The organism is Pedobacter psychrophilus, assembly GCF_001652725.1.
GTDB lineage: Bacteria > Bacteroidota > Bacteroidia > Sphingobacteriales > Sphingobacteriaceae > Pseudopedobacter > Pseudopedobacter psychrophilus.
Genome location: NZ_LWHJ01000030.1, coordinates 230,686 through 330,457 on the forward strand (window position 1 = coordinate 230,686; position 99,772 = coordinate 330,457).

Sequence of the window (99,772 nt, forward strand, 5' to 3'; positions counted from 1 at the left end):
TTTTAGGTTGTAAGTAATAAGTTTTAGGTTATGCAAAATTATAAAGATTTAAGAGTTTGGAGTAAATCACATGAACTAACACTTAAAATTTATAAGGTAACAAAAGACTTTCCAAAAGATGAACTTTATTCTTTAACAAATCAAATCAGAAGGGCTTCATCATCTATTCCAGCAAATATAGCCGAAGGTTGTGGTAAAAACACATCTAATGATTTTGCCAAATATTTAAACATATCATTAGGCTCAGCAAATGAAACTGAATACTTTATTCTACTTTCAAAAGATTTAGGTTATTTATCAATCGAGGATTATGAAATTTCAAATAAACTTGTGAACGAGGTTAAGGCGATGTTAATTCTATTAATTCAAAAAGTTAGGACAAGTCAAACTTAAAACTTACTACCTAAAACTTACAACTCAAAAAAACATGAAGTTATTCGACGTATATCCAATCAACAATATCAACATCGTAAAAGGCAAAGGTAGCTTGGTCTGGGATGATAAAGGGCAGGAATATCTGGATTTATACGGCGGTCATGCTGTAATTTCAATCGGTCACACGCATCCACATTATGTAAAGCGATTAGAAGATCAATTGCATAAAATTGGTTTTTATTCCAATTCAATTGAGATTCCTTTACAAACAGAACTAGCTGAAAAATTAGGAAAGGTTTCTGGAAAAGAAGATTATCAACTTTTCTTATGCAATTCAGGTGCTGAAGCAAATGAAAACGCTTTGAAATTGGCTTCTTTTGCAAATGGCAGAAAGAAAATAATCGCTTTTAGCAAGTCCTTTCATGGAAGAACTTCTCTGGCGGTTTCAGTGACTGACAATCCAAATATTGTTGCACCAGTCAATCAAAATTCTAATGTAATATTTCTTCCTTTTAATGATGTTAGCGCCTTAAAAAGTGTTTTTGAAGATGAAGGAGAAGAGATTTGTGCAGTAATTATTGAGGGTATCCAGGGGGTTGGAGGAATAAGAGTGGCAAGTGATGAGTTTTTGCAAGCCATCCGTTCCCTTTGTGATGATAATGGAGCTTATTTCATTGCAGATTCTATCCAGTGTGGTTACGGCAGAAGTGGAAAATTCTATTCACATGATTTTGCTGGTGTGAACGCTGATATTTATCCAATGGCAAAAGGTATTGGAAACGGGTTTCCTATGGGAGCAATCAGCATCAGCCCAAAGCTAAAACCTTGGCATGGTATGTTAGGAACCACTTTCGGCGGCAATCATTTAGCTTGCGCTGCAGGCTTAGCGGTTTTAGAAGTGATGGAAGAAGAAAATTTTATGGAGAATGCAGCTAAAGTGGGTGACTATCTGATTTCCGAATTGAAAAAATTTGATAAAGTGAGAGAAGTAAGAGGGAGAGGCTTAATGATAGGCATTGAACTGCCAGAAGAATTAAGCCACATAAAAAAGGATTTACTTTTTAAAGAACACATATTTACTGGCGAAGCTAAACCAAATGTCATTCGTTTATTGCCTGCTTTAAATTTATCTATGACGCATGCTGATAGGTTTTTAGAGAGTTTTGCTAAACTATTATAAAGGGCATTTAATTATATTTGTGTATGACAGTTAAATATTTAATCGACGAGAAAGGTAACAAAACTGCGGTTCAGTTGAGCTTAGAAGATTATAATGCGCTTTTAGAAAGCGCAAATATTTTACCGCAACACGTAATAGATGGGATTAAAAAAGGTCAAGAGGAAGGTAAATTAGGCTTAACTAAATCTACTGATGAAGTGATGAAGAAATACGAATCATGAAATTAGAAGTTCGGTGGACACCAAATGCAGAACAAACTTTTGATGTTATATATCAATTTGTTCTAGAACAATGGGGATTTGAAATTGCAGAGAACTTAAAGTTGAAAATCCTAAAAACACTAGACCAAATTTCAGAACAACCTTTTTTATTTCAGGAATCTTCTTTAAAGGATGTGAGAAAAGCTGTAATATCAAAATATACCTCGTTATTTTACGAAGTTTTAGAAAATCATATCCTTCTAGTTTTCTTTTGGGATAATAGACAACAACCTATCTTTTAAATCAATCATCATGAAACTTTTTTCCTCAGTCAACGATGTCTCTAATATTCATCAAATCGTTTCAGAAGCCATTTCACAAAAGCAAAATCCTTTTGCTGATGAGCAATTAGGCAAACATAAAACCTTAGGATTGATATTTTTAAATCCAAGTTTGCGTACCCGCTTAAGCACACAAAAAGCTGCTTTAAATTTAGGGATGCAGGTAATGGTGATGAATCTGGATAAAGAAGGCTGGGCATTAGAAACTCAGGATGGAGTGATCATGAACGGAACAACAGTAGAGCATATCAGAGAAGCTGCTGGTGTGATGGGTGAATATTGTGATGTGATTGGTTTTAGATCTTTTCCTGGCTTAGTAAACCGTGAAGAAGATTATTCAGAAGAGATTTTTAATAAGTTTGTGAAATTTTGTGGCGTTCCTGTACTTAGTTTAGAATCCGCAATCCGCCATCCTTTACAAAGTTTGGCAGATTTAGTTACGATTGAGGAGTTAAAGAAAACAGAGAAGCCTAAAGTGGTTTTAACTTGGGCGCCTCATGTAAAGCCTTTGCCTCAAGCAGTGGCAAATTCTTTTGCCGAGTGGATGAATAAAGCAGATTACGATTTCGTAATTACTCACCCAGAAGGTTATGATTTGGCTCCTGAATTTGTGGGTAATGCTTTTGTAACCAATAATCAGGATGAAGCTTTGGCCGGTGCCGATTTTGTTTATGTAAAAAATTGGTCGAGCTATAACGATTACGGTAAAATTTTAACTGATGGTGAAGGCTGGATGATGACAAATGAGAAGTTGAAATTGACGAATAATGCCGGGGTAATGCATTGCTTACCTGTAAGAAGAGGATTAGAATTGTCTCATGAAATTTTAGACGGACCAAATTCACTCGTTTTAAATCAGGCAAATAATAGAGTTTGGGCAGCACAAGCTGTTTTGAAAAGTATATTGGAGAGCCTCACCTAAATCCTCTCCAAAGGAGAGGACTTGCCTATATTGTAGGAATGTAAAATGTGATAATGAAAGATTTAAAATCTCAATTAAAAATAGCCACATCTAACTCCCTCTCCTTCGGAGAGGGCCGGGGTGAGGGCTTATACGTCATAAAAATTGGAGGAAATGTCATTGACGATTCCGAAAAACTACATCATTTTTTAAAGGCTTTCGCTGATTTAAAAGGAAATAAAATTTTGGTTCACGGCGGTGGAAAAATGGCTACGAAGTTAGCAGCAGAAATGCACATTGAAGCCAAAATGGTGGAGGGACGCAGAATTACGGATATTGAAACTTTAAGAATTGTAACCATGGTTTATGCGGGTTTAATCAGCAAAAACCTAATAGCTCAATTGCAAATGCATGGCTGTAATGCTTTAGGTTTAAGTGGTGCTGATGGCAATTTGATTAAAGCTACCAAACGCCCAATCCAAAAAATCAAATCTAAAACAGATGATACTTTCCTGGAGGTGGATTTTGGTTTTGTAGGTGATTTGGATGATAACTCAATAGAGATAAAAAACTTATCCAAGTTACTAGAGAGCGGTTTTATTCCTGTTTTTTCTGCCATTACGCATGATGGCAAAAGCCAGTTGTTAAATACTAATGCCGATACCATAGCCTCAGCTTTAGCAGTTTCAATGTCTAAAAATTATGAAACTTCATTGGTTTACTGTTTCGAGAAAAAAGGGGTTTTGGTAGATATAGATGATGAAAGTTCTGTGATTAGAGAAATTAATCCAATAAATTATAAAGATTTAAAAGCCAAAGGAATTGTTGCCGACGGAATGTTGCCTAAATTGCATAATGCATTTGAGGCTTTAAATAAAGGAGTAAAAGAAGTTTTTATTGGCAAAGCCGATGACTTGAATGAATTAGTAAGTAGGGGCTTTTTGGGTACTAAATTGACGAAATAGCAAGTTGCGTTAACGATGGCAGCGGATACCGTCCGCCAGCTGGCGGATTAAGGCTTGTGTAGTATGAGCGAACAGCGTGTTAAAACGCCCGAATAAAAATAATTTTACACCTCGGTCTGTGTCCTCACAGACCGAAAACTAAATGGATATAACATAGATGGTCAGTGAGGACAAAGACCATGGAATAAATTTTAAAAAGTTTGAAAGGCCTAATCACCTAACAAACCCACCACCTAACAAAAAAACAATGAAAAAAATAACCATCATAGGCAGCGGAAATATTGGTTTATCACTAGCAAAAGGTTTGGTAAAAAGCGGCTTATATCCTGCACAATCAATTACTCTAACCAGAAGATCATTAACTGGATTAGCTGAATATGCAACTCAAGGTTTTCAAATTTCAAGTGATAATGCGGTTGCTGTAAAAGATGCCGAAATTATAGTTCTTGCGGTTTTGCCTCAACAGGTAAACAAGGTTTTGGATGAAATTAAAGCTTCCATTAATCCGCAAGAACAACTGTTTACTTCGGTGGTTTCTGGGGTAACGTGTAAAAACATCAGAGAGAAATTGTTTGATGATTTACAAGTGGTTAGGGTAATGCCCAATACTTCCATTGCCATTCAGCAATCTATGACTTGTATTGCAACTGATAATGCGTCGGTAGAAAGCCTAAAAATAGTAAAGGATATTTTTGACACAGTTGGGATGACTATTCAAATTCAAGAAGATTTAATGACTTCGGCAACTGCTTTATGCGCTTGTGGAATTGCTTTCTTTTTACGCTCTATCAGGGCGGCTTCTCAAGGCGGTGTAGAAGTTGGTTTCCATGCGAAAGATGCTTTAATGATGGCTGCACAAACCGCTAAAGGTGCTGCAGATTTATTATTACAATTGGCTTCTCACCCAGAGCATGAGATTGACAAAGTGACCTCGCCAAAAGGCTGTACAATTGCTGGATTAAATGAAATGGAGCATAATGGTTTTAGTTCGGCAATGATTAAAGGGATTAAAACTTCGGCGAAAATTGCTGGAGAGTTATATACAAAAGAATAAAGATAAAAGAGCAAAGAAAAAGGAAAGATGATTGATAAAATTCTTTATGAAAACTCAGTTTCACTTTTAAAAAAGCTGATTTCTACTCCTTCTCTGAGTAAAGAAGAAGGTGGAACTTTTGCTATTCTTTCTGATTTCTTCACTAAAAACAGCGTCGCTTTTCACACCAAGGGTTTCAATATTTGGGCTTACAACAAACATTTTGATAAAAATAAAAAAACCATTTTATTAAACTCTCACCACGATACGGTGAAGCCCAATAAAAGCTATACCCGCGACCCTTTTTCTCCGGATGAAGTTGATGGAAAACTTTTTGGCTTGGGAAGTAATGATGCTGGTGGCTGTCTGGTTTCTTTAATAGCTACTTTTTTACATTTTTACAATCAAGAAAACCTAAAATATAACATCGCAATCGCTACTACTGCCGAGGAAGAAAATTCGGGTAAAGGCGGTTTAGAATCCATCATCCCAGAATTAGGAAAATTAGATTTTGCCATAATTGGCGAACCCACTTTAATGGATTTAGCAATTGCCGAAAAAGGTTTAATGGTATTAGATTGTCATGTAAAAGGAAAATCTGGTCATGCCGCTAGAAACGAAGGAGAAAATGCGATTTATAAAGCCTTAAAAGATATCGAGTGGTTCCAAAATTACCAGTTCACTAAAGTTTCAGATACTTTAGGACCCATAAAAATGACGGTAACTATCATCAATGCGGGCACTTTACACAATGTAGTTCCCGACAATTGCACTTTTACGGTAGATGTTCGGGTAACAGATGTTTACAGTAACGAAGACGTTTTAAAAATTATTCGTCAGTTTGTGAATTGCGAAGTAGTTCCACGTTCTGTCAGATTGAAACCTTCTTCCATTCCAAAAGAACATCCAATTGTACAAGCCGGAATTTCTTTAGGAAAAAACACTTATGGCTCCCCAACCACTTCTGATCAGTCTTTATTGGATATCCCTTCCCTGAAATGTGGTCCTGGCGATTCGGCAAGGTCTCATACCGCAGATGAGTTTATTTATTTAAAAGAAATAGAAGAAGGGATTGAGGGATATATAAAAATGCTGGAGAAAGTGATTAAATAAAATTTGGGCAATCCCCCAATAAAAATTGGGGTCGGGCTTTCTCTCCAATCTTTTTCTGATGAAAATTCAGAAAAAGGATTTCCGTACCAATCCCTATTGCAATACTTAAGGTCTCTTAAATATTTTTAGTCATATCGATTTTTATCATTTTTTTCGATAGGTTAATTTTTCATGTCGATTGAATTGACACATAAAATAATTTTTTCGCTTTCAAAAAGGAATAACTAATCTGTTATCTTTTTGACAATCAAATATTAAAATATCAGATTACTGAATTATCTTTGCGATTTAAAGTTTAAAATGAAAAAAATCATCCTAAATATAATTTTGGTTGCAAGTATTGCAATCTTGTTTTCCTCTTGTGGTAGCACCAAACAAGTAATGGCATTAAAACCTTTGCCAGATTATTCCTCTACAGAAGTGGTGTATGAAAAACAACTATCATTTATTAATATGCCGGTAGAGATAGCTGTTAAAGATTTACAAACACAAACCAATAAATACCTAAATGGGTTAATTTATGAGGATAATTCTTTAGATGGTGATAATTTGATGATGAAAGTCTATAAGCAATCCAACATTGCAATTGTAGAAAAGGACGGTAAAATCATCATGGATTTACCTTTAAAAGTAGCTGGAAAAGTTAAATACGGACTTCAATCTTTCGGGATAGATTTATCAGATACTAAAGATTTTAATTTGAACGGAACCGTTAGATTGAGCTCTGCAGTAGGATTAAAAGATTGGAAAATCATAACCAATACCACTATCCAAAACATTACTTGGAAAGAAGCACCCACAGTTAGTGTGGCAGGTAAAACAATTCCTATTACCTATTTAATAAATCCAGCAATATCAATATTTAAAGGAACGCTTTCTAAACTGGTTGATGATGCAATTGCACAATCTTTAGATATTAAACCTTATGTTTTAGATGCTTTGCAAAGCTTTAGTGAACCTAGTAAAGTGAATGAAGAATACAATACCTGGTTTACCATGCAGCCGGTAGAAGTTTATGCAGCAAAAGCTGTAGTTGCAAATCAAAAAATAACGGCAAATTTGGGTTTAAAGACTTATTTAGAAACTGCAATCGGGCGTAAACCATCAATAACTTTTGATAGAAATACCATTGTATTAAAAGCTGTTGACAAATTACCTGATGATTTCAAAGCAAATGTTGCCGCTTTTGCCCCATATAGTTATGCGTCTTCTGTAGTTTCTAAAAACTTTGCGGGTCAAAAGTTTGAATCTGGAAGCAGATCCGTAACCGTAAATAAAGTAGATTTATGGGGAAAGGATGGCAGAATGATTGTCGCATTAAATTTAAGCGGCTCGGTAAATGGAGATTTCTACCTCACAGGAATTCCGGCTTACAACGCTGAAACCAAAGAAATTTATTTAGATCAGGTAGATTTTGTATTAGACTCAAAAAACAAGCTGTTAAAAGTAGGAAATTGGTTAGCTCATGGACTAATCCTTAAAAAAATGAGCAACGCATGTCGTTTTTCAATAGCATCTCAATTAGCTGACGGAGAAAAAACGATGGCCAGTTATTTAAACAATTACCAACCTATAAAAGGGGTGAAAGTAAACGGCAGCTTAACTGGTATTACACCTAACAAAGTAATCTTAACACCAAATGCAATTGTGGCAATGGTAGTTGCAACAGGAAAAGTAGCGGTAAGTATTGATGGGTTGGAGTAAAAAAGAGGGATTGTTTATTAATCCCTCTTGTTTGTTAATATGACGAAAGAAAATTACTAACTCAATTCTCTTTCCCTAATCTTTACAGCGGGATTCCCTTGGTAAATGCTAAAAGCCTCCAAATCTTTAGTCGCAATAGATCCTACTGATAAAACCGAATGTGATTTTGCGATGATCCCAGGGCAAACAATGGCACTAGCGCCAATCCAAACGCCATCTTCTAAAATAATTGGTTTAGTAATTAAATTAAAATAAGGTGATTTGTAATTGTGGTTACCGGTCATCAAGGTTGCGTTTTGAGAAACACAGCAGTTTTTCCCAATAATAACAGCAGCTAAGTTTTCTATGTAACATTCCGCCAACCAGGAATGATCACCCAATTCTAGTTTCCACGGAAACTTAATGTGTACATAAGGTTTTACTCGTACATCCTTTCCTATTTTAGCTCCAAAAAGTTTTAGAAACCACACAAGTACTATAGAGAAAGGAACCAATCCCGAACGAAAAAACAAGCAACTTGTAAAATACCATAGCAATTGTTTCAACGTAGATGCCCCATGTTGGAAATCTTTTGTGTCGAATTTTTTTTGGAGTTGCACCGTGTTATTCATTTAATCTAATCCTAATATATTTATATCTAATCGGTTTTTAGCTTTAAGCCTTAAGCTTTGAACTTTCAGCCTTTCTTATCCACCAATACATCCCGATCAAAATTAATAGGTAACAAAAAGCATTAAAAATCAGATGATGATCAATACTTAATCTTTTAGCTAGGTGGGCATAATAAGAAACTACAAATAATCTTATCATATTCAAAAGGGAAAAGGCAACTGTTCCTATTATCAAAAATAGAATTCTGAGTTTTATCTTCTGATTCGGAACCGCTAAAGCCAAGGATATAATGATACTTATAATGCCATAGCCCAAGCAGCTATAAACTATTTTGATACCCCCATATCCAATTATGCGTATTGCTGTATCATTTGTAAGATAAGTTAATCCGAAAGTATCACAAATCAATCCTGCTCCCCCAATTAAAAAATGCCTATAAACTTTAATAAAATTGAGATGTTCATCTGCAAACGCCCAATAAATACCGCCTTTTGCACATAAGCCTATCCAGAATATGATGAAATAGCTAAAAATAAAGTAGCCTAAAACTAATATCAAAAAGAATTTAATCTGGATTTTATTGATTTTCATCCCTGGTCTTTCTTAATTCATAAATTTTAGCATCAATTAAAAATCGGAACCAAAAGCATTGTAAAAAATGAAATATCAATCCTCTTTTACCATCTAAAAATCCTAAACGTAAAAAATATCGAATAAAAAAATATACCGCTGGGCGTACAAATAATGGAAAGCGTTCATAAATATTTTTATAATACCTACGCTTGGCAATTGGATTGCCATCAATTAAGGAACCATTAATAGTTCCTTGGGTCTTATCTATTTTATTAAACTGCTGTAAAGCTTCTAAAGTCGACCATTTATCATGTCTTAAAGTAAATGTACTTAGCGATTCTGTAATTAAATCAATAATATCTCCTTTGAGTTTGATTACCTCTCCTTCCACTTTAAAATGCTGATCGTATAATTTATCTTCACAAGAACCTTTTCCTTTTCTAAAAATCACAGCATGATAAGTTGGATAATGTCCTCCGTATTTTATCCATTTGCCCATAAATAGTGTCTTTCTGCTAGAAAGCATACCATTTATAGAAGGTGGAATATCCTGCTGGAATTTTTGTTGAAGTTCAATAACAATTTCACGTGTTAAACGATGGTCGGCGTCCATGTTTAAAATCCACTGATTTCTTAAAGGTAGATTTTCAAAAGCCCAATTTCTTTGAGTACTATAATTTTCAAAAGGATGCTCTATAATATTAACCGAATAATTATTTGCTATTTCTATGGTTTTATCCGTAGATCCTGAATCAACAAGAAAAATTTCATCAAAATGATTGCTTAAACTCTCTAAACAAGATGTAATATTTCGCTCTTCATTAAAAGTCAAAATTATAACACTTATAGGGATTTTAAACATGTAACGAATTTACAATTTTAGATGGATTAAAAGAGTTAGGAATAATGTCATCCTAATCGTAATTGAAAAAAGTGCTGATGAAATTTTATATTTAACTTAGTTTAAGAACAGTATCGTACATATCAAGATATAGGTCTTTTAAGTTTTTTTCAGAAAAATCATTTCTAATTACTTGGTTTAATCTTTCTTGATTGAAGAAGTCGGTATTTTTAGCTTTATTAGCACTTATTATCATCTCCATAATGTTGCTTTCAGAACGCTCACAAACAAATCCTAAATTATTCTGACTCACATATTCGCTTAAACCAACATTTTTTGTAATCAAGACCGGTGTTCCTACAAAAAGACTTTCTATTACCACATTTGCAAAATTCTCATCATAAGACGGAAGGATTAAATAATCATGTTGCGCCATCAACTCAAACTTTTCATTTCCATAAACTGCACCTAAAAATGCTATTCTATCGTCAATCTTTAAGCCTTTTGCCTTAACTCTTAAACTTTCTGCATAAGAAAGTTCTCCATTTCCTACAATAGATAATTTCCATTCAAACTCAAGTTTTGCCAAAGCATCAAAAAGTATTTCTAAACCTTTTTTCTTTTCAATGCGAGAAAGAAAAATCAAGTGAAGAATCTGACTGTGATCTTCTTTAGAAAAGACATTTCTCCAGGGTAATTCCACAAAATTAGGAATGTTAAATATAGCTTTTGGGTTTAATAAAGATTGGTTATCAGCCACTTCTTTTTGACTGGTACAGTGAAAATAGGTTTTGTTTAAAAGAGAACTACCAATAAATTGATGGAAAAAAGCTTTAATTTTATTATTGTTATTTTGAAACGAGTAATTACTTAATGTCCCTCTGGGAGTGAAAATAACTTTGCTCCCTCTAAAAATAGCAATCAAGCAGGCCGGCATGGTTACTAAATTCCACCAGGCATGAATATGCACAATATCAAATTGCTTCACAGTTTTCCATAAATGCCATAAAAGGGCAGGGGAAAGATGACTATGATCTTTGGTAATACGTTTAAAATAATGTACTTCAACTCCTTCTATAAGTTTAACTTCTCCATTCTTATACGGAAGTTCTTCTTTACCGCTTGCTAAAGTGGTGTAAACGATAACTCCCCGCTCATTAGACTGAGCCGAGTCGAATCCCAACTTATCTGCAAACAGCGGACTCCCCACTTCTGGCTGATGTCCATTTTTCAAGCTATTAAAGCCTTTCACCTTCCGCTTTTTGCCTTCCGCCTTAAAAGTCTCTTCACACAACTTCGCTACAGACATTACCGGACCTCCATAAACGTAAGCTGGTTTGTAAGATGCCGTAATGTGGAGGATTTTCAAAGGAGGATTAATATGGGTATTTTGAAATTAGCTTTTAATTTTTTCAAAAACAAATGTTGTAGCCTTTTGATCTATAATATTCATTGAAAATTTATTTATAAATAGATTCTTTAATTCGTTAATTGTATAAGCTCGATTTTTAAAACTGGTTTCATGAAGTTCAATAATGATAGTTTTACAACCTAAGATAGCTTCTGAAGAGTCTTCAAATAACAACAATTCTATTTCAGCACCTTCAATATCACATACTAATGAATATTCAGTAAATAGATGTTTTTTTACAATATCTTTTAGGGTAATAGCCGAAACAAAGGTGTTGATATCGTCTGGATTTTTTGAACTAGATAAGGTAGATTCATTTACTGAAAAACCGATTTTATCATTTCCAGAATAATCCACTGCCGCAGATATGATTTCTAAATTGAACAGATTATTTTTTTTCTTTGTTTCTAAAAGATTGGCGTATAAATTCGGATTGGCTTCTACAGAGACAACTTTTGTATTTGTGCCTACCTTTTTACAAATTTGTGTGGTGGTAACGCCTAAGCTTGCACCAAATTCAATTGCTGGTACACTAGGCTGCAAATATTTTTTAATAAAGTAAATGTCTTCACGTTCATACAATCCCCAAAAAAGCAAGGATATCGGTTTAGATGCTAAGTTTCCAACTTTTATAAGACCTGCGGAAGTTTTAATAAAGCCATCTTTAATAAAATTTTTCACTATTAACCCCCCTATTCTATCTGAAGTTAAGAATATCCATAATTTAATTTTAAGGCTTTGTAACATGTTTTTTTATTTGAATCTTAAGGTATCCTGGCAATAGTTTTAATACCCTTTTAACTGTTGTAAATTTTAAATAATTTATAGTGCCAATTGCACTCATGTCATAATATTTTTTCCATAGGTTAAAATTATAATGAATTTTGTCCCCTAAAAAATCCCAAGGTTTTGGAGAACCTACAAAATGAAATATCTTATCATCATTTGGTAAAACTTGATAATAATTATCCCAACAAATAGAAGAATTTATTTGAGCACCTAAAGCGCAAAATTGATTTCCGAATGCTACATTTAGTACCGCCTGATCTGCTGAGATAAAAGAATTAGGATATTTTTTTATCGTTTCTAAACAAATACCTAAACCATCTTTTTCTCTCCATTTTTTTAGGTTCATACCCAATACTCCAGCATTAAAACATTTACCATTCATATCTAGACCTGCTTTCCTAAAAAGTTCCCTGTCTATAGCATATTCTCTAATATTACAGCCATCCGCAAAAAGTATATTATTATCGTTAATCTCTTTAAATATATTTATAACATCATACTGAATAATTAAATCAGTATCTAAGTATAATAGTTTATGAATATCAGGCAATAAATCGGCTAAATAAAGTCTCCCATAGGTAGTAGTATTACCTTTTAATGCATTAGCGCCCTTAATAAAAGTATTCGGTGCATCTCTAATTTCAAAGGTTTGATGATCCTTTTTAAATTTTCGAAAAGTCTCCCTAAGTTCTGTTTTGTTGTGTTCTTGGATTTTGTCGGCAAATAGAATAATGTTCAGTTTCTCTGGAATCTTATTATGTATTAATAATGAAGTTAATGTAGCATGGGTGCCTGGAAGTATATTACTATCAGAAAAGAGAGCGACTGTATTTGCCATTATGTGATTGATCTAAGGATTTCGTTCCACATAAAATGATAGTTCCACTTAGCAATAACATCATGATTTGTTTTATAAAGAAGATTTCGATCTATTTTTAAACCTTTCTCAATAAATTGTGCCAATTGATTACTATCACCAAATTGATAGGTAAACCCATTCTTGCCTTGTACCAATAAATCTTGGGCGGCACCTACTTTATCAGAACAGATTACTAAGCAATCTCCAGCAATAGCTTCTTGTACTGATACGCCCCAAGGCTCGTCTTTAGCAGCATGAATAAAAATAGTACTCAATCTATAAAATTCTGGTAAATGTTGATAAGGGATATATCCCGGAAAATATATCTTAAGATGTTGATGTTGATTTGCTACATTTTCTAACGCCTCTCTTTCCGCTCCATCCCCAATCAATACTAAACTTAAATCTCTTCTATCTAATTTTATAAAAGCATTTAATACATCCCAAGGGCTTTCTCTAGCCACAAATTTCGCTACAGATAAAATCACCGATTCTTTATTTAAGCTATATTTACTTTCAATGCACTGGTAATAATCAGATTTTGGTTTATTTGATAAATTAAAAAAGTCATTATCCACACAATAAGAGAATAAATTTATTTTTTTTTCGGGAATGCCCATGGCAGAACAGTAATTTTTAGTGACCTTGCCAGTAACCAAAAAATGATCAAATTTGTAATACTCTTTTTTTAAGATTAATTTTCTTAACCAAATTTTCCAGAAGGCTTGGTTAAACAATACGCTATCTAAACGTAGGGCAACTTTAACATCATTAGCTCTGCAAATATCCGCAAATTTGGCATATTGATTTTTATACCCATTAATGATAATCAAATTATATTTTTCTTCTTGAATAATCTTTTCAAAAATTGACAATCTATTTTCTAAAGGCAAAAATTGATGTGGATAGCCTTCAAACAAATTAAAACCCCATTTAACTTCTTGCTTTAATTCCGGATCAAAATGCTGGTTTTCTTGAGTTTTTAAATAAAAAATCTCAAAAGAATCTTCTTTGAAGTGATGAGCAACATATTGATAAAAAGGGACTTCAAACTGAGTAGGATGATTAACTACAAAACCAACTTTCATAAATTAATGTCCATTAAGATTTCATCAAAAGTAATTGCTATTCTTTTATCATAGTTTTCCCAAGTCATTTCGCTTGCTTGTTGTATTACGTTTTCTCTCAAAATATTCTTTTCTGCATAACTTAATCCTAAATAGTTTTCAATGGCATTTACTAGGGAAAGTGAATCTAAATTTTTCATTATATAACCATTCTTTCCATTTTTCAACATTTCTCCAGCTCCAACTTTAGGGGATAAAATATTTGGTATTCCCAGCATCATAGTCTCTGGCACAACCATTCCAAAAGAATCAAACCTACTTGGGAGAATGTGTAAGTTGATATTATTTTTTAAAAGGTATCCGCTTAAATCTTGTTGTGCCAAAGGGCCTGTTAAAATAATATTTGAATTATTAATATCGTTTTTATCACAAAAATCTTGAACCCAATTCTTATCTATTTTACCTATCAAGAATAATTTTTTTTTAGGAAAATCAATTTGCTGAAAAGCTGTTAAAAGAATGTCGATACCTTTTCTTTTTTCTGTATTGGCTAAGCAGCAAATATTTAATTCTTCTACTAAATCAATAACTTTAATTTCTTTTAATATTTTTTTATCGGCCGCAAGCCAAATTGGGAAATGTTTTTTTGCGGACGTTAATCCTTTATAGGTCTCAGCTGCGAACCTAGAGCAATTTGTGCCAAAATCTATATATTGTCTTTCCTTAGATTTTATTTTTATCCCAAAACTAGTTTCTTTAATCTCTCCTTTTAAAGCAGCTTCATGGCTAATGGAAGGAAAATCCATTACAACTGGAATATTCCATTTTTTAGCATAATAAGCAATAGGCCAACCTGCGGTTTCTGATAATACGAGAATACTATTTCTTCTTTTGAAATAAACCATAGGCAATAAAAACCAGCCAAATAAAACTTGCATTTTATACCTTGGGGTATTTCCTTTATCAATATTGAGTACTGATAATGTTTTTAAATAAACAGTTAAGAATAACTCAAAAATCAGAAAATTATGGATAGTTACTTTTTTATCCACTTCTTTAACCCTTTTTTTGAACACATCAAATTTAGATAAAAAACTATCATAAGATAAGGTAAACCATGTATAAAGGCTCACACTACTAATTAAGTTAATTTTAGCCAAGGCTGATGACATTCTATAAGTATATTGAATACCAGGATGGATAAGGATAATTTTAGGCTGAATCTTCTTCAATTTCTTTATTAGATAATTCTGGTAAATAAGCTTGATTGAGAAGGATTAGACCTAATGCTAAATAAATACTGGTATAAATATTAAAAACAATAGGCATTACTAATATGATAATAATAAATAGATAAATTTTAAATATTTTTGAGAATTCTAGTTTTGAGATAAAGTATCCTAATAATATCAACCTAAAAATAAATAATAAATACCCTCCTTCTAAGATTAATCTAAATTGTTCGCCCTCATAAGTAATGCCTTGTAAAAGGGGAGTTGTTCCAAATAGTGCATTTGCGCCTTGATAGGTAGAACCTAATCCTACTCCTGTAACTTTATATTCAAACTCCCTAAATAATACATCGTCAATATCTGCAAAAATTCTTTTTTGCCCTTCTTCTTGGCTTCCTGATGCTCTTAGTATAAAATTATCATAACTCTTACTAAACTTAGAAACTATATTTAAAGGATCGCCAGTTGCAAAATTAACAAACATGAAAATTATTGAAATGGATATAATATTAAATAATGTTTTGGTATTGGACAATATTTTTAACTCGAAAATGAAAAAGACTATGCTAGTCAGTATAACAAAGCCTACAGTTCCTCTAGACCCGCTGATTAACGCTCCATACACTACCAATGCAAGAAAGAGGTAGCTATACTGTTTAAATATATATTTTTTGATGAGATAAAAAGAAGCAAATAGGCCTATAAACTGAAATGCACTGTAACCAGCAATATAACTAAATGTTCCTGTAACTCTAATTGCATCACCCACTAATGCGGCGCTAGTTTCGATATCTTCGCTAACTGCGTAACGGTTTATAAAACTATCGGCCGAAGAAACCGATTGAATACTACCTAAAATTACTTCTATAATTATACATACTAAAATGAAGAAGCTAAAATATTTCGCATTAAAATTATTTTTGTTCTTAAGATAACTTAATAGTATGCTAAAAAAAATGAGGTGAATAAAGAATCCAAATATTGCATGATATATACTTTGATTTAGTGGGTTTAAACCAAAAATTAATAAAGAGATTAAATAAAATGTAAATAAGTTGTATTTCTCAACATCTCCTTCATCATCTTTGGATACTAAGATTAAATTCAATAATGGTAAAATCAATACAATTCCTAATAGGATGTTGCCTACAGCACCAGATGGAATTATCCATTTACGAATAGCACCTGAGAAAGTAACTAAGGCTAAAAGTATATACAAAGAATAATTGTAGGTATATTTCAAATTAATGACTGTAAAGTTTTTCGAAACTCATCTAATATTTGCGCCTGATTAAATTTTTTTAGGTGCTCTGTTTTTAACAAATTGAGTTTATGAAGAAATTTTTCATATTCTTGAATTACTTCTATTAAAGTAATTGTTAGGGAATTTTGATTCCCTGAAATAAATCCTTTTCCTATTAAACCAGCAGCTTCAACTAATCCTCCTCCGCGAGAATATACTGGAATACAAGAGCTAGCTATAGCTTCAAGGCAAACTATTCCGAATGGTTCTTCCCAAATAGATGGTATAGCCATAATTTGATTTAAATTGAGCTCATCATTTAATGATTTACCAGTTAATTTACCTTTAAAAGTCACTTGTTGATATAGATTATTTTCTGAGACCTTCTCTTTTAAAAAATCCAAATCCGGCCCTTCTCCAATTATATTTAATGTTAGATATTTTTCAGGGAATTGTTTACATATTTCTCCAAAAGAATTAATCAATAAATCGCAACCTTTATCACTAACTAGCCTGCCAAGAAACGCTATACTATATGGTACCCTTACACCCCATTTATTGAAAAAAACATTTTCATCGAATGCATTAAAAATTACTTTTCCAGATTTAGGGAGGGTACTATTTACAAAACTGGAGCAGGATATGTTAAAAGCAAATCTGCTAAGTTGCCTCTTTACCTGTTCTATAAAAGTGATTTTTTGATGATTGTAATAGGTCAAATGATGTAAAACTACCCATTTTTTTAAAGGCCAAAATAAGTATGGCCATATACCATTTAAACTAACATTATGATGAAAAAAAATATCACACCATAAATAGTTCTTAAATAAAACACTTTTTTTATTACTTCTAATAATGCTATAATTAACATCTAATTCTGGAATGTTATTTATCAATGGTGTAGTAGTAATTAATCTTATTTCTAGACCTAAATGAGCCAATCCCTTTGCCAGGTATGAGGCAACATTTTCTAGACCACCAGTTTTAGGATAAAAGGAAGGACAATAAAATAGGATTTTCATTTGAACTTTAAGTTTTTAATTGAAATGTTTAACCATTTCAATCAATTCTTTTCTACCTTTTAACTTCAATTTATAATATGGACGTATATCAGTATACAAAATTATCTTTAATTTAATTATTAATGTTTCTAATAAAAGCCTACTAAGAATTAAAGATTTGGTTATTATAGGAAACGGAATCAAATGAAATTTTTTTAATAATTGCCATCTACTTTTGTAAAATAGTAGAACTCTTTTACTGTCCTTTGGAATAGAATTTCCTCCAACATGATAAATTTCAATTTCTGGATGGTAAATTAATTTCCATTTTGATTCATATATTCTATAACATAAATCAATGTCTGCATCTAATACAGGGAAGTAATCATCAAAATAATTTAAATCTTTTAAGCAGTTTTTTCTAAAACTTACGGCACAAGAAAAAGGTATTATTTTTCTGTTTCTTCTACGGTCATACTTTTTTAGGAATTTATGAATCTGCTGACCAGCAATTAAGCCATAAGCTGATGGGAAATACATGAAATTGCCACTATCATCTCCTAAATCATTAATGGTTTTAAATCCTATGCAACCAATATTTAAATCTTCAAATTGTAAAATCAAGTCTTTAATAAACGGTTTAGTAGGATAAGCATCAGAATCTAATAAAACTAAGATATCACTAATTGCGTTTTTAAGGCCTATGTTTACAGTTTTGGTATAGTGTAGGTTTGTCTCATTTCTTATAATCTTAACCTTACTTGGAAAATGAATGTAATTTAATGTTGGTGAGCAATCGTCTACTACTATAATTTCTTCAATTAAATCATCATCATATTTTAAACAGGCAGTGATGTTTCTCTTTACTAAGTCCCAAGTATTATAATTAGGAATAATGATACTAACCTTCATTCAAAAACTATGTATTTTTTGCCAATGTAAGTTGAGATTTAAAAATGCGCCTCCACTTGCCCAATTTTCTAATTAGATCTAAATCATTTAATTTTTTTAAGCCAGTTGGTCCATAAACCAATTCTTGATGAATAATCTCAAAAGAATATTCAATCAATAAATTAGAAATGTTTTGAAAATTCCATGAGTAAAAATGTTTGTGGACATCCTGATGTTTTATTGTTTTATCTTGAATTTTATCTATTGGTAACACCAAACACAAAATACCGTCTTTCTTTAAATACTTTTTAAAATTTTCTAAAGCCGACGTTGGGTATAAATAATGTTCAAAAGAATGATTACATAAAATAATATCATAGTAATTCTCTGATATTTGTTCTTCGCCTTTAAATACCTTCCTTCCTTCTTTTATTAATTTTTCTTGACAATACGAAGAAATATCGAAACAATCTGCATTGATGCTTTTTGTAATGTGACCCAAACCGCATCCAAAATCAAGGATTTTTTTTTCTTTAAGATCAATTCCATTTACTAAAAAATAATTATACATGTAAAAAGAAGATAACTTTATTAGATATGAATCTTGATGGTTTTCACCTACATAAGTTTGATAGACACTCTTGAAATAATCTAAATCATAACTATTTTTTGTTTTAATCATTTATAATCTTCTTTTTATTGTTTTTATAATTTGATGTGCATGGATATTTAAGTTTCTATTTACATACCAATTGAAACTATTTATCGATAAATCTTTGCCGTTCACTTGTCTTGGTATAGTAGACATTGAAATTAAATTTTTGCCCAATATTAAATCATCAGTTGTATTGCTTGTATCATCAACAAAATTTAAAATAGCCAAACCATAAGCACAATAGGCAGCAAATATTCCCGATTTTCCTAGTAACTTATTAGGATAGTCTATAAATCCCCATTGGGATTGCGCTAATATTTGTGAAATATCAAAAAGACTGATTTTGCCACATTTTATAAGGGGAATGTTCAGAGAAGATTCATTGATATTGAGTTCGCCATCACCAATATCAAAAATTTTCAAGATATTATTTTGAATGATAAAATCATTTAAAAGAGGTATATTTTTATAAATGCTGTTACGCCTTCCCAAGGTACCAAAAACTACTGCATATGGCTTACGATCATCCCAGGAAATAAATTCTCCTAATTCAGGAATATTAGAGAAAATTCCAATATTTTTTGTTTTGACACCCCCGTCCTCTGTTTGTTGTTGTATTAAGTTTAAAACAACTTCATTGCTGCAAAATACATTATCAGATAATTGATAGATCTTTTTAAATAAAAACACCTGGGCTGGTTTTAACCAAAAAGAAGATTCCCTAAAATTGCCGCTAGCGTATATTTCATGAAAAAACGTGATAATAGCTATATTTTGTTTTTTTATGGATGCTAAACTTATCCATAACCAAAAAGGAACTCCTCTTTTTTGATAACCATAATTACTATAGTTCAAAAAAACTAGATTTATACTGTGCTCTTTTACTATTTGATTTAAATTGTTTTTCTTATTAACTTCAATATATTTTTTTACGGACACAGATTCTTTTTGACCTAAACCCGCATAAAAAATCTGAAAGTCAATTTCTTCAGCTAATTTACTGCCTAGTATTTCACTATAATCCCCCAAGCCGTTGGTTGCAGTAGGGAAAGCGGGCGAGATGATTAGAATGTTTTTCAAATTAAATTCTATCTCCAATTTTTCTAGCAGGTGTGCCGGCCCAAATCTCATAAGGCGGTACAGCCTTATTTACTAAAGAGGATGCGCCAACTATAGCCCCCTTTCCAATAGTAACTCCTTTTAAAACAATTACATTAGCCCCTAACCATACATCTTCTTCAATAATGATTTCTTTTTCTAAACCATGTTGTAACCTAATCAGATTTTCTCTTTTTGTGCCATGATCATGTCGATAAATTTACAGCCAGAACCAATCAAACAATTATCTCCAATCTCAATCAATTTTCTGATGTTAAATTCACAGCCGAAACCTATGAAAACATTATTTTTTAAAATGATAGTCAACCCTTCTGAGTAAGGACCATCGCATTTAAAATACAAATTACTTTCTAATACTACATTTTTTCCAATACTTACTTTATGCGGCCATGTGAAACTGGTGTTTAATGTATTAATTAAGGTTTGAGATTTTAAGCCTCTCATTTTTAAATACAAATACTTAAAAGTATTAGGCCTAATAAGCTTAAAGAGTATAATTCTGATAATTTTATTAAACATTTTTATCTCTGATAGATTTAAGCTTGATAAGTATGATAGTGGGAAGTAATCTACTGAAAATTCTATAAGTTAAAAGTTCATTAAAAGTATATTTAAAAGAAAATATGACCTTTAATACTTCTATCATATGCTTAAATTCTTTTCTTTCATAGCTTTCTAAGTGGTTTATATGCCTGTCTAAATGTTTTAAGTAATAAAGATCAATAATCTTTTTGTTGAAGTTGTTTTTATTAATAAAACTAAGCATGGCAACAGATGAGGTACTTAAACGAAAACTTTTATCTCTCTTTTTTCCTCTATTTGTAAATGAGAAATTATGACCATGATTTCGCCATACCGAAAGAGGTTGATCTATTAAATAGGATTTACCGTTTAAACAGGCAGCATAAATCAAATATTCGTCAATATACATATCAACATCTCCTATCATAAAAACAGATTTTAATTTATATGACCTGGCAGAAAAAGTAGAACCACCTCCAAATAATAGTTTAGTACTTAAAAATTCTTCTAATAGTTCATTGCCATTAACTATTTGATTAGAAATATTTGGTGGTATTAATTCTTTTTTTGTTATTAATCCATTTTCGATAGTTTCAGCTGCATGACCAACGTGGGTTAGCTCTGGATATTTGTCAAAAATAGTTACAATGGTTAAAATTTTTTCTGGGTAAAAAAAGTCATCAGCATCAAGATTAAAAATAATCTCACCCTTGCAGAGTGATATTCCTTTTTGGGTTGCATTTGCTTTTCCTTTATTTTGTTGGTAATGATAAGTCAGGTTTAAAGTACCCTTATAATTTTCAAATAATTTTGGGGTACTATCTGTTGAACCATCATCTATAATGATTACCTCTATTAATTCTTTTGGATAATTTTGATTTTCTATACTTTTTAAAGCTTCTAAAATGTATTGAGCATAATTATAAGTTGGTATAATGACGGATATTTTAGTGTTTTTCAAGACAGAAGGTTATAACTCTTTAATTAAACCAGAAAAGTACTTAGCCAGTTTTATACTAGGTTTTTCTAATGAAATATAGAAAATTATAGCAAATCCAAACGAGAATACTAACCCTAAAAATAATACTAATAAGCGTGAGGTACTAGCTGGTAAAACATGTACCATACTATTTATAACAACTTGATGTACTAAATATAAGCTGAAAGATATTTTACCAAGTTTTATTAATAACGGATGTTCAAAAATATCCTTACCTCTGTCACTTAGTGCTAATAAAATGGATGCAAGAGCACTTATTAAGTAAATATAATTATTTACCGGTCCTAGTTTTTCAAATAAAGTATTGGGTAAAAACCAAAGGCTAAATGTATAGGTATAGGTAACAATAGTAAAAAAAACCAAAAACGAATACCACATCGATGATAAATCATTTATTATTTTTAATAAACCGAATCGGTATTTGCATAAAATGGAACCCGCTATAAAAAACGAAAAGTAATATAAAACGCCTATTTCTGGTATATAAATATTTAAACCAATAAAAATTAAAAAATGGTAAAAAACTATAAAAATTGGAATTAGAAAAATACTTATAAGGAAATTAGTTTTTTTTAATAAAAAGATAAAAGCGGGTAAAATAAGGGATAGTTTCAATTCTATAGGCAAAGTCCACAAGGCAGGATTAATGTTGTTAAAATTAGCATTAAGCGTAATGGCTTTCAAAAACTCACTTATTTCAAAAGGATTTTTCCACATTATCTTTATCCATTCACTATAGTCATTAATCTTTATTGGATTATACAATAAATAGGCACTTAAATAAGATATAATGATAATTGCCAAACAAGGTAAATAAAGCCTTATCGTTCTTTTTATAAAAAATTTAGGATAATTAATGCGCTTATCTTGCTTATCATTTGAAAAATAAGGTAAGGCCAAAACAAATCCACTCAAGACGAAAAACAACATTACCGCCGGACTAGCTGCCCATATATAATTTAATGGAGAATTGATTAAGAAAAATTCTACCGAATGTGGTGTTGTATTTTGATGCGCTGCATAAACCCACCAACTAAGGCCAGGTATAGCAACTACGCAGTGGCACAACACAACCTGTAGAGAAGCAATACCTCTTAAAGAGTCTAAAGAATGATATCTTTTTTTTAGAGGATTAAGTTCTTGCATTTTTAATTAAGAAAAATTCGATAGAAATTCCTTCGCTCTCTCTTTAGTAGTGTTTTTTTCAATCCACTTATAGCTTTCTATCTGCAGCTTTTCATACTCATTGGTAGAAATTCTATTAACTCTATCTATCAACAGGTTAGGATTTGTATATGATATACAGTTTAAATCTGATGTTAAGCCCTTGGGCGCACAACTAATAGGTTTTAAATCTAAGTTCTTAAAACACAAAACACAACCGTTTGCTGCTAATTCATAGTGTCTTAAACAATCCCAACCGCCCCTTTTTGAAGTGATACCAAACTTAGATGCTGACAAATCTTGATAGTATAATGCTTCATCTGTAAAGATATAATCAGAAGATTTTTGAGGAAATAAAGCTAATATTTCCTTATCAACTATATGCGAATTAAATGTTTTATTCTTAGAAGTATTGTAATTGATTTTTTCGCTTGGTATGGAAAAAGAAATCTCGCGTAAATTTTTAACTAATTTATCTACTCTAAATCTATTGAATAGTTTTATTCCTTTAAATTTAAATAACAAATCAATACTTATTAGTTCTCTTTTAAAATAAAGACTTTCTTTAAAGCTTTCAAAAAAAATCAAAGGATTTATTCGGTAATTTCCGCTGATGTTTTCATATGGTATTAAATAAGGATGATCGCCACCGTCTAAGATAGCAACCTTCCTTTTATTCTTTATTTTTTTATAAATAGTGTGTTGCTTTACAATATCATTAAAGATAATAACGTCCGAGACTTCAATCAATTTCTCTAAAGAATTTTTTCTTTTTTTCTCTAAAAAATCATTATCAGTTAATAACCCGTATAGCGTAAATCCATTACCTCTTAATCTATGCTTTTCTTCTTCAAATGAGTCTATATAAAGTTGATCATATCTTGGGTAATCAATACAGTTATTACCTAATAATTCTCTCAAACCATGAAACAAACTTTCTGATAAATAATCATGCTTTTTATCATTTATAAAGAGAACTTTCATTAAAACATAAATTTTAGGCCTTTTGAATGCTTAAAAAAGCATGATCAGCAAATTCTTTTTCTGTTCCATTAGGATATGAAATTTTATATCCTTTTGAGTTTGCCCAATCTTCTATTTCATATTTATTGGTAATATATACAGCATCAATATCAGGGCTTGCATCTCTAAGTCCATCCAAACATTTAGGGCTTGTGTTTACAGGAAAACTGCCATATTTTTTACTTGCATTTTTTAGCGCTCTTGGTAATCTAAATCTACTATCATAAATACTAATTATAACATCAAGAAACTTGAATTTTAATAATTTTTCTTTAGCTGTTGGAATATCACTTAAACCTAAAAACTGTGATGCAAATCTACCGGAGGCAACAAAATCAGGAAAAATGAGTATTAAAAATCCACCGGGTTTAATAACTCTCATCATTTCTATTAATGCCCTTTCTGGATAACACAAATGCTCTAATACATAAAATGAAAAACAGACTTCTATTGAATTGTTATCAGCCGGTAGTTCATACACGTTACCAAATTTCCAGATAGTTTCTGGAAATGTTACTTTGTTATTTTTAACAACTTCTTCAGATACTTCTATGCCTACATAATCAAGATTATTTACTTTTTTCTTTAAAAATTGATAAATCCTACCACTACCACATCCAATTTCTAAAAAGGTGTTTAAATTTAAACTTACAACATAATCAATAAATGCAGTAGTTACATTTCCAGGTTTAGATACATCGTTATCAGTCAAATTTAACATCTGCTGATAAGATTCACGGCTTTCTGCTGAAGTGTAATAATTAGACATTTTTTTATCTAATGTATCAATCAATTTCTCATTAAATTTATCTGCACTAGATGCCCAATTAAATTTTCTTTTATTCATAAATTAAAAGCATTTTTTTAAATAAGTTTGATTAATAATTTAAAACTGAAAATATTAGATTCCATTTATCGTCTTAAGCCCTGTAAAATCGACTTAAAAAACCAATTATTTTAATTAAAACTAGCTTCCTTTTTATTTGGAAGTTATCATATAGTTTGATAGGATGAGCAGAATTTGACCAATAAAGTTTAGTAATAAATGAAGGCTTAATCCCTCTAAAAACCCACGACTTGATTAAACTATCTTTCCAAGGTTTCGGTTTTCCCAATGCATGAGGGATCACTAAAAATCCAGCATTAAAACCCATGGCTTCTTTACCCAAAAAACTAATAGGGCCATCGTAAACTTCTACAGTAGCATTTAAGGCGTCTTGATCTGTAGTGCCAAATGCATAAAAGTCACCATATTCTTTTTTATATAATTTATCTCGGTTTTTAAAAATTGAATTTGCCAAACTTCCAGTTTCCTTGGCCATATTCTCTTGAAGCACTTTCCAAATAATCAGGAAATCTATATTTATTTTCTGTACCCCAACAAATCCACCATTTACATAAATTGGGTTTTTATATTTCAATTGATGACCAAATTTGGCAAAATACTTTCTCCAGTACACTCTTCTTGGATGAAATTCATGTATGGGCGAATTAAAATCTTCACTTAACGCAACTCCCGCATTAACCCATTGCTCCATAAAATTCCAACTTATTTTTTGAAGAATGTCAGGATCGTAATAGAAAAGGCAATCCACATCTTTAGCGGGTCCATTTAACAAATCCAACATAAAATCGGGTTTATAATTTGTTAAATGATAGGTAGTTTGTAAAGGGATAAAATGAAGATGAATATCTTCTGAAACTTTCAGGGATCTTACGCCTTCAAATCCTAAATCATCATTTAAATAACTACCATTTGCCCAAAAAGGTAAATCTCCCTTATAACCAGCATACACTTCACCTTTAAATCCTTTATCGCATAAAGAATTTGTAAGTGATCCAACACCAAAGTGATAGGTTTTTTCAAATAGGGTACAAATTGCTGATTTCAATTGATTTGAGTAATTTCTTTATAAAAGTCTAAATGTTGTTCACTTATTATACTCCAATCTAAATGGATTAAAGAAAAGTTGCGTATAGCCTCACTTAATTTTTGATTATAATCTTTATCATTTAAAAGCCTTAAAGAAAATGAAACTAGATCTTCTAAATTTTCATTTTTGAAAACCGGATAAACAGTTTCACCACCATAAGATCTTATCCCCCCAACATCATTGGTAACAATAGGTAAACCACAAGCTAATGCTTGTACTATTGCAGTATTAGCGCCACTATCCTTCATTGGCATCAAAAGTAAACAGCTGCTTTGATAATATTCTAAAAGGGCTTCATCTGTGAGGTTCTGATGAAAAAATACGTTCGTTAACTTCGTTAATTTATTAAGTGTGGGATGGTTTCGATAAATCTCTGGAATGATTAAATGAAATTCTAAATCTTTAATCTGCATGTTTATTAAAGTAAAAGCCTTTTCTAATAGGTCGAAATCTCTTAAATAATGACCTATACAAAGTATCTGATTTTTCTTTCGTTTTTCATAATCAGGGCGAAAGAAATCATTATTTACACCATGCCTTATAAATTTTAAATGAGCATTAGGCATGTAAGATTTAAATTTTTCTAACCCTTGCTCAAATAATAATATGCCATATTTTAAGCGATGTAATGAAATTAAATTTTCTATCTTCCAATATGCCAATGGGATATGAATAGTGCCTATCAAGTTTGAAGTAAATTTTTCTTTATCTAACAGGTTTAAATGATTTTCTATATAAAGAATATGTTTTATAGCAACATCAGATGAACTTAAAAATCTATATCCTGTAGCAATTCCAAATGTAGTCTGATTATAGTTTTTATTTTTTAACTGAATCATTTTTCCAATAATTCGTTTCAAAAAAGTATTCTCAGAGGCATTAAATAGGATTACATTTTCATTTTTAAATAAAGTGGTTAAGTACTCATAACCAGAATATTTACCAAACCAAGGAATTTTATTGTATAGAAAAGCTATTTTCAAATTCTAAATTTATCTGCTGATTTCTTAAAAGCTTCTAAATATTGGAATCCATTTTTTGCTGTGGGTTCTAGTACATTTCCCTCTGCCCATTCATTCCAAGACTTAATAAATAAAAAGCGGTTGTCTAAGGGTTTGTGAATAATCCTTGAAATAGTTTTATTAGTATGTTCTTCAAATAATTCTGGAGTTGAATTAGTTAAAACTAATCCTTTTGACCCACTTCTGGGCGTATTGTCCCAACCTGGTAATATCACAGGATATTCATTTAATTCCAATTGATGAGTATCATTATGATTCACAAATTTTTTGTAATCTACTAAGGTTGGCTTTCCATTAATACGTTGATAAATACTAGCAATATTAATTTTTGTCAATTTCAAAATTAGTCTTTCTACTAAACTTCTCTTAATTTTTGCTAAAACAGGGGTCGGGGAATTTGGAACTATTCCATCAAAGCCATAACTTTTAAAATCATTATTTTGGTCAATTGCAATGAAATGTATACCAGCTAATCCTTCTTTTACCGCCAATTGATTCCAATAAGAAGTAAACTCTTTTGTATCAGGTATTTTGTGAGGTCTATAAACTAAAAAAATTGGTTTTTCATTTAGTTTAATATATCGGGCATCTTTAAAGGCTGGCAGTATATTATAAAAATGTTTTCTATAATCTTCTAAGCCTGGGTACTCTTGTTTGGCAAGAACATTATCTTCCATTCCATGCCATATTCCTGTCCAACTTTCATTGGCCCATGCTAAACAAAATGGGAAATTTGGTTTTCGAGTATATAACATTTCATTTAAAGGTAATTCTAACAGCTTTTTACCGTTGCCAAACCAATAATGCCAATAACAAAAACCCTCAATACCATAAGATTTTGCCAAGTTTGCTTGTTCTATCCTGGTATTTTCTAAACGTAAATCGTAAAAACCCAATTCTCCTGGCAAATTTGGTTGTTCATGCCCTCTGTATAAAGGTTTTGCTTTGGTTACATTTGTCCATTCTGTAAATCCTTTTCCCCACCAAGCATCATTTTCTGGTATTGGGTGATATTGTGGTAAATAAAATGCGATTGCTCTAATTGGATTACGCGTACTATTGTTCATTGTCAATTATTTAAAAATCAAAGAGGACAATAACAATGTTTTTTGTCTCATTAAAATAGCTTTTATTTTTTTTAATGTCTCTAAAAGATGAAATATTGGGTATTTTTTCAAAATGTTTTTTTTGAAAATGTGTGTTTGAATATTTGAAGTTGGCTTTATATTTAGATGCCAATCACGATTAATACCAACTTGTTGATCGTCATGTATTCTGTATTTAATAAGATTTAAATCTAGATATCTAAGACCTCCGTTCAAAGTTGCATTTAAAGATATCCATGCATCATGCCAATATGCATTAGGTAATTCAAATGGGAAAATTACAGATATTAGATCTCTTTTAAAAGCTAACGTAGCACCAGTTGCATAATTTATATTATTTAGTAAATCATGAAATACGTTAAACTTACTTCTCCATCTTTTTTGTACGTCCAAATTGAAACCCCATTTTCCCCAAATATCTCCTTGTAATATTTCTCCTTTACCATCAATCAAAAAAGCGTTTGTAAATATAAGTTTGACTTTAGGATTACTAGAAAATTCACTTAAAATAATTTTAACCTTATTGGGTTGCCAAATGTCGTCTTGATCGCTTAAAAATATTGTCTCATTTTTTGTAAGCTTAATTGCTTGTTCAAAATTTTTAATAGCGCCTAATTTTTCTGGATTCTTAAAAACTGAAACGATTTCAGGATACTTTAAGAAATAATCATCTAAAATAGCTGAAGTGTTATCTGTAGAACAATCATCGCAAATAATTATTTCATCAGGTACTATTGTCTGATTCAAAATAGAATCTAATTGTTTAGTTATATATTTAGAACCATTATATGTACATAAAGCAACTGAAGTTTTGATTAAATTCATAGCTTAAACTAATTCTAAAAAAAAAATATAGTATTGTGAAATTCTACTATTATTTAATTTGAAATATTTAAATTATTTAGTTATTATATTAAGAAAATTTCTAGCTTGTTTGGCTAAGGTATAATTTGAAATTACTCGTTCATAAAGGTACTTTCCCATTTGAACTCTTTCAATGTTATCATTTGATAAACTTCTAATTCTACAGCAGAATTTAGTCACATCTAAATAAGGAATTTGAAATCTTTTATCAAAATTCACAATTTCTAAAGGTCCTCCAGAATTTTCAAAACACAAAATAGGTTTTTTTAGTAATCCTGCCTCTATTGTTACTAGTGAAAATGATTCTTCTCTGGAAAGAATCAATAGAATGTCAGCAATATTTATATAATCAATAGAATTAAATACGTTAAAAATAAATGAAACATTTTGAAGTAAATTTAGCTTTTCTAAATCAAAAATCATCTGCTTGTATGCAATAGCTTTTGAATCACCACCTAACCAAATAAAATGAATCTCTTGGTTTGTCTTAGATAATTGGTACACTATCTGAACAAAGATATCTGTTCCTTTATGCCAGGTCATATATCCACAACACATTATTATAAATTTATCCTTTGGAATATTATTGTTTTTTTTAATGAACTCCTTAGATAAAGCAACTTTCTCAACATCGTTTATACACCCATTCAGCATATGTATAGGTTTGTTCAATTGAAAATTCTTTGTTAGCATATTTTTAACAAAGTATGAAACAGCTATTAGTTCATCTGATTGTTCAAAGTTGTATTTTACTAATTTACTTTGATTGAACGATTTCAGAAACTTATATCCTTCGTGTACATAGGTTATTGTTTTACACTTAAAACAATTTTGCAATAACTTTAAATATTCGCCATTAACAGAGGTATTACTAATTATAAGGTTAACGCGATAATTATTTTTTAATTTACTAGCAAATTTATCTGCTAGTCTATCATAATCTGGAAGCAACTTTACCAATATTTTAGAAATCACACGGTTCAACACTCCAGTATTATGCTTATGAACAATATCATTCCATATATATACAGGTCCTATCATTTCAAATTCCTTATATAATGGTCCGTTACTTCCTAAAATCACAATAAATTGTAACTCTGTCTTACTTTTTAACCAATTTAAATACCGCAAAATCAATATTGGAGCACCAGTTCTGCTAGCATCTGGAGATACAACAGCAATAACGTCTTTCTTAATCTTAATCAAAATATTTTTTTAAAAATATGTTGAAATTAGATATATTATTAATTTTATTCAATTCCCAAAGTCCTAAGCTCTTATCCTTATAAATTCCATCATTTTCAGTACAATTCTCATTTATTAAGAATAAAGGTTCTGGAAAATTAAATGGTGCTTTTTGTAAATTTAATGGTCTCCATTCGCCATCAGTAATATCAATATTGTTTTTCCTGTTTGTAAAAGTTGTAGTCAATAAATATTTGATTCCTGCTTTTTTATAATTTTTAAGAACCTTTTTAATGTTTTTAAAACTTAAATGTACTAAACAGTCTCTTGTTAAAATTAAATCTGCTTTAGGTAATTTATTTAATGTTAGGTCTGATAAATGAAAAGATTTTACCTCATTAGCATAATTTTCAATATTTAAATCAATTATTTCTTGTACTATATCATGTCCTTCATATTTTATTAATATATTATCTAGTTCATCTCCTATAAGTTTCATCCAAAAAAAATCCCCACATGGTGCATCAATCATAAATCCAATCCCATATTTTTTTAGCAATAAAGGAATTTCTTTTCTAATAATTTCAGTTTGTATGAGATTAGAACCGCCACCAGAAATGGAATCTGAATCTCCCCAATGATTTTCATCTTTTATTTTAGTAAAAACGGTCTTTAATTTATCTGTCATTATTATTAATTAAAACTTGAACTGATCATTTATTTTCAATTTGGGATATCTTATCAATCCTATTTTAGAAAGTAAACGATGCACTTTTGATTTTTTAAAATCGTCGAAAAAAGATTTCAGCTGTTCTAGTTGCATGTAGTCATGTATTATATTTGGGAACTCTTCAACAAAGACTTTTACCTGTTCTTCCCTAATTAACGTCATATTCTCAAAATTTGAACTTATTCCGTCTAATTGATATTCTGACAATGTAATATCTATAAATTTATAGCTACAATTATTTTTGCAAATCATTAAAAGGAAGAATTTCCAATCTGAGGATATTTTTAAACTTTCATCATACATTCCATAAGTATCAAATAGTTGTTTTCTGATAAAAGTTGCAGGATGCGGAAGACTAAAATAAATAAAGTATTCAAAAGAAAGTTTCTTAGGATAACTTAAAACAGTTACAATTCCATCCTTATCAATACATGAAAGATTACCGTAAATAATATCAATAATTTTAAAATTGGGGTTTAAAAAAACAGAAGCAATGCTTTCGTTACTTGTAAAAATATCACCTGAATTTAAAAACAATAAATAATCTCCTGTAGATTTAGCAATACCTTTATTCATAGCTGCGTAAATCCCATTATCCTTTTCACTAATCCAATAATTTATCTTACTTTTATATTTATCAATAATCTCTGCACTACCATCTATACTCCCTCCGTCTATAATAATATATTCTATATTAATATAATCTTGGCAGGTGACACTTTTTATAGTTCTTTCTAAGCCAATTTTATTATTGTAATTAATAGTAATAATGGATATTTTCATTAAAAACTACATTTCTTTATATAATCTCATATTCTATCTTTGATTATCTGGCTTTGGATTAGTGAATGATAAATATTTAAATAACTATTAATCACTTTAAGGTTTCCAAAATTATTAAGCGCATAGTTGCGAATTTTTTTAGGATCAAAAGTCTCTTTAATCCTTAAAAACTTCGTTATAGCTTTAGCCAATGCGATAGAACTGATATCTTTGGCTAGTATTCCAGTTACACCTTCTAATATGTGTTCTTGGATTCCACCAACAGGTAAACCAATGATAGGAGTACCGCAACTGACCGATTCTAATACGACATTTGGTAAATTATCTTCTCTACTTGGTATAATGAATGCATCAGCAACCGAATAATATTCACTTAATAAATGGTTATCTGTAATAGTCCCTGTAAATCTTACCTTTAGATTAGAAATATCAAAAATTGACTCTTCACCAATAACAATAACCGTAATGTTATTTTCAATAACAGTTTTTAGAGCGTCTATTAAAAGATCAAACCCTTTCCTAAAAACACCGACTGACTGGCAAGCAAAGAGAAAAACCGTTTCTGTCTCAGGAATATTAAATTTATTCCTAACTAATTTTCTGCTTATTTTTTGAAAAACATGAAAATCAATAGTGTAAGGAATTGTAGCGACTTCTAGTCGATTCAATACTTTAGCGTTTTTTGCTGTCTTATACAACCATTTTGAAGGACAAACAATTTTAATAGTTGTATTACAAGATTTAATACTTTTTGCTTTAATTTTGTATGATAAAAGGTCTATTTTTCCAAAATTAAATCTATTTCTTTGCTCGTCTTGCTTATAATGAAAAATTCCTTGAAAAGGATTCATATCGTGAAAAGTCCACACAATAGGTTTTTTTACATTTTGAAAAAAACTTGGATAGTCTAACAACCCTGCTATCCAATGCAAATGAATGATGTCTGCAGATTTGACCAATAGGTTATTTAATACATCAAAATTGCTATAAGGTGTAGAACTATATTCACATTCAAGAAAACCTTGTGCATTATTATATTGTTTGAGAAAAATAGTTCTTTGATTAAAATATTCTAAAAAAATACGTTTGATTTTTTGAAATATTCTAGAAATCAAATTTCTCGCATATTGGTTTACAACCTCCTCTATTTTTGATACTTTTTTACCATTATTAATTTCATCGCAACAAAGGAAATTAGAATCTATTCCTTCAGCTAACATTGCTTCATGAATTCTAAATGCAGCAGTTCCAGCGCCCCCTTTTAATGAAGTGCAGATGTGAACAATTTTCAAATCTTCTCCTCCATCATTCTCTTATTCCATGATAATTCGACATAAATCCAAATACAAGTGTAAGGATTAATTTGGCTGGATTTGATAAAAGTGCTACTGCTCTAAAACAAGATGCTAATACAACACTTTTAACTAAAATCAAAGACTCTCTCATTTTTTTGAGGTAGATTATCTTCTGCATTGAATTTTATAGTAATTGAATATATTTCTTTAAGAATCTCCGTTACTTAATATTTATAACAATATTTTTAAAAGATTTAGTAATTATTATTAATTGAGTTTCATTGTAAAATTTCATTTTATAGCTTCTATAAATAAAGAGTCAGGTTTAAAAATGATATTATCCTTACTGTCTAATTGATATTTGTTCCAATTTGATATTTTGCTATCAAATGCTGTTTTAACTTCTATATTTTTGAATCCAATGTCTCTAAGTAATTTAGATAAAGAATATTTGTCATACATCCATTGATGAATTTCACCACCTAAGCGGAATTCCCCTAATTTTCTGAATGAATTATGTTTTTCAAAAAAATTAACTTCCTCCTTAAAAAGTATATTTTTTAATTTATATTTCAAAATATTCTTTATTTTTCTAAAATATTTTTTGTCACTCTTATTTAAAGTTAACGGCAGTATTTTTTTAGTTTTATCAAAATCATTGAGGTGTAATTTTCTTAAGTTTTTTGCTTCTTCACCAAGTCTTTCAAAAACGTAATTCTCATTTGGCAGCGTATCCTGATAAATGTAAGTTGCCATATCACCACCACTTTTGGTTCTTACTATTTGATCAAACAATTCTAGCATTATCCATTCGTAATTTAGTTGAGCCTGCAAATCACCTTCTATTGAAAGCTTTAAATTTTTAATATATTCTTTAACTATTCTCTCAAGATCTGGAACAGCTATTCTTATTACCCCTTTAAATTTAAGAACTCGATAACATTCCTTTAAAAATTCCTTTCCATCATTTTTGTTAAAATGTTCTAAAACATGAGAATGATACACTCCTTCGAAACTTTCATTTTTATAAGGAATTCCTTGTAATAAATTATGCGTTATTACATCAAGAGAATTACTCACAAAATCAACATTTGTCCAAGAATTATGATAACGTGAGCCGCAGCCAAGATTAAGAAGTTTCATTATTTATAAGCAAAAATATTTAACTGTAAATCCATCCCACTATGTTTTGTAATATTTATAAATGGATGCGGAGAAAATAATCCAATATGTTGTATTTGATATCTAAAACCTGCATTTTTTAATATATTTAATAATTTGTCCAAAGATTGATTTTGGTCGGTAAAAGAATGATACTCTACAAATAGATTTTTTACATTATGCAGCAAATCCTCACAATCTTGTAAAACGATTGTTTCTGCTCCTTCAATATCGATTTTAAGTAAATCTACCTTGCGCTGTAAATAGCCCCTTAAACTTGTAGTTTCTATTTCTACAAGTTTTTCATTTTCGTTTTCAATAGCAATTCTTCCACCATCTGCGCCTTCGGAATAAAATTTTAAAGTAGTTTCAGTATTCCAAAGCGCTTTTTTAATTAATGTTACATTACTCAAACTAAAAGTTTCCACATTAGTTTTTAATGCTTTAAAAACTTTATTGTCTGGTTCAAAGGCAACAATCTCAGCCTCTGTGTATAGCATTTTAAAGTAAATTACACTTAATCCAATATTTGCACCCGCATCAATAATGTAAGGATTAGAATTATCTGCTTTAAATTTGTAAATCTCTTTATTAAATAACTCATCTTGAATAAATAATAATGATGCACTGTCAATAAAAGAAATTGTCTTATGTAATAAATTACTTTCTCCAATAGTGTATCTAGGAATTAATTTTAATCTTTTAAGCTCCTCTTGATATTGAAAGGCTATATTATATTTAGGATATTTCTTTAAACGGTATTGATGTTTTAAACTTTTAGGTATAACTACTGATATATTATTTCTAATAAATTTTATGAGGCTTATTTTTTTTGTATTTCTTTCTTTGTATAAAGAATTATTAAACATCCTCATGCTTGCTCTTGCATTTTTGTTTTCTTCTAAAGGAATCTTCTTTACAGTTACAAATTTTGCTAATTTCCTCCAATTAAAATAATTGTTAGAAATACAGTTTTCTCCTAAACCATCATGTCCGATGTTTTGAACAAGAGAGGGATAAGGGTGTAGTGAAAAGCCTTTTTCTAAAAATAAACTCGCATACCAACGTACTGCCCAAGTCTTCATTGTGCCGTTTGCATTTGCTTCTAGATGACTGTAAAACCCATAAGTATCTTCCACATTAAATTTGTGAATAAGATTTTGTTTTTCTATTAACGATAATGTTTTAGAAGCATTATTATTAAAGTAGATCCAAGCCCTCTTCCATGTAGCCCAACCCCAACAAGAAGTTGTATTATAAAAAAAAGTTTCCGGTAATTTCTTTTTCACAGGAAACATGTATCCGGAAATATGCATAACCTTTTCTTCGTTCTCATACAAGTATAAAGCATCGTTCATATATTTTAGAAAACCTACCGAGGTGACTAAATCATCTTCTAGAACAATTATTTTACCGCATTTGTTAACAATTTCGGTAACGCCGTCAACAATATTGTCAGCAAGACCATAATTCTTTTCTCTTTCAATGATATGAACTTCTTTACACCATTTCTTTTTTCTAATAACAGCTCTTGTTTTTTCAATTAATGAAATTTGCGCCTCATCAGAATCTGTTTTCATTCCATCTGCATAGATATATAGCGTAGATTCATTTGCCAACTCATTAGCCATTAAAGCTTCTAAAGTTTGCTCTGTATGCCATGGACGATTGTATACAAATAGTATGATAGGAGCTAAAGTCTTTGATTTTATGAAAACCATCTCATATTAAGTCTAGATGCTTTATTTGAATGCTCGGTATAATAATCTGCCTTACTATTTAATGGCATTTCCCCCTTTTTAGTATAAAACATTTTTTTTATGGACATTTTTAAACTAATTGGCAGAGGTTCGAGGATATAATCTTTTTTATTTAATTCTTTATAAAGAGAAAGAAAATCTTGAACATCTAAAGCTAATCCTTTAAAGTGTTCAATGCCAGCTATGATAAGTTCATTTGCATGATTTTGTTTAAAAGCTTTGGACAGGCCTAATCTATTGCTTTGTGTATGAACATACCCCATTAATGCTCTTCCGTAGTAGAATTTAGATAGATTTCCGCTTCTTTGCTCTGGTTGTACCGTTACAGCTCCCCAAATTTTAGAAGTTTGGTAAACTGTATTTATTTTAACTGGAGTAATACATGCCATTCTTATCCAAAAATCGGTGTCCGCAACCATATCGACTGTCGAATCTAAATAGTTAATCTCTTTAGCCCGCAGAAGTGAAAAAAAGGTAGCTCCCTGACTGAAATGATCTCTTAAAGTATAAATATTTTCTAAGGGCACATATTTTTCAATTCTTTCTTGAGTAGCTAATAATTCTAAATCTTCGTTTACTACTAAAGATGCTCCAGCTATGATATTTAAGTCTTTATTATTATTATTATATATATTGTTAGCATCTTTAAAAACACAGTTTTGTGCAAAAAAATCATCAGAACTTTGTATTACTCCCAATGTACCGGATGCAATATTTAAAGCCTTGTTAACAGCATCCGCAAAACCTTTATCCTTTTCAGAACTAAAAATTATTCTATTATCTAAGGCTGCATATTTCTCACATATAAAAATAGTACTATCTGTTGAAGCGCCATCTTGGATAATTAATTCCCAATTATGATAATCTTGTTGGATTACGCTTTTTATACAATTTTCGATATAATCGCCTTGATTGTAAGAGGGAACTATTACCGTGATTTTAGTTTCTTCTTTCATTCTAGATTTCTTCTTTTAATTTTATTAGCTAAAGACATAGCAGCTTCAATTGCTTTATCCATATTATAATATTCCCATTCTGCAAACCGACCTAGTAAATAAATATGTTTAGTTTCTAAGATTTTTTTTATGCGATTCATCAAACTTTTTGTTTTATGATCTTGAATAACATAAGAATTTTGTTCATAATTCCACGATAATGGCTTTAAATTACCAGGTAAACTTATTAGTTCTTTAATCATTTCTTCATAAGATATTTTACCTGAAAATTCAACAACACAGGTTTTTCTAGATGATCCTCTATTATTACTATCACTGAAGTTTCCAGTATAAATAATTCTATGTGCTTTAGTGAATGGCTCTGGTATATATAACCATGAAATTTCTGTATTATCTGTTTCACAGAAAAGATTAGATGTACCATTTGATTTTAAAGCTTTTAGCTCTTCTAAATCTATACCTCCACTAATTAATAAATTGTCAATTTCTATTGGAAGGCGTCTTATGTCTCCAGTGTAAATTAGTTTGTCAAAAAAAAATTCCCCATTAATACATATTAAATTATCTTGAAACTCGATGTCTTCTATCTTAAAATTTTCAGTGATGTTTAAGCCTTGGGATAACCTATTTACAATGAATTGCGATCCCTCATTTTTTGGATAATAAAAGCTAGAATGTACCATTGTATCCTCCTCTTCCCTTAATATATTACTTTTAATGATTTCAGAAAAATTTGGCATAGGTAATTTGCCTTCAAGCCATTCCATGGAGACATCTTTCAAGTCAGTTTTCCATAATTTAGTATTATAGGGTTTAAAATAGATTTCAAAAAGCGTATTTCCAAAATTACCAATTAAAAAATCTTCAAAATTATTGTAGTCTTTTGGTGCGACAAGCTTGTTTTTTGATATTTCAATTTGCTCATCTATTATTTGGTTGATAAGCGTCTTGTCCAATGTGTAAACATAATTTTCAATAGGATAACCTATGATTTGCTTATTAAAAAATACTTTGGCATTTCTTTTGGCAGTGATAAATTCTTCATCCTTATCAAAAAAAGACCAAAACCAATTAAAAACCTTTTCATTTTTGGCATTAAAAACATGTCCTCCTACTTTATGAAACAAACAATCATTTACTCTTTCACATTTAATCAATCCACCTATTTTATTTTTAATTTCTAAAACGGAGACATTATTTTCCTCTGATAAAAAATGAGCTATGCTTAAACCTGATATTCCAGAACCTAATACGGCAATTTTCATTAGTATTTAAAATTTCAACCTATTATTTATCATCAAACTTTCAAGACCATTTAATTCACCCATAAAATTTTTTTGATAATTTAAATTAATGTTTGGATTAGCATTCATGATATATTTTTTGCCATAAAATAAATTTACATGATTGCTTTGTGTATCAAAAAGGTCTGAAAAATCTCTACCAGTTGCTTCACAAATTTTATCAATCATATTTTTGCAGTCTAAATTAGATTTATAATCTGCTACGTAAGGTCCTGAATGAAAAGAATTATTTACACCAATGCTATTTAAACTTATAGCTTTATATTGGAAAACATGGAATGAAATTAAATAAATTAATATTTGAGCACTTGCCCAACCAGATACGATAGTGTCATAAGGAAGCAAACGCTCTGCAGCATAATTACTAAAAAGAGTAAATTGAGCGTCAAACCATCCTAATGGCCTAAAAAACGATCCATTCCTCAAAAATGCTCTATCTAAAGACTGATTGATTAAATTATTAAGATTTCTAACACTTAGAATTTCAGGCTTGTTTTTTTTAATAATTGAATTTAGCTCATTAAAAAAAAAAGACGAATCACAATTCTTATAACAATTGATTGTCTCTTTGCCTATATATTTTTGATAAGCGAGATGTAAATAGGGGTATATAGCAAATTTAGCTTTAAAAAACTCTAAGTCATCATCAATAAATAAATAATAGTCATATTTTCCCTTTACTTCTTCCCAAAGCCTATTTCTTCCATCCGACCAAGTAGAGGAAGGTAAGAAATCAATAGCTTTTCTGTTCTTCTCTTTGAAAGTGACAAAAAATAGATCATAACCTTTAAAAAATGTTTTATAAAAATCAGAAAGATCTACCGCAGTTTGCGTTAATATACAAATTTTCATATTAGACAATTTGATATTCCCAATTAGATTTTGGCCTTGTGCCTAATTCGGGATTTTCACTGAGTTGTATTGAGTCTATTGTTGAGATAACCTCGAATTTAAGTGCTGTTGGTAAATAGTCATAAGATCCTTTAAAAGCCAAAGGCCTAATACCTATTGATAAGGTATATTGCCCAGGTGCAAGTGCAATTTGAGGTATATTTACAATTGCTGTTATATTTTTTCCTGCCTTTATGGAAGTTGGTTGAGTCAAATTTTCAACTGTAATGAGTCTTACTGCTGTCAGAGTGTTTATGCCTATTCCAATTACTATATTCTCAATATCAACTAAAGCTTCTATTGTAATCAGAATTTTTAAATCGTCAAGATTATTTATTGTTGTATTTAAAATTTCAGCCTTTCTGATTTTTCCTTTTTTATTATTAAGAATTTCTTCTTCTGTAAAGCTAGGAAGGGTGATTATGCTATCAAGTGATAATTCATTTTCTCCAAGATAAATTTCCGTTGCTTTGTTAATACTTCCAATAAATTTTTGAGTTCCATTTGCAAGTATAATTCCACTTTTGCACAGGTTTAATACTGAAGCCATGTTATGGCTCACAAATAAAACTGTCCTTCCCTCTCCCTTATTTACATCGCCCATTTTACCCAAACATTTCTTCTGAAATTCCGCATCACCTACAGCCAATACTTCATCAATAATTAAAATTTCAGATTCTAAATGAGCAGCCACAGCAAATGCTAAGCGCACATACATCCCGCTGCTGTAGCGTTTTACAGGAGTATCTATATATCGTTCTACGCCACTAAAATCTACTATTTCATCAAACTTTCGCTGTATTTCGTGTTTGCGCATCCCTAGTATGGCGCCATTTAAAAAAATATTTTCTCTTCCGCTTAGTTCAGGATGAAAGCCAGTACCTACTTCTAACAAACTGGCCACACGTCCTTTCACTTTTACGCTGCCGGTGGTAGGTCCTGTAACCCTACTTAATATTTTTAATAAAGTGCTTTTGCCCGCACCATTGCGTCCAATAATACCAACTGCATCTCCTTGTTCAATTTCAAAGTTAATGTCTTTTAAACTCCACACATATTCGCTTTCTCCTTTGGTGCTACGGTCGTTGGTGTCACCAATTTTTAAGTAAGGATTTTCTTTTCCACGTACACTATGCCACCAACGGTTAAGGTCATGAGATATAGAGCCTGTTCCTATTTCTCCTAATCGGTATTGTTTACTTAAATTCTCAACTTTTATAACACTACTCATATTAACACGAATGTTAAATTTAAGATAAAATTAACTTCTCCCCTAATGGGGAGATAAGAGAGGGGCTTTTCTACTTTAATAACTGATGCCATAGATTTGTGATGCTTGTTTAAACAATGATTGAACCTTCTCTCTATTGGAGAGATAAGATTAAGACTGATTTTCTACTTTAATTACACTAATCATCTAAAATAATCTCATTTGTTGTATTAAATCTTTATATACTTAATTTGTCTTGATTTTACAATGAATTATACTTATTCTTTCGTCTTTAAATTTATACCCATTCACTAATTCGAACTTCATTCATTCAAAATTCTCTTAAACTGTGTCCATAAATGTTTTCTCTACTCGGTTAAATATCACATAACCTAAACTCACTGAAACTAACATAAATACAACGCTATAAAAAAGGGAATAAGGTTCTACTAAACCTTTCCCAAAAATGCAGTATCTATAAGCTTCCACTAAAGAACTCAAAGGGTTTAAATCGATGATCCATTTATAACTTTTACCCTTTAAGTAAGAAAGTGGATAAATTACTGGAGTAGCGTACATTAATAATTGGATTGCGAAGCCAAGCAATACTGTAAAGTCTCTATATTTTGTAGTTAACGACGAAAATATAATCCCTAAACCTAAACTGATACCTGCAATTATTATAAGTATAGCAGGAAGGAATAATAAGTTGAGTGATATTTGAATTGGATAGCCATTAAAATGATAATATAGGAGTATGGCAATCAACAGAATAAATTGGATAGCAAATTTTACTAAATTAGACAAGATGATAGATATTGGAGTTACTATTCTTGGAAAATAAACTTTACCAAAAATACCAGCATTAGAAGTAAAAGTACTGGAAGTACCAGTAAAGCAAGACGCAAAATAACCCCAAATAGTTAAGCCAGACATATAAAACGCCGCAGGTGCAATGCCATCAGTCGGGATTTTAGCAATTTTACCGAAAACCAGCAGAAACATTATTGTTGTTAAAATAGGTTGTACCAAATGCCATAATGGACCTAAAATGGTTTGCTTAAATTGTGCTATAAAATCTCTTTTAACAAATAGCCACATCAAATCACGATAATGCCAAACCTCTTTAAATTGGAGATCAAACAATTTGTTCTTGGGCTTAATTTCTATATCCCATTCTTCTAATCCTTCAGCTGTGTTCATTTTAAAAATTTATTTTTTAATTTGATGATGTCTTTTATAGTTAAGCTATTGTCTATCTAATAAATTTATTATATTATTTTGATAAGCAATAAAGCTATAATTTTCTAGTGTAAATTCTTGAATTTGATTTGCATTATAGGAAAAATTGAACAACATAAATATGTGATTTGCAATTTCAGGGATGTTTCCGTAAGGGCAAATTAAGCCTGTTTTGTTTGGTATAACGGCTTGTTTGCTGCCGTCAGCATCTGATGCTAGAACGGGTGTGCCACATGCGCTTGCCTCTATAAAGGAGATTCCAAATCCCTCTCCCTTACTAGCATTACATAAACATTGGCCAATACGTAATGCGCTGTTAACTCTTCATTTGGGATATATCCCAGTAACTTTACCTGTTTGCTAAGTCCCAAATTGGTAATCAATTGATTGAGCCTTAAAAACTCAGCATCATCATATTTACCGCCGATTAAATAGATGATGTTAGGGTATTTAAGTTGTAATAAAGGTAGAGCCGCAATCACATCATCATAACCTTTATATTGTTCGGTAGTAGATAAACGGGCTAACGTAAAAAGTACTTTTGTTTCTTCATCTATAGCATACCTTTTTTTTAAAGTAGCACTAGGTGTAAAATCTTTTGGGATATCAAAATAGGGGTCTAAACAGTTAGGCCAAATTTCTATTTGATTGGAAGGTATATGATAGTTCTGGATCAACTTGCTTTTAGTAAACTGGCTAACTGCTAAAATAGAACTAGCTTTTTTTAAAACTTTGATTTGAAAGCTGCTCAATTGCTCCCAAACCTCAATACCATGTGCATGGATATAAACTTTTAGCTTAGGTTTTATTTTTTGTATTAAAAATAGGATAGGAGATAAATGAATATGGCTTACAATTACGATATCCGCTTTTAAAGCGTAGTAAATAACTTGTAAAGTGTAATTAATTTTATTGCTTTTAAAGCCTTTGAAATTGTTGCTGTTGATGTAAGATGTATTGGCTTGATCATCTAATAAAAAACAAGAGATAAGTTTGATGTTAAGCGATGAACTGATATTTTGGAGTGCTTTTAACCATGCTCTGTTTACTTTCTCAATCCCGCCTGTTTGAGAAAAACAGCATAAACCCAAAAAAACTACTTCAAGTGTTTTTGTTTGGTTAGCTATTGAAGGGGATGGGCTGCCAGTCAACATTTAATACTTAGCTTCAAAATTTGCTAAAACCATTAAACTCATTATTTTAGACCAATGCACTTTATTTTGTTCATAAGATTTAAACATATTCTGCATGGGTAAATTTTGACTAAAACTCTCTTTTAAAGACAAATATTTAGGGTGTGTTTTTAACCATTCTTGAAACGGAAAGGTAAATCCCATTTTTGGGCGATCCCAAATTTGAGTAGGCAGTAGGTTCTTAAAAGCATGAATCAATAAATGCTTTGCGGGCTTATGTTTTGAATAAAGCACCTGCTTTGGTAGCTGATTAACAATATTGATTAATTGCTGGTCTAGAAAAGGTACCCTAATTTCTAAACCATGCTGCATACTCATAAAATCTGCATCTTTTAACAGTTGGTTTTGCATAAAGTAATGTTGTTCATACCAGGAAGCTTTTACGCCATCATATTGATGAGGACTTACCTTTGCAGTTGGTACGGTTAAATCATTTAAAAACTGCTGCTGCTGATTGCCAGATATCTGAAATAATTTTTGGAGTTGTATCGGATTAAAAAAGCCCCTTAAAAATAAATATTCATAATTAGGGTTTTTTTGATTTTTCAAATAAGCAACCCTTTGCAACGCATCGTTACCTGAGATTTTAGCGTACGAACTTATTAATGGACCTAAACTCCTAAGCAATGGGACTTTATCAATTCTTTGGAAAGACGGATAACCACCAAATAATTCATCAGCACCTAAGCCAGATAATACAGCCTTTAAACCCGCTTCTTGAGCTGCTTTGGAAACAAACCAGGTATTTATCCCATCAGAGGTGGGTTGATCCATTGCATCAAGTATCTCTTCAAAATGGTTGTTAAAGTCTGTTTTTGTTATTTCTTGCGAAATGTGTTTACCCGGTAAGTTTTTACTGATGATATCTTGATATTTTTTTTCGGAATAGTTGATCTCTGGAAAATGTAGGGAAACGGTACAAAGCTTATCTTTTTGATACTTTGCTGCCTGCATAGCAATCAAAGAACTATCAATTCCGCCACTTAAAAAAACACCTAAAGGTACATCAGCAATTAACTGCTTTTCAATAGCATTATTTAAAGCGATATCAATTAATTCTTGTGCTTCAGGAATAGATATATCAAGCTTTGCTACTGCTAAAGCTGTAAAGTTTATAATTTCACAATGGTTTGCTTGATTTAATTTCAAGTAAGCATAACAACCTTTAGGAAGAGAAAACACATTTTTTAAAGTGGTGATGGGTTCTGGCAAATGTCCAAAAGTTAAAAAGGCTAAAGGCCAATCTAAATTTTTCTCTAACCCGATGGGTAAACAACTAAATGCTTTTACTTCTGATGCAAATGCTAAAATGTTTTCTTGATGAAAATAATATAAGGGTTTAATTCCTTGGCTGTCTCTAATCAAGAATAGTTCTTTTTGAACCTGATCATAAATGGCTAGGGCAAACATACCCTCTAATTTTAGAAAACTGCTAGTGCCCCACTCTTCAAAAGCATGTAATATAACTTCGGTGTCTGAATTTCCATTAAAGGTATGCCCACGTTTTTCTAAATCTTTTTTTAAGTCTTTAAAATTATAAATTTCGCCATTAAAAACAATCACATACCTATCCCGCAAAAACATTGGTTGATGGCCTAAAGGGGATGGGTCTAAAATAGAAAGTCTTTGATGACCTAAAGCCAAGTTAATGGTATCATCAATAAAATTTCCATGATCGTCTGGCCCACCATGTTTTTGTAATTCACACATTTGGCGCACCAATTGATTGAGCCTTTTAGGATTGTCATTTTTATTGAATAGGCCAGCTATTCTACACATAAAAAAGCACTTGGATTAATATTAAAATAATAAGGGTATGACATATTATTGCTTAAATGCCAATGAAAGCAATGAATTGAATAAAATATATTTTTGTATAATATGGTACTGTCATAGCTTCGCCGCCTCAGTCCCAGTTTTTAAAGGAAGAGCAAAACACACGACTGTAAAAATATTATAAATTTCTTAAGCGCAAGCCTCTTTTAGGTTAAAATTTAATTTAAATACTGAAAATCTTTATGGAAAATGGAAATTTTATCTCATACGGTGTAAGAACCACTTATGAGTCAAGTGTTTCATTTAATTTAAGGATAAGGAAATTAATTTTTACTATTAAATAAGCGAGAAGTGATATCAATTATATTACTTTTTGAGGACTTTTAAAACAAGCAGATTCTTAGCTACCGCTCTGAATGACGAGTAAAACTGAAAAGGAAAATGCAATCAATACACCACTTCAACATCAGCTGCTGAAATTCTAAGCAAGAGAGATTGACCAAGGGCATCTATACGCAATACCAATCTTTGTTGTTGTTGCCAAGAAACTAATTCTGCATCATAGCCTTTTAATTTTCCAGAAATGATTTTGACTTTTTGTCCTGCGGCTAAATCTTCAAATGTAAGTTCTGGTATTTGTTCTCCTGATAGGTAATTCTTTAAAATTTCAATTTGTTTGTCCGGAATAAATGCTGCTTTACCAGAAAAATGAATAAATCTTACTACACCATAGCTTTGGATTACTAAATCATATTCTTTGTGACTGATGTAAACAAAAAGATAAGATTTAAATAAAACTTCTTCTACCCATTTTCTTCTATCGCTCCATTGCTTTAATGTTTTGTATAAAGGGAGGTAGGTGTTAATGCCTTTTTTTTCAAGCAAATTATGCGTTTTCTTCTCAGCTCTTGGTAACGTATAGATAGGGTACCAACGATAGGTTTCATCTATTTTATTCATTATAATATTTTATCGCTAAAATAATTAATATTATAAAAAAACAATTCCACTAAAACTAAAGCAAATCATAATTGGCTTACCATCCTAAAATTCTTTTCCATAAAGGTTTAATATGATCATCAGTGTAATAACCATAACCCTTTCCGCTATTTTCAGAATAGTAATAACCGTAATAGTTATCAGAATATTTAGTGCTGTAATAATTAGAATGGAGCGAGACTTGTCTAAAATCATTTAATACTATAAAGACATTTTTAAGATGATATTCATTTGCTATTCTATTTGGGATACTTGCGGCCGAGTATTTAGACTTACCCGTTCTGATTACAAAAAGATTAATATCACACATTCTAATTAAAGGTAAAGCATCAGATACTAAACCAATGGGTGCAGTATCAAACAAAATAAAATCGTACCTAAGTTTTAACTCCTCTATTAATTCTTTCAATCTGTCAGAATACATTAGTTCTGCAGGGTTTGGCGGTACTATTCCAGCAACTATTAAATCTAAATTCTTTTGATTGGTAGGGTGAATGATATCATCCACTTCATGTTGATTTGCCAAATAGGTACTTAAGCCTTTTTTATCTTTAATATTGAAAGTACGGTGTACTTTTGAACGACGTAAATCTGCTGCTATAAAAATCACTTTTTTGTCAATTAAGGCTAATGAACTGGCCAAATTGATGGTCACAAAAGATTTTCCTTCTCCGGCAATTTCAGAACTTACACAAATAACCTTACTTTTTTCTTCGCTTGCTATGAAACTCAAATTAGTTCGTACAGACCGAACCGATTCTGCAAAAATAGATTTTGGTTTTGCAATAGCTAAAATTTCTTTATTGTCAGCATCCACTTTCTCAGGATAATGCCTAATCATTCCGATAATTGGAGTGTTGGTCAAACTCTCAATAGTTTCCTTGTCGTAAATGTATGGATTAAGAAGCCTTACTAAAAATATTAAACCAATGCCACTACCTAATCCAATAATCCATGCAAATTGCCAGATGGATTTTTCTATAGGCGCAATTGGATTTAAATTTGGCTTGGCTAAATCTACTATGCTAGCATCTGATAGAATGGACGCTTTAGAAATCTGGGCTTCTAATTTCTTTTCGGATAGATAACTAAAAATTTTCTCATTTATGCCATAATCTCGTTGTAAACCAAATAAGTCACGTTCTTGTTGTGGTAGATCTTTTAAATTAGCGTAAGATTTAGTCAGTTCTTTTTGATTGAATAGTTTTGTCTGTTCAATTCGATTAATGTTTGCTTGAATATTATCACCAGCAGCCTCTCTTAAAATTCGTAATTTAGCGTCTAATTCTTCTATTGGCTTAGCACCCTCTTTAAATGTATTTAAAAGGCTCGCTCTTTCTTGAATTAGGCTATTCCATTGGGAAATTAAACTCCCCAATAAAGGGTCAACACTGCCATCCAAATTAAAATTTAAACTGATGGTTTCTTTATTCTTTTGAAATTGCTTTAGCAACCGTTTGAGTATAAGCAATTGTAAATCAGAAGCTTCATTAAGACTTTCTAAACGAGTTACTTCATTTAGCACTGAACCCGCAGCAGAACTTAAATCTAAAAAATTATTAGCTTGTTTAAAGTCTTTTAATTTTTCACCAGAATTCTGTACTGCATTAGAAAGATTTCCTAATTGTAAATCTATAAATTCTATAATCTGTTTTGCAGACTGCGTTTTTTCATCAAGGCCTTGTTGTAAATAAACCTTCATGATGGCGTTTAGTGCATCAGCAGCAAAATATGGATTACCGTCTATTTTAGATACAGAAGCGATAGATGAAAATTTAGCCGCTTCATCAATATTAAGCCCCCCACCCATCCTGCCATAAAATTCGCTCTTATAATTAAATTTAAATAGGTAATTGGCTCCTTCTGTTAAATTTAATACTTTTTTAATATAAAAAGTAACACCAGGTATTTTGATAATATCGCCAAATTGATAATAATGAGTAGCTTCTTTCCCCTTATTATTATAACTTATTTTTAAACCATTAGATTCTGGGATTAAAGAGATATTTTGATTGTAAAATTGTAAGGTATCTTGTTTTAAGATTTGGATGATAAAAGGTTTCTGCGGATACAATTCTACTGTTCTTACTCTTCCCTCTAAGAAATAGCTTACACGCCAATCTATGTAATCAACAGAAGCAATTATTGTTTTACTACTCCTAAATGTCCAGCTTTCAGATAAAATTTTATTAGTATAATTCCTTGTTGTTGGGCTAAGAGTAACAGAATTACTTAAATTAGTTTGCTTTTCTTCAAATTTGAGATAGGCAGATGTACTGTACACTTTTGGGGTGTACCAAATATTAATATAAGCAATTAGTAAAGAAATGATAAGAGTTGCTGCTATCCAATACCATCTGCTTAAAACGATATTAATAAATTTACTGTAATCTATTTCCTGTTTATTTTTAGAGCTAATTTTTTCTGGCATATTAGTTTTTTAATCTGTCGATCAATAAATACGCACTAACCGCACTAATTCCGATCCCCAATATTGTACTACCAGAACTAATCCCATCTAAAAATTTATAGCTATTTTTAGTTTCTGCATAAATAATGTCGTTGTTATGAAGATATAGTTTATCATTACCTAAAGAATTAAGATCTTGAAGATTGACTAAAATTACCTCCGGGTTTTTTAAATTACCTCTAATAATTTTAATTTTCTTAAGATTCGCTCTCTTGCTCAAACCTCCAGCTTCAGCAATTATATCTGTTAAAAAAGTCTTATTTGGTTCTAATGGAATGTTGCCCACTCTGCCAAATTCTCCCATTAATGTTACCTTTAAATTAGTGATTGTTATTTTAATAATAGGTTCTTTTAAAAGATTTTTAGAATAGCTTTGATTCAAAAAATTTTCTGCTTCGGGCACTAACATTCCTCCTAATTTCATTCTATTAAGAAAAGGAAGTGTTACAGTACTATCATTTTCTACTAAATAATTAGTACTTATACTTGCCCCTGAAGAAGATGAATAGCCTAATACCTGAGTTTCATTTTGTAAGTTTCTAATACTTAATAAGTCTCCTGGTAGTATTTTTTGATCAAAAGATTGTTTGTTTTTAATATCTCCGGGCAGCAGAATACTAACAGATGAGTTTATTTTACCTTTTGACTTAACATAAAATAAAGTATTTGTTTTATTGTTGCAAGAGGTAAATAATATTATAGTTACTATGATTAAAAAAAAAATATTCGTTTTGTCCATTAATTTATTTTAGAAAAATCAATCATCCGTGAAACAAATATACAATCAATAATTACTAGATTATAAATAATGAAATTTTATTTAAAAATACCAGAAAACCAGTATCTATATAATAACGTTTTTTTTGTAAGTTTGTAAATATTTGATTATTATAATGATATGAAGTTAACAACTACCATTAAAATATCTTTTTTTATATTATTTAGCTTACTTTTAAATATCTGTTTAGCCTCTTCTCCATCAGATTATTTTAGAAGTAAACAAAATGGCAATTGGAGCGATATTTCCACTTGGGAAAGTTCTGTTAATAAAATAACATGGGTTAACGCTAATTTAACGCCAACATCATCTTCTATAGAAATTGAAATTCAATCTACACACACTATAAATGTATTAAGTAGTATCGCCGTTAATAAATTAATTATAAGTGCTAATGCTGAGTTAATATTAAATTCAGGTGTTAGTTTAAGCGTTAATAATGGTGTTGCTTTAAAAGATGTTCAAGTATTTGGAATATTAAATAATGCGGGTTCATTAAACTTAACTGGGCTTTTATATTTTGAAAATGGGGGTAGCTATGTTCACAACTATAAAACTACAATAGGCACAATTCCGACCGCTGTTTGGTTAGATGGCTCTAATTGTTTAATAAGTGGATACACTACAGCAACTTCAGGCACTTTATTAGGAGCAACCCAGAGTTTTTATAATTTTACATACAATTGCATAAATCAGTTAAATACTTTTTTATATCTTGGTTTTACTTCATCAACAATAGTAAGGAATAATTTTAATGTACTTTCAACTGGTAGTGGCAATTTTGTTCTTTTCCCTCCTATAAACGCTTCTGCTACAATTAAAAATTATACACAAACTGGTGGTGTTGTTAATTTAACTTCATCTAATAATGCTAGTTTTACAGCAAATTTACAAATAAGTGGTGATTTTAATATTTCCGGTGGTTTAGTTCGAAATATAGATCAAAGTAGAGGAAACATTATTTTTAACGGAACAAACAGTCAAATATTTAATAAAACCGGTGGATCAATTGGGGGTAGTTTGAATTTCGCAATTAATAGTTCTGCTATTGTCAACTTTGGGAATTCTATTTTATCAGGTAACATAGGTACGTTTGTTTTAAATAGCAATGCTACATTACTAACCGCAAATACTGCTGGTATTACTTCTTCAGGTGCAACCGGGTCAATTCAAAGTACAGGCATAAGATCATTTAGTTCAGCCGCTTCCTACGTTTATAATGGATCATCAACGCAAAACACAGGAACAGGCTTGCCTTCTACGGTAAAAAAATTAATCATTAATAATCTTTCAGGAGTTAATTTAAGAACAGGTTCAATAAATGTAACCGATTCGCTTAGAATTACAGGATCATTAAATTTAGGAACTAATGCGCTAACTTCAACTAATGGGGGTTTTGGATCAGGAACTTTATCTACCCAAAATACAGGGGCATCACCAATAGGAAACGGTAAAAATTGGTTATGTTCTGTAAATTATAATGCTGCTGGTGGTCAAATTATTTCTGATGGGAACTATTCAAATTTATTAGCATCCATTTCAGGGTCTAAAATAATGTCTAATCCAGTTACTGTTTCAGACAATTTGATCGTTACGGGCACTGCGGATATTACTTCAAATGGGAATTTAACCCTTTTAGCTACAGCCAGTAAAAATGCTAACGTTGCGGAATTAGTCGGTTCTGCAAATGTAATTGGTAATGTTAATGTTCAATCTTATTTATACGGAGAACCTAGCGGAGCTTTACGGGGTACAAAATCAATGTCCTCTCCAATAAATGATGCGGCGGTTGGTGGTGCAAAAACTTTTCAGCAATTAAAAAATTATGTCATTATCTCTGGGCCAGGTGGTACTGCAAATGGTTTTGATGCGGGTCCAGGTCCTGTGCCTACTTTCAATCCAGTAACGCTAAACTTTTATAACGAACCAGCTTCACCAACTGTAAGCGCTTTTACAGCGGTACCAACGCTTGCTACCAGCACTTCTCCAGGAACTGGTTTTCTTTTATTTTTTAGAGGAAATAGGTCTGGAATTTATGCCAATCCTGGCAAAATGTTAGCTCCATTTTCGCCTGCCGAAGATATGTTAGTTACCTACGCCGGACCAATTAATAAGGGAGATATAAATGTAAACATTGGATTTACCAATTATGGGGACGCTTATGATGGATTTTATTTAGCCGGAAATCCATATCCAGCTACCATAGATTGGGATGCAGTGAGAAGTGCCTCTAATAATTTAAATAGTTCTATTACTATAGTTACAGGCGGAAAGGCAAATGCTACTTATAATTCAATTGGTGGTATTTCTGCAAATGGGGGATCAAGATATATACAGCCTGGTCAAGGATTTTACATCCAGTCAAATAGCGGTGGAGGTACTTTAAGATTTAGGGAAAACCAAAAAAATATTGTGAATACTCCAGCTAGATTATTAAGTATACCTTCAGAACCTAACTTACAATTAACTACATTAAATAGCACAACATCTTTATCTAACAAATACAGTGCGCCTGCATCATCAGTTTTATCAACTGGAAAAAAGATCTTGCGTATGAAGCTTAAGCAGGATGATTTTGAGGAAGAAACAGTCGTATTATTTGATACTAGATTTATTTCATTGTCAGATGAAAACGATTCTAAGTATTTTCCAGGATTTGATGTAAGTTTAGCTACAATGTCTTCAGACAATAAGCCAATGGCTATTAATTTAATGCCTGATATTGATCAAGTTGAGGATTTAAGAGTCAGCGTCTCTGGTAAACAGTTTGGTAATATGTCATTATCGTTTTCTGAAGTTGGTTTTGGTGATTCAAAAGAATTATGGTTGCAAGACAATTATTTGAATACTTTAACGCCTATCATTCAAGGGTCTGTATATAACTTTAATACAATTAAGACCATTGCAACTAGCTTTGGTGATAAGAGGTTTAAACTTTTATTTCAACCACCCACCACTTTACCTATAAAGTTAGTTTCTTTTGATGCCAAAAAGAATAATAATGGGGTTGATTTACAATGGACAACCTCCGAAGAAAAAAATAATAAAGGTTTTGAAATAGAAAGAGCTGGAGATCAGAATCAGGATTTTATTAAAATCGGTTTTGTAAATGCTACAGTTGTTGCGCAAACGCTAAATAGTTATACCTTTAAAGATGCTTACCCATTGCAGGGAAATAATTATTACAGATTAAAACAATTGGATAACGACGGGAAGTTTGAATATTCTTTGATAAAGAATATTAAGTTTGATTTTAACAATCAACAAGATTTAATATCTGTTTATCCAAATCCTGCTACTAACTTTATAAAAGTTAATTATGGTACTAATCAAACAAAAGAACTAAAAATCAATATTGTTAATGTAAACGGGGCTATCATCACTAGTGAAAAATATAATGCAGGACAAGAATTAAAATTAAATGTTTCTAATTTACCTTACGGGATGTATTTGTTAGAAATAAGAGATGAAAAGAATATCTTGTTAGGCATGAATAAATTTATTAAAAAATAATGAAGGATTTTTTGAAGAACAGTAAAGGATTTATCAGAGTCTTTATGATAATGTCTTTTGTTTTTATATCGTCATCAAGTTTTGCATTTGATGATTGTAGCGATCCGCTAAATCCAAATCCGGATTTACCCGATTGTGATCCTGATATATACGTTCCTATCGACGATGGAGTTTACTTTATTTTGATTGCAGGAATTTTAATTGGATATCAAGTTCTTAAAAATAAAAAGCAACAAAATTTAAACTATTAGTCAACTATAGGATAATCATACTAAAACTATAGGATAACTATAAGATAGATTTGAAAAATCTTCCTTCTAATTTACTTTGGAATAAATATATTTAATTGTAAATTATATTCTCTTGTCTCCAGATGTTAATTTCTATCATAACAGCAACTTATAATTCAGAGAAATTCTTACAATCAGCAATTGATTCTTATAACAAACAAGATTATATCAATAAAGAATTAATAGTTGTTGATGGGAAAAGTAATGATGGGACACTAAAAATTATTCTCGATAACAAGTCTATAATTAATCAGCAGATATCAGAAAAAGATAAGGGCATTTACGATGCGCTAAATAAAGGAATCAACTTAGCCAAAGGTGGGGTTATTGGGATCCTTCATTCTGATGACTTCTTTGCAGATGAGTTTACTTTGTCTCAGGTTAACAATTTATTTGAAAATGACTCATCTATACAGGCTGTTTATGGCGATTTACAGTACGTGGATAGAGATTATCCAACTCAAATTATCAGAAATTGGATCTCAGGTTATTATAATAGGGATAATTTTAAATACGGATGGATGCCCCCACACCCCACATTATTTATCAAAAAATCCTGTTTTGTGAAGTATGGATCTTATGATTTAAATTATCACTCAGCCGCAGATTACGATTTAATCTTGAGGTTTTTATTTAAGCATCAGATTAAAACTGCTTATTTGCCAAAAGTATTTACCATAATGAGAGTAGGTGGTTTAAGTAACCACTCCTTTCAACATCGGCTTAAAGCCAATAAAGAAGACCGGATAGCTATGTATAAAAACGGGATAAAGTTCCCCTTGTTAATCTCAATCTTAAAGCCTTTAAGGAAATTAAGGCAGTATTGGAATAAAAATTCTTAATTTTAAACCGTGAATTTCGATCTGTCTTTCTTAAATATTGAGTGGTTATATTATTTGATAGTAATTGCCGTATCTGCCTTTGTATCCTTTATCGCAATTCCATCTATATTATTTGTAGCAAGAGAAAGGCATCTGTATGACGATTTGCAAAGTCATAGAAAAGAACATGACCATGGTATTCCTCGTTTAGGTGGAGTAGCTATATTTTGCAGTTTTACGATCGTTTCACTCTTATTTGCAAAATACGATTCAGTATTACCAACCAATATCTTACTAACCTCTTGTATTATTTTATTTGCCGTGGGTTTAAAGGATGATTTAGCTGGAGCAGGTCCAGGCACCAAATTTATGATGCAGTTTTTAGTAGGTATCATTTTGGTTGTACTTGGTGATGTACGCCTAACCGGATTATATGGTGTATTTAATGTACAAAGCATCCCTGACTATGTAAGTTTGCCTGTTTCTGTGATAATTATTATGTTTATTGTAAACGCATTTAATTTAATTGATGGGATAGATGGTTTGGCTGGTACAATTGGTTTAATTGTAAATTTAACTTTTGCATTGCTATTCATCCATATGAGGCAATGGAATTGGCGGCTTTGGCCTTCAGTATGGTAGGTGCTATTGTTGGTTTTCTATATTACAATTACTCCCCGGCAAAGATTTTTATGGGAGATACCGGAAGCTTATTAATAGGTTTGGTTTCGGTGGTTTTAGCCATAAAATTTATAGAATTAAACAAGTTTACAGAAGCTAATTATCTCCCTGCTTTCATTTCGGCTCCTGCGACAGCAGTCGCAATTATTATTATTCCTTTGTTTGATACTTTTAGGGTGTTTTTTTTAAGAGTAATAAAAAGACAATCACCCTTTACAGCAGATAGAAATCATATCCATCACCGCATTTTAAAGTTGGGTTTTACACATTTGCAGGCTACTTTTGCATTAGCATTAACTAATCTATTATTCATTTATATGGCACTCACCCTACGTTCTTGGGGTAATTTTGGATTGATATTTATATTCTTAGGGGTATGCATCCTTATCAATTGGGGCACTACTATTTTAATCCGTATCAAAGAAAGAAATGGATTTAAAATCAGTTATTTTGTGCGATAAAAAGATTAATTACCATTAGAACTCATAATGGTATGTCCCATTCTATCCCTTTTGGTTTTTAGATATAACTCATTATGTTGATTAGATTGAATTTCTATAGTGACGTTTTCTACAACCTCTAAACCGTAACCTATAAGTCCAGCTCTTTTAGTAGGATTGTTAGTCATTAAACGCATTTTAGAAACGCCTAAACTTCTTAATATTTGGGCGCCTACACCATAATCTCTTTCATCCATTTTAAAACCTAATGCAAGGTTGGCATCTACGGTATCCATACCGTTTTCTTGTAAATTATATGTTTTTAACTTATTTATTAAACCAATTCCTCTACCTTCTTGGTTCATATATAATACCATTCCTTTACCTTCCTTTTCTATCATTTCCATAGATTTATGAAGTTGTGGGCCACAATCACATCTGCATGAACCAAAAATATCTCCTGTAATGCAAGAACTATGTACTCTTACCAATATGGGTTCATCTTCTTCCCAACTTCCTTTAATTAATGCGATATGATTTTCTTGAGTATTAATTTGAGTAAAAGCAACCATTTCAAAATCGCCCCATTGGGTGGGTAATTTTACGGAAACCTCTTTTTTAATTAAGGATTCCTTTCTTAAACGGTAAGCAATTAAATCTTCAATAGAGATGATCTTCATATCTAGTTTTTCCGCCATTTTTAATAAATCAGGTAATCTGGCCATTTCGCCGTCCTCATTCATGATTTCACAGATAACACCAGCAGGTTCAAAACCAGCCATTACTGCTAAATCTATTGCCGCTTCTGTATGTCCTGATCTTCTTAAAACACCTCCATTCTTGGCTATTAAAGGAAAAATATGTCCGGGTCGACCTAAATCATCTGCCTTGATAGCAGGATCTATAAGTGAAAGTATGGTTCTGGAACGGTCTGAAGCAGAAATTCCAGTAGTACATCCATGTCCATTCAAATCTACTGAAACCGTGAAATTTGTTTCAAAAGTTGCAGTATTCTTTCCAACCATAAGGTCTAATTCCAATTCCCTGCAACGATCTAAGGTTAATGGCGCACATATTAGACCTTTGCCATGCGTAGCCATAAAATTAATCACTTCTGGAGTTGCATTTCTGGCGGCTGTTAAAAAATCACCTTCATTTTCACGGTCTTCATCATCAACAACAATGATCATCTCACCATTTTTTATAGCTTCAACCGCCTCTTCTATCGTATTTAACATCTTATTTTACCCTTTGTGTAATATCCCAATAACCAACTTTTACTCCCTTTTTATATTGGTAAAACCCAGCTAATAAAGAAAAGTTCATCATTAAAAAATAATGAGCAAATTTAATTATTTTATGAAGTGGTTTTATGGATTTGCTGAGCTGGTAAGTCAGCGGGGTGCAATAAAAGAAAACTTGTAAGATTAGGGTTACTTTGTAAAAAAAGGATTGATCTATTAAAAAAATATTGGAAATTAATAATAAAAATAAGAGTACGGGCGTAAACCATCTGATACCTTTATGAGACCAAAAGCAAAATCCAACGGGTTTAGCAATATTTGAAAATAGGTCTATGAAATAGCCTAAATTTTGAAAGTTACCTGTAGAGATTCTCTTTCTACGGTTCATCTCGGCCAATAAAGAACCATTTAATTCTTCAAAGCAAATGGATGTTTTATCTAATATGCAATTAAATTTTTTCTGTAAAACGGTAGCCGCAATAAAGAAATCATCAACTAAAAAGTTTTTAGGAATCGGGTTAAATAATTCTTTTCTGAAAGAGAAACAAGCTCCAAATGGAGCAATAGTACAACCCCAAATTAATCCTTCATTATATTTGGTCTCGTTTTCCCAAGTAACATATTTTTGCTCTTGATTGCTATGATTATTATTGATTTTAGGAGGGTTAATCACATAGCTTCCTACCAATCCAATGTTATCGAGTTGATAATTTTTAACATTATTTTTAATGGTATCATCATCAAAAATAATATTTGCATCAGTTAATATGATGATATCAAATTTAGCATGACTAATTAATTGATTTATCGCAAAAGATTTCCCCCTTCTTCGATTATTATGCAATAGACTAATAAAAGGAAATTCAACAGATAAATTATTGACAATTGAATCGGTTTCGTCATCAGAGCCATCAGAATAAACAATAATCTCAATTTTTGTTAAAGGATAGCTCCCATTACATATAGATTTTATTTTTTGCTCTATTAATAAAGCTTCATTATGTGCTGGAATAATAATGCTTACCCAAGGTTCAAACGTTGTTAGTTGATTTTTAGATTTTATATCCTTTGCTAACCATTTTAATAAAATTGGATATAATAAGTAGCTATAACAGATTAAAAAACCTGCCATCCAAAAAAAAGTCTCAACCATTCACAACCTTTTTCTTTCTGAAAATCTTCTTAAAAAGATTTTTATATAAATCAACATCAAACAAGGCAGAATCTATGGTAGCTTTATAAGTTAGAAATAAGCCTAGTGGCGTCAACACAATAATGGCTAACCACATTCCCAAAACTGGCGACATATTACCTTCTTTAACTGATTTTTCTCCAACGGTACTTATGATATGGTAAATTAAAAAGAAAACAACTGAAACTACAACAGGTAAACCTAAGCCACCTTTTCTGATAATAGCTCCCAATGGTGCGCCAATAAAAAACAACACTAAACAAGAAACAGCAAGCGTAAACTTTTTATTGTATTCTATCAGATACCTTCTAATTGTAGAAACAAAATCTTTAGATTGTTCTGTTGTAGTGTTTAAACTATTTTTAAGGGTACTAATATTCTCTTTTGCATTATTAATGACTAATCCCCTGGTAGTAGAATCAATTCCGGTAAAAATACCACCTTTATTAAAATCAAGGCTATCCATAACTTTACCTTTCCTATAATTTTGGGTCGCAAAATAAATCTTATAATAAGGATTTATAGTTTTAAAGACGGTCTTATTAATGCTATCATTAAGATGATTGACAGAATCTTTAGAAGCTACCAATTGCCTTAAATTTAACATCTGATAATTGTTTTTAAATAGGTTTTCGTCTTCTCTTTTAAATTGAAAACTAGATAGATCAAACTTTTGCTCTGTCTCTTTAAATCTTAAGCGAGTGAGTTCTTGCCTTGGATTGTAGCCGCTTTTACCCTGCTTTTCTTCATACCTTACACCATCCCGAAGTTTTAAAATTAAAAATCTACCATCTTCAGTTTTATAAATCTCTCCCTCTTTTGCCATTAATACATTGGTATTGCCAGATCCATTGCTTTGATCGTAAATAACAACATCTTTCCAAAGTTCACCATCATTTTCTTTTTTCTCTACCCTTATAGAATAACCTGGGATACTATTGTTAAAAATACCCTCTTCAATTAAAAATGAAGCTTTTTGTTCTCTTACATCATATAAAAGAGAACCCATTTTTAAATTGGCTACAGGAAGCATATAGTCCGAAAATAAGAAAGCACTAATTCCTAGTCCTGTGATTAAAATAAATAGGGGAATCATGGCCCTTTGGAGAGAAATACCTGCAGATTTAATGGCAACCAATTCATAGTTTTCACCTAAATTACCAAATGTCATGATGGAAGAAAGAAGAATAGATAAAGGAAGGGCCATGGCAACATTAGTGGCCGCAGCATACATCAACAGCTGTAAAATTACATACCATTCAAATCCTTTTCCTATTAAATCATCAATATATTTAAATAGAAAAAGCATCAAAAGCAAGAACATCACTACAAAAAAAGTGACAATAAAAGGTCTGATAAATGCTTTTAAAACTAAAAGATGTATTTTCTTCACGCTACAAAATTAGAAAATTTTATGCGCCAATTACGTTTAGTAGGCTTTCTATTTGAACGTTCCAAATCATTTGGCGGTCTTTCAAGTTTTCCGATAAAGCAAAATCTGTGATCACCAATGCAACATCATTAGTTAACTCATCTTTGACAATTTCCAATTCGAAATAAGTATATGGTTCATCATCAACCCAATGAAACTTAACCGCTTTATTTTCTTTAAAAGAAAGCATTTTGGCTTTTTGTTCTTCTCCGTCGTCCCATATGAAAGTGAAAATTTGGTCTTTCACTTTCACATCATCAGCAAACCATTCTGACAAACCATTAGGCTGACTGATATAATTATAAAGAATTTTAGATGATGATCTGATTTCGTATTCTAATGTAAATTTTACTTTTTCGCTCATTTCGTTTTTATAAGAACCGGTTGTAAAATAGGTAAAATAATTTTTTTTACATTCTTTTTCTTAAGGAATTTATTTAGCCTATATTTGCAGTCCTAAAAAAGACCACTTGGCGGGGTAGCTCAGATGGTTAGAGCGCAGGATTCATAACCGCCAGCTGGCGGACGGCAGATTAAAAACTGCTTTGAAAATATAAGATAACACCCTCGGCGGGTTAGCTGAGATGGTTATGCGCAGGATTCATATCCGCCAGTTGGCGGACGGCAGATTAAAAACTGCTTTAAAATATAAGATAACACCCTCGGCGGGGTAGCTCAGATGGTTAGAGCGCAGGATTCATAACCCTGAGGTCGGCAGTTCGATCCTGCTCCCCGCTACAAAGCCACCGGAAGGTGGCTTTTTGTTTTTCTAAAATGTTCAAAGTATATGCTCTTTATTCTGAGAAGTATAATAAAATCTATATTGGTTTTACATCAAATTTAGAACAGCGATTAACTTCACATAACGAACTTGCCACTAAAGGATATACTATAAAATATAGACCTTGGAAACTGATTCATCAGGAAGGATTTGAAACTAAGTCAGAGGCTATGCAAAGAGAGAAACAGCTGAAATCAGCAAAGGGAAGAGAATTTATTTGGGCGATGATCATTAATGGGTAGAGCGTAAGATTCATATCCGCAGCTGGCGAACGGCAGTTCTCCGCCAGCTGGCGGATGCTCCCCGCTACAAAAGCCACCTTCAGGTGGCTTTTTTGTTTATTTTACATATGTCTAAAGTATATGTTCTTTATTCCGAGAAGCATAAGAAGATATATATTGGCTTCACCTCGAATCTAGAACAGCGAATGATCTCACATAATGAGCTCGCTACAAAAGGTTACACCATAAAGTTCAGGCCTTGGAAACTCATTCACCAAGAAGAATTTTTAACTAGGGGAGAGGCAATGTTAAGGGAGAAACAGCTGAAATCGGCAAAGGGAAGAGAATTTATTTGGGAGATCATCAATAATGGTTAGAGCGTAGCATTCATATCCGCCAGTTGGCGGACGGCAGTTCGATCCTGCTCCCCGCTACTAAGCCACCGGAAGGTGGCTTTTTGCTTTTAAAGATTTTACCAACACAGCAGACCTAGCCCAGCTTCATTTTTCAAAAAAAACTATATTTGATTTTTAAGATCACAATGAAATTAGCTTAATTTACATGATCCTCCCAAAGCGTACTACCATTTATGATATTGCAAAGAAATTAAATTTGAATGCATCTTCAGTTTCTAGAGCTTTGGCAAATAATAGTAATGTAAGTGAAGCCACTCGAGACCTTATTTTAAAGACAGCAAAAGAATTAAATTATAAACCTAACCGAATAGCTTCAAACTTAAGAAAAGGGCAAAATCAAACTATTGGGATTGTTGTGCCACGCATAAATCAGAATTATTTTTCTAATGTAATTGCTGGTATAGAAGAAATAACTTATCAAAAAAGATATAACATAATTATATGTCAGTCTAACGAATCGTACCAAAAAGAAGTGGAATGTATCAATACACTTGTTAACCAACAGGTGAGTTGTATTGTAATTTCTACCAGTGCAGATTTTGCTAAAGATGACCATCTTCAAGCCGTATTAGATCAAGGAATTCATCTTGTACAATTTGATAGAGTTGCTCCAAACTTAGATACCCATAAAGTTTTGAATGACACTCAAGAAGCATCTATGGAAGCTGTTTCGCATCTAATCAATCAAGGATATCATCGCATTGCATTACTAGAAGGACCTCAAAATCTTAGTATTTTTAGAGAACGAAAAGCCGGATACTTAGAAGCTTTGAGAAAATATAATTTACCAATAAATGAAGATTTAATGATAGAAAATGCGTGGACTAAAGAACTTGGAGAAAAGGCTACAGAAATGCTTTTAGATTTGCCCAATCCTCCAGATGCCATATTTGCATCCACATCAGATTTTGCTGCACTTGGGGTATTAACGGTTGCACAAAAAAGAAATATAAAAGTGCCCCAGCAGCTAGGTATATGTGGTTATGCTAATGAGTCTTTCACTGAAATTACCAATCCACCATTGACCACAATAGACCAGTTTAGCAATAAAATGGGTAAGGCAATAGCAAATTTATATTTTGAGGAAATAAAGAACAAACAAATTAGTACATCACGTAAAATAGTTAATATTAAGCCAGAATTGATTATTAGAGCCTCTTCTCAAAAGAATAAGATTTAATTTTATTAGGGCGCTTTATCCGCCAACTGGCGGATTCCACTATATCTTTTTTTTGCTAAAAAGCACAAAAAAAAGGATGCCGCTCCAATCGTTAGCGCAAATACCGTTTAATTAAAACCTAAAATTTAGCACTTAAATAGTAATCCTATATCCAATTCACAAATTATTTTGCAATACAAAGATGATTTCCTATTTTTGCAATCCGATTTACATCAAGAATTTTATCAGTATAAATAAATTAAGAATACAAATTGGACCTGTGGCTCAACTGGATAGAGCACTTGACTACGGATCAGGAGGTTAGGGGTTCGAATCCCTTCAGGTTCACAATATTTAAGGTAAAGCCTTTTTGCCAACAAGCAAAAAGGCTTTTTAAATTTTAAACCATATACATGCTAAACATTGTACTATTTGGGCCTCCGGGCGCTGGTAAGGGCACACAATCTCAAAATTTAATCTCAAAATTTAATCTTATACATTTATCTACGGGAGATATTTTGAGAGGAGAAATCAGTAATAATACGCCATTAGGTTTAGAAGCAAAAAAATTAATGGACCAAGGTTTATTAGTGCCAGACGAGGTGGTTATTGGTATGATTTCTAATAAGTTAGATGCAAACCCAAATGCAAAAGGTTTTATTTTTGATGGTTTTCCTCGTACTGTTGCACAAGCAGAAGCATTAGATTCGCTTTTAATCACAAAGAATGATGGGATTTCTGGAATGATAGCTTTAGAGGTCAATGAAGAAGAATTAGAAAGAAGATTATTATCAAGAGGAAAAGAATCTGGTAGGCCAGATGATCAAAATCCAGAAATAATAAAGCAAAGGGTGCAAGAATATACCAATAAAACTGCGCCAGTAGCAAATTACTATAAAGATCAAAACAAATTTTATGCTGTAAGAGGAATAGGATCTGTAGAAGAAATTTTTGAAAGTATAGTTAAAGTTGCTAATCAGCTTTAATCTTATATTTTATTTAAGGATAGGATGTTTCATTTTTTGGCATCCTATTTTATTTTAAAAAATATCATAAATAATTATGTCTCAAGGAACCAATTTTGTTGATTATGTGAAGATTTCCTGCAAATCAGGAAAGGGCGGGCCGGGTTCTGCATACCTGCATCGAGATAAAAAAACCAGCATGGGTGGCCCAGCTGGTGGAGATGGCGCTAGAGGTGGACATGTAATTGTGCGTGGTAATGCCCAATTATGGACATTATTGCATCTAAAATTTAAAAAACATGTTTTTGCTGGAGATGGTGGTGCAGGTGGAGCTACCATGAAAAGTGGTAAAATGGGACGTGATGAGATTTTAGAAGTCCCCCTTGGTACAGTTGCTAAAGATTCTGAAACTGGAGAAATTTTGTTCGAGATAACCAAAGATGGTGAAGAGCAAATTATTATGGAAGGCGGAAAAGGAGGTTTAGGAAATTCTCATTTTAAATCTTCTACACACCAAACTCCACGTTATGCGCAACCTGGTTTACCTGGAGACGAAGCCTGGAAAATATTAGAATTAAAAGTTTTGGCGGATGTGGGTTTAGTAGGTTTTCCTAATGCCGGTAAATCTACCTTACTATCTGTTATTACGGCGGCAAAACCAGAAATTGGAGATTATCCTTTTACAACTATTGTCCCTAATTTAGGTATTGTTTCTTACCGTGGTCATCAATCATTTATAATGGCAGATATTCCTGGAATTATTGAAGGTGCATCTGAAGGTAAAGGATTAGGATTTAGGTTTTTAAGACATATTGAAAGAAACGCTGTTTTACTTTTTATGGTTCCTGCGGATACTTCACGAACTATTAAAGAGGAATATGAAATTCTATTATCAGAATTGACCGCTTACAATCCTGAGTTATTACAGAAGCCAAAAATAATTGCCATTACCAAAATGGATTTATTAGATGATGAGCTTCAGAAAGAAATGAAAAAGCAATTGCCCAAAAACATTCCTTCTATATTTATTTCATCTATTGCCAATAAAGGGTTAATGGATTTAAAGGATATGCTTTGGAAAGCGATTAATGATTAACGTTTTATTAGGATAACCTAGAAAACCACTAGTTTAATTAGATTTTAAAAGACTTACGAAGTTTTTAAAACTTCGTAAGTCTAACAAATACATGTGCTTACCTACACTTATTACCTTATTTTCCTTCTAAATATCCTTTATATTATCATCTGGGATACGATCAATTAATTTTACGTAAGGATCTATGCCGCCTTTTACTGGTTCTCCTTTTACAGTGATTGTAACGGTATGTTCACCCGGAGTAAATTTGTATTTTTTAAGATATAATGGATTGGTTATTTCTCGTCCGGTTTTATCTTTAGTATTCGCAGCAAAAACGCCTATGTCAATATAATCATTCATGGTTGGTTCGGCCTTTTCATTTCCTTTGCTATCGGCGTACATTTTACGTGTAGAAATTTTTAGAGTAACCTTGTTTTCTCCCTTAATTTTAGTTGGTTCTACTTTTATATCTATTACTTTATTCTCGTACAGTGTAATTTTTTTCCAGGTATCTACTAAGTAGTATTTTAAAGAATCTGGTACATGTTTATCAATGGTGTTGTATAAATCATGACTGGTAGCAAAAGGCGGGTCTTCCTTAAATGCCCATCGCTGATTAAACTCTTTTAAAGCAGTATTCAGTTTAGTTTCGCCTATTAAATCGCGAAGGCCGTATAATATTAATGCGCCTTTTTGATACCACTCATAAGGACGATTACAATCAATGAACAAATTTTCCTTTTTTGCTTCGTTAGCCCTGCCTTGTAAATATCCATCTAACTCTTGTTTTAAAAAGCGTTTCATGTTATCTCTTCCGTATTTTCTTTCGCATAAAATTAAAGCTGTATATTCTGCTAAAGATTCCGAAATTAAATTTGCTCCAAGAGTGCGACTAGGAACCACTTGATGCCCCCACCATTGGTGAGCCAATTCATGTGCAGTTACAAAATAGCCATAGTCAAAATCTGAGGGTTTAAAATCCGCAGTATAACCAAATGCTTCAGAATAAGAAATTGTATTTGGAAAAGATTGGGCAAATTGGCGGTATTTAGGAAATTCTAATAACCTCAATTGACTAAATTGGTAATTGCTATAAGATTTTGAGTAATAATCTAAACCATCTTTAAAAGCACTCATAAAACGATTTAAAATTTTATCATGTCCTTTATGGTAGTATAGTTCTAAATTTACGTTTTGGCCATTTGGTAATTTTTGATTACTTTTTAATTCTAAATATTCAGCAGAAACTACATCAAAAAATAAATCTACTTTTGGTGAATTTTGTAAATAGCGGCTATAAACTCTTCCATTTTTTTCCCAGCTATTAATCTTTTTACCCGGTGCTATAGCAGTTTGTCCTTTAATGGTGCTTACCGTAATATCCATAGAAACTAAATCTGCATCTTTGTTAAATAATAAATTACTTAGACCTTGTTTATCATTGTAAGGGGGTAATTGATCATCTTTTTTAGGTAAACCAAACTTTTTACGTTTTTCATCACTTTCAAGTTCTCCTTGTGAATCATACCCAAATGTTGGCAATCCACCAGAGAAAAAAGTTCCGTTTTTTAGAATATTTGTTCCTGATTGGTCGTTAGTAAACCCCGGATTTGTATTTACAGAATAAACTTCTAAAACTGCCGAATCCTTAGGCATTAAAGGTTTTGCTAAATGGTAAATTCTATAATTAATAGTGTCTTTTTTAGAACGGAATAGGTTAAATTTTCCTCTTTTAGAAATTAAAGGATAACTGATGTTTTTAATAGAAACACCATTATATTTTATGCTAAAAGAATCTAAAGAACTACCATTTAAATGAATATCTTTTATAGGTTGGGTGCTTTTATTTTCGATTTTAAGTTTAGCATTAGTATGTGTTGTTCGGGTATTAGGAAAAACATCAATAGTAACTTTTATAGATGTAACTTTTGGCTGGATAATGTTTTCGTATTTTTTTAGCTTCTTTTCATATTCTGCTTGGCGATACCTTCCCTCATCTACAGTTAAGTAATTGTTTAAAATACTCACATTATAATAGGTATAAATACCAGTTGCTATAAATCCTAAAAAAAACAAAGCCATGGCATAAGGCACAAAACCTTTAAACCTTTGTTTAGCCATTTGATATCTTTCCTTGCGGCCCGATAGAGCCCCACGATTAAAAAATAAGGCCGCTAAGGTGAGTAAAAATGAACCGAATAAAATCCAGTATAAATTGAACCAGAATATTCCCTTTATCGAACTATTTATACCATCCATATCAGACCATTGGTAGGCTGGGAAATAAGAATAGAAAAACAAATTGTAATTCATTTCACCAAAAGTACGGAGCATAAACATCGCTATCCAAATGAGCAAACCTACAGCATGGCCAGCAAATTTATTATTTACAAAAATGTGTACAGTAAAAGATAAAAACACAATTTGCATATATTGAGGAAAGCTAATGAGGTACAATTCTTTAAAATAAACAGGGAAATTAAAATCAAAATATCCTTTTATAACTTGTACTATAATTCCAATTATTAAAGGAAAAGTAGCTAATAACAATGCTAAGCCAGTTAAACCCAAAAGTTTTGACCCATATAAAACCCAATCTGGAGTAGGTAGCGCATCATTAATTAAACCAAAGCCACTTGCCTTTTCTCTATGAACAGATTCTCCAGTATAAAAAATAATGATGATGAAAATGAACAATACATAATCAAAGTTTTTGTATTGCATTAAGTTTACTGTAAGCGGTAATGAAGCCACGCTATAAGTAGTAATTCCTATCCAAAAATCAATGCCTAAAAATATAATAGCACCTAATAAAATAGCTTTAAAATAATTATCTCTGACAATGTTTAGGAACTCAATTTTAGATAGGTTGAGCATTATTTTCCTATAATAGCCAGCGGTGAAATTGATACTAACCACCGGCATTTTATTGCCGAAAAATTGTTTCTTAACTTCTGAAATATTAGTTTTTGATTTTGTTTTACTTCCAGAGAAAAAACGCTCTAAACTAAAACTGAAATAAGTAATTAATAGAATTAGTAATCCTAAACCACTCCATAACAACCTGTTTACTAAAAACAGGCCTTTAATTGGTACTAATAAAGTGTTCTTTTCTACCGGCGTATAAAAACGAGTTTCTAGATTAAAGGTGTTAACTGCGAAAGCATCAAGTACTTTTACAAGTTCTTTATTATCGATATCTCTTGTCAAAAAATTAGATAATAAATATGCAATAAACAGGAGGATACTTCCAGTATAAATCACTTTTACATTTTTGAAAAATGCTACTAATCCAAAGAATATAGATGATGCTAAAAAAAGGTTAGGTAATGTTAAAGTTAAATAGGGATAAATATAATTAGCAAGATGATTAGGCCCTATCCTTTCTGCAGGTACCCAGCCAAAAATTGGCCCAATTAAAGCGCCCAAATAAAAACCAATTGACAAAGACATCCCAATAATGGCTACAAAAATAAAAGATCCAAAATAGCGTCCCCAAAAATATCCTGCCTTAGAAATAGGGTAGGTTAAGTAATAATTTTTGGTATTATGTTCAATATCCCTATAGAGTGGAACGCCCATAATTGCCGAGCAAACCAACATCATTACCATACTAAAGAATACATTACCTTCGGCAATTACATAAGCAGAATTATGAAATACTTTTTCTGTTGCAGGTGTTGAGCCAGTTGCGGAAGATAAAAAGGCAATTAATAAAAAGACTAAAAAATAAATATAGGTCGCAGGTCTTTTGATCCTATATTTTAGTTCGAAAATGAATATTTGCCAAAACATAAAAATAGGTTTAAAGTGTAACTACGTCAGTTTTTTGAGAAATAGTATGGAAATATACATCCTCTAATATGGCAGGTGAGCTTATAAAGCCATTCCCAGGATCTGTATCGCTAACAATTCTTACATTTAAAGCTCCACTTTTTAATTGAGTTGATATTAGATTGTATTTTTCTTTATATAGTAATACCTCTTCTTTATCTATAGACTTATTGTAAACCTTACCGTCTACTAATCCAATTGCTTCGTCAGGATTGCCTTTATATAAAAGCTCTCCCAAACAAATAATTGCAAAGTCTGAACACAGTGTTCGCACATCTTCTACAATATGGGTAGAAAGAATGACAATGGTGTTTTCGCCAATTTGGCTTAGTAAATTATAGAATCTATTTCTTTCTGCTGGATCTAAACCTGCAGTTGGTTCATCAACAATTATCAATTTTGGGCTGCCAATTAGTGCTTGAGCGATGCCAAAACGTTGTTTCATCCCGCCAGAATAAGTGCCTAAATTTTTATGTTTATGGCTTTGAAGATTTACTTTTTCTAATAAATAAGCAATCACTTCTTTTCTTTCTTTAGGATTTGATATGCCTTTTAGCTGGGCAATATGATCCAACATCTGTTCGGCTTTTATTTTAGGATAAACGCCAAAATCTTGAGGGAGATAACCTAAATTGCGTCTAACATATTCTTTATCCTTTAACACATCTATATCATCTAACATTACAGATCCAGAATCGGCTTCTTGTAAAGTTGCTAATGTGCGCATTAGAGATGATTTTCCTGCTCCGTTTGGCCCTAATAAACCAAACATACCTTTGTTAATTTCTAAAGAAATATTTTGGAGAGCCTTTACCCCGTTGGGATAAGTTTTAGAAAGAGAGTTGATAGTCAGTTTCATAAAGAAAAAATTTTTTGAAAATATAGAAATAAAATTTCTTCAATTCAAAAAAAATTACAATAATTTTTTGTTTATCAGCTTGTTAGCTATAGAATTAGCTTAAGAAGAAGTTAAATATTGATAAATTAACTTTGCCGATTTTTCAGATGCGCCCGCTTCCCCCATTTTTTTCAATAAAATATTATAATTTTCTAGCATTTCATTTCGCTTAGGCTGAGTTAAAATATCATCTAATTCATTAGAAATCATGGTGAGGTTACAATCTTCTTGGATAAGTTCGGTTACGGTTTTTTTATCCATAATCAAATTCACCAAAGATATAAACCTAATTTTCACCAACATTCTGGCAATGCCGATTGAAATTTTGCTGCCTTTGTATAAAACTACTTGAGGGACTTTAAATAATGCAGTTTCTAAAGTTGCTGTTCCTGATGTGACCAAAGCTGCCTCGGCAATGTTCAATAAATCGTAGGTGGCGTTAAATACAATTGTAATTTCTAATCCATTTAAATATTGCTGATAAAAATCTTTATTGAATGATGGTGCCCCAGCAATTACAAATTGATAATTAGGAAACGAATTGATGACACCCAACATATCTGGTAAAATATAATTGAGCTCCTGCTTTCTGCTTCCTGGCAGTAAAGCGATAATTGGTTTTTCGTTAAGATTGTTTTCTATTCTAAAATTGAGGTTAGGCGTAAAAGCAGCTTTTGCATCTAAAAGAGGATTGCCTACATAATCTACTTCCATTCCCCATTTATGGTAAAAATCGACCTCAAAAGGTAGAATGCAGAACATTTTATCTACATCTCGTTTAATTTTTAAAACTCTTTTTTGGTTCCATGCCCAAACTTTTGGCGAGATATAATAGTAAACTTTGATGCCTTGTTCTTTGGCAAATTTGGCAATCTTTAAATTGAAACCAGGGAAATCTATCAACACTAAAACGTCAGGGCGATTTTGCAAAATATCTTCTTTACATTTTTTGATGTTTTTGAGAATGGTTGGCAAATTCATGGCGACTTCTAAAAAGCCCATAAAAGCCATATCAGAATAATGCTTTACCAATTTGCCACCTTGAGCTTGCATCAAATCTCCTCCGTAAAACCTAAAATCGGCTTTTTCATCTACCTCTTTTAAAGTTTTTATAAGGTTGGAGCCATGTAAATCTCCAGATGCTTCGCCAGCGATAAGGTAGTATTTCATTATTGGGAGATGTGAGAATTGAAATATGAGAATTGAGAATCTAGATTGGAGAATCGAGATAAAAGAGTTAAGATGAAAGAACTTAATCTAATGTAGATGCTTTGATTATTGGGTGCGTTAACGATAGGAACGGCATCCTTTTTTTGCTCTATACATAACGCAGGTAGCAAAAAAAGATATAGTGGATAGCGTGTTAAAACGCCCAAATTCTTATACATTATATTCTTTATTAAAGTCATCTCAAAAATCACTCAACATTTACTACTTATTAAACTTATAATAAAAGAAGATAAATGCACACACAAAAGTTGCGGAAATGATGCCTTTTGCTGTTTGCTCCATATCTTTTTTATAGGCATATTTTAATAAAATCATATTGATTGCAACACAACCAATATATAATAAATCGTCTTTTTGGAAGATGATTAGGTTCTTTTTGATAATTTCTACAATAAAAAAAGCGACAGCAGGGAAAAACAACCCTGCTCCTAAACCTAGCCAAACACTATCTTTTTTAAATATTGAAATTCCACGCATTTAATGAAGAGATTGCGTGGTGTGCCGTCATATCAAATTGAACCGGAACCACAGATACATAATGATTATTTAATGCCCAAACGTCAGAATCTTCCCCTTTATCATTGTTTTGGAAAACTCCAGTTAACCAATAATAATTACGTTTATATGGGTCTTGACGTTCCTCAAAATCTTCGGCCCATTTCGCATTAGCTTGTCGGCAAATTTTGATGCCTTTTAATGGTTTATCATTTTTAGGAAAATTAACATTTAGCAAAACGCCTTGTTGCAATCCATTAGCTAAAACTTGAGTACAAATTTCTTTGATGTATTTTTTACAGCCTACAAAATCGGCTTCCCAAGTATAATCATCGTATGAAAATCCAACTGATGGAATACTTTCTATGGCACCTTCTACCGCTGCCGACATGGTTCCAGAATAGATAACATTAATGGAATTATTTAAACCATGATTAATTCCTGAAACGCATAAATCGGGCTTTTGACCCTTAAAAATTTTATTAACGGCTAGCTTTACACAATCAACAGGAGTGCCGCTGCATTTATACATTTCTACGCCTTCGTAAAGTTTAATTTTATCTAAACGCAATGGTTTGCCAATAGTTATTGCATGGCCCATACCACTTTGTGGACTATCTGGTGCAACAACGGTTACTTCGCCAAGCTCTTTTACAACTTCTATTAATGCTTTTATACCTGGTGCGGTTACGCCATCATCGTTTACAACCAGTATTCTATATTTTTTATCTGCCATTTTAGAATAATTTATCATATTTGAGTATGCCCATGAGAAACCCAATTACATCTACAAAGATAAAAAAGCTAAGGGTTAAATTTAGGCGCATTGCCGAAAAGCAAAAAAACAAACAAATCACCATTATTTTTCTAAGCATTTTGGTGGGTTTGATAGTTGGTTTAGCTGCTATAGCTATCAAGCAGATCACTTATGGCATTGAAAATTATGCTACCAAATTTTTTCCTGGTTTCTTATTGATTTTGACTCCATTAGTAGGTTTACTATTGGTAAACATCTTAAATATAAATGTTTTTAAGAAAGTAGCTGACTATAAAGGAATGCGTAATGTGATTGATTCGATAGAAAACCATCAATCTTTTATAAAGCTTAGGCTGATTTATACCAAGTTTATTACCGCTGGTATTACGATAGGTTTTGGAGGTAGCTCTGGAATGGAGTCGGCAATTATTACTTCTGGAGCTTCAATTGGCTCTAATATGGGTAAATCATTCGGTTTAAATTATCAATTAAGAACACTTTTAATAGGTTGCGGAACAGCTGGTGGAATATCAGCAATGTATAATGCACCAATTGGTGGATTTCTTTTCGCTTTGGAGGTTATTCTTCCAGAATTTACTCCTGCATTGTTAATTCCACTATTACTTTCTTCTGCAACCGGAAAGATTTTGTTTGAGCTAATAATGGGTGAAAACTTAAGGTTTGATGAACATATAGATAGTTTTTCTTACCACAGTTTGCCTTATGTGATATTGGTTGGTTTGGCTGGAGCCTTAACCGCCATGTACATGAAAAAAACTTATAGCTTATGTTTTAAGTACTTATCAAGGTTAAATAATCCTTATGTAATTGCCTTGGTTGGTGGTTCTGTCTTAGGGTTATTAATATATTTTTTTCCTGCTCTTTACGGTGAAGGTTATGTTTCTATTAATGATTTACTGCATAATAACGAAGCAGGCATATGGAAAAATTCTATTTTGGCAAATCCGGGTTTTCAGCCTTTTCATGGTACGTTTATTTTAATTGTACTTTTCTTTTTACGACCAGTAACTACAGGTTTAAGTTTAGGCTCTGGAGGAGAAGGCGGTTATTTTGCACCTAGTTTAGTGGCTGGAGGTTTAACAGGATACCTAGTTTTTAAACTGATATTTTCAATCTACGGAAGTAGGTTAGGATTAGAGCCAAATACATTGATATTTTTAGGGATGGCAGCAACTTTTGCCTGTGTAATGCGAGCACCCGTAACAGCCATATTTTTAATAGCCGATACCACTCAAAGTTATGGGTTGATAGTGCCTTTAATGATTACTACTACAATTGCTTACACTTTCAAAAATTATATTGATTCTTATAATCCTTTGCAAAAAGGTGATCATGGCACTTTACAAATGGAAAAATTTATCCTTAATCAAATAAATTTAAGGGATATTATTGAACCTATTTTTGGAAAAATAAAAGCAGACGATAAACTAAGAAAACTGATTGCTCATTTTTCTGGTCATGAAAATAGCGTTACGCCAGTTTATGACGATAAGGAAAAAGTGATAGGTATTATTGAACTTAAAAAAGTGAGGGCTTTGATGAAGAACTTCGAAAGTTATGATTCTGTAAATGCTTCGGAATTAATGGATACAAATTTTGATGTGATAAATTATACTTCACTAAGAAAAACTTTATTAGATAATCCTTCCATAATAAAGGAGCATCACATTTTGATAAGTAAAGAGGATATGATTATTGGACATGTTTCAAGTTATAAAATGCTGTCCATATATAATCAATATCTAAATAATCCTGATAGGTTGTTTGCGAAATAGAAATCCTTATAAAAAGAGAAAAGGAAACGATGGGCGTTTCCTTTTCTACTAAACCTAAACCTAAACGTATGAAATTTATCTTCTTTTGAGTGAAGATGTTTATTAGTATACAAAGTGGATGCCAAAAATTATTTCAGCTATTAAATTTTACTATAGTTCTCATAAATGCATTAAAAATACCTGAATGATGGTATTTGTATTTCGTATTAAATTTAGTTATTTAGTAAAATGCGCTTTTGTTTGTACGCTTTACTATTAGTTCCTTTTATTTGTAATGCACAATCTTCATCATTGCAATATGATATTTTCTTTAAAACCTCAAAAATAGGGGACATGCAAATCAATGCCTTTAAAGATGGGAATAAGTCTACTATAACTATGAAATCTTATGTAGAAGTAAGTTTTATTATTAGCCAAACCTTTAAAATTTTAGAAAAAGCTTTATTTGAAAACGATAAACTAATGTATTCTGAAGCCAGGCGTATAAAAAGTGGGACAATTACTCTTGATAATCAGACAAAAGCTATAGATAATTATTACCATTTGAAAAATAAGGAAGGCAGTAAAATTTTAAAAACAAATGCCATAAGCTATAATTTTTTAATGCTTTATCTAAAAGAACCAAAAAACATCACTTCAGTGTATTCTGATAATTTTCAAAAGTTTTTAAGCATTACAAAGCTTAAAGACCATCATTTTAAAGTGGTTCTTCCCAATAATGACTATAATGAATACTTTTATATTAATGGATTATGTAGTATGGTTAAAATACACACTGGTTTTTTTAATGTAGAAATGAGGCAACAAAATATCTTCATCAAAGACTAAATTCTATTTTAAAATTTTACGTATCGAAGTTACATTCTCAATTTATATATATTTGAGGACATGCTTTTACTTACTTTTTTAGTCGCTGTTGTCGTAAATTTTCTTGGTTATATTCCTTTAGGCAATATTAACCTAACTTCTATGCAGATTAGCATCAATAAGGGATTAAAACAGGCCATTGTATTTGCAACTTCATTCTCAATTGTAGAGGCTATTTTTACATTTATATTAATGCATTTTGCCGAATGGTTTGCTGGCAAAAAACAATTAATGGTATGGTTGGGATGGATTTTAATTGCTGTATTTATTACTATGGGTGTCATTAGTTTAATTCAAGCATATAAAAAACCTAAACCAAAAGAAGAATCAAGAAAAAGGGATAGCATTAGAACCGGAATAATTTTAGGGATTTTTAATCCGATGATTATTCCATTTTGGACAATCGGCGGTACTTTTTTGATTGCCAATAATTGGATAACCACTAGAGGATTAGGGTTAGAAATTTTTGCAATTGGTGCAGGTCTTGGCTCTTTTCTTTGTTTATATCTCTTCGCAAGGTTTGCGCAATACATTCAAAATAAGTTTTCTTTCAATCATAAAATTATAAACAAAAGTATTGCTACTGTTTTTTTTGGATTAGCGATATTTCAGATTTGCAGGGAATTGTTTTTTACGAGTTAGATTTAAAAGTAAATATTAATAATTCAAAATTGATTGATTAATATTTCATTACCATTAAGGCATTAAGAAAAGCTGTAATCATCTAAATGTACCTTAACTTCTTAATGTTAAATTTAAAAAATCTGCAAAAATCAGCGTAATCTGCGGGCTTAAATTTTTATCACTTAGGTAATTAATCTGGTAATAAAAATTCACTTTGAGTCTTCTTTTTTCAAAAACTCCAAGTTCCAAATTTTTTCAGCCTTTCGGCCGATGAGCCAAAACGAAAGGGCCAAAACGCTAAAGAACATCGCTTTATGCCAACTTTCCCAAAAATATTCGAAAAACCTACTATACAGATTGATGATTAGAAAAGTTGCTCCAAATTCCCTGGCCATTTCATCCTTAAATTTAAACCCTAAAAAGAAAGTTAAACCACAAATAAATAAAGATAATCCGGCCCAAAAGAACAAATTTAATTGACTCACACTATACCATTGATCTATCGAGGCATAATTTCCGAAAATTGAGAGTAACCACAAAGCCGAAAAAGTATAAACTAAACCTATAAAATAAGTGGATTGGAAAAGAAAATTCAATTTATTTATCCTTTTAAAAACAAAAGAACATGCGGTGAGTAGAAATCCAAAAACCACAAATCTTAAAGGATAATTCATCCCTAAAAAATAAAAATTACTTTTTCCTAAATAGCTAGTTTGCGTTCCAAACCAAGCTCCTAAAGAAAGTAATGCAAAAGCCCAAATCAGTTTAGATTTAAAATAATAACCCAAAAATCCATAAATGGGGACAGCCATTAAAAATATCAGCGCATAATTTTCAATATCTTTATTCACTGTTTTGCCAAAATAAGCTAAGCCATTAGCAATAAACATCACTCCACTAAATAATAAAGCCTCATTACTAAAAACCTGCTTAGATTTCGTTTTTCTTCTTTTATTACCGATAAATAAAAAATAAGCAGCTGCACCAAAAGACAATAAACTGATCACTATATTAGGAGTATAGTACAATTTTTCTAGAAGGAGCGTCATTTTTTTATCCAAAAGCAAAGAGCCTAATGCAAAAACACCGCAAGCCAAAGCCACATAAATAGAATATTGAGCTAGTTTTTGCCAATCAAAAGACTTTACTGAATAACTGTTTTTTAGCTCGGCGGCTTTATCAGCTGATATAAGTTGATCTTGTTGCCAAGTATCAATCATTTCATCTAAAAATTCAGCTTTTTCCTGGTTGATATTCATCAGAAGCAAATTAAATAAATTTTATGGATTTCAATTTTACTTAGTGTAAAGATGATGAATCATAAAAATATAATTCTTTCAATTTTGGTAAATTGCGCAAAAATAACTTTAATGAAGATAGGAATTAATGGTTTTGGCAGGATAGGAAGGACTTTGATGAGGGTTTTAATCCAAAGAAATTTGGATAATTATGAAGTTGTTGCCATTAACGATTTAACAGATACCGCAACGCTTGCCCATTTATTAAAATACGATTCTGTTCATGGAAATTTTAAAGGAAAGATTAGTTTTGATGAAAACCATCTAATTATAAATGGAAAAAAGATACAGGTTTCTGCAGAAAAAAATCCAATCGATATTCCTTGGAAAAACCTAAAAGTTGATCTAGTTATAGAAGCTACGGGTAAGTTTTTAACAACCCAACTTGCTCAAAAACATATAGAAGCAGGCGCTAAAAAAGTTTTGCTATCAGCTCCTTCTCCGGATAAAAATATACCAACAGTAGTTTTAGGAGTAAATGATCATATGATTGATTGGAATAGTCCAATTCTTTCAAATGCATCTTGTACCACAAATAACGTTGCTGCAATGGTCAAGATTTTGGATGAAAACTGGCAAATTAAAGAAGGTTATATTACCACAGTTCATTCCATGACGGGCGATCAAAATTTACATGATGCACCACATAGAGATTTGCGACGGGCTAGAGCTGCCTCGTCTTCAATAATCCCAACATCTACAGGAGCAGCGAAAGCTATTACCAGTATTTTTCCTCATTTAGAGGGTCATTTAGGCGGTGCCGGGATTCGTGTTCCGGTTTTAAATGGATCATTAACGGATTTTACCTGTGTTTTAAAAAAACAAACAACAGTTGGAGAGATAAATAATGCTTTTAAGGCTGCCGCCGAGGTAGAAATGAAAAATATTTTGGAATACACAGAAGACCCAATTGTTTCCGTTGATATTATTGACAATCCACATTCTTGCATTTTTGATGCACAATTGACTTCTATTGTTGGCGGATTAGTAAAAGTAGTTGGCTGGTATGATAACGAATTTGGTTATGCTAGCCGTTTAGCCGATTTAATAGAAAAATTAGCTATTGATTTTAACAAGCATGATTAAATTTATAACAACAGAGCAGGTTTTACCCTTGCGAAATGAAATTTTGCGAGAAGGAAAGTTAAAGTTAGAAGAATGTATTTTCTTAAATGATGATACTGAAAGTACTTTTCATTTAGGATATTTTGAAGGCGATGAATTGGTTTGCGTAGCCTCTTTTCATAGTCAACGATATGAAAAATTTGATGGTGAAGCTTTTCAATTGAGAGGAATGGCAACAGCATCAAAATATCAAGGAAAAGGAATTGGAAACAAGTTGGTCAATTTTGCAATAGTTTATTTACGAGGGCAAAAAATCAATTATTTATGGTGTAACGCAAGGGAAAAAGCCGTTAAATTTTACCAAAGTTTAGGTTTTGAGTTAGTGAGCGATTTTTTTGAAATCCCAGGAATTGGGAAACACAAAGTGATGTATTTGAAGATATTTTAATCTGCTAACTAGGCTTAAGATTTTTTAAAACTTCGTAAGTCTCAAATGATTATATTACAATATTATTCCACCACCATGGTTCGTGTCCTCACGAACCATCAAATTACTCATTACTCAGAATAATTTTGCCAATATGCTCACTACTTTCCATTAATTCTTGGGCTTTTCCAGCTTCTTTCAATGGAAAAACTTGATGAATAATTGGTTTAAATTTTCCTTGTTCTACTAAAGGCCAAACATGTTTTTCTACTTCCTTGGCTAAAGCAGATTTAAAATCAAGATCTCTGCTGCGTAAAGTGCTGCCGGTAATCATAATTCGTTTTTGCATCATTTTCATGATATTTAGTTCTTTAGGATTTCCTTTCATGGCATTAATGAAAACCATCCTTCCATCAGGATTTAAGATATTGATATTTTTTTCTACATAATCGCCACCAATCATGTCTAAAATCACATCAACACCTTCATTTTTCAAAATATCCTCAAAGTTTTCATCCTTATAATTGATACAAATATCTGCTCCTAAATTTTTACAGGCTTCACATTTTTCGTCTGATCCTGCGGTTGCAAAAACTTTTGCACCAAGTGCTTTAGCAATCTGAATCGCTGTAATACCAATTCCACTGCTGCCACCATGAACCAAAAAGTTTTCCCCCGATTTTAAAGCTCCTCTTTGAAAAATATTATTCCACACTGTAAAAACTGTTTCTGGTAAAGAAGCCGCTTCTACAAAGCTTAGGTTTTTGGGAATTGGTAAACAGCTGCCGGCATCAACGGTTACAAATTGGGCATAGCCACCACCGCTTAATAAAGCAACAACTTTATCTCCTTTTTTCCATCTTTTAACGTCTTCGCCACAAGCTTCAATAATTCCAGAAACCTCTAAACCTAGGATATCTTGCGGAGCATCTTTTGGTGCAGGATATTTCCCTTTACGTTGTGCTACATCGGAGCGGTTTAAACCAGCCGCTTTTATGCTGATTAAAACCTCATTTTTATTTGGAATAGGAGTTGGTTTTTCTTCGAAGTTTAAAACTTCTGACCCGCCGGGTTTGGTGATGATGATTGCTTTCATTATAGATATAGTTGTTTACAACGTAAATAAGCCGCAAAATGATGCCAACAGTTTCACAAAGGTTTTGAGTAAATCTTTTTATGCCTTTATAATTCAAATCTCAAAGACCCTTAGATTCAACTTCATTATCAATGCTTTATCCATATTACAAAATTATTTTAGTTAAATTTGATTAACCAAAAAGTTTATCATGAAAAAAAAGTTGCCTTTCATCAGTTGTATCTTGATTTTTTTATTAATTGGTTTAAATAAAAAATCAAATGCTCAGAATAATAACGAAACAAAAGACAGTACAGCTATACATTCCAGAATCAATTTATATAATGCTCTAAATAAAAAGAAATTAGTGATGCAGAAGCATGGTGATGGTTTTATAATAGATACATTAAAATCTAATTTCGATTTCAATAAAAATCACGACGTTTTCTCTGATTTTAGTAATAAAAATTTAAATCTTGATTTCAAAAATATAGATAGCAACAATTCTATAAGACCAATCATCTTATCAGAGAATTACAATAATCTAATTGATTGGAAAATGGTTCATATAGAGAAGCCATTAGAAATTTCTATGATGCCGGTTTATATTTACGAAAACTCTAAATTTTTTCAGCAAAAAAAATCTAATGATCTGAAATATCAACTTATTGTTGAAGATGTAAGATAAATGAATAGATAAAGGGCTTTACTCTAACATCAAATGTAAAGAAGTTTACAGTTGCGTTAGGGATAAAAACGGCATCCTTTTTTGCTATCGCCATAAAGCAAATGGCAAAAAAAGATATAGTGGATAGCCCGACCCCACTTTTTTTGGCGGGGAAACGCCCAAATCATATTACTTATAAGGGTAGTAAATAAAATTTGCGCCTTCTGGCACTATCGCAAATACGCACATAAAATCGTCGGCAGGTTTAAAGCTTTGGATAAACATTTCTCTTTTGCTGTGTTGGATGATACTTTTTTCTACAAACTCTTCAAGCGTAGAAGCTTGGATACTCCAATTAGTGCCTAGTTCTTTACTATCTAAAATCATTTCGCCCAAAGCCACTTCATGTTGATGGGCGACAAAAATTGGATAGGCAGAAAGTCCTTCTACCATAATGTCCACGGCAACTTCACGCAAAGTATCCTTATAAAATTCTAAGTCTTTTTTTAAACTAATTAGCGGACTTTCCTTTGGTGCTTCACCTTCGTTTTGTCCTAATAATTCTTCTGGATTCATTTCTTTATTTTTAAAAGTACCACGTTTTCAACGTGTTGCGTATGGGGAAACATATCGACAGGTTTTATGCGCACTAAATCATACTTTTCTTTTAAACGGATTAAATCACGGGCTTGGGTGGCGGCGTTGCAACTTACGTAAACAATTTTTTCTGCTTTTAACTCCATCAAACGCTCCACCACATCAGGGTGCATCCCAGCTCTTGGCGGATCTGTAATTACTACATCTGGTTTGCCATTTTGGTTGATGAAATCATTGTTTAAAATGTCTTTCATATCACCAGCGTAAAAAACTGTATTATCAATTCCGTTGATCTGCGAATTGATTTTTGCATCTTCAATAGCATCCGGAACATATTCCACACCGATAACTTTCCTGGCTTTTTTCGCTACAAAATTAGCGATAGTGCCTGTTCCGGTATATAAATCGTAAACTAATTCGTTACCTGTTAAATCGGCAAAATCACGAGTGATTTTATAGAGTTCGTAAGCTTGAAGCGAGTTGGTTTGGTAAAAAGATTTTGGCCCGATACGGAATTTTAAACCTTCCATTTCTTCGTAAATAAACTCGCGTCCGCTAAAAAGTAATACTTCCTGGTCAAAAAAAGTATCGTTCTTTTTTTGATTGATAATGTATAAAAGCGATGTGATTTGTGGGAATTGATTTTTTACAAACTCCATCATCAAATTTACCTGACCTTCTTCTGGATAAGCAAAAATCACGATAACCATCAATTCGCCGGTAGAAGAAGTACGAATTACCAAGTTTCTTAAAGCGCCTTCATGGGCTCTTAAATCGTAAAATGAAATATCCTTTTCTTTGGCAAAAGCCGAGATTTTATTTCTTAAATCGTTAGAAGGATCAGCCTGTAAATAGCAATGGTTAATCTCTAAAATTTTATCAAAACGGAGTGGTACATGAAAACCTAAAGCATTCATTTCTTTTTCGTCTGTTATCTCGCCGTCTAAATCAGTTAACCAGCGTTTGTTAGAAAAAGTATATTCAAGTTTATTTCGGTAATAACGATCTTGGGCAGAAGGTAAAATTTCTTCTGCATGAGAGGTTTCTAAACCTGCTAATCGCTGTAAAGCATCTAAAACTGATTTCTGTTTATATTTTAATTGCGTTGGATAATTCATGTGTTGCCATTTGCAACCACCACATACACCAAAATGCTCGCAAAAAGCATCAACTCTATCAGGAGAAGGCGTAATTAATTGAGCAATTTTGGCTTGTGCGAAACTCTTTTTCTTTTTATAAACTGCAGCGTCTACAACATCGCCGGGAATAGCTTTCTCTATAAATACTACCAAATCATCGGCTCTGGCCACACCTTTTCCTTCTTCTGCTATATCAAATACGCTTAATGCTGATAAAATTTTTTGCTCTCTCAAAACTGGATTTTTATTGAGCGGCAAATTTAGTAAAAAGGATTTAAGGTTTTAAGAGGAAGGTTTTGTAGAATTAGATTATTGGTGAAAGATTAATTAAGTTATTTGAAATTGAGCATATTTATCTACTCATCCTAATCTAAGAAAGTAATGTTAAATTTTATTGATGTTTTTTAAATGAAAAAACTGAATATAAATCCCCAAAATCCTTGTGGTTTTTCAAATAAATCAAATTGCTCATCAATCATTAAAGAGAAATCTTGTAGTTCTTTTCTCATGATATATATGTTTTTGATAAATTTAAGCATTTTTTATACCAAAAACCAAATTGGTATATTGAAGTTTATCGTAATATGACTTTTCGCTTTTAGCATTTCGCTTTAAGCCTTTATAAATTTCTTATTTTTGCAGCATGAGCGAGAAAACCATGTTTAAGCTACAATTGCCTACTGACCCTACCTGGGTTAAAAATGTAGTTGAAAGTAACATTGAAGAAATTTTGACAGATCATGCTTATTGTGAACAAAAAGCGGCTACAAATGCAATTACTTTAATCATTCAAAATCCTAATATTTCTGAGTTGGTGCAAGAAATGGCCGAACTTGCAAAAGAAGAGATGGATCACTTTAAACGAGTACATGATTTGATTTTAAAGCGAGGTTTTACTTTGGGTTTAGAGCGGAAGGATAATTATGTTAACGAGTTGATCAAGTTTTTAAAACGTGGTGGGGGAGAAGCAAAAAGAACGGAAAGTATGGTTGATCGTTTGCTGTTAGCAGCTATGATTGAAGCAAGAAGTTGTGAGCGTTTTAAAGTGCTTTCAGAATATGTAGAAGATCAGGAGCTTTCAGAATTTTATCATGAATTGATGATTTCTGAAGCCACACATTATACCATGTTTATTGGTTTGGCCCGTAAATACGGTGAGGGAATTGATGTTGAAAAACGTTGGCAAGAATGGTTGGATTATGAAGGCAAAGTGATTAAAAGTTATGGAAAGGCAGAAACCATCCATGGATAATTCTCCAAAAAAAGATCTTTCTAAGTATAAGAATAGTTTTTTCTTCTTTGATGCCGATGATGAAGATTTAATTGTGCCAATGCGCAATCCTAAATTTGGTTATACCTTAAACTTTGCCAAACCTTTAGCATATATATTTCTACTGATTGTATTACTAGTTTTAATTCTGATTACAAGATTGCTTGCATAAAATTTAAATTGTATAATAAAATTTATTAATGCAAATTTGGGTTGAAACCCAATGAAAATCAATTATACAGCAAACGCTAGAAAATACGCCTTTCAACATCCGCTAATTAGCGCAATACTAATTCAAACTACTTTTTGGATTATTGCTTTTTTGTTTCTGAGCCTCATTCTTCATTATGCGGCAAACGGGTTTGGAAAAATCTATCAGGTTGCTATTCCAAGCTCCATAAAACCAATTATTGTAATCTCGTTTGCAATGGGCTTGCTTTACGGAGCTTCATTAGGTTTTTTAGATTTCTTTTTTTACCGAAAATTGTTCAAGGGAAAATCTACAGGAGCATTAATTTTAGTAAAGAGCATTTTCTATTTTTTAGTAATGATAATGATGTTCTTTTTTGTTAAAGAAATAATATGGGAGCGTTTTTTATACCATTTATATTTTTTAAATACATCGTTTAATTTACCCGAAGAAGCTTGGGACGATTATTTTAAACTGACCATGATCTATGTGTTTTTTATGAGCATCATGATTAGTTTCTTAATACAGGTAAACACAAAATTTGGTCCTGGTGTTTTAATTCCGCTTTTAATGGGCAGATATGCCAATCCAAAAGAAGAAGAAAGGATTTTTATTTTTCTCGATTTAAAATCTTCCACAACACATGCAGAAAAACTGGGACACGTAAAATACAGCAAATTGATAAGGGATTGTTTCTTACACATCAACTATATTTCCGTTAAATACGGAGCAGAAATATATCAATATGTTGGCGATGAAGTAGTTTTGAGTTGGCCAACTAATCATTTAAAAAACCCTTTAATCACTATAGATTTCTATTTTGCCTGTTACAATTATTTTGTTGAAAAAAAGCCAAAATATTTAAAAAAACATGGCGTTTTGCCTCAATTTAAAGCGGGGATGCATATTGGTAAAGTTACCGCAGTAGAAGTTGGAGACGTAAAAAGAGAAATTGCTTTTCATGGAGATACACTAAATGTTACGGCTAGAATTCAAGCAAAATGTAATGAATTAGACGCCGATTTAATAATTTCTGAAGATTTAAAAAGTATTTTAGAAAACACTAAATCTTACGAGTTTATTTCTCAAGGATTAGTTCCTTTAAAAGGTAGAAAGCAGGAGGTTGGTATTTATAAAGTATTGCAAGAGACTTCATAAAAACCACTTCCTTAATTCAGAAAATCGTTATAAATGTTTATTGCTCTTCGTAATGATAAGTTAAACCCCCATCAATAAAATAAGTACTTCCTGTAATATAACTCGCATCATCACTTGCTAAAAACGCAACTAATCCAGCAACCTCATCAGAAGTACCCATTCTTTTCATTGGAATGTTTTCTAATAAACCCTTCATTTTTTCTTTATCAGCCATCATTTTTTGATTGATTGGCGTAGAAATAGCTCCGGGAGCAACATTATTAATTCTAATATTTAACGGAGCTAACTCTGTCGCTAAATTTCTCATTAGCATTTTCAAAGCACCTTTACTGGCACAATAGGCAGAAAAATGAGGGAAAATAATTTCTTCATGAACTGAGCTCATATTGATAATAATGCCTGGTTTATTTTCTTTTTGACAATATTTCACAAAAGTTTGAGTCCCGAAAAATACACCCTTTAAATTGGTATGCATCACTAAATCATAATCCTCTTCTGTAACATCCCAAAAATCTGCACTTCTTTCTACACCGGCATTATTTACCAAAATATCCAACCCTCCAAAAGCATCAATTGCTTGTTGTAAAATAGCCAAAGAATCCATTCCCTTGCTTAAATCGCCCTGCACAAATTTCACTTTATTACCGTAAGCCTCAATTTTTTTGATGAGTTGCTTCTCATCATCCTCAAAATGCCTCCCATTTAAAATGATATTTGCACCTTCTTTCGCAAAACGCTCTGCGCAAGCTTGTCCAATACCAGATGTGCTGCCAGTAATTAATATATTTTTATTCTTAAACCTTTCCATAGTTTTTTAATATTGGTTTAGCAATAACATTACCAAATGGAAATTAGCAAACGAATATTTATTTAAAAATGGGAATGTAATTTGGGCGTTCGAGCGGGCTTTACGTTCATACGACACAAGGCCTTATTCACAGACCGGTATCCTCTTCAATCCCTAACGCACCTATATTATGGGAAGTAAAAGAATTAAAATCTAAAATAGAAACTGTCAATTCTACGTTAATTATTAAAATTCTGCGAGAGACACTTAAATTCCTTTCAAAAAACCAATTAACTTTTCCATAGCCAAACCACGATGGCTAATCCTGTTCTTGTCTTCCAAACTCATTTCCGCAAAAGTGATATCATAACCATCAGGTTCAAAAATTGGATCGTAGCCAAAGCCATCATTGCCAGATGGAGTTTCTCTTATTTTTCCGTTGACAATTCCCTCAAATAAAATTTCTTTGTCATCAATTATTAAAGAAACCACCGTTCTAAATCTAGCTGCTCTATCAGTTATATCTCTCATTTTAAGCAAAACTAAATCCATGTTGTGTTTAAAATCTCTTGATCCAGAGTATCTTGCAGAAAAAACACCAGGTTCATTATTTAAAGCTTTTATTTCTAAACCAGTATCATCAGCAAAGCAATTTAAATTGTAATTTTTATTGATGTATTGACTTTTTATACTGGCGTTTTCTTGTAAGGTTAAACCAGTTTCTGCAATATCTTCATTGCAATTAATTTCAGCTAGACTTACTATTTTAAAAATATTTCCAACTTTGGCTTGGACTTCTTCTAATTTATGAGCATTGTTAGTGGCAAAAACCAATTTGTTTTCCATTCTTAAAATGTTTTTAATTCGTTCCAAAAGGTGGTTTTCTTTTTAACATCCTCATCTAATTTATATAAATCCCAAGTACCTAAAATAGCAATATCTTTAAACATAAATTTTTTATTGGGTACACTTCCATCAACCTTTAATATTTTCGGGTTTATCCCAAAAGTTATCAACTTGCTAAAACCAAAAAACGATTTCAAATCATTAAAATCTAAAGAAGGATATTTGGCTAGATTAATAATGGCAACATCGTTAATTTCTAATTTCTTAGCTCCTAAAATTTTTGTCAAAAAAGTTAAGTCCTTCTTATTTAAAAAATCAAAATTTGGTTCATTCACAATAATGAGAACGTATTTGTTATTGTCTCCAAGGTATTTATAATCTAGTTTTACTACTTCATCTTTTATTAACGTATTAGATAAAATAGGCGCTATAGTTTCTTCTGATTTGGGATTATATTTTTCAGATGGTTCTTTAACAACCAGTATTTCTTCTTTTAAATTTTCTATTAGCTGAGTTTCATTATCAGCATCATCAATAACTGTTAAACGATCATGATCTAATAAATAAACGTCTTCATTTATTAGTAAGCTTAGAGCAATCAAATTATTTGTTTGCAAATTATCCATATTACAAAGTTGTTTATTTTTTGTTAAAAAAAGTTAAAGCATTCATATTTACGCTAAAAAGGCTTTACTTTCGTTGGATTGATGATGCGCATAATTAGGATATCTATTGCCGTTTTTGTTTGCTCTTTCACGGTAATTTCTTGTAATTATTTTTCTAAGCCTCAGGATAAACCTATTGCTAAAGCATTTGATAATTATCTTTATTCAAAAGATTTAGATGGTGTAGTCCCTCAAAATACACATGGAAGTGATAGTGTTTCTATTGTTTGGGGGTTTATAGATCAATGGTTACATGAACAAGCCATCCAACATCAAGCAGAAGAAAATGTTAAGCCAAATGATAAAACTATCCAAGATCAATTAGACGTTTATAAAAGATCATTAATCAGATTTCAATATGAGCAAGAACTGATCAGACAAAAGTTAGATACAATAGTTAATGAAAAAGAAATCGCATCATTTTATGAAATTAATAAGGAAAACTTTCAGCTTAAAAAGCCAATTTTAAAAGTTTCTTACATTAAATTATCTCAAAAGGCCCCAAAAATTGCAATGGTTAAAAAGCTTTTTACATCTAAAGATTTAAGGGATTTTGACTTATTAGAAAAATATTGTTTTAAATATTCTACTAATTTTTCTTTGATGGATACCACCTGGCACTATACTGAGGAATTGGCTCAGATTTTACCTATATCTAAAATTGGAGAAAATAATTATGAAAATTTAAACCGTATTTTTGAGATTTCTGAGAATAATACATTATATCTCCTAATTTTGCGAGATTCAAAGTTTAAAGACAGTTTATCGCCTTTGGCTTTTGAAAAGCAAAACATTAAAAATTTAATCATTAATCAAAGAAAATTGACTTTGATTAATCAAATGGAAAAGAGCATTTTTAACGAAGCTCAAAAAAATAACGAATTAGAAATATATCATAAATGAAAAGAGTTTCGATTTTAATGTTGCTGTCCTTTTTTGGTTTGACGACTATTTATGCACAAGATAAAGTTGTGGAAAAAGTAGTGGCGGTTGTGGGAGATAATATCATTCTAAAGTCTGAAGTAGACCAGCAATATGCCCAATATCTACAACAAGGTAATAAGGAAGATGAGAATACAAAATGCTTGTTTTTGCAAAATATGCTGAGTCAAAAATTATTAACTCAGCAAGCGGTTTTAGATTCTATTACCGTTACGGAAGATGATATAGATAATGAAGTGAATAGAAGAATGAGGGTGATGGTATCCAGGGCTGGGGGACAAGAAAAGTTAGAGGAATTTTTAGGGAGATCTGTAATACAATATAAGGACGAAATAAGAGCAGATATTCAAGAAATACTGGTTGCACAAAAAATGCAAGCAAAAATTACCGAAAAAGTTGAAGTAACACCTTTAGAAGTTCAAAGATATTTTGATAAGTTCCCTAAAGATTCTTTACCACAATTTAATACTGAGGTAGAAGTAGGGGAGATTATTACCTATCCAGAATTAAATAAAAAAGAAAAGGAGTTTTATAAAGATAAAGCAGAGGCTTTAAGATTAAGGATTAAAGGAGGAGAAAGCTTTTCGACTTTAGCAAGATTATATTCTCAAGATCCCGGATCTGCAAAAGAAGGTGGAGATTTAGGTTTTTTTGATAGACAGACCATGGCTAAAGAATTTACTTCTTGGGCTTTTAAATTGAAACCTGGAGAAATATCTCCCGTTTTTGAAACTGAATTTGGTTTTCACTTTTTAGAAGTAACTGAAAGAAGGGGCGAACAAGTTAGGGCAAGGCATATTTTAATTATTCCGGAAAATACAACAGCCGCTTTAGATAGAATTAAAATAAAGATCGACTCAGTTTACGAAAAGGTTAAGGCTAGTAAAATGGATTTTTCTGCTGCAGCTTCTCTTTATTCTGATGATAAAGAAAGTAAATATAATGGAGGAATGATGCTGAATGGGCAAAACGTAAATTCCCGTACTACATTTATTCCTACTGATCAGTTAGATCCAAAAGTATTCTTAACTATTGATACCATGAAAGTTGGAGCATATTCAACTCCAGCTTTATTTACAGACGCAAGGGGAAAAACTGGGTACAGGTTTTTATATCTAAAATCTAAAATACCCCCACACACAGCAAATTTAGATCAGGATTTACCAAAAATTAAAGATGCAGCTTATGAGGATAAGATAAATGCAACTGTAAGCCAATGGTTTGATAAAAGAAGACAATCTACTTATGTAAAACTAGATAAAGAATATTATAGCTGCGAGATTTTGAAAGATTGGATTACCGAGCCAGATACCGCAAGCAAATAGAAATTTTATGGATTATAAATCTGAAGTAGAAGCCATTGATGCGTTAAGCGCCTCTTACCATACCATTAGAAAAGAAATTTCTAAAATAATTGTAGGGCAAGATGATGTTGTAAAATCTGTCTTAATTTCTATTTTCAGTAACGGGCATTGTCTTTTGGTTGGTGTGCCTGGTTTGGCTAAAACATTATTGGTACAAACTGTTGCCAATGTATTAGATCTTTCATTCAACCGAATTCAATTTACACCAGATTTAATGCCATCTGATATTATTGGTAGCGAAATATTAGGGGATGATAGAAATTTTAAATTTATTAAAGGTCCGGTTTTTTCAAACATCATTTTAGCGGATGAAATAAACCGGACGCCGCCTAAAACACAAGCAGCTTTATTGGAAGCAATGCAAGAGAAATGTGTTACTGCGGCTGGAGTTACACATGCTTTACCAAATCCTTTTTTTGTTTTAGCTACACAAAATCCTATAGAACAAGAAGGAACATATCCACTTCCAGAAGCTCAGTTAGATCGTTTCATGTTTAACGTGTTTTTAGATTATCCTTCTTTTGAAGAAGAGGTAAATATTGTAAAGAATACTACAGGAAATAAAGTAGCAGACTTAAAAAGGATTTTGACAGCTCAGCAAATTGCTTACTTTCAGCAATTGATAAGAAAAATGCCAGTAGCTGACCAAGTTTTAGAATATGCAGTTAAAATGGTGGCTAAAACAAGGCCAAATTCCCATTACTCTACAGAAGCGGTAAACAAATATTTATCATGGGGGGCAGGGCCAAGGGCTTCTCAATATTTGGTAATAGGTGCCAAATGCCATGCTGCAATAAGTGGAAAATATTCTCCAGATATTGAAGATGTACAGGCAGTTGCTAAACCAGTTTTAAGACATAGGATTGTTAGAAATTATAAGGCAGAAGCCGAAGGTATTAATACAGAAAAAATTATATCAGATTTATTCTGATACAATTTCTACATCTGCCATAAATTTTGTTTTTTCAGGATCTGCATACATTCCATAAGCATCAACTAAAACTCCTTTAGAACCATCTGCGCAATAAATTGCATACAAAATTGTGTTATCATCAGGATTACTCATTCCTTCAAAGCGATGCACTTCTACAATTTTTAACTCATTAGATGAGAATTCTTTATCATCACTATTGCTATAAATATTATTCTCTTTAAAATCAAATTCGTAAGTATAGCCACGTTTTTTCAAATCATTCATCGCTTCAGAAAGCGTATCGTAATTTCTGTCTTGAGGATTAAGTTTCATGATATGTTTTTTATTTAGGTATTAAAACAAATTTCGTACCTCAAATTTATTCCTCAAACACATACATATCTAAAATAATATTCCATTTACTTTCAATATCTTTTTGCCAAATGCGAATATAATTGTACTTATTAATGCCAATGCTAGCTTTTCCGTTTGTATAAGCCAAATCTCCACTAAACGCTCTATCTACAAAGTTAGGGAAACAAATAAGTGGCTTACCCATACCATAAATAAAATTTAAAACATTTGATTTTCCAGTTACGGGTATCTGACCTGGAAAATAAAGCCTAACGTTTGGTGAGTAAAAATCACTTAAGTTTTTATTTCCTGATTTATCCAAAGCTTTGCTTAATAATAAATCAGTACTAAAAACTATATCTTCCCTCATCTTAATCTTTTTTGGCCCAATAAGTTTTGAATATTTATAATCTGTTGGATCTAAGAACTGGGTTTTCGGATTTGATAAAGGCTTTTTATGTTCGATATCAGCATCCAATACGAGCTCCCACTTTTTTTGATTTTTTGATTTCCAAATTGATAAATAATGTCCGTAAGAAGGCTCTTCCTTATTTAATGTATATAAGCCTGATGTGAATCCAAGATCTCCATCTTTAGAAATCATAGCAAATTCTGGCTCCCATGATAAATTTTTTATCTCAGAAGGGTTATTATGATAGTATTCTTTAATGTTTATCGCATTTGGTCTAAAAACAACGCCTTTATCAGAAGTATACTTTAAAAAAGCCTTAGATAAACCTTCTTCAGAAAGAAATTCGTTTAAATTTTTTTCCGTTTTTATTAACGATGATACAGTGCCATCATTTTTTTGTGCTATTGAATTGCAATAAATAAATATAAAGAGTGTAGAGCAGAGTATTTTTTTCATTATTTTTACGTTACTCAAAATTAAAATAACTTATGAAAAAGTTTAGCATTACTTTGTTGTTTATTTCTTTTATAGCATTAAACCTCAAAGCTCAGTATGTAAAAGATATAAATGGTAAGCCGGTAATGTCTAAAGATTTTACAAATTTTACTGGTACTCCTTATTTGTATGATAATTGGACTAATGGATCTATAACTACAGAGGATGGAAAGATTTATACTAACCGAGCTTTAAAATATGATCTTTTTGAAGATGTTTTGTACTTTAAATCTGCTAAAGGTGAATCAATGACTTTTTTAGAATCATTAAGATCTTTTGAACTAGATAATTCTGAACTAGATAACAAAGAAGTATATAAGAACGGTTTTCCTCCAATAGATAATCTTACCACTTTAAGCTATTATAAATTAATTTATGATGGGACTATTGCTAGTTTATTAATGAAAAACAAAAAGTACATTTCAGAATCGAAGCCTTATAACTCTTCTACTACTGAGAAAAAATTTGTTGATATTATTACATATTATATTTTTAGAAATGGTAAAATGGAAAAGTTTAAACCCTCTAAAAAAGAGATTCTTACACTTTTCAGTGATAAAAGCGAACAAATAAACGAATTTATCAAATCTTCAAATATAGACTACAAAAATGATGAGGACCTAGCTAAAGTTTTTGATTTTTATTATACTTCAAAATAGAATTTAAAGCCATAAAGTTGATTTAATTTTATGGCTTTAAATAATTTGTAAATAGCTCTCTCTCTATCATTTTTGCTCCCAATGTTTCTAAATGGTCGGATTGTATTTGGCAATCAATTAACTTGATGTTTGCATTTTCGCAAAGCCCTATTAACGCAAGTTTAGAAGTGTTACTCTTTTTAGAAAACATAGATTCGCCACAAAAAACTTGATTAATTAAAACGCCATAAAGTCCGCCTATTAAATCTTTACCTTCCCAAACTTCAATAGAATGAGCAAAACCCAAATCATTTAATTTGATATAAGCTTGCTGCATTTCTTTCGTTATCCATGTTCCATCCTGATTTATTCTTTTAAAATCGGCGCAAGCCATAATAACTTCTTTAAAAGCTTTATTATGAGTAATATTAAACTTTTTAGCATTTATAAGCTGGCGCATACTTTTGCTAATTTTTATTTCTGATGGAAACAGCACAAAACGTTCTTTTGGGCTGTACCACAGAATAGGAGAATCTTCATTAAACCAAGGGAATATTCCATTTTGATAAGCTAAGATTAACCTTTCTGGACTAAGATCGCCATCAATGGCTAATAGACCATCCTCATCAGCTAAGTTAGGGTCTGGGAAAACAAGATCTTTGGTCAACCTAAAAATCATTATAAATTTTTAAAATTAAATTAAACCTTTAAGATTTGATGCCGTCTTAAAACTGTAAGCGATTACAAAAATAAATTGGTTTAATGGATTTTAGTTTTGGTTTAAAAAGGCTTCCTCATTTGGGAGTCTTTTTTATTTTAAAGCTTTTTTATAAGTTTCCAAACACCTTTCTCTTGCAAGTTTATGGTCTACAATAGGTTTAGGGTAACTAAATGGATCGGCATATTCTGGCACCCACTTTTTAATATATTTATAATCTTTATCAAACTTTTTAACTTGTTCGTAAGGATTGAAAATTCTAAAATAGGGAGCTGCATCAACTCCTGAGCCCGCGGCCCATTGCCAGCCACCAACATTGCTAGACAATTCATAATCTAATAATTTTCTAGCAAAATAACGCTCGCCCCAACGCCAATCAATTAATAAATGCTTTGTTAAAAAACTGGCAACAACCATTCTTATCCTGTTATGCATAAAACCAGATTCATTTAATTGCCTCATGCCAGCATCTACTATTGGATACCCAGTTTTTCCTTCACACCAAGCTTTAAATTCTTCCTCGTTATTTCTCCAATTAATTTGATCGTATTCTTTTCTGAAAGAAGCGGTTGCAGAATATGGAAAATGGAATAAGATAGAGAAATAGAAATCTCTCCAAATTAATTCACTTAACCAAACATCACTATTTTTTTCTTGTGCAACTTTAACTAAATCACGGATACTAACGGTTCCAAATCTTAAGTGAACACTTATCCTTGATGTTGCATCTTTTGCAGGAAAATCTCTATCAACACCATAATCATTTAATACATCCTTAAATTCTTGATCTGGAAAATGCTGATTGCTTTTTTCAAAACCCATTAATTCTAAACTTGGTATATCAAAAGGTTTTATATCAATAAAATTCTTAAAATATTTTTTTGTAGGATAGGGTTTAATATAAAAACTGCTAAGTTTAGCCAACCATTTTCTTTTGTATGGAGTAAAAACTACATAAGGATTGCCATCATCTTTTACAATTTCAGATTTTTCAAAAATGACTTGGTCTTTATAAGTGAAAAAATTAATGCCCTTTTTAGAAAAGTTAGCGCTTAAATTATTATCGCGTTCTACAGCATAAGGCTCATAATCATGATTGGTATATACAGCTTTAACATTATATTCAGACATTATGGTTGCCCAAACATGATCAGGTTTGCCGTATTTTATAAGTAGGGAAGAATTTAGTTTTTCAATTTGAGTTTTAAGTTTTTCAATTTCTTTATTGATAAAAGTAATGCGGGCATCATCTTTATCTTCTAACTTATCTAATATTTCTTTATCGAAAATAAAAATCGGTAATACTTTAAGACCACTTTTTAAAGCATGATATAAGCCAGCATTATCAGTTAAACGAAGGTCTCTTCTAAACCAAAAAATAGCAATCTCCTCTTTAAGCATAAATATCTTTTAATGCTGATTTTATTTCTGGAAACTTGAATCTAAAACCAGTTTCTTCAATTTTTTTTGTATCCATTTTAGTGCTTCCCAATACAACAGCGCTCATTTCTCCCAACGCTAATTTGAGTGCAAAAGCAGGTACATTAGGTAACCAAAGTGGTTTTTTTAATTGCTGAGCAATGCTTTTTGTTAATGATGCATTTGTTATTGGGTATGGAGAACTCATATTGTATGCTCCATTTAAATTTTCGTTTTCAATTCCTGACAAATACATTTCTGCAACATCATCTAAATGAATCCAGGAAATCCACTGATTACCATTTCCAAGTGAAGCACCAAAACCTAATTTTATTGGTGCAGCAATTTTTTCAAGTGCTCCACTATCTTTATCTAAAATAACTCCAGTTCTAAATTTCACAATACGTAAATCAGAGGTTTTTCCTTCATCAACTGCATTTTCCCATAAAATGCAGCAATTTCCTAGAAAATCATTTGAAGGTAAATCTGTTTCTGTCAATAAATCGTTTCCTCTATCACTATAATAACCTGCTGCTGAAGCTGAAATTATTTCTTTTACTTGATTTTTCTTATTCTTCATCAAGTCACAAATTAATTTGATACTTTCTGTTCGACTTTTAATTAATATTTCTTTTCTTTCTTTTGTCCACCTTTTATCGGCAATTCCTGCACCGGCTAAATGAACAATTGTATCTACCCCATCCAAACAATTTGAATCAATTTTTTTCTTTTGAAGGTCCCATTTATAGGTTTTAACTTTAGCATTAAATTTTTCCGAACGGCTAATATGAACAACCTCATGTCCTTTATTGATTAACAAATCTGTTAATGCTTGTCCAACAGTTCCACTTGCACCAGTTATTAAAACTTTCTTTTTCATTATTTAAATTTAACCGTATGAATAAATTTTAGTTTGGCAATTTTTTTATTTTTCTAAAATTATATTGGTAATAAAATCACATTTAGATAAATGAGCAATCTGATAGATGTGATAAAAATTTTAGTCAATTTCCAAGCCATTAGTATTTTGTATAAAATTTAAAATTTTGTTATTAACTTAAATGAAAATTACGAGCCATATAAGATTATTTATTTCTAATAAAACAATAATTTAAACCAATTATAACCAACTGATTATTAGGTATTTAATTTTAGTCAAATCTTTTGTTCCTGTAACTTTAATTGCTGTTCCGCGTAAAAATACACAACACTCTTTACACCTGTATGGTCTTATTATTTAATTAGGGATATTTATGAAATGTGTTTTCACATACATTTTCATTTTCTTAGGAATTTTAGCATGTAATGCACAGCAAAAGGCTATGTATACGCAATACATGTTTAATACCTTAGCTATAAATCCTGCTTACTCTTGCCTTGATGAATCTTTAACAATTACTGCATTAAGCAGGCATCAATGGGTGGGATTTAAAGGTGCGCCTAATACACAAACGATTTCTGTCCATACACCAATCGGCGAAAGCAACACTTTTATTGGAGCCATTTTAGTTAATGATCAGATTGGGGAAGTGATAAGAGAAACAGGAGGAGATTTAAGTGTTTCGCAAAGAGTACCCATTGGAATCGATTCTTATTTAGCAGTAGGAGTTAATGTTGGTTCTAGTAGTTTTGGGGCGCAATATTCTAGTAATTATAAATTTAGTCCAGCTTCATCCTCTGACCCGGTTTTTGAAGATCAAAATAGCATGAGGATTAATTTGGGTTTTGGAGCGATGCTTTTTTCTGATAAATATTATATTGGCATATCTTCGCCACATTTTTTTTATAAGGATATCACCTCATTAACTACGGCTGCGGCAAACACCGCTTACCGTCCGCATTATCTTTTGCAAGCTGGCTATCTTTTACAAATGAGCGAAGGGATTAAGTTTAAACCTAATTTTTTGGTTAAATATGTAAATGGATCGCCTATACAATTTGATTTGAATGCTAGTTTTTTACTGAACGAGAAATTTTGGCTTGGTGCTTCTTATCGTAGTTTAGATTCTTTTGATGCAGTTGCTTCTATGTTTATCACTCCAGATTTACAGCTTGGTTATTCTTACGATTTTACAAATACTGCCTTATCAAAAGTACAAAAAGGATCACATGAGATTTCTTTACAGTTTAGGTTGCCTGTAAGAGGAAGAGACCATACCGCATGTTATTTTTAGTTTATAAGATTTCACAGATTATGGAGATTCCACAGATTTGCATTATTGGCTACACAGATTTTTTTTGTGATTTATATGTTAAGACTATTATAGGTTTTGCATTAGGGATTGAAGCGGCATCCTTTTTTTTCTTTGCTTTTTAGCAAATTGAAAAAAAAGATATAGTGAAAAGCCCGACCCGCTCTTTTTTGCGGGGAATGCCCATATATTTTATTTCTTTTTACTGCTAGCTCCCTTATCAATTTTTGTAAAACGATAGCTTAAGGACACCAAGAAATTTCTTGTTTGTTGTACCGAATAGCTTTCTTGATAAAAGTTTGGACCTTCTGTAATGCTAGTAATATTTTTTTGAGTAAACGGATCTACTGCGGTTAGCCTTAAACCTATTTTATTTTTAAGAAGATTTTGTTTAAAGCCAAATTGAGTTTCTATTGATCCGTTAGAGGTGCCTTGAGCTGCTGTATTTCTAAAATAATTTAAATTAGCCTCGAATGCTGCTGATTTTTTTAGGGAAAAATTGATGCCGACATTAGATCTGATGCTATAACCATCTCTATTAAATCTTGTATTTAATGCGGAACTGTAGCCTATTTTACTGATAGAAAAACCAGCATTAAATGTTTGCTTTTTATTTGCGTTATAATTTCCAAACATATTAAAGGTTAATGCCGAACTATTTGCTAAATTTTGATAGGTAGTTATAGAAGTGGCGTCTGAGCTTACAGTCTTGATTCTCTCGATAATTTTATTTGATAATGAGTAACTAAACCTTGGGGAGATTGACCATTTATCGGTAAACATGCTTAAATTTAAGCTGTATTGATCAGTGAATGAAGGGATTAAGTTTGGATTTCCGTATTTTAAATTTTGGGGGTCAGAATTATCAATGATTGGGTTTAAAGCATTTTCACGTGGGCGAGCAACCCTTCTGCCATAACTAAGCCCTATGCTGTATTTACTTGCAAAAGAACGATTAATTGACGCACTTGGGAAAAGACTCAAATAGGGATCTATATTGAGATTTGATGCACTTTCTTGTTTAAAAGAGACTTGTGTTACTTCTGCCCTGTTCCCAAACCTAAAACTCCAACTTTTAACTTTAAAACGATAAGATAAATAAGTTGCATATATGTTTTGATTAAACTTAAACTTATTGGTTAATGAAGGATTAAAGATATAATCGTTTAAAGTATAATCGAATGTTGTTGCCGCCTGATTTTGGTCGGAAAAATTGAAAGACCCTTTTACGCCTACTTCTATTTTGCTATTTAAAAAATTAAAACCCTTGTCGTAATCTGCATTAATTTCAATATTGTCTCCAAAATCCTGGTTATCATTATTCTGTAAACTTGGGTTTGTAGTAGTCGGCGAGCCATCAGGATTTAATAAATAACGAGCATATTCTCTATTACTATTAGATGAATTTTTTTGATAGTTTAAACCAATTGAATATTGAGATTTATCTTTTTTTGAAAGCGAATAATCTATGTCTGCAACTAAATTTAGGTTATTGCCATCTGTAAAATTGTTTTGACGACGTAAGTTTTGACCTATCTGATTATCATTTAATAACAGGTTATTTGATAATGATAAATTATCTCCATTATTAAATCCTCCTCTTAAAGAAAACTTTAAATTTTGAGCCGAATCTATTTGATAGGAAGCGCCAAATCGAGAATCGAAACCATTAGATATTCTGTTACTATTATTATCCTGATTGTTGTAAGTAGTATCGGTAAAAATATTTGTCTTGTTTGAATTTCCATCACTAAATCTTACGCCATGATTAAAGCCTGCATTAGCAGAGAAAGAAAATTTTGGATTCTTTTTTGACAGAAATACACCTCCATTATAATTTCCCATTGTGCCGCCTCTAGAACTTAGGTTACCGGTTAAGCCCAATTTTTTCCCTTTCTTCATCACAATATTAATGATGCCATCGCCATCGGCATCAAATTTTGAAGAAGGATCTGTAATTACTTCTATACTTTCTAAAGCATCTGATGGTAAAATGCTTAATAAATCACCAATGCTGTTTGCGTTATAGTCTGAAGGCTTTCCATCGATAAATATTCTTGTGTTTCTTTTACCTGCAATGGTTGGCTTTCCATCTATATCTACCGTAACCAACGGAACATTTTTTAGAATATCAGTGGCAACGCTACCTTCAGAAAAAATGCTTTGGTCTACATTGTAAACAATCTTATCATCCTGCATTTCTATAATTGGCTTTTTATATTCTATCACCACCTCATTTAGCATTTTGCTATCTGTGTCTAATGCAACATCGCCTAAATTAATTGTATATCTTGTGTCTTCTAATAAAATTTTAGAGATGGTTTTAGTTTGGTAACCAACAAAAGAAAATTTGATAGTGTAAGTAGATAAACTTAAGTTTTTAATAGAAAAATTTCCATTTACATCCGTCTGAAACGGTTTTGCGGTTGTACTATCGGCACCGCCATAAAGAAAAATATTAACAAAAGGTATGGATTCTTTATTAGATAAATCAACAACTTTCCCGCTTAAACTTCCAGGATTAATTTGTGCAATAGTTGTTTTTACACTGCATATCAGTATTACAAAAACAACATGTTTTAGGTAGGTAATGGGTTTGATCAAAGCAAACAATATTAATAAAAAAGTCTTAAAGAATGCTTTAAGACTTAAAAAAACATAATAGGTTTAAAACCCCATATCATCTTCTGGTTGGGTAGTTTTTTTAGGTTGCTTTTTACTATCAAAATTGCTTTGCCCAAAACGGTAACTAAATGTTAAACTATATATTCTACCCTGTCTTCTTCTTTCCCAATCTTGTAAAAAAACACCATTATCAGTTGTAAAACCATATTTTCTACCATTAAGAATATCTCTTATGTTGGCAGAAATACTTGCTTTATTTTTTAAAACATCTAATTTTAAACCAGCATCTACACTTAATATTTCCTTAAATGTACCTTGTGCCAAAATACGTGGAGCAGTATAAAAAGCACTGACTTGCGTTGATAAAGTTTTAGAAAAATTATAATTGGTAGTTAAATTACCGTTATAACTAAAACCAGAATTATCATTAATACCTAAATTTGCTTGTCCTTTAAAATAAGTTTGGAAAAAATTCAAATTTCCGGTAACGTTTAATTTTTTAGAAATATCTGCCCTGCTTATCAACTCTAAACCAACAGATTGATTCTTAGATAGATTGTAATATCTTGAAATAGTTCCACCTAATTCGTCCGGATTATTGTCTCTTAAGCTTTGTACTACATCATTAACTTGTCTGTAATATAAAGAAGAAGTAAATGTAACAGCAGGCCAAAATTTAGCATAGCTAAACTCAAAAGAATGGATGTCTTCTGGTCTAAGATTTGGATTACCAATCCTGATATTATAACGGTCAGATCTGTCTGGGAAAGGATTAGTTTGATAGCCTCTTGGTCTGTTTACCCTTCTTGAATAACTTAATTGAAGTTGATTATCTCCTTTAAATTTTTGAGTTAAGAAAATACTTGGGTAAACTCGTAAATAATCTAATTTACTTGGAGTAATTAAAGATTGCCCATTGGCATCTAAGCCAGTTATTTTAGTGTTTAAATAGGCTTGTTCAGTACGTAACCCAAACTGAAAACCAAAGTTTTTAGTGAGCTGATTTTGATAATTCGCATAAACAGCATGTACTACATCATCTAATTCAAAAAGGTTGCTTTGCGTGTTATCCTTATTGTAATTATTGGTATTGGTAATTAAGGTATCAGAATATTGATTCTCATCATCATATCTTAAAGTGGTTCTATAACCAGCTTCTAATTTGCTTTCATTTTTTAACGGAAGCGTGTAATCTAATTGAAGATTATAACTATTTGTTCCATTGGTAACATCATTTCGTCTATTTGATGATATTCTATTTTGAGAGATAGCGCCATTGCTGCTAAAAAAGTCTTGCACAATTCTGGCATTTTCATCTTCACTGCTATTTCCGTAAGAAAAATTACCTGTAATTTCCTCTTTTGGTTTTTTAAATTTATGAGAGAAATCTAAGTTAAGGTCATAACCATTTTCTATTTGCTTTTCGGAATTTAATCCTGTACCATAATCCAATAAAGTATTATTGGCATTTAAAAACTGTTGGCTTAAATCATCTCGGTCTAAATCATTACCAAAAGAAAAATTACCTGATAATGCAACTGAGGTTTTTTCTGAAAAATATCGCTCTGCACCCACTTTAAAGGTGTTGTTTTGTCCGCTTCTGTTTGATAATTGACTAGCGTAAGAAAAAGGTGCAACATTAGTTTGTGGATTAAGAAATGTGGTATTCGTAATTCCAGAACCAGGCCTATCTCCAGTTCTATAGCTATAATTACCAGAAAGATTCCATTTTTGGTCTCTATAATTTAAGCTTCCATTTCCATTAAAATTATCAAACCTGCCTGCTGTGATTGCAATACTTCCATTTAAACCTATTTTTTGGTTTTTCTTTAAAACGATATTGATAATACCGGATTGTCCTTCTGCATCATATTTTGAGGATGGATTAGTAATTAATTCTACTCTTTCTATTGAACTAGCTGGTAAAGATTGCAGTATAGCAGTAATATTTCCACCTCCAAAAGTTGATGGCTTACCATCTATTAAAACCCTAACATTACTGGTTCCTCTTAAGCTAATATTACCATCTAAATCTACCTGTACAGAAGGTACAGTTGCTAACAAATCTGTTGCAGAACCACCTTGACTAACAATACTTTGATCGGTATTAAAAACTTTTCTATCTATACCAAGCTCAATAATATTCTTTTTACCAGTAACTACAACTTCATTTAACAGCGCACCTTCTCCCTTTTCTAATTTGAGGTTTCCAAGATTAAAACTTGTTGGTTCTTTGGTAATGACAATACTTTTCGAAAGAGGTGCATATCCCACAAAACTTATTTTTAAGATATAGCCACCTTCATCAACTTTAGTAAAAGCAAAATTCCCATTTAAATCTGTCTGTCCGCCTTTTACAGGTTTACTTTCTAAATCCAATAAACTAACAGTAGCAAAACCAATTGCCGATCCATTTTTACCATCAACAACTTTTCCTTTAACCGTAATTTCTTGGGCAAAGGAACTAATATAAAATAATGACAGTAAAAAGGTTAGTAAAATATTCTTCATGATTAATTTAATTCTTATAATTTGGTTTGTTAACCGCAAATTTGGTACGCTGTTTTATATATTACAGCATAGTAACCACTTTATTACAGATAAACATGAATTATGACTCTCAATTAATCCAAAAAGGATTTGATTATAAACACTATAGAGAATTTATTGACTCTCAACTTTTAGAACATAAAACAACCGGAAATGAGGTTACCACTGAGCTGATCAATTATACCCGATTAAACGTTCAGCGTATGAAAAGACTGGATAAAACAGCTCAAATCAATACTGAAATAGTTGAAAGATTAAATCAGATAAAGCAACATTATACTTTTTTAATCATTACCGAAGGTTGGTGTGGAGACGCTTCACAAACAACGCCCGTCATCAATAAAATAGCAGAATTATCTGATGGTAAAATTTCTGTTAGGTTTATTTTAAGAGACCAAAATTTAGAAATTATGGAGGGTCATCTTACTAATGGCAGCAGGTCAATCCCGATTGTGATAATTTTAAATCAGGAATTAAAAGAGGTTAATTCCTGGGGATCACGCCCAAAAGATTTAAAAGTTTTAGTTGCAGAATGGTTAAAAGATGTGCAGATGACTAAAGACGATAGAATAGAAAAAGTGCATGCCTGGTACGCGAAAGACAAAACACAATCCACACAAAAAGATTTTTTAGAGATTTTGAGTGGGTTGGAGTGATAAAATAACGGTTTAGGTATTGGCGTAGTGGCGGATTATTAGCAATAAAATTCAATCGAAGAACAAAACTTGAACTTTGCAAAAATGTTCAATCGAAGTACGT

The 99,772-nt window shown here is 31.5% G+C and carries 95 protein-coding genes, 2 tRNA genes and 2 pseudogenes (1 of these 99 cut by a window edge); 36 read left to right on the forward strand and 63 right to left on the reverse strand.

Features of this window, described 5'->3' with window-relative positions:
- From argC to A5893_RS14795, 10 genes are all read left to right on the forward strand, one after another.
- On the forward strand, window positions 1-6 hold the 3' end of the coding sequence (gene argC, locus A5893_RS14750; RefSeq protein WP_068823348.1) for an N-acetyl-gamma-glutamyl-phosphate reductase. The gene continues 1,023 nt to the left of window position 1, outside the view; 6 of the gene's 1,029 nt are visible here — the last part of the coding sequence; its start codon lies beyond the left edge, outside the window; it ends in the stop codon at window positions 4-6.
- 24 nt (window positions 7-30) lie between these two features.
- The gene (locus A5893_RS17925) at window positions 31-393 is read left to right on the forward strand and encodes a four helix bundle protein (protein ID WP_068823349.1); all 363 of its coding nucleotides are present in this window, start codon (window positions 31-33) and stop codon (window positions 391-393) included.
- 34 nt (window positions 394-427) lie between these two features.
- On the forward strand, window positions 428-1,555 hold the full coding sequence (locus A5893_RS14760) for an aspartate aminotransferase family protein (protein ID WP_068823350.1): 1,128 nt from the start codon (window positions 428-430) through the stop codon (window positions 1,553-1,555).
- Window positions 1,556-1,578: 23 nt separating this feature from the next.
- Window positions 1,579-1,776, forward strand: coding sequence for a hypothetical protein (locus tag A5893_RS14765; protein WP_068823351.1), 198 nt, complete (start codon window positions 1,579-1,581; stop codon window positions 1,774-1,776).
- Window positions 1,773-2,057 carry a type II toxin-antitoxin system RelE/ParE family toxin gene (locus A5893_RS14770; RefSeq protein WP_068823352.1) on the forward strand — a complete coding sequence of 95 codons (285 nt, stop codon included), beginning with the start codon at window positions 1,773-1,775 and terminating at the stop codon, window positions 2,055-2,057. Before A5893_RS14765 ends, A5893_RS14770 begins: the two co-directional genes overlap by 4 nt.
- A 10-nt stretch (window positions 2,058-2,067) precedes the next feature.
- Window positions 2,068-3,018: a Rossmann-fold NAD(P)-binding domain-containing protein gene (locus tag A5893_RS14775; RefSeq protein ID WP_068823353.1), complete on the forward strand. Its 951-nt coding sequence runs from the start codon at window positions 2,068-2,070 to the stop codon at window positions 3,016-3,018.
- Between the two features lie 53 nt (window positions 3,019-3,071).
- Complete coding sequence (gene argB, locus A5893_RS14780; RefSeq protein WP_082911457.1) at window positions 3,072-3,962, forward strand: acetylglutamate kinase; 891 nt, start codon at window positions 3,072-3,074, stop codon at window positions 3,960-3,962.
- Window positions 3,963-4,209: 247 nt separating this feature from the next.
- Window positions 4,210-5,016, forward strand: coding sequence for a pyrroline-5-carboxylate reductase (gene proC, locus A5893_RS14785; protein WP_068823450.1), 807 nt, complete (start codon window positions 4,210-4,212; stop codon window positions 5,014-5,016).
- Window positions 5,017-5,043: 27 nt separating this feature from the next.
- A complete protein-coding gene (locus A5893_RS14790) occupies window positions 5,044-6,108 on the forward strand; it encodes a M20 family metallo-hydrolase (RefSeq protein WP_068823354.1) in 1,065 nt (354 codons plus the stop codon).
- Between the two features lie 300 nt (window positions 6,109-6,408).
- Window positions 6,409-7,812 (forward strand): DUF4403 family protein, encoded by a 1,404-nt coding sequence (locus tag A5893_RS14795; RefSeq protein WP_068823355.1) that lies wholly within the window; start codon window positions 6,409-6,411, stop codon window positions 7,810-7,812.
- 56 nt (window positions 7,813-7,868) lie between these two features.
- Here the strand turns inward: A5893_RS14795 and A5893_RS14800 are convergent, their stop codons facing one another.
- From A5893_RS14800 to A5893_RS14985, 40 genes and pseudogenes are all read right to left on the reverse strand, one after another.
- Window positions 7,869-8,423, reverse strand: coding sequence for a WcaF family extracellular polysaccharide biosynthesis acetyltransferase (locus A5893_RS14800; protein ID WP_082911458.1), 555 nt, complete (start codon window positions 8,421-8,423; stop codon window positions 7,869-7,871).
- A 43-nt stretch (window positions 8,424-8,466) separates the two neighbouring features.
- Complete coding sequence (locus A5893_RS14805; RefSeq protein ID WP_068823356.1) at window positions 8,467-9,015, reverse strand: hypothetical protein; 549 nt, start codon at window positions 9,013-9,015, stop codon at window positions 8,467-8,469.
- A complete protein-coding gene (locus A5893_RS14810) occupies window positions 9,002-9,829 on the reverse strand; it encodes a glycosyltransferase family 2 protein (protein WP_232456872.1) in 828 nt (275 codons plus the stop codon). Before A5893_RS14810 ends, A5893_RS14805 begins: the two co-directional genes overlap by 14 nt.
- A 121-nt stretch (window positions 9,830-9,950) precedes the next feature.
- Window positions 9,951-11,207, reverse strand: a complete 1,257-nt coding sequence (locus A5893_RS14815; RefSeq protein WP_157687569.1) for an XrtY-associated glycosyltransferase XYAG1 — start codon at window positions 11,205-11,207, stop codon at window positions 9,951-9,953.
- A gap of 27 nt (window positions 11,208-11,234) precedes the next feature.
- A complete protein-coding gene (locus A5893_RS14820; RefSeq protein ID WP_068823359.1) occupies window positions 11,235-11,996 on the reverse strand; it encodes an FkbM family methyltransferase in 762 nt (253 codons plus the stop codon).
- Window positions 11,980-12,876 (reverse strand): glycosyltransferase family 8 protein, encoded by an 897-nt coding sequence (locus A5893_RS14825; RefSeq protein ID WP_068823360.1) that lies wholly within the window; start codon window positions 12,874-12,876, stop codon window positions 11,980-11,982. The genes A5893_RS14820 and A5893_RS14825 overlap by 17 nt, the downstream gene beginning before the upstream one ends.
- A complete protein-coding gene (locus A5893_RS14830; RefSeq protein WP_068823361.1) occupies window positions 12,876-13,985 on the reverse strand; it encodes a glycosyltransferase family 4 protein in 1,110 nt (369 codons plus the stop codon). Before A5893_RS14830 ends, A5893_RS14825 begins: the two co-directional genes overlap by 1 nt.
- Window positions 13,982-15,196, reverse strand: a complete 1,215-nt coding sequence (locus A5893_RS14835) for a glycosyltransferase family 4 protein (RefSeq protein WP_068823362.1) — start codon at window positions 15,194-15,196, stop codon at window positions 13,982-13,984. Before A5893_RS14835 ends, A5893_RS14830 begins: the two co-directional genes overlap by 4 nt.
- On the reverse strand, window positions 15,177-16,439 hold the full coding sequence (locus tag A5893_RS14840) for a hypothetical protein (RefSeq protein WP_068823363.1): 1,263 nt from the start codon (window positions 16,437-16,439) through the stop codon (window positions 15,177-15,179). Before A5893_RS14840 ends, A5893_RS14835 begins: the two co-directional genes overlap by 20 nt.
- On the reverse strand, window positions 16,436-17,461 hold the full coding sequence (locus A5893_RS14845) for a glycosyltransferase family 4 protein (RefSeq protein WP_068823364.1): 1,026 nt from the start codon (window positions 17,459-17,461) through the stop codon (window positions 16,436-16,438). The genes A5893_RS14840 and A5893_RS14845 overlap by 4 nt, the downstream gene beginning before the upstream one ends.
- A 15-nt stretch (window positions 17,462-17,476) precedes the next feature.
- Window positions 17,477-18,352 carry a glycosyltransferase family 2 protein gene (locus A5893_RS14850; protein ID WP_068823365.1) on the reverse strand — a complete coding sequence of 292 codons (876 nt, stop codon included), beginning with the start codon at window positions 18,350-18,352 and terminating at the stop codon, window positions 17,477-17,479.
- 7 nt (window positions 18,353-18,359) lie between these two features.
- Window positions 18,360-19,013, reverse strand: coding sequence for a class I SAM-dependent methyltransferase (locus A5893_RS14855; protein WP_068823366.1), 654 nt, complete (start codon window positions 19,011-19,013; stop codon window positions 18,360-18,362).
- Window positions 19,014-20,117, reverse strand: coding sequence for a hypothetical protein (locus tag A5893_RS14860; RefSeq protein WP_082911459.1), 1,104 nt, complete (start codon window positions 20,115-20,117; stop codon window positions 19,014-19,016).
- Window positions 20,068-20,304 carry an acyltransferase gene (locus A5893_RS17495; RefSeq protein ID WP_082911462.1) on the reverse strand — a complete coding sequence of 79 codons (237 nt, stop codon included), beginning with the start codon at window positions 20,302-20,304 and terminating at the stop codon, window positions 20,068-20,070. Before A5893_RS17495 ends, A5893_RS14860 begins: the two co-directional genes overlap by 50 nt.
- Complete coding sequence (locus tag A5893_RS17500) at window positions 20,265-20,549, reverse strand: acyltransferase (RefSeq protein WP_082911460.1); 285 nt, start codon at window positions 20,547-20,549, stop codon at window positions 20,265-20,267. Before A5893_RS17500 ends, A5893_RS17495 begins: the two co-directional genes overlap by 40 nt.
- A gap of 67 nt (window positions 20,550-20,616) precedes the next feature.
- The gene (locus A5893_RS14870; protein WP_068823368.1) at window positions 20,617-21,588 is read right to left on the reverse strand and encodes a glycosyltransferase family 2 protein; all 972 of its coding nucleotides are present in this window, start codon (window positions 21,586-21,588) and stop codon (window positions 20,617-20,619) included.
- A 9-nt stretch (window positions 21,589-21,597) separates the two neighbouring features.
- Window positions 21,598-22,773, reverse strand: coding sequence for an acyltransferase family protein (locus A5893_RS14875; protein ID WP_068823369.1), 1,176 nt, complete (start codon window positions 22,771-22,773; stop codon window positions 21,598-21,600).
- A 6-nt stretch (window positions 22,774-22,779) separates the two neighbouring features.
- Window positions 22,780-23,775: a hypothetical protein gene (locus tag A5893_RS14880; RefSeq protein ID WP_068823370.1), complete on the reverse strand. Its 996-nt coding sequence runs from the start codon at window positions 23,773-23,775 to the stop codon at window positions 22,780-22,782.
- A gap of 13 nt (window positions 23,776-23,788) precedes the next feature.
- Window positions 23,789-24,661 (reverse strand): class I SAM-dependent methyltransferase, encoded by an 873-nt coding sequence (locus A5893_RS14885; protein ID WP_068823371.1) that lies wholly within the window; start codon window positions 24,659-24,661, stop codon window positions 23,789-23,791.
- A gap of 73 nt (window positions 24,662-24,734) precedes the next feature.
- Window positions 24,735-25,706: a hypothetical protein gene (locus A5893_RS14890; protein WP_068823372.1), complete on the reverse strand. Its 972-nt coding sequence runs from the start codon at window positions 25,704-25,706 to the stop codon at window positions 24,735-24,737.
- The gene (locus tag A5893_RS14895; protein ID WP_068823373.1) at window positions 25,703-26,731 is read right to left on the reverse strand and encodes a glycosyltransferase family 4 protein; all 1,029 of its coding nucleotides are present in this window, start codon (window positions 26,729-26,731) and stop codon (window positions 25,703-25,705) included. The genes A5893_RS14890 and A5893_RS14895 overlap by 4 nt, the downstream gene beginning before the upstream one ends.
- Entirely contained in the window at window positions 26,728-27,837 is a 1,110-nt protein-coding gene (locus A5893_RS14900) for a glycosyltransferase WbsX family protein (protein WP_068823374.1), read from the reverse strand. Before A5893_RS14900 ends, A5893_RS14895 begins: the two co-directional genes overlap by 4 nt.
- Before the next feature lie 6 nt (window positions 27,838-27,843).
- Entirely contained in the window at window positions 27,844-28,701 is an 858-nt protein-coding gene (locus tag A5893_RS14905; RefSeq protein ID WP_068823375.1) for a glycosyltransferase family 2 protein, read from the reverse strand.
- A 72-nt stretch (window positions 28,702-28,773) separates the two neighbouring features.
- Window positions 28,774-29,946, reverse strand: coding sequence for a glycosyltransferase family 4 protein (locus tag A5893_RS14910; protein WP_068823376.1), 1,173 nt, complete (start codon window positions 29,944-29,946; stop codon window positions 28,774-28,776).
- Window positions 29,939-30,613: a hypothetical protein gene (locus tag A5893_RS14915; RefSeq protein WP_068823377.1), complete on the reverse strand. Its 675-nt coding sequence runs from the start codon at window positions 30,611-30,613 to the stop codon at window positions 29,939-29,941. Before A5893_RS14915 ends, A5893_RS14910 begins: the two co-directional genes overlap by 8 nt.
- A 9-nt stretch (window positions 30,614-30,622) precedes the next feature.
- Window positions 30,623-31,438 (reverse strand): glycosyltransferase family 2 protein, encoded by an 816-nt coding sequence (locus tag A5893_RS14920; protein ID WP_068823378.1) that lies wholly within the window; start codon window positions 31,436-31,438, stop codon window positions 30,623-30,625.
- A gap of 26 nt (window positions 31,439-31,464) precedes the next feature.
- On the reverse strand, window positions 31,465-32,730 hold the full coding sequence (locus tag A5893_RS14925; protein WP_068823379.1) for a glycosyltransferase: 1,266 nt from the start codon (window positions 32,728-32,730) through the stop codon (window positions 31,465-31,467).
- Between the two features lie 13 nt (window positions 32,731-32,743).
- Window positions 32,744-32,911 (reverse strand): hypothetical protein, encoded by a 168-nt coding sequence (locus tag A5893_RS17930; RefSeq protein WP_198342338.1) that lies wholly within the window; start codon window positions 32,909-32,911, stop codon window positions 32,744-32,746.
- Window positions 32,912-33,024: 113 nt separating this feature from the next.
- Window positions 33,025-33,876, reverse strand: coding sequence for a class I SAM-dependent methyltransferase (locus tag A5893_RS14930; protein WP_068823380.1), 852 nt, complete (start codon window positions 33,874-33,876; stop codon window positions 33,025-33,027).
- Complete coding sequence (locus tag A5893_RS17730; protein WP_157687572.1) at window positions 33,876-35,615, reverse strand: FkbM family methyltransferase; 1,740 nt, start codon at window positions 35,613-35,615, stop codon at window positions 33,876-33,878. The genes A5893_RS14930 and A5893_RS17730 overlap by 1 nt, the downstream gene beginning before the upstream one ends.
- Window positions 35,603-36,610 carry a glycosyltransferase gene (locus A5893_RS14940; RefSeq protein WP_068823381.1) on the reverse strand — a complete coding sequence of 336 codons (1,008 nt, stop codon included), beginning with the start codon at window positions 36,608-36,610 and terminating at the stop codon, window positions 35,603-35,605. The genes A5893_RS17730 and A5893_RS14940 overlap by 13 nt, the downstream gene beginning before the upstream one ends.
- Window positions 36,607-37,875 (reverse strand): NAD(P)-binding protein, encoded by a 1,269-nt coding sequence (locus A5893_RS14945; protein WP_068823382.1) that lies wholly within the window; start codon window positions 37,873-37,875, stop codon window positions 36,607-36,609. Before A5893_RS14945 ends, A5893_RS14940 begins: the two co-directional genes overlap by 4 nt.
- A 6-nt stretch (window positions 37,876-37,881) precedes the next feature.
- A complete protein-coding gene (locus tag A5893_RS14950) occupies window positions 37,882-38,766 on the reverse strand; it encodes a hypothetical protein (protein ID WP_068823383.1) in 885 nt (294 codons plus the stop codon).
- Window position 38,767: 1 nt separating this feature from the next.
- Window positions 38,768-40,036 (reverse strand): ABC transporter ATP-binding protein, encoded by a 1,269-nt coding sequence (locus A5893_RS14955; RefSeq protein ID WP_068823384.1) that lies wholly within the window; start codon window positions 40,034-40,036, stop codon window positions 38,768-38,770.
- A 321-nt stretch (window positions 40,037-40,357) separates the two neighbouring features.
- A complete protein-coding gene (locus tag A5893_RS14960; protein ID WP_068823385.1) occupies window positions 40,358-41,218 on the reverse strand; it encodes an ABC transporter permease in 861 nt (286 codons plus the stop codon).
- Window positions 41,219-41,263: 45 nt separating this feature from the next.
- Window positions 41,264-42,411 (reverse strand): annotated as a pseudogene (locus tag A5893_RS14965) (glycosyltransferase family 4 protein).
- Window positions 42,412-44,229 (reverse strand): asparagine synthase (glutamine-hydrolyzing), encoded by a 1,818-nt coding sequence (asnB, locus tag A5893_RS14970; protein WP_068823387.1) that lies wholly within the window; start codon window positions 44,227-44,229, stop codon window positions 42,412-42,414.
- A 444-nt stretch (window positions 44,230-44,673) separates the two neighbouring features.
- Complete coding sequence (locus tag A5893_RS14975; protein WP_068823388.1) at window positions 44,674-45,186, reverse strand: UpxY family transcription antiterminator; 513 nt, start codon at window positions 45,184-45,186, stop codon at window positions 44,674-44,676.
- A gap of 76 nt (window positions 45,187-45,262) precedes the next feature.
- Window positions 45,263-47,656: a polysaccharide biosynthesis tyrosine autokinase gene (locus A5893_RS14980; protein WP_068823389.1), complete on the reverse strand. Its 2,394-nt coding sequence runs from the start codon at window positions 47,654-47,656 to the stop codon at window positions 45,263-45,265.
- A 1-nt stretch (window position 47,657) separates the two neighbouring features.
- A complete protein-coding gene (locus tag A5893_RS14985) occupies window positions 47,658-48,434 on the reverse strand; it encodes a polysaccharide biosynthesis/export family protein (protein ID WP_068823390.1) in 777 nt (258 codons plus the stop codon).
- Window positions 48,435-48,593: 159 nt separating this feature from the next.
- Here A5893_RS14985 and A5893_RS14990 point away from each other — a divergent pair, with 159 nt between their 5' ends.
- From A5893_RS14990 to A5893_RS15005, 4 genes and pseudogenes are all read left to right on the forward strand, one after another.
- Complete coding sequence (locus A5893_RS14990) at window positions 48,594-51,986, forward strand: T9SS type A sorting domain-containing protein (protein WP_068823391.1); 3,393 nt, start codon at window positions 48,594-48,596, stop codon at window positions 51,984-51,986.
- Complete coding sequence (locus A5893_RS14995) at window positions 51,986-52,237, forward strand: hypothetical protein (RefSeq protein WP_157687573.1); 252 nt, start codon at window positions 51,986-51,988, stop codon at window positions 52,235-52,237. The genes A5893_RS14990 and A5893_RS14995 overlap by 1 nt, the downstream gene beginning before the upstream one ends.
- Window positions 52,238-52,359: 122 nt before the next feature.
- A complete protein-coding gene (locus A5893_RS15000) occupies window positions 52,360-53,118 on the forward strand; it encodes a glycosyltransferase family 2 protein (RefSeq protein ID WP_068823393.1) in 759 nt (252 codons plus the stop codon).
- A gap of 300 nt (window positions 53,119-53,418) precedes the next feature.
- Window positions 53,419-54,239 (forward strand): annotated as a pseudogene (locus A5893_RS15005) (MraY family glycosyltransferase).
- A gap of 5 nt (window positions 54,240-54,244) precedes the next feature.
- On the opposite strand, the gene A5893_RS15010 reads toward A5893_RS15005, so the two are convergent.
- Genes A5893_RS15010 through A5893_RS15025 form a run of 4 tightly spaced genes read right to left on the reverse strand, consistent with a single transcriptional unit; the run spans window position 54,245 to window position 58,450 of the window.
- Complete coding sequence (locus A5893_RS15010) at window positions 54,245-55,456, reverse strand: bifunctional 3,4-dihydroxy-2-butanone-4-phosphate synthase/GTP cyclohydrolase II (protein ID WP_068823394.1); 1,212 nt, start codon at window positions 55,454-55,456, stop codon at window positions 54,245-54,247.
- A gap of 1 nt (window position 55,457) precedes the next feature.
- The gene (locus A5893_RS15015) at window positions 55,458-56,615 is read right to left on the reverse strand and encodes a glycosyltransferase (protein WP_068823395.1); all 1,158 of its coding nucleotides are present in this window, start codon (window positions 56,613-56,615) and stop codon (window positions 55,458-55,460) included.
- Complete coding sequence (locus A5893_RS15020) at window positions 56,608-58,047, reverse strand: LptF/LptG family permease (protein ID WP_068823396.1); 1,440 nt, start codon at window positions 58,045-58,047, stop codon at window positions 56,608-56,610. Before A5893_RS15020 ends, A5893_RS15015 begins: the two co-directional genes overlap by 8 nt.
- A gap of 19 nt (window positions 58,048-58,066) precedes the next feature.
- Complete coding sequence (locus tag A5893_RS15025; protein WP_068823397.1) at window positions 58,067-58,450, reverse strand: START-like domain-containing protein; 384 nt, start codon at window positions 58,448-58,450, stop codon at window positions 58,067-58,069.
- A gap of 300 nt (window positions 58,451-58,750) precedes the next feature.
- On the opposite strand from A5893_RS15025, the gene A5893_RS15030 reads away from it, so the two are divergent.
- From A5893_RS15030 to obgE, 7 genes are all read left to right on the forward strand, one after another.
- Window positions 58,751-58,824, forward strand: a tRNA-Met gene (locus A5893_RS15030).
- Window positions 58,825-58,860: 36 nt separating this feature from the next.
- On the forward strand, window positions 58,861-59,109 hold the full coding sequence (locus A5893_RS15035) for a GIY-YIG nuclease family protein (RefSeq protein ID WP_068823398.1): 249 nt from the start codon (window positions 58,861-58,863) through the stop codon (window positions 59,107-59,109).
- A gap of 107 nt (window positions 59,110-59,216) precedes the next feature.
- Window positions 59,217-59,465, forward strand: a complete 249-nt coding sequence (locus A5893_RS15040; protein WP_068823399.1) for a GIY-YIG nuclease family protein — start codon at window positions 59,217-59,219, stop codon at window positions 59,463-59,465.
- Window positions 59,466-59,649: 184 nt separating this feature from the next.
- Entirely contained in the window at window positions 59,650-60,684 is a 1,035-nt protein-coding gene (locus A5893_RS15045; protein WP_068823400.1) for a LacI family DNA-binding transcriptional regulator, read from the forward strand.
- Window positions 60,685-60,937: 253 nt separating this feature from the next.
- A tRNA-Arg gene (locus tag A5893_RS15050) sits at window positions 60,938-61,011 on the forward strand.
- A gap of 65 nt (window positions 61,012-61,076) precedes the next feature.
- Window positions 61,077-61,649 carry an adenylate kinase gene (locus A5893_RS15055; protein ID WP_068823401.1) on the forward strand — a complete coding sequence of 191 codons (573 nt, stop codon included), beginning with the start codon at window positions 61,077-61,079 and terminating at the stop codon, window positions 61,647-61,649.
- 76 nt (window positions 61,650-61,725) lie between these two features.
- Complete coding sequence (gene obgE, locus A5893_RS15060; RefSeq protein ID WP_068823402.1) at window positions 61,726-62,724, forward strand: GTPase ObgE; 999 nt, start codon at window positions 61,726-61,728, stop codon at window positions 62,722-62,724.
- A gap of 126 nt (window positions 62,725-62,850) precedes the next feature.
- Here the strand turns inward: obgE and A5893_RS15065 are convergent, their stop codons facing one another.
- The 5 genes from A5893_RS15065 to surE form a co-directional block, all read right to left on the reverse strand.
- On the reverse strand, window positions 62,851-66,501 hold the full coding sequence (locus A5893_RS15065; protein ID WP_068823403.1) for an ABC transporter permease/M1 family aminopeptidase: 3,651 nt from the start codon (window positions 66,499-66,501) through the stop codon (window positions 62,851-62,853).
- Window positions 66,502-66,511: 10 nt separating this feature from the next.
- On the reverse strand, window positions 66,512-67,399 hold the full coding sequence (locus A5893_RS15070; protein WP_068823404.1) for an ABC transporter ATP-binding protein: 888 nt from the start codon (window positions 67,397-67,399) through the stop codon (window positions 66,512-66,514).
- Window positions 67,400-67,498: 99 nt separating this feature from the next.
- Complete coding sequence (gene lpxB / locus A5893_RS15075; RefSeq protein WP_068823405.1) at window positions 67,499-68,608, reverse strand: lipid-A-disaccharide synthase; 1,110 nt, start codon at window positions 68,606-68,608, stop codon at window positions 67,499-67,501.
- 261 nt (window positions 68,609-68,869) lie between these two features.
- On the reverse strand, window positions 68,870-69,145 hold the full coding sequence (locus A5893_RS15080; protein ID WP_232456873.1) for a stationary phase survival protein SurE: 276 nt from the start codon (window positions 69,143-69,145) through the stop codon (window positions 68,870-68,872).
- A complete protein-coding gene (gene surE, locus A5893_RS15085; RefSeq protein WP_068823453.1) occupies window positions 69,123-69,899 on the reverse strand; it encodes a 5'/3'-nucleotidase SurE in 777 nt (258 codons plus the stop codon). The genes A5893_RS15080 and surE overlap by 23 nt, the downstream gene beginning before the upstream one ends.
- A gap of 32 nt (window positions 69,900-69,931) precedes the next feature.
- Here surE and A5893_RS15090 point away from each other — a divergent pair, with 32 nt between their 5' ends.
- The 3 genes from A5893_RS15090 (at window position 69,932) to A5893_RS15100 (ending at window position 73,225) form a co-directional block, all read left to right on the forward strand.
- Window positions 69,932-71,716: a chloride channel protein gene (locus tag A5893_RS15090; protein ID WP_157687574.1), complete on the forward strand. Its 1,785-nt coding sequence runs from the start codon at window positions 69,932-69,934 to the stop codon at window positions 71,714-71,716.
- Window positions 71,717-71,944: 228 nt separating this feature from the next.
- Window positions 71,945-72,544 carry a DUF6134 family protein gene (locus A5893_RS15095; RefSeq protein ID WP_068823407.1) on the forward strand — a complete coding sequence of 200 codons (600 nt, stop codon included), beginning with the start codon at window positions 71,945-71,947 and terminating at the stop codon, window positions 72,542-72,544.
- Between the two features lie 60 nt (window positions 72,545-72,604).
- The gene (locus A5893_RS15100; protein ID WP_068823408.1) at window positions 72,605-73,225 is read left to right on the forward strand and encodes a LysE family translocator; all 621 of its coding nucleotides are present in this window, start codon (window positions 72,605-72,607) and stop codon (window positions 73,223-73,225) included.
- Between the two features lie 191 nt (window positions 73,226-73,416).
- Here the strand turns inward: A5893_RS15100 and A5893_RS15105 are convergent, their stop codons facing one another.
- The gene (locus tag A5893_RS15105) at window positions 73,417-74,466 is read right to left on the reverse strand and encodes a DUF2157 domain-containing protein (protein ID WP_068823409.1); all 1,050 of its coding nucleotides are present in this window, start codon (window positions 74,464-74,466) and stop codon (window positions 73,417-73,419) included.
- A gap of 111 nt (window positions 74,467-74,577) precedes the next feature.
- Here A5893_RS15105 and gap point away from each other — a divergent pair, with 111 nt between their 5' ends.
- Together gap and A5893_RS15115 are read left to right on the forward strand one after the other, a co-directional pair.
- On the forward strand, window positions 74,578-75,591 hold the full coding sequence (gene gap, locus A5893_RS15110; RefSeq protein ID WP_068823455.1) for a type I glyceraldehyde-3-phosphate dehydrogenase: 1,014 nt from the start codon (window positions 74,578-74,580) through the stop codon (window positions 75,589-75,591).
- Window positions 75,584-76,018, forward strand: a complete 435-nt coding sequence (locus A5893_RS15115; RefSeq protein WP_068823410.1) for a GNAT family N-acetyltransferase — start codon at window positions 75,584-75,586, stop codon at window positions 76,016-76,018. The genes gap and A5893_RS15115 overlap by 8 nt, the downstream gene beginning before the upstream one ends.
- A 103-nt stretch (window positions 76,019-76,121) precedes the next feature.
- Here A5893_RS15115 and A5893_RS15120 read toward each other — a convergent pair whose 3' ends face one another.
- The gene (locus A5893_RS15120) at window positions 76,122-77,093 is read right to left on the reverse strand and encodes an NAD(P)H-quinone oxidoreductase (protein WP_068823411.1); all 972 of its coding nucleotides are present in this window, start codon (window positions 77,091-77,093) and stop codon (window positions 76,122-76,124) included.
- A 190-nt stretch (window positions 77,094-77,283) separates the two neighbouring features.
- Here A5893_RS15120 and A5893_RS15130 point away from each other — a divergent pair, with 190 nt between their 5' ends.
- Entirely contained in the window at window positions 77,284-77,760 is a 477-nt protein-coding gene (locus tag A5893_RS15130; protein ID WP_068823413.1) for a hypothetical protein, read from the forward strand.
- Between the two features lie 168 nt (window positions 77,761-77,928).
- On the opposite strand, the gene A5893_RS15135 is transcribed toward A5893_RS15130, so the two are convergent.
- Window positions 77,929-78,315, reverse strand: coding sequence for a hypothetical protein (locus A5893_RS15135; RefSeq protein ID WP_068823414.1), 387 nt, complete (start codon window positions 78,313-78,315; stop codon window positions 77,929-77,931).
- Window positions 78,312-79,709 carry a 23S rRNA (uracil(1939)-C(5))-methyltransferase RlmD gene (gene rlmD, locus A5893_RS15140; RefSeq protein ID WP_198342340.1) on the reverse strand — a complete coding sequence of 466 codons (1,398 nt, stop codon included), beginning with the start codon at window positions 79,707-79,709 and terminating at the stop codon, window positions 78,312-78,314. The genes A5893_RS15135 and rlmD overlap by 4 nt, the downstream gene beginning before the upstream one ends.
- A gap of 409 nt (window positions 79,710-80,118) precedes the next feature.
- On the opposite strand from rlmD, the gene miaE reads away from it, so the two are divergent.
- Genes miaE through A5893_RS15155 form a run of 3 tightly spaced genes read left to right on the forward strand, consistent with a single transcriptional unit; the run spans window position 80,119 to window position 82,093 of the window.
- A complete protein-coding gene (gene miaE, locus A5893_RS15145) occupies window positions 80,119-80,727 on the forward strand; it encodes a tRNA-(ms[2]io[6]A)-hydroxylase (protein WP_198342341.1) in 609 nt (202 codons plus the stop codon).
- Window positions 80,699-80,917 (forward strand): hypothetical protein, encoded by a 219-nt coding sequence (locus A5893_RS15150; RefSeq protein WP_157687576.1) that lies wholly within the window; start codon window positions 80,699-80,701, stop codon window positions 80,915-80,917. Before miaE ends, A5893_RS15150 begins: the two co-directional genes overlap by 29 nt.
- 51 nt (window positions 80,918-80,968) lie before the next feature.
- Window positions 80,969-82,093, forward strand: coding sequence for an adenylate/guanylate cyclase domain-containing protein (locus A5893_RS15155; protein WP_068823417.1), 1,125 nt, complete (start codon window positions 80,969-80,971; stop codon window positions 82,091-82,093).
- 37 nt (window positions 82,094-82,130) lie between these two features.
- Here the strand turns inward: A5893_RS15155 and A5893_RS15160 are convergent, their stop codons facing one another.
- From A5893_RS15160 to A5893_RS15170, 3 genes are all read right to left on the reverse strand, one after another.
- Window positions 82,131-82,901: an SDR family NAD(P)-dependent oxidoreductase gene (locus A5893_RS15160; protein ID WP_068823418.1), complete on the reverse strand. Its 771-nt coding sequence runs from the start codon at window positions 82,899-82,901 to the stop codon at window positions 82,131-82,133.
- Window positions 82,902-83,147: 246 nt separating this feature from the next.
- Entirely contained in the window at window positions 83,148-83,726 is a 579-nt protein-coding gene (rdgB, locus tag A5893_RS15165) for an RdgB/HAM1 family non-canonical purine NTP pyrophosphatase (protein WP_068823419.1), read from the reverse strand.
- Window positions 83,727-83,728: 2 nt separating this feature from the next.
- Window positions 83,729-84,352, reverse strand: coding sequence for a hypothetical protein (locus A5893_RS15170; protein ID WP_068823420.1), 624 nt, complete (start codon window positions 84,350-84,352; stop codon window positions 83,729-83,731).
- Between the two features lie 81 nt (window positions 84,353-84,433).
- Here A5893_RS15170 and A5893_RS15175 point away from each other — a divergent pair, with 81 nt between their 5' ends.
- Genes A5893_RS15175 through A5893_RS15185 form a run of 3 tightly spaced genes read left to right on the forward strand, consistent with a single transcriptional unit; the run spans window position 84,434 to window position 87,628 of the window.
- A complete protein-coding gene (locus tag A5893_RS15175; protein WP_068823421.1) occupies window positions 84,434-85,294 on the forward strand; it encodes a hypothetical protein in 861 nt (286 codons plus the stop codon).
- Window positions 85,291-86,658 carry a peptidylprolyl isomerase gene (locus tag A5893_RS15180; protein WP_068823422.1) on the forward strand — a complete coding sequence of 456 codons (1,368 nt, stop codon included), beginning with the start codon at window positions 85,291-85,293 and terminating at the stop codon, window positions 86,656-86,658. The genes A5893_RS15175 and A5893_RS15180 overlap by 4 nt, the downstream gene beginning before the upstream one ends.
- Before the next feature lie 7 nt (window positions 86,659-86,665).
- Window positions 86,666-87,628, forward strand: coding sequence for an AAA family ATPase (locus tag A5893_RS15185; protein ID WP_068823423.1), 963 nt, complete (start codon window positions 86,666-86,668; stop codon window positions 87,626-87,628).
- On the opposite strand, the gene A5893_RS15190 is transcribed toward A5893_RS15185, so the two are convergent.
- Both A5893_RS15190 and A5893_RS15195 read right to left on the reverse strand, forming a co-directional pair.
- Window positions 87,620-87,943, reverse strand: coding sequence for a phosphoribosylpyrophosphate synthetase (locus A5893_RS15190; RefSeq protein ID WP_068823424.1), 324 nt, complete (start codon window positions 87,941-87,943; stop codon window positions 87,620-87,622). The two genes, A5893_RS15185 and A5893_RS15190, sit on opposite strands and share 9 nt — an antisense overlap.
- Before the next feature lie 46 nt (window positions 87,944-87,989).
- On the reverse strand, window positions 87,990-88,832 hold the full coding sequence (locus A5893_RS15195) for a Cif family virulence factor (RefSeq protein WP_068823425.1): 843 nt from the start codon (window positions 88,830-88,832) through the stop codon (window positions 87,990-87,992).
- Between the two features lie 32 nt (window positions 88,833-88,864).
- Here A5893_RS15195 and A5893_RS15200 point away from each other — a divergent pair, with 32 nt between their 5' ends.
- On the forward strand, window positions 88,865-89,530 hold the full coding sequence (locus tag A5893_RS15200) for a hypothetical protein (RefSeq protein ID WP_068823426.1): 666 nt from the start codon (window positions 88,865-88,867) through the stop codon (window positions 89,528-89,530).
- A gap of 28 nt (window positions 89,531-89,558) precedes the next feature.
- Here the strand turns inward: A5893_RS15200 and aat are convergent, their stop codons facing one another.
- The 3 genes from aat to A5893_RS15215 all read right to left on the reverse strand — a co-directional run bounded on the left by aat (window position 89,559) and on the right by A5893_RS15215 (window position 92,526).
- Window positions 89,559-90,188: a leucyl/phenylalanyl-tRNA--protein transferase gene (aat, locus tag A5893_RS15205; RefSeq protein ID WP_068823427.1), complete on the reverse strand. Its 630-nt coding sequence runs from the start codon at window positions 90,186-90,188 to the stop codon at window positions 89,559-89,561.
- A 132-nt stretch (window positions 90,189-90,320) separates the two neighbouring features.
- A complete protein-coding gene (locus A5893_RS15210; protein WP_068823428.1) occupies window positions 90,321-91,628 on the reverse strand; it encodes a cryptochrome/photolyase family protein in 1,308 nt (435 codons plus the stop codon).
- A complete protein-coding gene (locus tag A5893_RS15215; protein ID WP_068823429.1) occupies window positions 91,621-92,526 on the reverse strand; it encodes a TIGR01777 family oxidoreductase in 906 nt (301 codons plus the stop codon). The genes A5893_RS15210 and A5893_RS15215 overlap by 8 nt, the downstream gene beginning before the upstream one ends.
- 373 nt (window positions 92,527-92,899) lie before the next feature.
- Here A5893_RS15215 and A5893_RS15220 point away from each other — a divergent pair, with 373 nt between their 5' ends.
- Window positions 92,900-93,820, forward strand: coding sequence for a PorP/SprF family type IX secretion system membrane protein (locus A5893_RS15220; protein WP_068823430.1), 921 nt, complete (start codon window positions 92,900-92,902; stop codon window positions 93,818-93,820).
- 210 nt (window positions 93,821-94,030) lie between these two features.
- Here the strand turns inward: A5893_RS15220 and A5893_RS15225 are convergent, their stop codons facing one another.
- The gene (locus tag A5893_RS15225) at window positions 94,031-96,442 is read right to left on the reverse strand and encodes an outer membrane beta-barrel protein (RefSeq protein WP_157687577.1); all 2,412 of its coding nucleotides are present in this window, start codon (window positions 96,440-96,442) and stop codon (window positions 94,031-94,033) included.
- A 63-nt stretch (window positions 96,443-96,505) separates the two neighbouring features.
- Complete coding sequence (locus A5893_RS15230) at window positions 96,506-98,974, reverse strand: TonB-dependent receptor domain-containing protein (protein ID WP_068823432.1); 2,469 nt, start codon at window positions 98,972-98,974, stop codon at window positions 96,506-96,508.
- Window positions 98,975-99,069: 95 nt separating this feature from the next.
- Between A5893_RS15230 and A5893_RS15235 the strand changes: the two genes are divergently transcribed.
- Complete coding sequence (locus A5893_RS15235) at window positions 99,070-99,669, forward strand: thioredoxin family protein (RefSeq protein ID WP_068823433.1); 600 nt, start codon at window positions 99,070-99,072, stop codon at window positions 99,667-99,669.
- The last annotated feature ends 103 nt before the right edge of the window (window positions 99,670-99,772 follow it).

What these genes read in the sequence shown, in the direction of transcription:
- A5893_RS17925 (WP_068823349.1), top strand. Translation starts at nt 31, where the DNA reads ATGCAAAATTATAAAGATTTAAGAGTTTGGAGTAAATCACATGAACTA.
- A5893_RS14760 (WP_068823350.1), top strand. Translation starts at nt 428, where the DNA reads ATGAAGTTATTCGACGTATATCCAATCAACAATATCAACATCGTAAAA.
- A5893_RS14765 (WP_068823351.1), top strand. Translation starts at nt 1,579, where the DNA reads ATGACAGTTAAATATTTAATCGACGAGAAAGGTAACAAAACTGCGGTT.
- A5893_RS14770 (WP_068823352.1), top strand. Translation starts at nt 1,773, where the DNA reads ATGAAATTAGAAGTTCGGTGGACACCAAATGCAGAACAAACTTTTGAT.
- A5893_RS14775 (WP_068823353.1), top strand. Translation starts at nt 2,068, where the DNA reads ATGAAACTTTTTTCCTCAGTCAACGATGTCTCTAATATTCATCAAATC.
- argB (WP_082911457.1), top strand. Translation starts at nt 3,072, where the DNA reads ATGAAAGATTTAAAATCTCAATTAAAAATAGCCACATCTAACTCCCTC.
- proC (WP_068823450.1), top strand. Translation starts at nt 4,210, where the DNA reads ATGAAAAAAATAACCATCATAGGCAGCGGAAATATTGGTTTATCACTA.
- A5893_RS14790 (WP_068823354.1), top strand. Translation starts at nt 5,044, where the DNA reads ATGATTGATAAAATTCTTTATGAAAACTCAGTTTCACTTTTAAAAAAG.
- A5893_RS14795 (WP_068823355.1), top strand. Translation starts at nt 6,409, where the DNA reads ATGAAAAAAATCATCCTAAATATAATTTTGGTTGCAAGTATTGCAATC.
- A5893_RS14800 (WP_082911458.1), bottom strand. Translation starts at nt 8,423, where the DNA reads ATGAATAACACGGTGCAACTCCAAAAAAAATTCGACACAAAAGATTTC.
- A5893_RS14805 (WP_068823356.1), bottom strand. Translation starts at nt 9,015, where the DNA reads ATGAAAATCAATAAAATCCAGATTAAATTCTTTTTGATATTAGTTTTA.
- A5893_RS14820 (WP_068823359.1), bottom strand. Translation starts at nt 11,996, where the DNA reads ATGTTACAAAGCCTTAAAATTAAATTATGGATATTCTTAACTTCAGAT.
- A5893_RS14825 (WP_068823360.1), bottom strand. Translation starts at nt 12,876, where the DNA reads ATGGCAAATACAGTCGCTCTCTTTTCTGATAGTAATATACTTCCAGGC.
- A5893_RS14830 (WP_068823361.1), bottom strand. Translation starts at nt 13,985, where the DNA reads ATGAAAGTTGGTTTTGTAGTTAATCATCCTACTCAGTTTGAAGTCCCT.
- A5893_RS14845 (WP_068823364.1), bottom strand. Translation starts at nt 17,461, where the DNA reads ATGAAAATCCTATTTTATTGTCCTTCCTTTTATCCTAAAACTGGTGGT.
- A5893_RS14850 (WP_068823365.1), bottom strand. Translation starts at nt 18,352, where the DNA reads ATGAAGGTTAGTATCATTATTCCTAATTATAATACTTGGGACTTAGTA.
- A5893_RS14855 (WP_068823366.1), bottom strand. Translation starts at nt 19,013, where the DNA reads ATGATTAAAACAAAAAATAGTTATGATTTAGATTATTTCAAGAGTGTC.
- A5893_RS14860 (WP_082911459.1), bottom strand. Translation starts at nt 20,117, where the DNA reads ATGAGATTTGGGCCGGCACACCTGCTAGAAAAATTGGAGATAGAATTT.
- A5893_RS17500 (WP_082911460.1), bottom strand. Translation starts at nt 20,549, where the DNA reads ATGAGAGGCTTAAAATCTCAAACCTTAATTAATACATTAAACACCAGT.
- A5893_RS14875 (WP_068823369.1), bottom strand. Translation starts at nt 22,773, where the DNA reads ATGCAAGAACTTAATCCTCTAAAAAAAAGATATCATTCTTTAGACTCT.
- A5893_RS14880 (WP_068823370.1), bottom strand. Translation starts at nt 23,775, where the DNA reads ATGAAAGTTCTCTTTATAAATGATAAAAAGCATGATTATTTATCAGAA.
- A5893_RS14885 (WP_068823371.1), bottom strand. Translation starts at nt 24,661, where the DNA reads ATGAATAAAAGAAAATTTAATTGGGCATCTAGTGCAGATAAATTTAAT.
- A5893_RS14900 (WP_068823374.1), bottom strand. Translation starts at nt 27,837, where the DNA reads ATGAACAATAGTACGCGTAATCCAATTAGAGCAATCGCATTTTATTTA.
- A5893_RS14905 (WP_068823375.1), bottom strand. Translation starts at nt 28,701, where the DNA reads ATGAATTTAATCAAAACTTCAGTTGCTTTATGTACATATAATGGTTCT.
- A5893_RS14915 (WP_068823377.1), bottom strand. Translation starts at nt 30,613, where the DNA reads ATGACAGATAAATTAAAGACCGTTTTTACTAAAATAAAAGATGAAAAT.
- A5893_RS14920 (WP_068823378.1), bottom strand. Translation starts at nt 31,438, where the DNA reads ATGAAAATATCCATTATTACTATTAATTACAATAATAAAATTGGCTTA.
- A5893_RS17930 (WP_198342338.1), bottom strand. Translation starts at nt 32,911, where the DNA reads ATGCAGAAGATAATCTACCTCAAAAAAATGAGAGAGTCTTTGATTTTA.
- A5893_RS14930 (WP_068823380.1), bottom strand. Translation starts at nt 33,876, where the DNA reads ATGAAACTTCTTAATCTTGGCTGCGGCTCACGTTATCATAATTCTTGG.
- A5893_RS17730 (WP_157687572.1), bottom strand. Translation starts at nt 35,615, where the DNA reads ATGGTTTTCATAAAATCAAAGACTTTAGCTCCTATCATACTATTTGTA.
- A5893_RS14940 (WP_068823381.1), bottom strand. Translation starts at nt 36,610, where the DNA reads ATGAAAGAAGAAACTAAAATCACGGTAATAGTTCCCTCTTACAATCAA.
- A5893_RS14945 (WP_068823382.1), bottom strand. Translation starts at nt 37,875, where the DNA reads ATGAAAATTGCCGTATTAGGTTCTGGAATATCAGGTTTAAGCATAGCT.
- A5893_RS14950 (WP_068823383.1), bottom strand. Translation starts at nt 38,766, where the DNA reads ATGAAAATTTGTATATTAACGCAAACTGCGGTAGATCTTTCTGATTTT.
- A5893_RS14955 (WP_068823384.1), bottom strand. Translation starts at nt 40,036, where the DNA reads ATGAGTAGTGTTATAAAAGTTGAGAATTTAAGTAAACAATACCGATTA.
- A5893_RS14960 (WP_068823385.1), bottom strand. Translation starts at nt 41,218, where the DNA reads ATGAACACAGCTGAAGGATTAGAAGAATGGGATATAGAAATTAAGCCC.
- asnB (WP_068823387.1), bottom strand. Translation starts at nt 44,229, where the DNA reads ATGTGTAGAATAGCTGGCCTATTCAATAAAAATGACAATCCTAAAAGG.
- A5893_RS14975 (WP_068823388.1), bottom strand. Translation starts at nt 45,186, where the DNA reads ATGAATAAAATAGATGAAACCTATCGTTGGTACCCTATCTATACGTTA.
- A5893_RS14980 (WP_068823389.1), bottom strand. Translation starts at nt 47,656, where the DNA reads ATGCCAGAAAAAATTAGCTCTAAAAATAAACAGGAAATAGATTACAGT.
- A5893_RS14985 (WP_068823390.1), bottom strand. Translation starts at nt 48,434, where the DNA reads ATGGACAAAACGAATATTTTTTTTTTAATCATAGTAACTATAATATTA.
- A5893_RS14990 (WP_068823391.1), top strand. Translation starts at nt 48,594, where the DNA reads ATGAAGTTAACAACTACCATTAAAATATCTTTTTTTATATTATTTAGC.
- A5893_RS14995 (WP_157687573.1), top strand. Translation starts at nt 51,986, where the DNA reads ATGAAGGATTTTTTGAAGAACAGTAAAGGATTTATCAGAGTCTTTATG.
- A5893_RS15000 (WP_068823393.1), top strand. Translation starts at nt 52,360, where the DNA reads ATGTTAATTTCTATCATAACAGCAACTTATAATTCAGAGAAATTCTTA.
- A5893_RS15010 (WP_068823394.1), bottom strand. Translation starts at nt 55,456, where the DNA reads ATGTTAAATACGATAGAAGAGGCGGTTGAAGCTATAAAAAATGGTGAG.
- A5893_RS15015 (WP_068823395.1), bottom strand. Translation starts at nt 56,615, where the DNA reads ATGGTTGAGACTTTTTTTTGGATGGCAGGTTTTTTAATCTGTTATAGC.
- A5893_RS15025 (WP_068823397.1), bottom strand. Translation starts at nt 58,450, where the DNA reads ATGAGCGAAAAAGTAAAATTTACATTAGAATACGAAATCAGATCATCA.
- A5893_RS15035 (WP_068823398.1), top strand. Translation starts at nt 58,861, where the DNA reads ATGTTCAAAGTATATGCTCTTTATTCTGAGAAGTATAATAAAATCTAT.
- A5893_RS15040 (WP_068823399.1), top strand. Translation starts at nt 59,217, where the DNA reads ATGTCTAAAGTATATGTTCTTTATTCCGAGAAGCATAAGAAGATATAT.
- A5893_RS15045 (WP_068823400.1), top strand. Translation starts at nt 59,650, where the DNA reads ATGATCCTCCCAAAGCGTACTACCATTTATGATATTGCAAAGAAATTA.
- A5893_RS15055 (WP_068823401.1), top strand. Translation starts at nt 61,077, where the DNA reads ATGCTAAACATTGTACTATTTGGGCCTCCGGGCGCTGGTAAGGGCACA.
- obgE (WP_068823402.1), top strand. Translation starts at nt 61,726, where the DNA reads ATGTCTCAAGGAACCAATTTTGTTGATTATGTGAAGATTTCCTGCAAA.
- A5893_RS15065 (WP_068823403.1), bottom strand. Translation starts at nt 66,501, where the DNA reads ATGTTTTGGCAAATATTCATTTTCGAACTAAAATATAGGATCAAAAGA.
- A5893_RS15070 (WP_068823404.1), bottom strand. Translation starts at nt 67,399, where the DNA reads ATGAAACTGACTATCAACTCTCTTTCTAAAACTTATCCCAACGGGGTA.
- lpxB (WP_068823405.1), bottom strand. Translation starts at nt 68,608, where the DNA reads ATGAAATACTACCTTATCGCTGGCGAAGCATCTGGAGATTTACATGGC.
- A5893_RS15080 (WP_232456873.1), bottom strand. Translation starts at nt 69,145, where the DNA reads ATGCGTGGAATTTCAATATTTAAAAAAGATAGTGTTTGGCTAGGTTTA.
- surE (WP_068823453.1), bottom strand. Translation starts at nt 69,899, where the DNA reads ATGGCAGATAAAAAATATAGAATACTGGTTGTAAACGATGATGGCGTA.
- A5893_RS15090 (WP_157687574.1), top strand. Translation starts at nt 69,932, where the DNA reads ATGAGAAACCCAATTACATCTACAAAGATAAAAAAGCTAAGGGTTAAA.
- A5893_RS15095 (WP_068823407.1), top strand. Translation starts at nt 71,945, where the DNA reads ATGCGCTTTTGTTTGTACGCTTTACTATTAGTTCCTTTTATTTGTAAT.
- A5893_RS15100 (WP_068823408.1), top strand. Translation starts at nt 72,605, where the DNA reads ATGCTTTTACTTACTTTTTTAGTCGCTGTTGTCGTAAATTTTCTTGGT.
- A5893_RS15105 (WP_068823409.1), bottom strand. Translation starts at nt 74,466, where the DNA reads ATGAATATCAACCAGGAAAAAGCTGAATTTTTAGATGAAATGATTGAT.
- gap (WP_068823455.1), top strand. Translation starts at nt 74,578, where the DNA reads ATGAAGATAGGAATTAATGGTTTTGGCAGGATAGGAAGGACTTTGATG.
- A5893_RS15115 (WP_068823410.1), top strand. Translation starts at nt 75,584, where the DNA reads ATGATTAAATTTATAACAACAGAGCAGGTTTTACCCTTGCGAAATGAA.
- A5893_RS15120 (WP_068823411.1), bottom strand. Translation starts at nt 77,093, where the DNA reads ATGAAAGCAATCATCATCACCAAACCCGGCGGGTCAGAAGTTTTAAAC.
- A5893_RS15130 (WP_068823413.1), top strand. Translation starts at nt 77,284, where the DNA reads ATGAAAAAAAAGTTGCCTTTCATCAGTTGTATCTTGATTTTTTTATTA.
- A5893_RS15135 (WP_068823414.1), bottom strand. Translation starts at nt 78,315, where the DNA reads ATGAATCCAGAAGAATTATTAGGACAAAACGAAGGTGAAGCACCAAAG.
- miaE (WP_198342341.1), top strand. Translation starts at nt 80,119, where the DNA reads ATGAGCGAGAAAACCATGTTTAAGCTACAATTGCCTACTGACCCTACC.
- A5893_RS15150 (WP_157687576.1), top strand. Translation starts at nt 80,699, where the DNA reads ATGGAAAGGCAGAAACCATCCATGGATAATTCTCCAAAAAAAGATCTT.
- A5893_RS15155 (WP_068823417.1), top strand. Translation starts at nt 80,969, where the DNA reads ATGAAAATCAATTATACAGCAAACGCTAGAAAATACGCCTTTCAACAT.
- A5893_RS15160 (WP_068823418.1), bottom strand. Translation starts at nt 82,901, where the DNA reads ATGGAAAGGTTTAAGAATAAAAATATATTAATTACTGGCAGCACATCT.
- rdgB (WP_068823419.1), bottom strand. Translation starts at nt 83,726, where the DNA reads ATGGAAAACAAATTGGTTTTTGCCACTAACAATGCTCATAAATTAGAA.
- A5893_RS15170 (WP_068823420.1), bottom strand. Translation starts at nt 84,352, where the DNA reads ATGGATAATTTGCAAACAAATAATTTGATTGCTCTAAGCTTACTAATA.
- A5893_RS15175 (WP_068823421.1), top strand. Translation starts at nt 84,434, where the DNA reads ATGATGCGCATAATTAGGATATCTATTGCCGTTTTTGTTTGCTCTTTC.
- A5893_RS15180 (WP_068823422.1), top strand. Translation starts at nt 85,291, where the DNA reads ATGAAAAGAGTTTCGATTTTAATGTTGCTGTCCTTTTTTGGTTTGACG.
- A5893_RS15185 (WP_068823423.1), top strand. Translation starts at nt 86,666, where the DNA reads ATGGATTATAAATCTGAAGTAGAAGCCATTGATGCGTTAAGCGCCTCT.
- A5893_RS15190 (WP_068823424.1), bottom strand. Translation starts at nt 87,943, where the DNA reads ATGAAACTTAATCCTCAAGACAGAAATTACGATACGCTTTCTGAAGCG.
- A5893_RS15195 (WP_068823425.1), bottom strand. Translation starts at nt 88,832, where the DNA reads ATGAAAAAAATACTCTGCTCTACACTCTTTATATTTATTTATTGCAAT.
- A5893_RS15200 (WP_068823426.1), top strand. Translation starts at nt 88,865, where the DNA reads ATGAAAAAGTTTAGCATTACTTTGTTGTTTATTTCTTTTATAGCATTA.
- aat (WP_068823427.1), bottom strand. Translation starts at nt 90,188, where the DNA reads ATGATTTTTAGGTTGACCAAAGATCTTGTTTTCCCAGACCCTAACTTA.
- A5893_RS15210 (WP_068823428.1), bottom strand. Translation starts at nt 91,628, where the DNA reads ATGCTTAAAGAGGAGATTGCTATTTTTTGGTTTAGAAGAGACCTTCGT.
- A5893_RS15215 (WP_068823429.1), bottom strand. Translation starts at nt 92,526, where the DNA reads ATGAAAAAGAAAGTTTTAATAACTGGTGCAAGTGGAACTGTTGGACAA.
- A5893_RS15220 (WP_068823430.1), top strand. Translation starts at nt 92,900, where the DNA reads ATGAAATGTGTTTTCACATACATTTTCATTTTCTTAGGAATTTTAGCA.
- A5893_RS15230 (WP_068823432.1), bottom strand. Translation starts at nt 98,974, where the DNA reads ATGAAGAATATTTTACTAACCTTTTTACTGTCATTATTTTATATTAGT.
- A5893_RS15235 (WP_068823433.1), top strand. Translation starts at nt 99,070, where the DNA reads ATGAATTATGACTCTCAATTAATCCAAAAAGGATTTGATTATAAACAC.